This is a genomic window from Ramlibacter sp. WS9 (genome assembly GCF_003797765.1).
In the GTDB taxonomy this organism is placed as follows: Bacteria; Pseudomonadota; Gammaproteobacteria; order Burkholderiales; family Burkholderiaceae_C; genus Ramlibacter.
In genome coordinates, this window is record NZ_RKMB01000002.1 from 385,487 (window position 1) to 500,829 (window position 115,343).

The window sequence follows — 115,343 nt, forward strand, 5'->3', positions numbered from 1 at the left end:
GCCGGGGGTGGAGGGCACCTTGACGCCATGGCCCGACATCTCGGCCAGCTCGTGCAGCCCGGGTACCTCCACGCCCAGCGCGGCCACGAGCGAGGGGCCCATGCCCATCACGACGTCGCTGCCATTCGCCAGCGGTGACAGGCGGCCCAGGGCATCCTTGATGGCCTGGGCGTTCGCCCCCTGCTCGGTCAAGCTGAACAGGACGTACCGTGCCACGGCGGGCACGGACTCGAAAATCCCTGGCTGGTAGAGCGTATTCATCGTGGCGATTCTAGGGAAGCCGGCGCACACCGGCAGCACGGGCGGCGGCGGGCGCGGATGAGCTCAGGACAGCCGCTTCACGCCCGGCAGTTCGCAGGCGTATACGGCGTTGCGCAGCGCCGCGATGGCTTCATAGCGGGTGAAGCTTCGGCGCCAGGCCAGCACCACGCGGCGGGTAGGCGGGTCGCCGTCGAAGGGGATGTATTTGACGAAGGACTGGTCGTCCTTGCGGCGCCGCGGCTTGGGATCCAGCGCTTCCTTTGGCACGGAGAGCCGTGGCACCAGCGTCACGCCCATGCCCGCGGCCACCATGTGCTTGATCGTTTCCAGCGACGATCCTTCGAAACTCTTGCGGATGCCTTCGGCGTCGCTGGAAAAGCGTGCGAACTCGGGGCAGACTTCCAGCACGTGGTCGCGGAAGCAGTGGCCGTTGCCGAGCAACAGCATCGTCTCGCTTTTCAACTCCTGCGAGGTGATGGTGCTTTTCGCCGCGAACGCATGCGTGCTGGGCACCGCCGCAAGAAAGGGCTCGTCATACAGCGGGGCGACGGCCAAGCCGGTATCGGGAAACGGTTCGGCCATGATGGCGCAGTCGATGTCGCCGGTGCGCAGCATCTCCAGCAGCTTCACGGTGAAGTTCTCCTGCAGCATGAGCGGCATCTGCGGGGTGCGCGAGATCGCCTGTCGCACCAGGTCCGGCAGCAGGTAAGGGCCGATCGTGTAGATGATGCCCAGCGTGAGCGGCCCGGCCAGCGGGTCCTTGCCGCGCTTGGCGATCTCCTTGATGTTCGCGGCCTGTTCCAGCACGCTCTGGGCTTGGCGCACGATGTCCTCGCCCAGCGCTGTGACCGTCACTTCATTCGCGCTGCGCTCGAACAGCTTGACCTCGAGCTCGTCCTCGAGCTTCTTGATCGCCACCGAAAGCGTCGGCTGCGAAACGAAGCAGGCTTCGGCGGCCTTGCCGAAGTGCTTTTCGCGGGCGACGGCAACGATGTATTTGAGTTCGGTGAGGGTCACGGTTAGGCCTTGAGGAATTCCGATTTTCCTCCCAACCAGCGCGCGGTGTGTTTTTCCGCGAGTTCAGGATAGCGATCGAGCATCATCGGCGCCAGTTGGCGGGCCCACGCCAGCAGCTCCGTATCGGTCGCAAGGTCGGCGAAACGCAGCAACGGCGCACCGGATTGGCGTGCGCCCAGGAATTCGCCGGGGCCGCGAATCTCCAGGTCACGCCTCGCGATCTCGAAACCGTCGGCCGTTTCCGCCATCGCCTTCAGGCGCGCCCGTGCCGTCTCGCCCAGGCGGCCGCTCTCCCCGGTGGAAAACAGCAGAATGCAGGCTGACGCCGCAGCGCCACGCCCGACCCGGCCGCGCAGTTGGTGCAGCTGCGACAGGCCAAAGCGCTCCGCGTGCTCGATCACCATCAGCGACGCGTTCGGCACGTCGACGCCCACCTCGATCACCGTTGTCGATACCAGCACACCCATCTGCCCACCGGTGAACAGCGACATCACCGCCTTCTTCTCCGGCACCGGCATCCGCGAGTGCAGCAGGCCGACCATCACGCCCGGCAGGGCGGCGCTCAGCGCTTCGTGCGTGGCGGTGGCATTGGTCAGGTCCAGCGCTTCGCTTTCCTCGATCAGCGGGCAAACCCAATAAACCTGCCGCCCCTCGGCCAGTTGCGAACGGATGCGCTGCGTCACCTCGTCACGGCGCGAATCGGCGATCAGCTTCGTGATGACTGGCGTGCGGCCCGGCGGCAACTCGTCGATCGTGGAAACGTCAAGATCGGCGTAGTAGCTCATCGCAAGCGTGCGCGGGATCGGCGTCGCGCTCATCATCAGCAGGTGGGGCTCCTGGCCTGTGTCCTTCATCTTGGCGCGCAGGGCCAGTCGTTGCGCGACGCCGAAGCGATGCTGTTCGTCGATGATGGCCAAGCCGAGGTTCTTGAATTGCACCAGGTCCTGGATGACCGCGTGCGTCCCGACGACGAGCGCGGCTTCGCCGCTGGCGATCAGTGCAAGCATTTCGGTGCGCTCCTTCTTTTTCTGGCTGCCGGTCAGCCACGCCACACGCAATCCCTTCGGCGCGAACAGGGGCTCCAACCAGCCGATCAGTTTTCGAAAGTGCTGCTCCGCCAGGATTTCCGTGGGCGCCATCAGTGCGCCCTGCCAACCGGCGTCGATGGCGATCGCGGCCGCGAGCGCCGCCACCACGGTCTTGCCCGAACCGACATCGCCCTGCAAGAGACGGTGCATTGGGAGGTTGCGACCGAGATCCTGCGCGATCTCCTCCCCCACACGGCGCTGGGCCGCGGTCAGCTGGAACGGCAAGACCCCCAGCAGCTGTTCATGCAGCCCGCCGGGTTTCGCCGCGAGGGCGGGCGAGCGCAGCACCTCGCGCTCGCGCTTGCTTTGCAGTTGCGACAGCTGCTGCGCAAGCAGCTCCTCCGCTTTCAACCGCTGCCACGCGGGATGGTTGCGGTCCTCCAAACTCGCCAGCGGCACCTCCGGGCCGGGCTGGTGCAGGAAAGTGAGCGCCTCGCGCGGGGCCCCAACCAACGGCTTGAGTGCTTCGGTGACGCCGGGGGGGAACGTGTCCGACAAGTCGGCGCGCGCCAGGCCGCCCAGCACCGCCTTGCGCAGGTAGGTTTGCGGCAGGCTGGCGACCGTGGAGTACACGGGTGTGAGTGCAGTGGGCAATTCGCCGCCGGCAGGCTTGCACGTGGGATGCACCATCTGCCAGCCCAGGAAGCCGCCCTTGAGCTCACCGCGCACGCGCACCTGCGTGCCAACAGCCAGCGACTTCTGCTGCGACGGATAAAAATTGAAGAAGCGCAGCACGCAGGTGTCGCTGCCGTCGTCCACGGTCACAACGAGCTGCCGCCTCGGGCGATAAGTCACGTCGCAAGCCGTGACCGTGCCCTCGAACTGCGCGGTATCGCCTTCGCGGCAATCGCGCAGCTTCACCACACGCGTTTCGTCCTCGTAGCGCAGGGGCAAGTGCAGTGCGAGGTCGATGTCGCGCACGAGGCCCAGCTTGATGAGGGCCTTTTGCGGCTCGCTCAATGCGGCTTTGGGGGCCTTGGTGTCGGGCATGGGACAATTCTGCCTTCTCTTCCCCAACCACTTGGAACGGGTCCGTCCGGCCCTCAAGCGCATGCGCACCTTCACCACCGGCGACTTCGACTTCGCCCTGCCCCCCGAACTGATCGCCCAGCATCCAGCTGCCGAGCGGAGCTCCTCCCGCCTGCTGGATGGCACGGGCGCCGCACCCGTCGACCGCATCTTCCGCGAATTGCCCGCCTTGCTCGAAGCCGGCGACCTGCTGGTCTTCAACGACACCAAGGTCGTCAAGGCCCGCCTCTTCGGCGAGAAGCCCACCGGCGGCAAGGTGGAACTGCTGATCGAACGCGTCTTGCAGGGACGCGAAGTCGTGGCCCACATGAAGGTCAGCAAGAAGCCGCTCGTGGGCACCACACTCGCCATGGTTGGCGGGTTCAGCGCCACGCTGCAAGGCCGCTGGCCCGGCGACGACGGACCTCTGTTCCGCTTCTCGCTCAGCGACGAGCCTTATGCCTTGATGGAGCAGCACGGCCACGTGCCGCTGCCGCCGTACATCGAGCATGGCGACAGTGCGCAAGACGTGCAACGCTACCAAACGGTGTTCGCCAAGAATCCCGGCGCCGTTGCAGCGCCTACGGCCGCGTTGCACTTCGACGAGGCCTTGCTCGCGCAGCTCGAAGCGCGCAGCGTGCAGCGCGCCAGCGTCACACTCCATGTGGGCGCCGGCACCTTCCAACCGGTGAAGGTCGACAACATCGCCGACCACACCATGCACCGCGAGCGCTACGACGTGCCCGCCGGAACCCGGCTCGCGATCGAAGAAGCACACGCACGCGGTGGCCGCGTCATTGCCGTGGGCACCACCACGGTTCGCACGCTCGAGTCGTGGGCAGCCACGGGCGAGACCAGTGGCGACACCAACATCTTCATCACACCGGGCTTTCAATTCAAGGTCGTCGACCGGCTGGTCACCAACTTCCACTTGCCCCGCTCCACCCTCATGATGCTGGTCAGCGCCTTCGCGGGCTACGATCGCATCATGGATTTGTACCGCCACGCCATCGCGCGGCGCTATCGCTTCTTCAGCTACGGCGACGCGATGCTGTTGGACAGGACCGCCTGAACCCCCATGCTCTCATTCGAACTTCTCAAGACCGACGGCCATGCCCGCCGCGGCCGCCTGACGCTGAACCACGGCGTGGTGCAAACGCCCATCTTCATGCCCGTGGGCACCTACGGAACCGTCAAGGGTGTGACGCCGCGCTCGCTGGAGGAAATGGGCGCGCAGATCATCCTCGGCAACACCTTCCATCTGTGGATGCGTCCCGGCCTGGACGTGCTCAAGCAGTTCGGCGGGCTGCATCGCTTCGAGTCGTGGAACAAGCCGATCCTCACCGACTCCGGCGGCTTCCAGGTCTGGAGCCTGGGCGAGATGCGCAAGATCAGCGAAGAGGGCGTGAAGTTCGCCTCGCCGGTCAATGGCGACAAGCTGTTCCTCACACCCGAGATCTCGATGCAGATCCAGACGCTCCTGAACAGCGACATCGTGATGCAGTTCGACGAGTGCACCCCGTACGACACCAAGGGCCACATCACGACGGACGCCGAGGCGCGCGTTTCAATGGAGCTGAGCCGCCGCTGGGCGGACCGCTGCAAGACCGAATTCGCGCGGCTGCAAAACCCCAACGCGCTGTTCGGCATCGTGCAAGGCGGGATGTTCGAGCATCTGCGCGAAGAGTCGCTGGACGCGCTGGTCGAGATGGACTTCCCCGGTTACGCCGTCGGCGGCGTCAGCGTCGGCGAGCCGAAAGAAGAGATGCTGCGCATCATGGCGCACACGCCGCACCGCCTGCCGGCGAACAAGCCACGCTACCTGATGGGCGTGGGCACGCCGGAAGACCTGGTCGAAGGCGTCGCGAATGGCGTGGACATGTTCGACTGCGTGATGCCCACCCGCAATGCGCGCAACGGCCACTTGTTCACGCGTTTCGGCGACTTGAAGCTTCGCAACGCAAAGCACCGCACCGACGAGCGGCCGCTCGACGAAACCTGCACCTGCTACGCCTGCAAGGGCAGCACCGCCGCCGACGGCACAGTATCGGGCGGTTTCTCGCGCGCGTACCTGCACCACCTGGAGCGCTGCGGCGAGATGCTGGCGCCGATGCTGGCCAGCATTCACAACCTGCACTACTACCTGAACCTGATGCGCGAGATTCGCGAGGCGCTGGACGCCGGTACTTTCGCGGCGTTCGTGCAGCGGTTCAAGCAAGACCGGGCGCGGGGCGTGTAGCCGCGGCGGTTCACAGCTCCTCTCTCAATTCAATCGCATGCTGACCGGCGCGGCGCCCAGGCCCGAGCGCTGCAGCCACTGGAACACGGAGTCCACGGTGACGGTTTCGATGCGGTCGGAAAAACGCTTTTCGGAAGGGTGGTCGTCGAAAGCGATGTTGGCCGCGCTCGCCCGGGCGCCGAGCCGAGTGAGCGGCCCCAATTTAAGCGTCGACGGCTCGTAGCCCGCATTGCGCAGCCAGGCCTGCGAGCCGCCGCGCGATGGCACACCGGGTTGCATCGCTCCAGCCAACGTTTCGATCGCCCATTGGTTGGACTGCTGGTAGCGCTGCCCCCAGGCATAGCTGACGATGCTGTACGGCTTGTGGTGCAACGCGGCCACGCGCCCGTTGTCTTGCAGCACCGGCAACAGCTTCTGCTGCACTTCGCGAGACGGCACGACCCATGCCGCCTCGTAGCGCCACAAGTCGTCCAGGAAGAATTCGCCCAGGCCCTGGCGGTAGACCGCGGAATCGGCGGTGCCGCAGTGGTTCAGCTTGTGCGCAACGCGCCAGACCGCGCCGCGTCCATCGGGGCCCAGTTGCTTGTAGGCGAACCCGAGATGCGAGTAACGCAGGCCGTACTTGCTCAGGTCCTGTCCGGCGCGGGCCAGTACCACGACGTCGGCGCCGCTGGCGTCCAGGGCGGCCGCCGTGCGCTCCGCCAGCACGAGTCCGCGTTCGATCGTCTGTGCGCCGGGCTTTTTGGACTCGCAGGAGCGGCCGGCATGCGCCGCAGGGGTGGTGAGGGCCGCGGCCGCCACTGCCGCGGCGATAAGGGTGTGCTTCATCGCCGCCTCAGTCCGTCAGACGTTCGTTGTGCAGCAACGCCCGGCCCAGGGCGTTGGGCACGAAGGCGATCGCTTCGCCGGCGACGGAAAGGATCACGCCGGCTCCGATCACGCTCACCGTCACCATGGTGCCGGCAGCCATCGATGCGTTGGCCATGCCGCGTCCGGCGACCTCCACACTGACGCGAGCGCCATCGGAGGCGCGTTCCAGCACGTACACCGTGCTCAGCGCGCCGACCTCGATGGCCTTGATGACGAACACCGCGCCGGCCGCCGACAGCATCGCCGGCACAGCAAGCGATGCCCCTGCCGTTGCGCTGGCGCCGACAACGACCACCGACGCAAGCGGCAATGCGGACAGCGCGCTCACGGCGGACGCCTCACTCTGGGCGCGGGCCGGCGCCGCGATGACGGCGCTCAAGGCGACCAGGACGGCGATCAAACTCTTCTTCATTTTGGAGGTTCCTTCGAAAAATGGGAATGGATCATGCAGCGGCGTCGGCCGCGTCGCGCGACATCCGGCCTTGGCGGCGCGCTTCGTTCAGGTCGGCTTCGTGCGCGTCACGCAGCGTCTTGGCCAACGTGAACGTGCAGGTGATCAGGTACAGCCAGCTCACGCCCAAAAAAGCCTTGTAGGTTTCGTTGACCTCCATGCGCAGCAGGCCCCAGCCGGTGAGCGCCATCGCCAGGAAGAAACCGCCCCAGACCACGACGCGGAACATGGGCGTGTCGGCGACGCGGCCTTCGGCCTTGCTCTTTTCGCTGTCTCGCACGAACTTGGCCAGCACGAAGGCGGCCGAGAGGCAGAAGAAGTAGCCCATGATCATGAAGGCGCGATCCAGGTCCTTGCCGGGCAGGTACGCCAGGCCGACGCCGCAGAGAAAAGCGGCAATGACGAAGGACACCCAAACCTGCAGTTGCCAGGCTTTGGAATCGCGGTGAATCAGGACTTGCATGGAGACCTCTTGGAGGTGGTTGAACATGTGGGGGAGTGTGGATGGTGCAGACCAGGAAGTCGCATAATTTTGTCTGGATGCCATCAATATGCCGAAAAGGTATCGATTTTCGATACTCTTTTCAGCCAAACTTTGCGACACTGATTCAAAGTCGATCGACGGTGGACCCTGTGCGGCAAAACAGTGTCTATGCGCTATAAACCCCAGACTACAGGGCAAGAATGAAAAAGGCCACAAGAATCATCGTGACCATCGCTTTGCTGGCTGCATTCGGCGGGGCTGCGTGGTTCTCGTTTCAACGGACGGAGCAGCAGCGCCTGTCGCCGCCGGCCGCGGCGCGGCCGGCGCAGATCGTCGAACTCACCGGCTTGATCGCGCTGGACGTCGAGCCCTATTTCAAGGACCCGAAGGTCGTCCAGGCCCTCGCCGAACGCGGCTACAGGGTCAGCGTCACCCGCATCGGGTCACGCGACATGGCGGCGCGGGCCGTGCCCGGCCAGATGCCCGACTTCTTCTTTCCTTCGGGCGTGGTGGCGGCCAACCAGATCGGCGACGCGGCAAAGAAGGGCAACGTCACCACCACCGCCTACTCGCCTTTCTATTCGCCGCTGGTCATCGCCTCGTGGACGCCGGTGGCGCAGCTGCTTGCCGCAAATGGCATGGCGAAGGAGACGCAGCCCAAGGTGTGGAGCGTCGACATGGCCAAGCTGGTGGCGGTCATGCTGGAGCGCAAACGCTGGAAGGACCTGCAGGGCTCGCAAGCCTATGACGTCGGACGCAGCGTGCTCGTTTCCACCACCGACGTGCGGCGAAGCAACTCCGCCGCGATGTACCTCGCGCTGGTCAGTCACGCCATCAACGGCGGGGACGTTGTGAGCGACCGCGCCGCGGCGCAGAAGGTCGCGCGGCGCGCGGCCGAACTGTTCAAGCGCCAGGGCTACCAGGAGAACTACGTTAACGGCAACTTCGACGACTACGTGTCGATCGGCATCGGCAAGACGCCGCTGGCCTTCATCTACGAAAACCAGATGGTGAGCTACGCACTGGCCAAGAAGGGCGTCGGCCCCGACATGGTGCTGCTCTACCCGCAGCCCACCATCTTCAACAAGGTCGTCTTCCTGGCCACCAATGAAAAGTCCAAGGGGCTGGGCGAAGCGCTCAGTACCGACCCGGTGTTGCAGCAACTGGCGGTGGACTACGGTTTTCGCATCGGGGACGCCGCCTATTTCGCCCGCGCCGCCAAGGGCGCGGGCCTGGCGGTGGAAGAGCGGGTCAGCCAGGTCATCGATCCGCCCAGCTATGAAATCATGGCCGAGATGATCGACGTCGTCGCCGCTGAAATGGGCCGCTAGCGCCCGGCGTATCCATCCCTCACAGGAGTTGCTCATGACCGTGTCCTGGATCCGCAGCGCGTGCCTGCTGCTCGCCGTTGCACTCGCCGGTTGCGGCGAGCGCCCGGCCTCCCCGGCTCCGGCGCCAACCCCGGCGCCTGCTCCCGCCGCCCAGGTGGCCGTGCCGGTGTTTCGCGTGCTGGCCACCAGCGACTTGCGCGACATCCAGCCGCTCGAGCAGATGGTGGAAAAGGCCACGGGCGTGCCGCTGCGCTTCACCTTCGGCGGCACCATGGAAAGCACGGAAGCCGTGCTGACCGGCAACGCCAACGCCGACGGCGCCTGGTTCGCCAACGCCCGCTACCTGCTGTCCAGCCCGCAAGGCCAGGCGCGCGTGAAGCTGCAGGAAAAGATCATGCTGTCGCCGGTGGTGGTGGGCGTGAGCCAGAGCCACGCCAAGACCCTGGGCTGGGATAACCCGCAAGCCGCCGCCAGCGTCACCTGGAAGACCATTGCCTTGGCGGCGCGCGACGGCAAGCTCAAATACGCGTTGTCCAACCCGGCCACCTCGAACCAGGGTTTCATGGCCCTACAGGGTGTGGCTGCCGCGGCGGCGGGCAAAGCGGAAGCGCTGACGGCGGCGGATGTCGACCGGGGCGCGATCGCTGCCTTCATCAAGGGCTACAAGCTGCCGGGCGACAACAGCACGTACCTGAGCGAAAAGTTCATCGAACAACAGAACACCCGGGTCAACGCCTTCATCAACTATGAAAGCTGGCTGCTGTCGCTGAACCAGTCCGGCAGTCTCAAGGAGCCGCTGACCCTGGTGTATCCGCACGAAGGCGTGGCCACCGCGGACTATCCATTCATGCTGCTCAACGACGCGCGGCGCGCCGACTACCAGAAGGTGGTCGATTACCTCAAGGGCGAATCGGCGCAAACGTGGCTGGCCAAGGTGACGCTGCGGCGGCCGGTCAACGGCGAAGTCGCGCGCGCGCAGGCCGACCTGTTCCCCAAAGGCGCGATGCTCGTCGAACTGCCGTTCTCGCCCGACCGGGCCCTGGCCGACGGCCTCATCGACGCCTACCTCAACGAGTTCCGCGCGCCGATCGCGTCCACCTTCGTGCTGGACGTGAGCGGCAGCATGAACGCGCACGGCCGGCGCCAGCAGCTGGTGCAGGCCCTGCAGTACATGGCCGGCGACGACGCATCGCTGACCGGGCGCATCGCGCGGCTGACCAGCCGCGAGAAGATCTGGATGCTGCCCTTCTCCGACGAGCCGGGCCAGCCCGAGCTGTTCCATGTGCCGGCCGGCAAGCCCGCGGCCCGCGGCGTGCAGGTCCAAGCCGATACGGAAGCCAAGAAGGCAGTGCTGGGCCAGGTGCGCGACTATGCCGAACGGCTGCGGATGACCGGCTCAACTGCGCTGTACGACTCGGTGCTGCAGGCGTTGCAGAACATGCACCTGGAACGCAAGAAGCACCCGGAATACCAATACTCGGTCGTTGCCTTCACCGACGGGGAAAACAACCGCGGCCGCAATTTCGCGCAGTTCAAGGCTGCGTACGAGCAACTACCGGAAGACGTACGGGCCATTCCCGTCTTCATGGTCGTTTTCGGCGAAGCCAACGAGAAGGAACTGAAAGAGTTGGTGCGCGTCACCGGCGGGCGGATTTTCGACGCCCGCAAGACTCCGCTTTACGGCGTCTTCAAGGACATCCGAGCGTATCAATGAGCCCCCACGTTCGCATTCGCTCACTGCCCCCCGAGGGGGCCGGTGTCTCCCTAGAGGCGGCTCGTCGGGAGACACAATGAGTCGCATCGAGCGTTTCCTCACCTCGCCCGCCAACTGGTTCGGCATCGCCCTGGCCACGGCGGGGCTGGCGCCGCAGGCGCTGGGCATGGCGCTGTGGGGCGGGTGGTTGCTGGCACCGCTTGGCTACGGTGTCGGCTTCGCGGTGGCGGGCCTCTGGTTCGGCTATCCGCGTTTGGGAACGCCGCCCTGGGACGAGCTGGAATTCGACGCCGACTCGGGCGACGCGCGTGAGGCCATGGACAAGGCGCTGCACGCGGTGCGCGGGCTGGTGAGCTTCAACCCGGAGGATCGCTTGTCGGCCAGCCTGCAGGCACGCGTGCTGGAGCTGTGCACGCAGTTGCAGACGCTGCTGCAACAGTGGGACCGCAGCAAGGGCAAGCTGTCGCTGGAGGAGACCTTCCAGGCCCGCCACATCGTCCTCAGTTACCTGCCCGAGGCGCTCAAAACCTATCTGTCGATCCCGCCGCGTTTCGCGCGCTCCAAGATTCTGGCCAACGGCCAAACCGCTGAAGACACTTTCCGCGCCACCGTCGACGACCTGAGCGCCAAGGTGCTGCAGTTGACGGAGGACCTCGCCTCTCAGGATGCCGAGGCTTTCCTCAATCACTCGCGGTTCCTCCACGAGAAGTTCGGGCCGAGCAAGAACCCGCTGCTTCACATCAAACAGTGACGCCGCCGGAGCCCGGCAAGCCGGCCGCCTTCCGCGGGGCCGGCGATTTCCGATGAATATTTCACGGAGAATTTTTTCGCAAGATCAAGGTCAGCACGTAGGTGCGATTCACGCAGCACTTGTTGGGCTAATATGCGTCGCAGTCGAAGAAGAATGAGAAAGTAGACAGCCCCTTGCGGGAGGAAACCATGGGATTCCTGGATACAGCGGCGTCATTCCCCACAGCGATCTTCACCACGCTGCTGGTCGTCGCGCTTTTCTACTGGGTGCTCGCCCTTCTCGGCGCCGTCGACTTCGAGGCCGGCGGTCACGAAGCCCATGACGGGCACGCGAACGATGCCGACATCGGCACGCTCGCCAGCTATGTCGTGGCTTGCGGCCTGCAGGGCGTCCCCACTTCCATTGCAGTCAGCCTGCTCGTGCTCATCGCATGGGTGCTCAGCTGCCTGGGAGGCATGTGGTTGTTGCCCCTGTTGCCGGCGGGCGCCTTTGGCTACGTGGGCGGTGCCTTGCTCGCGCTCGCGAGCCTCTCCATCGCGGTGCCGCTCACTTCCAGGCTGATCAAGCCGTTGCGCGGCCTGTTCGTGACCCACACCGCCCAGCACAATGCGTCGTTGGTGGGCCAACCGTGCAAGGTTCTCACCCAGGTCGTCGATGAGCAGGCCGGCCGTGCCGAGGTGGCGCAGCGCGGAGCCAATTTGAACATCCGGGTGTGGGCCCGCACGCCGAACAACCTGAAGCGCGGCGCCGCCGCGCGCATCGTCGCCTACCAGGACGATCCCGCCCGCTACCTGATCGAGCCCGAGACGTAGTAGTCCGGACCGCCGCCGCCAACGCCTTCATTCCCGCAAACCTGCCTGTCCGCCACTTCACCCCCAGGGGAGTTTCATGGAACCCATCTTCGTCGCCGCCGGTGCCATCACCATCTTCATCCTCGGCCTGTTCGCGATGCTCGCGAAGTTCTATCGCAAGATCGAGCAGGGGCATGCGCTGATCGTCAACACGATGCGCGCGGAGCCGACGGTCACCTTTACCGGCTGCATGGTGTACCCGATCATCCACAAGGCCGAGTTGATGGAGATCTCGGTCAAGACCATCGAGATCGACCGCTCCGGCAACGAAGGACTGATCTGCAAGGACAACATCCGCGCCGACATCAAGGTGAAGTTCTTCGTTCGCGTGAACAAGACCGCCGAGGACGTGCTGAAGGTGGCGCAGGGCATCGGCTGCGAGCGCGCGTCCAACCAGGACATTCTGGAAGACCTCTTCTCGGCCAAGTTCTCCGAGGCGTTGAAGACCGTGGGCAAGTCGATGGAGTTCGTGGACCTGTACCAGGCCCGCGACAACTTCCGTGACGAGATCATTCGCCAGATCGGCGACGACCTGTCGGGCTACGTGCTGGAGGACGCGGCGATCGACTACCTCGAGCAGACGCCGCTGTCCAAGCTGGACGGCAGCAACATCCTGGACGCGCAGGGCATCAAGAAGATCACCGAACTGACGGCCGTGGAAAACGTCCGCACCAACGAGCTGCGCCGCAACGAGGAAATGCAGATCAAGAAGAAGAACGTGGAAACGCAGGAAGCATTGCTCGAGCTGGACCGCCAGGCCTCTGACGCCACGGCCCGCCAGCACCGCGAAATCGCCACCGTCCGCGCGCGCGAAGAAGCCGAGACCGCCAAGATCCAGGCGGAGGAGCGCACCAAATCCGAACTCGCGCGGCTGCAGGGCGAGCAGCTGGTGTCGGTGCAGCAGGAAAACGTGCACCGCGAGCAGGAAGTGGCCGCGAACAACCGCAAGCGGGCCGTGGCGATCGAGGAAGAGAAAGTCACCCGCGCCCGCGAACTCGAAGTGGTGGACCGCGAGAAGGAAGTGGCGCTGCAGCGCATCGACAAGGAACGCGCGCTGGAAGTGCAGCGCAAGGCCATCGCGGACGTGGTGCGCGAGCGGATCGTGGTCGAACGCACGGTGGCCGAACAGGAAGAAGCGATCAAGGAGCTTCGCGTCGTGGCCGAGGCCGACCGCACGAAGAAATCCGCGATCATCATCGCCGAGGGCCAGGCCGAAGAGAAGCTGATTGCCGAGGTGAAAGCCGCGGAGGGGCAAGAGCGTCGCGCCCGCCACAAGGCGACCGAGGAAGTGACGTTGGCCGACGCCCGTTTGAAAGTGTCCGAGAAGACGGCCGAGTCGAAGAAGCGTGAAGCCGAGGGCATGGAAGCGCTGGGCGCCGCCCCAGGCCTGGCTGCCGCGCGGGTGATGATGGTGCAGGCGGACGCCACGCAGAAGCAGGGCATGGCCGAGGCCCACGTGATCGAGGCGCGCGCGCAAGCCGAGGCCACGGGCCTCAAAGCCAAACTGGAGGCCGAGGCCGAGGGCCAACAGAAGCTCGGCATGGCCGAGATACACGTTCGCGCTGCCGGCGCGGAAGCGACCATCAAGGCCGGCGAGGCCGAAGCCCAGACCGTGCAGGCCCGCTTCTCCGCGGAGGCCAAGGGCCTGCGCGAAAAGTTCGAAGCCATGAAGGCCATGAGCCCGGAAACGCGGGACCACGAGGAATTCCGCATGCGGCTGGAAAAACTCCACGTGGAGACGCTCAAGGCCATCGACGCGCAGATGGCCATCGCGAAGGACCAGGCCGAGGTGCTGAGCACTGCCGTGGGCAATGCCAAGATCGAAATGGTCGGAGGCGACGGCGCCTACTTCGAGCGCTTCGTGAGCGCCCTGGCCATCGGCAAGGGGCTGGACGGCGCCATCGCCAAGAGCGACACGCTCAAGATCGCGCTGAAAGACCATTTGTCCGGCGACCGCAACATGGTCGACGACGTCAATCGCCTGGTGGGCGCGCTGGGCTCATCGTCGGGCGAGCTGAAGGACCTGACGCTGGCCTCGCTGGTCGCAAAGGTCAACAAGGATGTCAAGGACAAGGACAGCCGCAAGGCGGACTGACCGGTGCCAAGCATGAAGAAATTCCTGCGGTAGCAGCGCATGGACGCGCCCGCGACCTCCCTCGCCACCTCCCCCGCCGACGCGGCCGCCGGCCTGGTCGCCGCGAGCGGCAGCTATGAGCTGCTGAAAACGCGCCTGTCCGCGCAAGGGGACGCTCTGCGGCAAAAGTCGCAGGTCCTCAACGATGCGCGCCTCGCGCAGTTCGGCCGGGCCGAGCAGGCGCTGGTGCTGCGCACACTGGCCCGCACCGAGAACAACTGCGTGGCCCGCGACATCGTGCGCATCGGCGACCAGCTACTGTTCGGCTACAACGTGTTCATCGGCCTGCGCAAGGAAACCGCTGTCGGCGACGTGTTCGGGCTGTACCGGCTGGCCAGCCGCGAAGGCGCGCAGGACCTCGAGAGCGTGCCGCTGCCCGGCAGCTTCCTCGAGGATGCGCGCTTTGCCTCCGACTTCAAGGAGCTGTACGCCTACTACAAGAACGCGCAGCTGATCCAGCTGCGCGTCGTGCCCGGCAAGCTGCTCGCCGCGTTCCAGATCGGCCAGCAGCTGCACGACCTGCGTGTTTTCCGCTGGCAGGTGGATGCCGATGGCACCATCCACTACCTGGACAACCGCGGCGAGCGCGACATCGCCCTGCCGCCCAGCCACGACTTCGAGTGGACGGCCACGACGCGCGAAGACCATGTGGGCGGCAAGCACCCGCACGTCAACATCCTCGACACCGTGTTCGTCGAAACGGTGGGTGGCGACCTGACGATCAAGGTCGAGAACAACACCGAATCGGGCCGCGGAATCTACAGCGAGCCGGTGGAGGACGCCAACCAGTCGCTGGCCGACGCCGAGATCGCCTACGCCAAACTGGGCCTGCTGGTGCTGCTGCGCGTCAAGCCCTATCGCGAGCTGTCGACCCGTTACCTGGTGTTCAACATCCGGACGCAGCAAGTGGAACGCATCGATGCGATCGGCGAATCTTGCGTGCAGTTACCCGAAGACCACGGCATCGTATTTCCCGGCGGCTATTACCTGCAGTCTGGCGAGTTCAAGCGCTTCGACCTGCCCGCCGATGTCGCGGACAACCTTCGCTTCAAGCGCATGCTGCGCTCGCCCAACGGTGAGGACGTGCTGTACGTCTTCTACCGTCCGGGCAGCGGGCACTACGCGCTGTTCACCTACAACCTGATCGACAAGACACTGGCCGCGCCACTCTTCGCGAACGGCTACGCCATGTTCTCGGACGGCAGGGTCCTGGTGTTCCAGGCCGGTGCGAGTGAGCCCGCGCGCATGCATCCGATGCAGTTGTGGCAAACCGCGTTCGCCAGCGAAGAGCACGCCGGCGCTGCCCGGGCCGGCACGGGCCTCTTCGCGCGCATCGGCAATGCCGACCTGGTGCGCGGCATTTCCGATCTCATGGGCATCTCACGCGCGGTGCGGGAGCAGGTCGCCACCCGCGCGGCTTACGAGGACCTGATCCGCCAGTGCACGCGGGTGTCCGATGCGTATTTCTGGCTGGATGAAGCCGAAGCAGGCGAGCCCCTGAAAGAGCTGCGCGAAATCGGCGATACCGCGCGCGGCACGTTGGCCGAGTTCGAGAAGGTCGACCAGATCCGCCGCGAAACCGCAAAGGCGCTGGAAGAAGGCGAGGCCCGGCAGAAAGCGCTGATGGTGGAGATCGCGGCAACGCTGTGGCGCCGCCCCGAAGATTTCATCTCGGCGCTGGGACGGCTGCGCGAAAGGCGCGGCCACCTGGAAACACTCAAGGAACTGCGCTACACCGACCTCGCTCGCATCGAGTCGATGAACAATGCGCTGGCCGCGGAGCAGCAGCGCGTCGGCGAACGTGCGATGCAGTTCCTGGGCGATGACAAAGCCTTCGCCAACCACCAGCAATCGCTGGTCAAGCTCGCGGCCGACCTGCAGACCGCATCGACCAGCCAGGGCCTGGCGATCGTGCTGGAGGCCTTGGACGAGACCGCCGCGGGGCTGGACCTGCTGGCCGAGCAACTGGGTGGATTGCCCGGCGGTGACGCTGTGCTGCGCACCGGCATCCTCGACCGGATCTCCGCGCTGTACACCGAGATCAACCGGCTGCGCGCGGACGCACGGAATCGGCGCAAGGCCATGGGCTCGCGTGAAGCCGCGGCCGAGTTCGGCGCGCAGTTCAAGCTGTTCGGCCAGGCCGTGGACAACGCGCTCGACTTCGCGGACTCGCCGGAAAAATGCGATGAAGCACTGACGCGCCTGCTGGCCCAGCTCGAGGAACTGGAAGGCCGGTTCGCCGAGCAGGACACGTTCCTCGCCGACATCGCCGCCAAGCGCGAGGCCGTCTACGAAGCGCTCACGGCACGCAAGCAAAGCCTGGCGCAGGCGCGCCAGCAGCGCGTGCAAGGGCTCATGGACGCGGCGGGCCGCATCCTTGACGGTGCACAGCGGCGCACCGCGCAGTTCTCGGCGCTGGAGGAAGTTCACAGCTACTTCGCCGCGGACATGCTGATCGCCAAGCTGCGCAACCTGATCGGCGATTTGCGCGCCGTGAAGGCGCAGGTGCAGGCCGATGACGTCGACACCCGGCTGAAGACCTGCCGCGACCAGGCGTTGCGCGCCGTGCGCGACCGCCGGGAGCTGGTGTCCGAGGACGGCGACACGCTGCGGCTCGGACGCCATTTGTTCACCATCGGCCGGCAACCGCTGGACCTGACGCTGGCACCGCAGGGCGAGTCGCTCGCCTTCCACATCACCAGCACCGATTACATGGTGCCGGCCGCCGATGCGCGGCTGGACGCGCTGAAAGCGTGGTGGCACCAGGCGTTGCCTTCCGAGACGCCGCAGATGGCGCGCGCCGAATACCTGGCCGGCTGCATGCTCGATGCGGCGCAACAAGGCCAGGACGCATTGGACTGGAGCCTCTTGCAAGAGCAGGCGGCGCAACGAGACGAAGGCCACGCGGGCTTGCTGTTGCAGGCGCGCGCCTTCGCCGGCCAGCGCTACCAGGAAGGCTACGAAAAGGGCGTGCACGACGAAGACGCCGCGCGCATCCTGGCGGCCCTGGTCCGCATGCGCGACGCCGCGGGCCTGCTGGCGTGGGGCCCGGCCGAGCGCGCCCTGGCGCTCCTGTATTGGCAGGACGGCCGCTTCGGCGGCGAGCGTGAAACGCTTCAGCGCCGCGCGCGCGCCGCCATCCAGGTGCAGCAGCTGTTCGGCGCCACGGATGAATTGAAGCAACTGGAGACGGAGTGCGCGAATGCACTGTCGGACTTCGCTGCCGCCATCGCGTTCGAGCCGCCGGGTGCCACTGCCGTTGACGGCATGGGTGGACCGGCTTCGGCGCTGTGCGCACAGGCCGCCGCGTACCTGGTGCGCGAACTCGCGAGCGAAGGCGGCGCCGAGGTATGGTGCATCAGCGGCGCCGGTGAGGATCTCGCGGCCGCGCTGCTGCGCGAGCTCGAACGCGGCGGCCAGCTCGCGGCCTGGCAACGCGACATCGAGGCCTCCACACCGGCGGAGCGCTGGCGCCTGGCCCGCGGCTGGGTTGCGGCTTTCGCAGCAGCCCGCGAACCGCAGGCGCTTGCCTGGGCCGACGATGCGGCGGGCCTGCTGGCGGTGCCGGTGAAGCGGCAGCGCGTCAATGCCGAACTCGATCACGAGGTGAGCGGCTTGCGCAGCGAGCACCCGCGGATCGTCGAAGGCAAGCTGGCGCTCAACCTGAACGACTTCGGACGCCGGTTCGCCGAGCACCGTCAAGGTGTGGTTCCGGGATTCGCCGCGATGCAGCGGCTGCGGCACGAGCTGATCACTTCAGAGAAAGCGCGGCTGAAACTCGGGCAATTCCAGGCCAGGCCGCTTTCCACCTTCGTTCGCAACCGGCTGATCCACGACACCTACCTGCCGCTGGTCGGCGACAACCTGGCCAAGCAGATCGGCACCGCCGGCGAGGGCAACCGCACCGACCGCATGGGTCTGCTGCTGCTGATCTCGCCGCCCGGCTACGGCAAGACGACGCTGCTGGAATACGTGGCGGACCGGCTCGGGCTGGTGTTCGTGCGCATCAACTGCCCGGCCCTGGGACACGCCGTCACGTCGATCGACCCTGCGTCCGCCACGAACAGCGCGGCACGGCAGGAGCTCGAAAAAATCAACCTCGCGCTGGCGATGGGCAGCAACGTGATGCTGTACCTGGACGACATACAGCACACCAGTGCCGAGTTCCTCCAGAAGTTCATTGGCCTCGCCGACGGAACGCGCCGCATCGAAGGCACGTGGGAGGGGGAAGGGCGCACCTACGACTTGCGCGGCAAGCGTTTCGCCATCGCGATGGCGGGCAACCCTTACACCGAATCCGGCGATGTCTTCAAGATCCCCGACATGCTGGCCAACCGGTCGGACATCTACAACCTGGGCGATGTGCTCGGCGGCCAGCAGGCCTTGTTCTCGCTCTCCTACATCGAGAACAGCCTGACCAGCAACGCCGCGCTGCAGCCGCTTGCGTCTCGCGACCCGGCCGACGTGTATCGGCTGGTGCAACTCGCGCAGGGCGAAGACGTTGCCGGCGGCAGCTTCACGCATGGCTACAGCCAGGCGGAGCTAGAGGAACTCAAGGCGCTGCTGCAGCGCCTGTTCCGCGCGCGGGACCTGCTGCTCAAGGTCAACCTGGCCTACATCGAGTCGGCCGCGCAGCGCGACGCCTACCGCACCGAGCCGCCGTTCAAGCTGCAAGGCAGCTACCGCAACATGGCCAAGCTGGCCGGCAAGATCACGCCCTTGATGACCGATGCCGAGCTGGACGGGCTGCTGCGCGACCACTATCGCGGCGAAGCGCAGACCCTCACCACCGGCGCGCAGGAAAACCTGCTCAAGCTGGCCCAGTTGATGGGGAGCGCCACGCCGGAGGAATCGGAGCGCTGGAGGACGATCTGCGGCGAGTTCGTGCGCCAGCGAAAAGCCGGCGGCGAGGACGCGGATGGCAGCACGCGCGTCGCCAACGCCCTGCTGGACATCAGCCGCGCGGTCGACGAGCTGAAGCCCGGGCCGTCGGAAGCCGACCCGGCCATGCAGATGGCCGACGCGGTCCTTCAGCTGGCCGTGACCTACCGCAAGATCATCATGCCGCTCATCAACGCGACGGAGAAGCGGCTCGACCTGGACAAGTCGATTCGCGATCGCATCGACCAGCTGATGGCCAAGCAACTGGACCCGCGGACCATCCGCACCGCACCCGCTGCCGCGCCCGCGAAGAAGGACACTTGAAGTGCTCACGATGACGCCCGCCGCGCAGGCCGCGCTCGTGGCACAACTGGAAAGCTCGCTGTCCGACCTGCGGCTCAGCGACGGCGAACGGAGGGAATTCGCCCTCGCGCTGAAGAAGGTCGACCCGCCCGAGGAGGCCTTCCGTCACCTGCGCAATCGCGCTTTCGAGATGGCGCGCGCGAGCCTCGCCGGCGCGACGCCGCAGGAGGCCTTGGCTTGGCTGGAAGGCGTGATGCGCGCGCTGGATGTGGCGCGGCCGGACGCGCGCTTGCCCCAGGCCTATGCCTGCTTCAGCCCCGGTGAGGATTGCCTGAAAACGCTGGTGCGGCACTTTCGCGGCGCCCGGCGCGCGGTGGACCTGTGCGTGTTCACGCTGTCGGACGACCGGATCACGCAAGAGGTGGTGGCGGCCCTGGAGCGGGGCGTGGCATTGCGCTTCATCACCGACAACACCAAGGAGTTCGACGCCGGCAGCGACGTGGCGCGCCTTCGCGCGGCGGGCGTTCCCATTGTGGTGGACCGCACCGACGCGCACATGCACCACAAGTTCGCGATTTTCGATGGCCAGTGGCTCCTCAACGGCAGCTACAACTGGACCCGCAGCGCGTGCTATCACAACGAGGAGAACCTGGTGGCCACCGACGATGCGCGGCTCGTTCACCAGTTCCAGCAGGTGTTCGACCGGCTGTGGCAAGGCCTCAAGGCCTGATCGGAATCTTTAGAGCGCGACGGGGCCGCTGGAACCCAGCTGGGTCGCCTCACGTGCCTGCTGCTGGCGCACGCGGTCTACATACCCGTCGGCCTTGGCCAGCTGCTCCTTGATGATCGCGTTGTTCTGGCCCATCACGTCGATGGCCTTGGATCGGAAAGCGTCCATGGCATCCATCGCCTTGAACGTCTGGTCGAACATTTCCTTGAGTTTTTCGATCCCGACCATCGGGTTCTGCGCGAATTGCGCCGTCTTGTCGACGTGCGTATTCAGCTGGCGCCCGCTCTCCGCGATCAGGCTCTCGATGGAGCTATTGACGCCGGTGAGCATCTCCATGACCTTGATTTGGTTGCCGGTGGCGCGCGCCACGGTCTGGGCGACCGCCAGCGCGCTCATCCCGGTAGTCGCTACGCGGCTGCAGCCGTTCATCATTTCACGGGCGGTCTTCTTGAGCACGTCGAGGGCGAGGTAGCCGTTGGTGCAGACAGCCTGCTGCGTCAACATGTCCTGCAGGTTCTGGCGGGCGTAGAACAGCACCTCTTGCTCGAGCGCCTTGGCCCGCACCGCATCGGTGGACTTGAGCGCCTCGACCCTGGCATGCAGTTTCGCGTCCAGCGTCTCCGCAAAGTGAATGGCGCCGCCCAGCCGCTGCATCGCATCCCAGAGCTTGGTGCGCGTCGCTTCCAGGTCCACCACGTCGCGCTGCATGTCGTCGCGAGCCGAATAGAGCTGCTGCATGCTCTTTTGCAGTTGGCCCGACGCACTCTCGTACTTGCGAAAGTAGTTCTGCAGCTTGTTGCCGTAGGGGATGAAGCCGAGCAGCTTCTGCGGCTGGAACAGATCGCCGTCATTGCCGGGGTTGAGCTCGTCCAGGTGCCCGCGCATCTCCTGGATGGCCTTGAACGCCGTCGTGTCTTCCATCCCGGCGAAGTTGCGCTCCATCAGGCGCCCCTGCATCAGGCTCGAGGCCACCGAAACCTCTTCACGGCCCAACGCGAAGGCGCTGTCGAGCCGGGCCTTGAAGGCCTCGCTTTGCACGTCCTCGTTCAGCAGGCCCTCCATGAAACGATCGACCTGATCTTCCACGGCCGTCTTGAGCTCGGCCTTCATGGGCACCGCGGTGCGGGCGGTCTGCTCGCTCACAGGCGTGATGACTTCAGGCGGCGTGAGCTGAAAAGTGTCGGCCACTGCGGCCTTCGGCGCTTCGCCGGATTGCGTGTTCATGAAAATACCTTTCCAGACGTTCGCGTTCGATTCTTGGGGCAAATCTAACCGGCGGCCAGCAGTTTCGCAACCTCGGATTGCAAGACGGCCGGCTGCACCTGGGCCGGTGCGATCGGCGCGCCGACATTCAACCCCACCCGGTTGAACAGCCCGCGCCGGAACGGCCGAACCATCGCGCCGCCCTCTTCGACGCGGCTGAAGAACGAGCCCCACAGGTTGGTAAGCGCCATCGGGATCACGGGCACCGGCTGGCGCTCCAGGATCTTCATGATGCCGCCCTTGAACTCCTGCAGCGTGCCGTCGCGAGTGATGCCGCCTTCGGGGAAAATCGCCAGCAGGTCGCCACCCCGCAGCACCTTGGCCGCGGCCTCGAATGCGGCTTCGTAAGCCACCGGGTCTTCATTGCGCGGCGCGATGGGAATCGCCTTGGCCAGCTTGAACAGCCCGCCCAGCACCGGCACCTGGAAGATGCGGTGGTCCATGACGAAGTAGATCGGCCGCGGGCTCGCCGCCATCAGCAACACGGCGTCGACGAAGCTCACGTGGTTGCACACCAGCACCGCCGCGCCCTCGACCGGGATGTGATCGTCGCCCGTGACCTTGAAGCGATACACCATGCGCGAAGCGATCCACGCGATGAAGCGCAGCAGGTACTCGGGCACGAGCATGAAGATGTAGAACGCCACCACCGCGTTGGCCAGCCCGACCAGCAGGAATATCTGCGGAATGGTCATGCCGAACTTGAGCAGCAGCCCGGCGATCACCGAACTCGCGATCATGAAGAGCGCGTTGAGGATGTTGTTCGCGGCGATGATGCGCGCGCGGTGCGTGGGCTGGCTGCGCAGCTGGATCAGCGCGTACATCGGGACGCTGTAGAGACCGGCGAACAGGCTGAGCAGCGCCAGGTCGGCCATCACACGCCAGTGAGCAGGGAAGCCAAGGAACTGTGACAGACCCAAAGTCGTCGGCACGTAGAACTGCGGTACGGCGTTCGAAGCGAAGTACAGGTCGATCGCGAACACGCTCATGCCGATGGCGCCCAGCGGCACCAGGCCGATTTCCACGTGACGGCGCGACAGCACTTCGCACAGCAGCGAACCCACACCGATGCCGATGGAGAACACCACCAGCAGCAGCGAAGCCACCTGCTCGTTGCCGTGCAGCACTTCCTTGGCGAAGCTCGGAAACTGCGAGAGGAACACGGCGCCGAAGAACCACATCCAGCTGATGCCCAGCAGCGAGCGGAACACGACGATGTTTTCGTGCGCGAGCTTGAGGTTGCGAACGGTCTCGCTGATCGGGTTGAAGTTGACTTTCAAGCCCGGGTCGGTCGCCGGCGCGGACGGGATGAACTGCGCGATGCCCCGGCCCACCAACGCCAGCAGCACGCAGGCGATCGCGACGTCCTGGCGGCCCACTTCCGGTATCGCCACGATCAACCCGCCCACCACGTTGCCCAGCAGGATGGCCACGAAGGTGCCCATCTCCACCATGCCGTTGCCGCCCGTGAGCTCGCGTTCGTTCAGCACTTGCGGCAGGTAGGCGAACTTCACCGGCCCGAACAGCGTCGAGTGCAAGCCCATGAGGAAGGTGCACGCGAGAAGGATGGCCACGTTGTCGTTGTAGAAACCGACGGCCGCGATGCCCATGATCGCGATCTCCAGGTTCTTGACGAACCGGATCATCGTGGTCTTGTCGTACTTGTCGGTCAGCTGTCCGCTCGTGGCCGAGAACAGCAGGAACGGCAGGATGAACAGCGCACCGATCACCAGCCCCGCCATCGCCGGCGGCAACCATGCAATCTGCAGCTGGTAGGTCACCATCACGGTGAACGCGAACTTGAACAGGTTGTCGTTGGCGGCGCCCGAGAACTGCGTCCAGAAGAACGGCGCGAAGCGGCGTTGCTTCAGCAGCGCGAACTGGTTCGGGTGGGCGTGAGCGGGAGCGCTCGCGCCCACGTCGGCGATGGTCGATTCCATGAAGCTCCTCCTATTGGCTGGCCGTCGCGCGGCCTGCCCGGCGCGGGGTAGCGCCCTGTATGCGGGCGAATCCTGGGGCATTCTGCCTGGATTCGGCCAGTGCGCGAATCGCCATGATGACGGGCCACGCCGCCAGCGACGCGACGAGGTGCTTGAGCGTATGACCGGCGACCCAATGGCCCGTGAGTTCGTACACCTCGTGATCGTTGATTTCCGACAGCTTGGCCACGCCGTAGACCAGGATCACCAATGCCCAGCGGATGCCAAGAGCGCCATGGAGCGGCCGCAATCCGGCGAACCAACCCACCAGCACCATGCCGCCGAACTGCAGCAACGTCCACGGCAGCACGTTGCCGGTCGCTGCGCAGGTCTTGATCGCAATCGGCGCGAGCAGCAACACACCCAGGCCGAGCGCCGCACCCGCGCGGTCGCTCACCCGGTCCGCGGCTGCGAGTCCGAGGATCCCCGCGAAGGCCACGGCCATGCCGAGGCGGTCGATCACCAGGCCGGCATCATCGGGTTGCCAGTGGTACCAGCTCGACCCGGCCGCCGTGAGGACGAGACCCATGAAGAACAGCACAGCCATGGCGCGCTGCATGTTGCTCAGGCTGCGTGGCGGCAGCGCCCACAAATAGCCCAGGCCGACCAAGCCGGCGATTGCGAAGGCCAGGTTGGAGACCACGTCCATCGCAAAGGGGATGCCCGCAATCGTCCGCGCGTCCGCGAACGCATGGTAGTGGCCCGGCTGGACCACGCCCGGGGCGAAAAGCGCCGCTGCCAACAAGGCGCAGCAGGCCAGCGCAAGCACGGTTTCCGAAAAAGTCGCTCTCATCTTCTTCCTCTCCTGGGGGTCGATGGGCGGAGTGTGCAAATAGCGATGCTGAAAACGGCCGAATTACGATACATTTCATCATCACAGCCCTTTAGGTATCGCATTTCGATACCTGCACGCCATGAGCACCACCGCCGATCTCGTCCTCACCCTGAAGAAGGAGCTCAAATCCGCCCAGATGACGTACGCCGACCTGGCGCGGGCGCTGGGCATGGCCGAATCGAGCGTCAAGCGGATGCTGGCCAAGGGCGACATGCCGTTGTCGCGCATCGACGCGATCTGCCGGGCACTCAAGCTGGACTTCGCGGAACTCGCGCGGCGCGTCGCGGACGCGCAGCCCCTGCTGAAGGAAATGACGCAGGAGCAGGAGCGGGCCGTCGTTGCCGACAAGAAGCTGCTGCTGTGCGCGTTGTGCGTGCTCTCGCAATGGACGCTCGAGCAGATCGTCGGCTACTACCGGCTGACCGAGGCCGAGTGCATCAAGTACTTCGTGCAGCTCGATCGCATCGGCATCATCCAGCTGCGGCCGCTGAATCGCTACCGGCTCAAGCTGGCCAAGACATTTCGCTGGCGCGCGCATGGCCCGGTGATGAACTATTTCCGCGAGAACGCGGTGCTCGACTACTTCTCGGGCGGCTTCGACGGCCTGGGCGAAGGCGTGCTGCTGGTGCATGGATCGGTCAGCCGCAGCCTGGCGCCGTCCTTCTTCGAGCGGATGCAGCGTGTGGCGCAGGACTTCGCGCAGCAGCACCAGGCCGACCAGAAACTGGCGGACAAGGACCGCGAGGGCTACACGCTGCTGCTGGCGATGCGCAGCTGGGAGTTCGGCGCGTTCGTGGCGCTCAAGCGCTGAGCGCGGGCGGGTGCGAGACGCGGGGCCCTAGACCAGCGTGCCGGGCCCAGTCTCCAGAACGCGGGACGGCACGACCAGGTTGTCGTCGGCGAACAGGTCCGACTCCAGCACGCTGTCGGTTGCGGCGCTGTCGCGGGCGTGCTGCTCGGTCACGCGCGACAGGCGCGCCTCGCGGCCCGGCCGCTGCAGCAGCAGCCTGAACTGCGCGCGCAGCAGGTTGCGGGTGCGGATCCAGTAGTCGGCGCGGCGGGTCTGGCGCGCGCGCTTTTCCGGAGACAACGCCGTGGCCGCGAGCTTCTCGTCGGAATTGATGGGGACGATCACCCAGCCCGGCGGACCGTTGGTGGCCTCGAAGTGCTGCCACAAGCCGTCGTAGCTGCCAAAGATGCGCCTGGCGGCGTGGCGGTAACGCCTTGTCCATTTGTAGGACCAGCCGTTCAGGCGATGCGCCGCCGGGTCCAGCCCGATCAGCTGCAAGCCCCAGTGGCGAGCCAGCTCCTGTGCCATCCGGATCATCAGCACCGAGGGCTTCCAGCCTTGCAGCGCCTGGTTGACTTCCATCGGGCTCACGCGCACCACCGGATGCCGCTGACCGCGCACACCGCCGATCACCAGGCAGGCAACACCGTCGACGCGGAACCGGCTGAACGCGAGCACGCCGGCGTCGACGGGCTGCGGCTTGTGCTGTATGTCGGCCGAGCGCTGCAGGCTGAGCGTGAGCAGCAATTCACCTTCCGGGCTTTGCGGCGGAGCCTGCTGGATCTGCAACCGCATGAAGTCGTAGCCGCGCGGCGCGGCGAGTTCGGCCAGCACCAGAGGCCGGCCTGAGGCGATGGTTTCGAAGGCCTTGGCATGGAAGGCGGTTTCGAGCCAGTCCATGTGGTCGACGAGCTGGACGATCCGATCGGCAAACCCGGTGCCGCGATGCACATAGGGCCGGATCGCCCGCAGGTATTCGGCTTGGGGATCCTCGACGATGCCGCGCGAATGCAGCTCGTACACGAGCTCCATCCAGCGGCGAAGGGCCGGGCGGTGTCCCATCGTTGCCACGAAGGCCCGCCAGGCCAGGCGCGGGCGCGACGTGCCCCCACCGGCGGCGCCGGCCTGCATGGCCCAGCGCACCGCAGCCCAGGTGCCAGGCAACCCCTGTGAAGGCCGGCGACCCATGAATCAGCGGAACACCGTCAGCACGCCGGTGTAGCCGTACAGGTGGTGGCGGGCGATCTCGCCGCCCGCGAAGAAACCCACCAGCGGCACGTCACCCAATGCCCGCCTCACGATCTGCAACTCGGCGCTGGGACCGCCGAAATGCGGTCCGCCGCGGCCGGCGCAGCTCACATACAGCGCGCCCGCGATCCGGCGCGCCGGGCTCGGCGCGGCCTGCGCCTCCGGCGCTGCCAGCGCCGCGGCCACAGGCAGCGGCATCTCTTCCGGCTCCAGTTCCTCGCGGATCTCGGCGCAAATGCGCGTCAGGTCCGCGCGCGCGGCCTGGGCATTGCGCCGGCAGAAGGCCATGCGCATGCCCACGGCCACACGGTCGGCGATCGCGACGCCGCGCCGGCCCGGGTCCAACCCGATGATGTGGCGCACGACGACGTCGGCACCGAAATTGCCGGTTCGGCCGATGGCATCGCCGCCGGCTTCGGTCAGCCCCACCAGCGTGGCGCGCAGGGCCGTCATCGCTTCCTGGGGGCGATCGAGCGAGATGCCCGTGTCCCGCAGCAGCACGTCGAGCGCGGGTTCGCCGTCGAGTTCGGTGATGAGGTTGCCGTCGGCGGCCGTGACGACGCGCTGTGCCGCCACGGGCTGGCACCCTTGCGTCACGCGCGACACCAGCGCGATGCCTTCGCCGAAAGCCACGCCAGAAAGCCCGCCGCTGAAGACGCCTCCCGCCGCACCTTGGCCCTTGATGTTGCCGTTGCCGCCCACCGCGAACTGCACGGCATCCGTCCGGCTCGATGCCAGGCCGCCGAACAGGTAGCCCGTGGCCGTGCGGCCCGCCATCTCGGCGATGAGGTCCGCCACGTCGGGCGTGCTGGCGTCCGCATGGACGAGCGCGGTGTGCGGCTCGAAGCCCATGCCGTCGCCCACCGCGAGCGGTGCGACACCGGAAAACACCCGGTACTGGTCAGGCGGCAGGTCGCACAGCATCACCGCGAGGGCCGGCTCGTCGAAATACTCGACGTTCGACGACGCGATGCCCACGCCCACGGTTCCTGACCAATCGGTGACCTCGGGCAACTCGGCGCCGAGGTGATCGAGGATTTCTTGCGCCGCCGGTGCGTAATGGTCCGTCACGTACAGCAGGCCCAGGGTCGGCGATTGCGCGTAGTCGCGCAACGCCATCTGGGCGCGCAGCTGCGCCAGCACCAGCCCGGCGGCCATCTGCCACTGCGGGTGGGTCGCGTGCCCGAACGGGAAGAGCTTCACGGGCGGCCTCGCTCGGCGGTCAGCGCCCGCCCGATTTTTTGGCGGTGCGCTTCGCGGCCGGCTTGCGGCCCGCGCCTGTCACCGAACGGGTTGCGGCCTTGGCCATCCCGGTGGCGGACTTCATCGCTTCCTTGGCCACGCCGGTGGCCATGTTCTTGGCGGTGGTCACCGCCGTCTGGGTGGCCGCGTCCTTCATCGCACCGGCCGCGATCTGCTGGAATTGCTGTGTGAGTGCGCCCCACCACTGAAGCGGATCGACCACGCCCGTGGACGCCGAGCCCGCGGACTTGGCCTTGCTGGTCTTGCGCACGGCCTTCGACTTGGCAGCCGCGTCGGAAGCCGCGCTGGAAATGGCATCGGCGGTATCCGCGGCTGTCTCGGTGACCTTCTGCACGCCGCTGAACATGGTGTCGGCGGCCTTCAGCTTGAGCGCGTTGGCCACGTCGCCCATGTTGAAGTTCATGCCCTTGAGGGTGGCCAGCGTCATCTTCTGCACTTCCAGCGCCTGGATCGTGGCGCCCAGCGCCTTGGAGTTCTGGTCGAGCCAGAAGTGCACGGCCTTCAGTTCGCCGATGCGCTTTTCCAGCTCCTCGAGGTTGAGCGTGGGCGCAACCCAATTCGACAGGTTGGGCATCTGCGGCAGCGTCTGCGACGCGCCCTTGGCCAGGTTCTGCAAGAAATCAAAGCCCGGGACGAATTTGCCGAACCCGAAATTCTGGTTGTCGCTCATGGCCGCTCCGCTTGGGTTTGTGTAGTGCTGACAGCTTACCGCAAGCGCCCTGTGCTGGCGACGCCGCCTGTATCAGTGTTTGTGCCCATCCGTCGGGGCCGCTGCGCCGCCCGGCGCGGTCGTTGCCACCGGCACCTTCACCTCCAGCTTGCTCTGCGCGCCGCTCGCGTCGCGAAAGAGCAGGGTCAACGGCACCACACTGCCAGCGGCCAACGGTTGCTTCAGGTCGAGCAGCATGATGTGGTAGCCGCCGGGCTTGAGCTCGGTGGTCTGGCCTGCGGGCAGGTCCAGGTGCGGAACGGCCCGCATCCGCATGATGCTGCCTTCCATCTTCATCTCGTGAACCTCAGCGGTGCCGGCCACCGGCGTCGACACGCCCACCAGCTGCATCGGCTTGCTGGCGTTCAGCCGCATGAACGCGCCGGTGCCCTGCTGGCCCGGCACCGTGCTGCGGGCCCAGGCGCCTTCCACTTTCGGCAGTGACTGGGCCAGCGCGAAGTCGGCGGGCGACAAGACCTGCAGCAGCGCGGCGGGCGTCTTCATCCCCGCCGTGGACGTGCCCTCGGCCGGCACCTGGGCCCAGTCGAGGCTGCCCTGCTCGCAGGTCTGCAGCACCTTGAACCACAACAGGCCCGCGGTTCGGGGCAGCGTGCCCGTCACCACGAACTCACCGCGCTGGCCGTCGGGAAGCGAGGCTTCCTTGGTGGCCGCGGTCCAGGTCGCAGTGTCGCCCTGCACGTTCACCGACCAGCCCGGCTTGGGCTCGGGCTTGGCGCCCTGGAACCCGGCGGGCAGACGCGCGGAGACCGACGTGGTTGCGGCCTTGTCGCAACCGTGCCCGATGCGCAGCACCGCGCGGTAGGGCCGGCCCGCCTCCGCGCGCGGCTCTTCCAGCGAGACATGGGCAAAGCCGGCGGCCGAAGCGGCCAAGCCGGAGAAGGCGACGAGGAAACGAGAGAGGTTTTTCATAGATCGAACTTCAGTTCAGCGCTGTACGTGCGCTGGGGATAGGGATGGAAATTCCAGTAGTTGTAGTTGTTCAGGTTGTCGATGCCAAATGCGGCGGACCAGTTGGGGCTGATCTGGTAGCGCACCCGCACGTCGGCGGTGAAGTACTTGCTTGCACCCTGGTAGGCAAAGCCGTTCGCGTCCGAGTTGTCCAGCGTGCTGTACTGCCGGCCGCTGTAGCGCGCACCCAGCGTGTACGACCACTTGTCGTCGGGCCGCCAGGTGGCCACGGCCGAGGCGCGCCAGCGCGGGATGCGCGGCTGCCACTGGCCGACACTGGCCGGGAACTTCGCGTTCCTCGTGACGATGGAGTCGGTCCAGGTCAGGCTGGAGGCCAGTTCCAGGCCTTTGACCCAGACATCGGCCTCCTGGTGCGCCAGCTCCAGCCCGCGCGTGCGGATCTCATCGACGTTCTGCACGCTGGTGACATTGGGTGTGACCGTCACATTGGTCTGCGAATACAACGCGTCGCGGGTACGCTCGAAAAATGCCGTCAAGCGGAGCAGCCCCTTGCCCAGGTCGCGCTCGGCCGTCAGCTCGCTGGTCCAGGATCGTTCCGGCTTCAGGTTCGGGTCGTTCGTGACCGCGACGCCCGCGCTGGTGGTGCCGCGCTGGAACAACTCGGACACGGTGGGCATGCGCACCGCCCGTCCCGCCGAGGCCTTGAGCACCCAGCGCTCGCTGGCTTGATATGCGAGCGCGAACTTCGGCGAGACGTGGCTCTCGCGGCGATCGACCGGCGTCGCCGCGGGCGCCGATGCGCGCCATTGCTCGAAGCGCGCGCCCAGGACGGCCTTCCACTCGGGCGCGATCTTCCACGTGTCCTGCGCGTACAGGCTGGTGAGCCGGGTCTCGCCGCTGGAAGACTGGTTCATTGCTCCGGGCGAGCCGGCGATCCAGTCGCTCGTGGCGTTCTCGATGCTGCGCAGCCGGTAAGTGTCGCCGTGAAGGCCGAAGTCGATGATGTGCGGGCCCTCGCCGCCTTGCGGCCGCCATGTACCTTTCAACGCCAGCGTGGCCCAGCCGGTGCCGCCGCCGTCGACGATGCGGCCGGCGCCGCCCGCGAGCGCGCCCGGCATCGCGACCGTGGCTGCACGCAGCACGTCGCGTGCGTAGTCGTAGCGGCTGGCCGCGATCTCCCAGTCCCAGGTGCCGTGCGTGTGGCTCTTGACGGACAAACCGTGCATCACATGCGTGAGGTCTTCGTTCGACAGGCCGAAGTCCCCCGGCGCCAGCGTAAAGGCGCGGCCGCCGATGTTCACCTTGCCGCTGTACACCGCGTTGCTTGCCGCATCGCGCAGGTAGCTCACGGGCCGGCCTTCCGAGACGTTGTGCCACCAGCCCAGCGTGTAGGTCGCGCGCACCGTCGGCGAGAAGTCGTAGGCCACACGCGCCTTCAGGTGGTCTTGCACCGAGTGGTACTGCGTCGCGGCGCCGAGCAAGTGCCACGGCTGATTGTTGCGGTTGAGGCCCGGCACCGCCCCCGTGACTTGCGTCTCAGCGCCCGTGGGAGTGGCGCCCTGGCTCACCAGGCGCGTGGCAAATGTGAGCGGCTGGCCCTCGCTCTCGCCCCGGTTGACGTTCAAACGCCAGGCCCAGGGCCCGCTCCGGTTGCCCAGCGATGCGCTGGCCTGCTTGCCGGAAGAACCGCCCTCGCTGCCGTACAGTGCGAACGGCTGGTGCGAGAAGCCGATCTTGGCGTGGGCCTCGAACTGGCGCGGCATGCGGGTGACGAAGTCCACCACCGCGCCCGCCGAGTTGCCCGGGTACGCGGCGGAGAACGGGCCGTACAGCACGTCGACGCGTTCGATCTCCTCCGGCGTGACGAGCATCCAGCGCGGCGCGAACGCCGCGCCGTTGCCGAGGTAGTTGGACAACAGGATGCCGTCCGCGTAAACCATCGAACGCGCGCTGTTGCCGGTGCCCGAAGCGCGGGTCGACAGCACGGCGTGGTTGTAGTCGCCGATGTAGCGCTTGCGCACCAGCAGGCTGGGCAGGTACTTGAGCGCGTCTTCGCTGTCGTTCGCATTGATCGAATGCTCGATCTGCTCGCGGGTCACGCGCTCGATGGTGGTGGGAAGCTGAGTCGGCAGCGACGTGGGCTGGCCGCCGGTGATGGTGACCGTGCCGAGCGAGCGCACCGGCGGCGGCGCCGGCTCATGCGCCTGCGCAATGAAAGGGAAGGCCGTGGCCAGAGCCAGGGCAAGACGGGTGGGAAGCAAGGCAACTCCGCGGAACCAACGAAACAAGTCACCGGCGCTTTTGCACCGGGACGCTCTTCAGAAGGTGGCGGAAGCGGGGGGGCCGCGCGCGGGCAGCGGCGCGGCGGTGAGCGCGGCGATGCGCGCTGCGGGAATCGATTGAAGAACGTGACCCAGCGGAAGCTCGGCACGGGCCGCGTCCTGCGCCGGAACGGGTGGTGCGCCCGTCGCCGCGCACAGCGGGCAGTCCAGCGTGTGCGGGCCCGCCGGCTTGCTGCCATCGTCGCCCTGGGTCACCAGCTTGACGACGCCGCCCGAGCAGATCAGCTCCACGGCTTGCGGCTTGACGATGGGCGACGCAATGGCAACACCCAACGACAACGCGAACCACGCCAGCACGAGGCGGGCGAAGAACGAGGCGTTGCGCAGGGCTTGCATCCGCCGATTATCGCCGCCGGCAGCTTATGGCGCTTGGCGTGGTGTCAGAACTTCGGCGCGCGCCGCTCGCGCAGCGACGCGATGCCTTCCTTCACGTCGGGCCCGGCGAACCCCATGAACTCGAGCGCCAACGAGGTATCGAACGCCGGCCCCGCCTGGCGCAGCCAGTTATTGAGCGAGTATTTCGTCCAGCGAATCGCGCTTTGCGACCCGAGCGCCAATTTGTCGGCGATCTCGTAGGCCTTGGGCAGCACCTGGTCGTCGTCGACCGCCAGCGACACCAGGCCGATGCGCTCGGCCTCTTCGCCGCTCACCGCTTCGCACAGCATCAGGTAGTACTTGGCCTTGGCCAGGCCGCACAAGAGCGGCCACACGATGGCGGCGTGGTCGCCTGCGGCAACGCCGAGGCGGGTGTGACCGTCGACGATCTTGGCGCTCTTTGCAGCGACGGAGATGTCGGCCAGAAGTCCGGCCACCAGCCCCGCGCCCACGGCCGGGCCGTGCAGCGCGCTGACGATGGGCTTGTCGCAGTTGATCACGTTGTAGACGAGGTCTCGTGCTTCCTTCCAGACCCGCGTGCGAACCTCGAAGTCCGCGGCCATGTCTTCCACCAGCGCCAGGTCGCCGCCGCCCGAGAAGCCCAGGCCTTCGCCGCGCAACACCGCGCAGCGCACGCTGTCGTCCGCGCCGATGTCGCGCCAGATCTGCGCCAGCTCGCCATGGCCCTCATGGCCCGCCGTCGGCAGCTTGCCGTTCAGCGCGCGCATCTGGATGTCGAGCACGGTGTCCTGGGGGCCTCGGCGGGTGATGGCGAGGGTTCGATAGCTTGAATAGTCCATATAGAAGGGCCTGTCGTGTTGCGTAATTTGGCAAGGATATGCCAGCCAAAAGCAGATTTCCCATCGAACCGTAGGTGCAGTCCTACGCAGCTAAGCGTTCACGCCGCCTAGTGCTCTACCAGGGCCCCTGCTACGGTAAGCCACGATGAATTTTGTGGACATCCTTCACCCGTCCTGCGCGCTCTTCCTGGACTTCGATGGCAGCCTGGTCGACCTTGCGCCCCAGCCCGAAGCCGTGGTGGTTCCGTCGGGCCTCGTCGCGACGCTCGAATCGCTGAAGAATTATTTGGGCGGCGCCATTGCATTGATTTCCGGCCGCCCAATCGAGCAGATCGACGCCTTCCTGCGCCCATTGCAGTTGCCGGCCGCCGGGGTGCACGGTGCCGAGCGCCGCTCCGCCGATGGCGGGGTGACGCTGATGTCGACGCATCCGCTGGAGGAAGTCGAAGCGGCGGCGCTGGGCCTGGCCGCGATACACCCGCAACTGCGCGTCGAGAACAAGCGCGGTTCGGTGGCGCTCCATTACCGGCAGGCGCCCGAGCTCGAGCGCCTGTGCCTGGAGACGATGCAGGCCGCGGTGGAACGGTCGCCGGGCCTCACGCTGCTTCGCGGCAAGATGGTGGCCGAGGCCAAGCCGGGCGGCGCCAGCAAGGGCCATGCGATCGAGGCCTTCCTGCAAGAGGCGCCGTTTGCCGGCCGCACGCCGGTGTTCGTCGGCGACGACTTCACCGACGAGGTCGGCTTCTCCACCGTGCAGCGGCTGCGCGGCCTGGGCGTCAAGGTGGGCGAAGGCGCCACCGTGGCGTGGCAGCGCCTGGCCTCCCCCGCCGCATTGCGCTACCAACTCCAAGCCGCCGTGGCCGCCAAGGCCGGAAAGGTCTCCGCATGAGCTCCGTCACGCCCCCGCACACGCCGTCCCTCAATCTGGGCGTGATCGGCAATTGCGCCTACAGCGCCCTCATCGACGAACGCGGGCGCATCGTGTGGTGCTGCCTGCCGCGTTTCGACGGCGACCCGGTGTTCAACGCACTGCTGGACGGCGGCGAGAGCGGGAGCATCTGGGCCTTCGAGATCGAGAACTTCGCGCGCAGCGAGCAGGAATACATCCCCAACACCGCGATCCTTCGCACACGGCTCTACGACCAGCAGGGCCACGGCATCGAGATCACCGATCTCGCACCACGCTTTTCCAGCCGCGACCGCATGTTCCGGCCGCTGACGGTGGTCCGCCGTGTCAAGGTTCTGTCGGGCACCCCGCGCGTGCGGGTGGTGATGCGCCCGCGCTATGACTGGGGACGCGTGCAGCCGACGGTGACGCAAGGCAGCCACCACATCCGCTACGTGGGCACGCAGATCCTTCGCCTGAACACCGACGCGCCGCTGAACTACGTCCTGTCGGAAACGTTCTTCGTGGTGGATCGGCAGATGAACTTCATCCTCGGCCCCGACGAGACCTTGCAAGGCGGGATCGAAGAGACGGCGCGCCGCTTCGAGCAGGAAACCCTGTCGTACTGGAACACGTGGGTGCGACGCCTGGCCATTCCGCTCGAATGGCAGGACGCGGTGATCCGCGCGGCGATCACGCTGAAGCTGTCGCTGTTCGAAGACACGGGCGCCATCATCGCGGCGATGACCACCAGCATTCCCGAGGCACCGAACAGCGGACGCAACTGGGACTACCGCTACTGCTGGCTGCGCGACGCGTTCTTCGTGGTGCGCGCGCTCAATAGCCTGTCAGAAGTCGGCACGATGGAAGACTACCTGCGCTGGCTGAACAACATCGTGGTGCGCTCGCGCGGCGGCCACATCCAGCCGCTGTACGGCATCGGCCAGGAAGAACAACTGCCCGAGGCGATCCTCGGCCACTTGCCCGGCTATCGCGGCGAGGGGCCGGTGCGGGTGGGCAACCAGGCGCAGGAACACTTCCAGCACGACGTCTACGGCAACATCATCCTGGGTGCGTCGCAGTCGTTCCATGACCACCGCCTCTTTCGCCGCGCGGGCAAGGTCGAATTCGGCTACCTCGAAGCGGTGGGCGAGCAGGCCTTCCGCGTCTACGACCAGCCCGACGCCGGCATGTGGGAGCTGCGCACGCGCGCGCGCATCCACACCTCGTCCGTGCTCATGAGCTGGGCAGCGTGCGACCGGCTGGCGAAAGTGGCGGCGACACTGAAGCTGCCCGACCGCATCCGCTACTGGCGCGAGCGCGCGGACGTGATCCGCGAGCGCATCTTGCGCGAAGCCTGGAGCGAGAAGCGTCAGGCCTTTGCCGAGAGCTTCGGCGGGCGCGACCTGGACGCGAGCGCGCTGCTGATGGCGGAAGTGGGATTCATCGATCCGCACGATGCGCGCTTCATTGCCACCGTGGACGCGCTAGAGCAGTCGCTGTGTGACGGGCCGTACATGCGGCGCTACGAGGCGCCCGACGATTTCGGCAAGCCTGAAACCGCTTTCAACATCTGCACCTTCTGGCGCATCGACGCGCTGGCGCGGATCGGTCGGAAGGGCCAGGCGCGCGAGATCTTCGAGGTGATGCTGGCCAGCCGCAACAAGCTGGGCCTGCTGTCGGAGGACACGCACCCCGTCACGGGCGAAATGTGGGGCAACTTCCCGCAGACCTATTCGATGGTGGGGTTGATCAACGCCGCGGTGCGGCTTTCCGCGCCGTGGGACACGGTGATCTAAAGAGAACATGAGCCGTCTGGTCGTTGTTTCCAACCGCCTCGCCGACCCGCGCAAGACCGCGGCCGGCGGGCTGGCGGTCGCGCTCGCCGAGGTGTTGAGCAACACCGGCGGCCTCTGGTTCGGCTGGAGCGGCAAGATCGTGGAGGCGGCCGATGGCGGCGTTGCCGGCGAAGGCGCGATGCACACGCAGCAGGCAGGCCCTGTGAAGCTGGTCACGGTCGACTTGAGCCGAGAGGACCACAACTCGTTCTACCTCGGCTACTCGAACGGCGTGCTATGGCCGGTGTTCCACTACCGCCTCGACCTCGCGGATTTCGACGCCGGCTACATCGCCGGCTACCGGCGCGTGAACCAGCTTTTCGCGCGCAAGCTCGCGCCGATGCTGCGCGAAGACGACATCATCTGGATCCACGACTACCACTTGATCCCGCTGGCAGCGGAGCTGCGCGCGCTCGGATGCAACCAGCGCATTGGCTTCTTCCTGCACATCCCGCTGCCGCCGCCGCTGATCCTGGCCGCCATTCCCGGCCACGACTGGCTGATCCGCGCGCTGTTCGCCTATGACGTGGTCGGCTTCCAGAGCAAGTCCGACCACTCGCACTTCTGCGAGTACGTGCAGACGGAGGCGCATGCGCAGAACCTGGGTGAAGGCCGCTGGCGCGCGTTCAACCGCACGGTGCAGGCCGGCGCCTTCCCGATCGGCATCGACGTCGACGAATTCAACACGCTGACGGAAGCGCCCGAAGGCCGCGAGATGTACGAGCGCATGAAGCGCGAATATTCGCGCCGCAAACTGCTCGTCGGCGTCGACCGGCTCGACTACTCGAAAGGCCTGCCTCAGCGCATGCGCGCATTCCGGGAGCTGCTGGCACGCAATCCGGAAACGCACAACAGCGCCACGCTGATCCAGATCGCCTCGCCCAGCCGCGAGGACGTGAGCGCCTACAGCGACATCCTGCACGAGCTGGAAAGCCTGTGCGGTTCGATCAACGGCAACTTCGGCGAGCTGGACTGGATGCCGGTGCGCTACATGCACCGCACGGTGGCGCGCGCCCGCTTGCCCGGCCTGTACCGCGCCAGCAGCGTGGCGCTGGTGACGCCGCTGCGCGACGGCATGAACCTGGTGGCCAAGGAATTCATCGCTTCGCAGAACCCGGAAAACCCGGGCGTGCTGGTGCTGTCGCGCTTCGCCGGAGCCGCCGAGCAGTTGCCCGAGGCGCTGCTGGTCAATCCCTACGACACGGAAGGCACCGCCAGCTCGATCAACATGGCGCTGCAGATGCCGCTCGAAGAGCGCAGGGAGCGCTACGAGGCGCTGATGAAAACGATTCGCCGCTACGACGTGCACTGGTGGTGCGACACGTTCCTGGACACATTGGCCAAGGCCAAGGCGGAAGAGACCGGCACGCCCTGGCTGCGGCTGTAAGGCCGCGGCCGCATCACGCTTATACGCACCGCCGTATGCCGCGGGCGATGCTCCGCGGCAAGATCGCTGCATGTCCATATCCCTTGACGTGCTGCGCGCCTTGCCCAAGGCCGAGATCCATGTCCATCTGGAGGGCACGTTCGAGCCGGCCGTCCTCGAGCGATGGGCCCGGCAAGCCGGCGTCGCGCTTCCGCGTCCGCGCGAGCGACTGCTCGACTTCACCGGGCTGGCCGACTTCCTCGAGTTTCTCGATTGGGCGTGCGGCCTGGCTTCCACGGCCGACCGCGCCGCCGAATTGGCACGCTCCTTTTGCGAGCGGCTGGCGCGCGACGGAACTGGCTATGCCGATCTCATCATCAACCCCACCCATTGGAGCGCCTGGCACGGACGCCTTCGCGCGCTGTTCGATGCACTGGAGGCGGGCTTTCGCGAGGCCGAACAGGACGGCTTGCCCGGCGTCGGCCTGTGCGTCAGCCTGCTGCGCACGCAGACCCCGGACGAGGCGGCCGAACTGGTCGACAACCTCATCGCATGGCGGCATCCCCGTGTGGTGGCCTTGTCCGTCGATGGCAACGAGGCGACGGCGGGCCGCACGGGGCCTCGCTTTGCCGACGCGTTCCGGCGGGCCGCCGGCGCGGGCCTGCGCCGCACGGTGCACGCGGGCGAATCCAGCGGCCCGGACGGGGTGTGGGACGCCGTCGACTTGCTGGGCGCGGATCGTGTCGACCATGGTGTGCGTGCGATCGAGGACGCGGCTTTGGTGGACACGCTCGTGCGGCGCGGCATTGCGCTGGGCATCTGCCCCAGCTCCAACCTGGCGCTGAAGGTCTATCCGTCTCTGGCGGCGCACCCCATCGACGCGCTGCGGCGGGCCGGCGTGCGCGTGTCGATCAACACCGACGACCCCAGTCTCCTGGGCACGTCCCTGCCGCGCGAATACGGGCTCTGCGCGGAGCATTTCGACTGGGACGGCGAAGTGGTGCGAAGCCTGGCGCGTAACTCGATCGAAGCCAGTTTCGCCAACCCCGAAGCGAAGGACGGAATGCTGCGCGCGCTTGTTGCGTGGCGCGCCGGATCCAGCCCCAGGCCATCGGTCGCCTAGAGAAGCTCCAGCGTCAATGGGTCGGGTTGGCCGCCGAAATACTTTTCGAGGCACTGCCCAAAGACGCCGCTGCCGTCGCCGGCAGAAGCAAACAGCGTCATGCAGGAACGGAATTTCATGTCGTCGGGCGAGCCGAAGATGTCGTGAACCGGCCGGTCCTGCACCGCCAGCACCAGTGCGCTGCACTCACGCAGCCGCGCGCCGAGCACGGGATGCGCCAGATAGGCCTGCGCCTCCCCGAGCGAGGCGATCGCATACCGCTGCGCCATCGCGCTGTGGCCCAGGCCGGCGATCTGCGGAAAAACGAGCCAGATCCAGTGACTGCGCTTGCGTCCGGCCCGCAGCTCGTCCAGCACCTGCCCGTAGAGAGGCGCCTGAGCGTCCACGAAACGCGCGAGGTTGTGCAGGTCGTCCATTCGCAAATGATCGCACCGCGACGCCGCCGATCGGTTGGACTTGCGACATCCTCTTGTTACCATCCGCCAGGGATGCTCAAGAGTGACGAAGAAGAGCCTGTCCGAGACGGATATTTGCGACAAATTCATTACGCCTGCGGTGCAGCAAGCGGGATGGGATTTGCACGAGCAAATTTTTCGTGAGTACACGTTGGGACCGGGCCGGGTGGTCGTCCGGGGCAAATCATCGAGTCGTGATCTCAAGTCGGTTCTCCGCGCCGACTACGTGCTTTGCCATAAGGCCAACATCCCACTCGCCGTGATCGAGGCCAAGGACAACAACCACGCGCTCGGCGCCGGAATGGCGCAGGCCATCAACTATGCGCAGCTGCTGGATGTGCCTTTCAGTTTTTCGAGCAACGGCGACGGTTTTGTTTTCCGCGATCAGACGTTGGCCTCAGGAGTGCTTGAGGAAAATCTGACGCTGGAGCAGTTCCCGACCCCTGCGGAACTCTGGCAGCGTTACTGCGCTTGGAAGGGTTGGGACCAGCAGGTCACGCAGATTGCCGAATACCCATACTCGCCCAGCAAGACTCCGCGCTATTACCAGGTCAACGCGATCAATCGCACGGTGGAAGCCATCGCGCGTGGCCAGCAGCGCGCCTTGCTGGTCATGGCAACTGGCACGGGCAAGACCTACACCGCATTCCAGATCATCTGGCGCTTGTGGAAAAGCGGTGCCAAGAAACGCATCCTGTTCCTGGTCGACCGCAATACCCTGATCGACCAGACGATGGTCAATGACTTCCGTCCGTTCAAAGGCGCAATGGCCAAACTGAGCCCCAATGCGAAAGGCGCCGACCTGCGCCAGCGTCTTGTCGCCGGTCAGATCACGCAGGAGCATCTAGCTGATGCATTGGCGTCCAAGCCCGATTAGGGTAGTGCAACGGCGCGGAGCATCGCTAAAGGTTCATAAAGCAAGCGGCTGGCCAAGACACGTCTTTATAACTTGTTGTTTTTATTGAGTTTTTTATCACTCTAAACGATTTGTTTAGATCACTAAACACGTCGTGTGTTAGACGCCGTCGGTCTTTACTGTCCGCCAACGAGCCCACCGCCGCTGCCCTTCCAGGACTATGCGACCTTCTTCGCGCAATTCGCTCAACAAGGCCTGAACAGCGCTCTCAGGTAGGGCAGGAAGTACTTGGCGCAACTCAGCCAAAGCTGATCCCGCTGTGTCCTGCTTGGACAAATGCTTCAGGAGCAGCGCCTTGTTGGTTTCGTGATCGAGGCCCTTCTTGCGCGTGTGCGTCCCTTTGGCACCCAGCGCTGCATAGAGGGCTTCCGAGAGGATGTAGCGCGCGCCCTTGCCGCGACCCAATATCTCCACTGCACCCATTGCAGCTAACCCAGGCAAGCGCGCTTTCAAGTGTGCAGGCAGTTCCCGCTCGTGCTGAAGACATTCCAACGCCAGGTAGTCCTGCGTGGACAACGCGTTCAAAGTATCAGGCCCCAGGCGTTCCATGAACCGGACGAATGCAGGGTTACGCACGCCACCTTCGAGCGTCAGACGCACTTCGTGCGTGTCCGTGCCGGCGAAGCTGGGCAGCGGCTTGCCTTGGCGGATAGCACTCTCGACCATCAGGTTCATGCCCTGGCCGGAGCGCTCGATCAACCCGCACTTGGCCAAAGCTTCGGCAAGGCGTCGATTGCGCGGGTTCTGCTGATCAAGGATGTTTTCGGGAGTGATGCCGGGAGGCAGCCCGCCCGGGCTCACGACTTCCAGCCGCTTCGGAAACTGCCGCACAAAGATCGAGCCACCCAGGCGATAGTCGCGATGGGCCACGGCATTCAACACAGCCTCGCGCACCGGAATTTCGTCGAAGGTCGGCAAGTCCATCCGGAAGAAATCATCCTGGTAACTCTGTCGGTCGTTACGCAAGTTGATCTTTGCCCACAAAGCGTCCTGCCAGGCCATGAAGCCTTCGCGATATTCCTCGCGATCGGCGGCAGGACCAGAAGCATCGGAAGATCGATACTCGAAGACGAGTTCCGCCTGCGCCAGCCATCGCCCGAGGGCCGCGCGGGTTCCGAACAGAATCAACGCTGCGTACGTCAGTTGCCCATCGATCATCAGCTCCGCGTTCGTCAGCGTTTCGGTATCGCTCCAGCCACCGATCCGCGCATCCCGCTTCTTTTGCGCCCAGCGATCGCGAAATAGTGCGATGGCGGCCTGCGACAGATCGGCAACAACAGCGCCCGCGCAAAGCTCGGCCGAAAAGTCCGGGCCTGTTTCGGCAAACATGGCCCTGAGTTCAGCATCGCCCAGCGCAGCCAGGTCGTCACCCGCCCGCTTCCAATACCGCCCTTCGAATTGCCAGGCCGTGCCGGGCAGTCGGCTCGGCACATGAACGATGATCACGCGGCCCTGCGGTGTGAGAAGCTCTTCGATGGGTACGCGATGAGAAAGGCGGTTATGCAACCCAGCTTCGGTGCGACCAGGCTCCTCGAAAGCCGCGGTGCCCACAATCTTTCTTGGCCTGCGGTCTGTGACGCCTAGAATGATCTTGCCGCCGCCTTCGTTCGCGAGCGCCACGCAGTAGCACACGAGTTTGTCGAAGTCGAAGCGATGCTTCGCCTCTTTGAACTCAAGCCGCACCCCTTCCGGCTCGGCCAACCACACGGCAAGTTGTTCTGGTGATGTTTGCATTCGCGAGAGGTGAGATCCTCAGGCGATTGTCTGGGAAAACTCAGCGCTTCTTCACAACCAACGGCGCGATCTTCTGATCGATGGCCCCGAACACGCTCTGCCCGTCCTTGCCCTTCATCTCGATCTTGATCGTGTCGCCGAACTTCATGTAGGCGGTAGAGGGCTTGCCGTCCAGGATGGTCTCGATCGCGCGCTTCTCGGCGATGCAGCTGTAGCCCTTGGTCCACTCCTTCTTGCCGTTCGTTTCGGTTGCGCGGTTGCTTACCGTGCCCGAGCCGACGATGCTGCCGGCGCGCACGTTGCGGGTCTTGCAGATGTGGGCGATCAGCTGGCCGAAATGGAAAGTCATTTCCTTGCCGGCGTCGCACATGCCGACGGTGCGGCCGTTCCAGATGCTCTGGATGGTCAGGTGCAGACGGCCCATGTCCCAGGCGTCACCGAATTCGTCGAGCGTGACGGCGACGGGGCTGAACGCGGTGGCGGGCTTGCTCTGGAAGAAGCCGAAGCTCTTGGCCAGTTCGTCGGGGATCAGGTTGCGCAGCGATACATCGTTGGCCAGCATCACAAGGCGGATGCCTTCGACGGCTTGTTCCGGCGTGGCCGTCATCGGCACGTCGCCGGTGACCACGGCGACTTCGGCTTCGAAGTCGATGCCGTACTCCTCGCTGGGCACGATCACGTCATCGGTCGGGCCGATGAAGTCGTCGCTGCCGCCCTGGTACATCAGCGGTTCGGTGTAGTAGTTGGCCGGCACTTCGGAGTTGCGCGCCAGACGCACCAGCTCCACGTGATTGATGTACGCCGAGCCGTCGGCCCACTGGTACGCACGGGGCAGCGGCGCCATGCATTGCGCCGGATCGAACGGGAAAGCGTGACGCGCCTTGCCGTTGTTCAGCGTCTCGTGCAAGTCCTGCAATTGCGGCGACAGGAAGCCCCAGTCGTCCAGCACTTGCTGCATGCGGTCGGCAATGCCGGTCGCATAATGAGCCGTGCTCAAGTCGCGCGAAACCACGACCAGCTGGCCGTCGCGTGAACCGTCTTTGTATGTCGCGAGCTTCATCGGAGTGACCCCGGAGTTGCGATGCGCTACAGTCCCTAGACCGTTACGCATTGTGAAATGAATTTACCTAATCGTAATTCTACAGGAAGTTACCCGGGATGAAAGAACGCGCCGGTATCCAGTCCGTCGAGGTGGGTTTTGCCCTGCTGGACGTGTTGTCCAAGGCTGCAGGCCCGCTGATGCTGCGCGACCTGGCCGCGGCCGCGGGCATGAGCGCGGCCAAGGCGCATCGCTATCTCGTCAGCTTCCAGCGGCTGGAGCTGGTGGCGCAGGACGCGGGCAGCACGCGTTACGACCTCGGGCCCGCCGCGCTCAAGCTCGGGCTCGCGTCGCTTTCGCGGCTGGACGCCGTCAAGCTGGCCCGCGAGCGCATCACCCCGCTGATGGAGCAGGTGGGCCACACGCTGGCGCTCGCTGTGTGGGGCAACCATGGCCCGACGATCGTGCATTGGGAAGAGTCTCCGCAAGCCGTCACGGTGAATCTGCGGCTGGGTGACGTCATGCCGCTGCTCTCGTCGGCCACCGGCCGCTGCTTCGCGGCCTGGCTGTCGAAGGACGCGATCACGCCGATGCTGAAGGAAGAGATCGCGCGTGCACAGAAGCAGGGCCGCTCCGATGTGCCGGGCACGCTGGCCGACGCAAGGGCGATGCTCGACGAAGTGCGCCAGCGCGGCGCGGCGCGCGTCGTCGACACGCTGCTGCCGGGCATCGTCGGCTTCTGCGCGCCGGTGTTCGACTCTGACGGCCACATCGCGCTGGGCATCGTCGCGCTCGGTCCCACAGGCACGTTCGATCCGGCCTGGGGCGGCGCTGTCGAGAGGCCCTTGCGCGCGGCGGCCGGCCAGCTGTCGAGCGATCTGGGCTACCGCGGATGACTGCGATCCCGGCCAGGGCGCTGCTGCTTCTGACGGCCGCGGTCCTGGTGGCTCACGCGGTGCTGCTGCGGGCCTCGCCGGGCGCGGTTCAGGCCCCCGATCACGCGCCGGCGCGGCCTTTTGTCACGCGCACGGTGGCGCTCGCGGCGCCGCCTGCTGCCGTGGCGGCGCAGCCCACGGTGGCACCTCCCGCGCGCCCACCAACGCCGAAGCCCCAGACCGTTGCCGCGCGGCCGGTGAAGCGCGCACCAGCGGCAGAACTCATCGCTCCAGCGCCCACACCAGCAACGCAGTCTCCCGCCGAGATCGTTGCCGCAACTGCAACGCGGGAAACCGCGGCTGCGCCGACCATCGCCGCCATCGCCTTGCCGGGGTCGATGCGCCTCAACTACAAGGTCGAGGTGCGCAAGGGCAGCCTGTCCGTGCAGGCCAATGGGCAGTTGCACTGGCGGCATGATGCAGACAGCTACGAGGCGCGGCTGGAAGTGAGCGCGCCGCTGCTGCCGTCGCGCTCGCAGCACAGCGTGGGACGCGTCACGCCTGAGGGGCTCGCCCCGCTGCGCTTTTCCGACAAGGGCCGCTCCGAGGAAGCCGCGCATTTCGAGCGCGACAAGGGCAAGGTCACCTTCAGCAGCAACCGGCCCGATGCGCCACTGGTTGCAGGCGCGCAGGACCGGCTCAGCGTGCTGCTGCAGCTCGCCGCGATGATCGCGGGCAGCCCGGGCAAATTCCCGCCGGGCACGCACACCACCATCCAGACCGCCGGCACGCGCGACTCCGAGCCCTGGGTGTTCACCGTCGAGGGTGACGAACATTTGCAGCTGCCCGGCGGCAAAGTGGCCACGCTCAAGCTCATCCGCAACCCGCGCAAGGAATACGACACCAAAGTCGAGCTGTGGCTCGCACCCACCATGGACTACGCCCCGGTGCGCCTGCGTCTGACACAGCCGAACGGCGATTCGGTTGATCAGCAGTGGGCGTCCACCGACAGGGGGTAGACGATCAGGTACCTACGCTTGATTTCTGTGGGAGTTTTTCACGTTTGCCCGGTCCACCTTGAAACCGGCCCAAACGTTGCTAGATAACCAGGCAGAAGGAATAAGTACCATGCAAATGCTCTATGACTCCGACTCGTTCGTTGTCGTGCACATGCAGGCCAATGAACCCATCGAGGGCGAACCGGCCCCCCGCATCGCGCGCCATGGCTTCGAGATCGTCGACAAGCGCTCCAATAAGGAGGTCTACCTGGACGGTTCCTGGGCCGAGGCGTTCCAGCGGCAGATCAACGCTTGGCAGCTGAAAACGCCCACACAGGAAGAAGTGGAAGAAACGCTGGACGGTTACGCCGAATTGGCGCAGAACCCACTCGTGATGCACTGAAAAAGTATTCTCTGCGCGCTGCAAGCCCTGCCTTTCAGCGCCGGATGCCCCATCGATATATCGGTTCCACCAGTACCAGCACCGCCACCAGGCGGCACACCTGGAAAGCAGTGACCACCGGCACCCCCAGCTGAAGCACCTTGGCCGTGATGGCCATCTCGGCGATGCCGCCCGGCGACGTGCCGAGCACCATCGTCGCCCAGTGCAGCCCCGTGGCCCAGGCCAGCAGCTGTGCCACGGCCGCGCACAGCGCGATCATCGCCAGCGTGCCCACCGCAACCGAGGCCAGCCAGCGCGGCGCGGTGTGGACGAAGTCGGCGGAAAAACGCACGCCCAGGCTGACACCGATCAGCAACTGCGCGGCGTTGGTCATCCACTGCGGCAGGCCGGACATTTCCACCCCCGCCATGGTGAAACCCATCGCCACCAGCAGGGCGCCGATGAACCACGGGTTGGCTCGGCCGGTGCGCTGCATCAGCCACGCGCCCGCGACAGCCGCCGTGCCGAGCACGGCCAGCCCGCCCCAATGCACTTCACGCAGCCCGGGAAGCGTCGGGTCCAGCCCGTGCAGCCCCGCGAACGTGAAGGTAAATGGCACGACGAGCGTCACGATGAGCAGCCGCAAGCTGTGCGCGGCCGCCACGAGGTCCGTCCGCCCGCCTTCGCGCTCGGCCAGCAAGGTCATCTCGGAGGCGCCGCCGATCGCGCCCGAAAAGTAGGTGGTGGCGCGCTGCTCGTCGGCCGTGCCGCCGATGCGCGCCGCGTGTCCGCGATGCAACCACCGGCCGAAGGCCCAGCCCAGTCCCAGCGCCCACACGATGGCCAGCGCGATGGCCCACCACAGGCTCGCGACCAGGGCCGTCACCTGGGGCGTGAAGTACAGGCCCAGCGCGACGCCGATGATGGCCTGGCCGGCGTTGCGCAGCGGGCCGAAGCTGCGCGTGGGCTGGCCCAGCACCGAGGCCACGGCCGTCGCCACCAAGGGACCGATCATCCAGGGCAGAGGTGTGCGCAGCCACTGGCACAGCAGCGCGGCCGCCAGAGCCAGCAGCAGAGTGAGGGCCACACGGGCGGGAAAGGTGGAGAACATGCGCGGGCGAGTGGCTTTAGTATCGTTGCATGGGCTGTCGAATTCACGCCATCGTGCTGCTGTTGCTGGTCGGATGCGCATCGCCCTATCCGTTTCCAATGCCCGCGATGCCGGCCATCGAGGCCCGCGTGGCCGCGTTGCTGCCGGCAGACGCGATCTTGCTGGGCGAACAGCACGATGCGCCCACGCACCAGGGCATGCATCGCCGGGTGATCGAAGTGCTGGGCGCGCGCGGCGCGCTGGCTGGCGTGGCGATCGAGATGGCCGAACAGGGCCGCTCGACCGCCGGCCTGCCCCGCGAAGCCGCCGAAGCGGACGTGCGAATCGCGCTGCAGTGGAGTGACACCGGGTGGCCGTGGCAAGCCTACGCGCCCGCGGTGATGGCCGCGGTGCGCGCCGGCGTGCCCGTCATCGGGGCAAACCTGCCGCGATCACAAATGCGCAACGCAATGGTGGACGCCGCGCTCGATGCTTCAGTGCCCAACGACGTGCTGCAGGCCCAGCGTTCTGCCGTCCGCGAGGGCCACTGCGGGTTGTTGCCCGACACACAGATCGGCCCGATGACGCGCGTGCAGATCGCGCGCGACCGCGCCATGGCCCAGGCCATCGCGCAGGCCGCCGTGCCGGGCAAGACCGTCGTGCTGCTGGCGGGTGCGGGCCACGTCGACGCAACGCTCGGCGTGCCGCGCCATTTGCCGCCCGCGCTGCGCGTGCGCGCCGAGCTGCTGCCGGCCGAGCCGCCGAAGAAGGACTACTGCGCTGAATTGCGCGAGCAGCTCAAGGGCAAGCCCACTCCCTGAGCACGGGCCCTCCGGGTGGGCAGCTCAGGCGTGCTTGCGGACCGAGTCCGCCAGCGTGTTGACCAGCTGGTCGATGTGCGACTTCTCCACGATGAACGGCGGTGCGATCACCAACACGTCGCCGGCCGGGCGAACGAGCGCCCCGTTGTGGAAGCAGTCGACGAAGATGTCGTAGGCGCGCTTGCCCGGCAGGCCGGCCATCGGCGCCAGTTCCACCGCGGCGGCGAGGCCGAGGCTGCGGATGCCCACCACGTTCGGCAGGCCCTTGAACGTACTGTGGAAGGCATCGCCCAGCAGCTTGCCCATTTCGCCGGCGCGCTGGAACAGGCTCTCTTCCTTGTACAGGTTCAGCGTGGCGATGGCCGCGGCGCAGGCGACCGGGTGGCCCGAATAGGTGTAGCCGTGGAAGAACTCGATCACATGCTCCGGTGCTTCGGTCTTCATCATCGCGTCGTACAGCTTGTCGCGGCAGACGACGCCTCCCAGCGGGATCACGCCGTTGGTCACGGCCTTGGCGAAGTTCAGCATGTCGGGCACGACGCCGTAGTAGTCCGCGGCGAAGTTGGTGCCCATGCGTCCGAAGCCGGTGATGACCTCGTCGAAGATCAGGAGGATGCCGTGCTTGTCGCAGATCTCGCGCAGCCGCTTGAGGTAGCCCTGGGGCGGCAGGTACCAGCCCGCGCTGCCGGCGACCGGCTCGACGATGATCGCGGCCACGTTGCTCGGGTCGTGCAGCGGAAGGATGCGGTTTTCCAGCTCCAGCAGGATGTCTTCCTGCCAGACCGGCTCCTGGTTGTGGACGTACGCGTTGTTCACCGGGTCGTGGATGAAGCGCATGTGGTCGACGCGCGGCAAGAAGGCGCTGCCGTACACCTTGCGGTTGGCCGGGATGCCCCCCACGCTCATGCCGCCGAAGCCCACGCCGTGGTAGCCCTTCTCGCGGCCGATGAAGACGTTGCGATGCCCTTCGCCGCGAGCACGGTGATACGCCAGCGCGACCTTCAATGACGTGTCCGCCGCCTCAGAACCGGAATTGCAGAACAGCACCTTGTTCAAATCGCCGGGCGCCATCGCGGCGATCATCTCGGCGGCCTTGAAGGCCTGGTCGTTCGACGCCTGGAACGCGGTGGCGTAGTCCAGCGTGTCGAGCTGCTTCTTGATGGCTTCGTTGATCGGCTTGCGGTTGTGGCCCGCGCCCACGCACCACAGGCTGGAGATGCCGTCGACCACCTTCTTGCCGTCGTGCGTGGTGAACGTCATTCCGTCGGCCCCGACGAAGACGCGCGGGTCCTTTCGGAATCCGCGATTGGGGGTGAAGGGCAACCAGTGGTTGTCCATGGAGAAGTCGTTGTAGGCCATGGTCTTTCCTTTCGTCTCAGGGGTGGGGCCGCATCGGCCGCCCGCATGAAGTCATTGTGGCATCGGCCACCCGTTATCGGCTCGTTGGGCCTTTTGCCGACAGCGCCCGGGCCAGCGCGGGCACCAGGCGGGCGGCGCCATCGCCGCTCAAGTGACTCGGGTCCTGGTAGTAAGAGGCTGCGGGGGTGCCGATCAGGCAAACCTCGGCGTCGCAGAACAGGTCGTCGAAGTTCATGATCCTGACCGCATCGCCGCCAACGGCGCGGGCGAAAACCGAACCGGCGAATGCTTGCAGCTGAGCATGGCGCGCACGCGGGACCGATAGCGCCCGCAGGCGCGCGGCGGCGCCATCCTGTTCGAGCATGGCGCGCGTGTACGCCTGTTCGGGGGCGAGCATCTGCTGCGGCACCTGCGGGACGATGTGCAGGCGAACGCCCAGCGCTCGATAAGCCTTCACGGTGTCGAGGACGCCCTGCTCGAAGGCCCTGCGGCTGTTGCGTACCGACACCTCCTCGCCCGGCGCGAGGCCGATGGCGTTCAGGTAGCTCGTGCCTTGCCACATGTCCGTGTAGTAGCTCCACTTCGCCACCAGGAACACATCCTTGATGCCGGAGCGGCCGACGTGGTCGAGCATCCGGAGGTTCAATGCCGCGCAGTTGCGAACGGCCTGGTCCGGGCGCGTCAGCGGATAGACGCCCAGGAGCGGAACGCAGCCGCTGTAGCCCGTGAACACGCCGCTGCGGCCCGCCTGCCGGGCCGCAGCGTCGAAGGCGCCCAGAAGCTGGAGGGCGTGGCTGTCGCCGAAGAGAACGAACGAGGGCGCCGTGCGCGAACTCGGGTTGATGCGGCAAAGCCACGCTTCGGGCTTGTCGTGCGCATGCGCGATGTCGAAGCACTCGGCCGACCGCTCCGGCGGCTCGAAAGCCTTGGCGATGGCCGGCGACAGGCTTGGCCCCGCGTGGGCGGGCGCACCGCACACGGCCAGCGCAACGGCCAGGAGCCCGGCGCGTGCCGTGCGCGGGAATCGTAGGGGAAGCTTCATGGGGATGATCGGCGATTGTAATTTTCCCCCTGCTGGCTCCTGCGACAATCCATCCCCATGAATCGCGCCTACATCCTGACCCTTTCCTGCCCCGACCGGCAGGGCATCGTCCACGCCGTTTCGGGCTTCCTGCTGGAGCGCGGCGGCAACATCGAAGAGGCCGCGCAGTACAACGACCACGACACCGGTCTGTTCTTCATGCGCGTGCAGTTCGCGTGCGACCAGCTGACGTTCGAGGACCTGAAAGCGCAGCTGAAGTTCTTCGCCGAACCGCTCAAGATGACGTGGAAGCTGCACGCGACCACGCAGCCGATGCGCACCGTGATCATGGTCAGCAAGGAAGGCCATTGCCTGAACGACCTGCTGTTTCGCTGGAAGAGCGGGCTGCTGCGGCTGGACGTGGCGGCGATCGTCTCCAACCACCGCGAGTTCTACCAACTGGCGGCCAGCTACAACGTCCCTTTCCACCACATCCCGGTCACGGCCGCCACCAAGGCGCAAGCCGAGGCGCGGCAGTTCGAGATCATCGAGGCCGAAGGCGCCGAGCTGGTGGTGCTGGCCCGCTACATGCAGATCCTGTCGGACGACCTGTGCCGAAAGCTCGCCGGCCGCGCGATCAACATCCACCACTCCTTCCTGCCCAGCTTCAAGGGCGCCAAGCCCTATTACCAGGCGCACGACCGCGGCGTGAAGCTGATCGGCGCCACCGCGCACTACGTGACGGCCGACCTCGACGAAGGCCCGATCATCGAGCAGGACGTGGCCCGCGTGGACCACAGCCTGACGGTGGAAGACCTCACGGCCCAGGGCCGCGACACCGAAAGCCAGGTGTTGGCGCGCGCGGTGAAGTGGCACAGCGAGCACCGCGTGCTGATCAACGGGCACAAAACAGTCATCTTCAAGTAGCGGCCCGCATGACAGCACGCATCCCGCCGATCCAATGCCTGCTGACGTTCGAGGCGCTGGCGCGGCTGCGGTCTGTCACATTGGCGGCCGAGGAACTGTGCGTGACCCCCAGCGCGGTCAGCCACCGCGTCAAGCAGCTGGAACAGATCATCGGCACCAAGCTGTTCGGACGCGCGGATTTTTCGCTGACGACCGACGGCAGCGAGTACCTCGCCCATGTGCGCGAAGGGCTTGCCAGCCTGGAGCGCTTCCCGGGCAAGGACGGTGCGCAGGGCAAACGCAAGTTGCGCGTCGCGGTCACGCCGACCTTTTCCCGTTCGATCCTGATGCCCCGGCTACGCGGCTTCATCGAGGCGTACCCGGAGATCGACCTCACGCTGCAGGTGTCGATCCCGCTATTGGACGTGGTGGCCGAAGACGCCGACCTGATGATCCGCTACGGCACCGGCCGCTACGCCGATGTCGAGCATGTGTGCCTGATGACGGACGAAGTGACGCCGCTTGCGGCCCCGAGCTACATCCGCGCCAACGGCCCGTTCGACACCATCGAGGACCTGCTGGCGGCCAAGCTGATCAAGAGCCCTCTGGAGCCCTGGCGCACCTGGTTCCTCGCCCATGGCGTCGATACGGGTGAGCCGGGCGAAGGCTCGTCGTTCAACGACATCGGCCTGATGTGCGACGCGGCGGCGCAGGGGCTGGGCATCGCGCTGGTGCGGCTGAAACTCGGCCAGCCCTGGCTGGACAATGGCACGCTGGAACGCATTTCCGAGCGCAATGTCCCGAGCCCGCATGCGCATTACCTGTGCTGGCGTACCGGGACCATGGACCGTTGGGAATGCGCCGCGTTTGCGGAGTGGCTCAGGAAGAGCCTGGCCTGAGTTCCTCCGACTGGGGGATGTGGGGTCGGCCCTAAAATGTTACAAGGCGTGCGTAGCCCTCGCCGGCTGCTTGTAGGAGTGGATTTTGGTTTCCTGGCGGATCAAGCCTGACATCGTTGTGCTGCTGGCGCTCGCGCTTGCGCTCGTGCTGTGGACGGCACGCGCCTATCCACTGCTTTCCGTAGCGCTTGTACTCGCCTCGCTGGCGCTGAGCGGCGCCTGCCTGTGGTCGTCCCGGACCTTGCTCGGCACACGCGCTGCATGGATCTTCCTGGCCACCGCGGTGGTGCTGGGTTGGCTGGCCGAGCAATGCGGCGCCACGCTTGGCTGGTTCTTCGGCAGCTACCACTACACCGAGGTGCTGGGACCGCGGCTGGGCGCGGTGCCCCTGGCGATCCCGCTGATGTGGTTCGGGCTTTGCTACGTCGGCTTCCTCATGGCCTGCCTGGTCCTGTGGCGCCAGCCGGTGCCGCCGGCTTCGGGCTGGAAGGCCGGCGCGCTGGCCGCCTTGCTGGCAGCCATGATCGTCACCGCTTTCGACCTGGGCGCCGACCCGTACTTCGTGTACGTGCTCAAGGCCTGGATCATGACGGAGAAGGACGGCGGCTGGTTCGGCGAGACTGTGAAAGGATTCGAGGGCTGGATGATCGTGAGCTTCACCATCGTCGTGTTGTTTCAGGCCATCGCCCGGCCACAGGCGGGGGTGGTGGCTGGCGCGCAAGCGCGGCGCGCGGCGATCGTTCCCATCCTCGTCTACGCCGGCCTGTTGGTGTTCCAGGTCGCGCTGACGCAGCCGGTGGCGCTGCGCATCATCGCGTTCTACGCCATGGGCATCCCCTGCGTGATCGCCTTGATGGCCTGGTCGCAGTGGGCCCGGCAGCTTCCCGGAGGCTCAGCATGAGGAGCGCGCAAGCTGATTGGAGTGCCATGGCGCGCGAGGCCGATCCTTTGGCCGACCGGACCGTGGCTGCCATCGTTGGCCCGTGGTCCGGCGCCACGGGTGCCACGGGGCCGGGCATGGCCCGGTTGGGCCAGGCCACGCGACTGATGGCGGGCTGGACCACCAACGGCAACCTGGCCTCGTGGGCGCCGGCGCCTGGTTCTGCCGATGCCGACGTGGTGGCGGCCCTGCGCGCCTACATCGACGAAGGCAGCCGGCTGCCCGAATGGACCCGTCCGGCGGACGTCGAGCGGGCCGAAACTGTCTTCATGGACTATGGCCCGCTGTCATGCGTGCTGCTGTTTTGCGCGAGCCTGCCGGAGTGCTACGTGCTGCCGCAGCTTTCGGAAGTGCTGCACGTGGCCGGGCAGCTGGAAGCCCACACCGAACACCGGATCCGCCAGACCGCCGCGATGGTGTTCCCGGTGATGATGAAGGACGGCCTCACTGGTGCCTCCGGTGGTGGCATCGCGACGGTGCTCAAGGTCCGCCTCATCCACGCCACCATCCGCCACCTGATCCTGCGCGGCTCGCCGCGGGAAGCAAGCGGCCGCATTGAACCATCGGCGCCCGTCAAACCGGATGCCAACCTGTACCGGGCGTTGCTCGCCCACGGCTGGGACGTGCCCCGGCAAGGGGTACCCTGCAGCCAGCTGGAGCTGGCATACACCCTGCTGACGTTCGGCTATGTGTTTCTGCGGGGCATGCGCACGCTGGGCCTGCCTCTGACCAGGGAAGAGGAGGAAGCAACGCTGCATGCCTGGAACGTCGCGGGCCATGTGCTGGGCATCCGCGACGAGCTGATGGCTCACACCATGGAAGAAGCCGCGGCGATGTTCGAGGGCCTGCAGGCGACGGCGCGCGCCGACCCGTCCAAGCCGGACGTGCGGCCCGGCCTGGGCCGCGCGCTGATGGACACCATGGCACGCTCGATCCGGCTGCCCGTGATCCGCCACTTGCCGGTGCCGCTGACGCGCTGGCTGGTCGGGCCCGACACGGCGCGCGAGATTGGTGCCGACGAGCGAGTGGGCTTGCTGACCTGGGTCACCTTCCGCGTCGCGCTGGCCGCGGTGCGGCTGGTCGACGGCGTGGTGCGGCTGGTGCTGCCGCGGTTCTCGCTGGCGCGCATGTTCACCCGGATCGTCGGTTACCACCTGCTGACCCGCTTCCTGCTGGACCAGACCCGCCCGCTGGCCCTGCCGGACGAACTGCTGCAGCCGATGCACGGTGCGGTGGCGCAATGGCACCACGACGCCCAGGCGCCCGGATGGGTGAACCGGATGGAAGACCGCCTGACGACCACAGGCCGATGGAGTCCCGTGCCGTGAGCACCCACACGCACCGGCCCGTCATGCTGCGCTGGCTGCTGCGGCTGGCCGCACTGGCCGCCCTGGTGGCATTGACCGCGTTGCGGCCTGCCTGGGCAATCGACGGCGAATTCGACATCACGCTGCAAAGCCGGTATTTCATCGACGAGTCGGGCCAGATGTCGATCCAGGAGATCACGTCCGGCAACGGCGTGAAGCTGCAGGCCATGGAGCGGCACCGGTCCTTTTCCCTGGGTACCGGCGCGCTGTGGATGCGGCTGGAGGTGCCCACGCTCGACGCGTCGCGGCGCTGGTACCTGCTGCTGTCGGGGGCAGGGGTCGTCAACCGCGCCAGCCTGTTCTCGCAGGGTGCCGACGGGCTCTGGCAGGAGCAGCGGGCCGGCGACCATGTGCCGGTCGCGCAATGGTCGCACCCGAACCACTCGCCGCTGTTCGAGATGCAGGCCAAGCCGACCGGCCAGGTCTGGCTGCGGCTGGAGAACCGGCCGGCCCCCGCCAGCCCGTTCCTGCAGCTGATGACCGAAGACAGCCTGGAGTTCAAGCGCCAGTGGACCTACCTGTTGATAGGCGGTTATCTGGGGTTCGGCTTGCTGGTCTTCGTGGTGGGATTCATCCACGCCCGCCTGTATGGCGACCCGGTGTTCGATGCGTACTGCATGTACGTGGCCTGCATGCTGGCGTTCCAGCTGGCCTTCACCGGGCTGGGCGGGCTGTTCCTGTGGCCGCACTGGGCCTGGTTCAACGATGCGGCGCCGGCTCAGTTCATGCTGCTGATGACCGGCTCGGGCATCTGGTTCATCCGGCAGGCCACGGCGCTGCCGCGCCACAGCCAGCGGGTGGACCGCGCGGTAGTGGGCTTCTCCCTGTTCGGCCTTGCCTTCCCGGTGTTCTACATCGTCTTCACCGGTCCTGTCGCCTACACCATCCTCAACGTCTATGGCCTCGCGTCGGTGGTGCTCAGCGTGTCGCTGTGCCTTTGGACCTGGCGCAAGGGCGAACGGTACTCGGGCTGGCTGTTCCTGGGTTTCCTGCCGATCCACCTGAGCTACCCGTTCCCGGCGCTGCGGGCCGCCGGCGTGCTGCCCGACAGCTGGGCCACGCAGTACGCCGTGCTGATTGGTTCTGCCATCGAGATCCCCCTGCTGCTGTACATCCTGCATTGGCGGGCCAAGGACTTCAGCGAGACCCATGCACGGCTGCGCGCGCTGGACAGCACCGACCCGCTGACCGGGCTCACGGTCACGCCCGTGCTGCGCCTACGCCTGCGCGATGCGCTGCGCCGTGCACGGCGCCTGGGCCACCGCTGCGCCATCTTGCTGGTCGACCTGTCCAACTATGGCGACATCGTCGCGCGCCAGGGGCGCGAGTCCGGGGACCGCGCGCTGGTGATTGCAGCCTCGCGCCTGTGCCAGGTGGTGCGCGAAGTAGACACAGTTTGCCGGGTGTCCGACACCCGCTTCGCCATCCTCACCGAAGGGCCGCAGCCCGACGATGCGCGCCGCGCGCTGGCGCAGCACATCGTGGCGCGCGGCCTGGAGCGGGTGCACCAGCTGCCCGCGGACCTGAGCCTGCGCTTTCGCGTGGTGTCGGCAGGCGCCCCGGACGGCGCCATCGAGCTCGCACCCGAAGGCGACGTCGACGAACAGCGCCTGATGCAGCGCCTGAACTGGGCGCTGGACCGCCTGCTCGAAGACCCGAAGAAGGTGGTTCATCACCTCGAGCCTCACACGGTGGACAACGACCAGACGACGCCCGCGCCGGCCTGAATGACCCTCACGCTCACTGCGTTCGCTGCCCCCGAGGGGGCGCAGCCCACCTTGGGAGCGGCCCAGCGAGGGTTTGCGGCGCACAATTTCATCCGCCGCTGAAAAATTCTTCAGCCCGCCGGCGGCCCGCGCGGCCTACATTGGCGGCATGAAGATCACCGAACTGCAAAGCTGCTGGGCACACATGGGCTGGCCAGCATGGCGGACGTCGAAGGCGTGACCGCCAGCGGAGTAGAGTTCGACGAATCCGCTGTTGCGAAGTACGCCGCATGAACGCCCCGCCCGATCCTCAACTCGCCGAACGCGCCGACCGCCAGGCTCAGGTGGTGCGTGCGCTCGAAGCCGTGCTGCCGGCCCACGCACTGCTCTGGCAGCGCGAGGACACCACGCCCTACGAGTGCGACGGCTTGACAGCGTATCGCCAGCGGCCGCTGGTGGTCGTGCTGCCGGAGACCGAGGCACAGGTCCAGGCCGTGCTGCGCGCCTGCCATGCGCTCGACGTGCCGGTGGTGGCGCGTGGCGCAGGCACCGGGCTGTCGGGTGGCGCGATGCCGCATGCCTTGGGTGTGACCCTGTCGCTCGCGAAGTTCAACCGCGTAGTCAAGCTCGATGCGGTCGCGCGCACGGCCGTCGTCCAGTGCGGCGTGCGCAATCTCGCCATCAGCGAGGCCGCCGCGCCGCACGGCCTGTACTACGCGCCCGATCCGTCCAGCCAGATCGCCTGCACCATCGGCGGCAACATCGCGGAGAACTCCGGCGGCGTGCACTGCCTGAAGTACGGCCTGACGCTGCACAACGTCATGAAGGTGCGCGGCTTCACCGCCGCGGGCGAGCCGGTGGAGTTCGGCAGCGCGGCGCTGGACTGCGCCGGGCTCGACCTGCTCAGCGTCGTCATCGGCAGCGAGGGCATGCTGGCCGTGGCCGTCGAGGTGACGGTGAAGCTGGTGCCCAAGCCGATGCTGGCGCGCTGCATCATGGCCAGCTTCGATGACGTGCGCAAAGCCGGCGACGCGGTAGCAGCCGTCATCGCCGCGGGCATCATTCCGGCCGGGCTGGAGATGATGGACAAGCCGATGACGGCGGCCGTGGAAGATTTCGTGCATGCCGGCTACGACCTCAGCGCGGAGGCCATCCTGCTGTGCGAGAGCGACGGCACGCCCGAAGAGGTGGAAGAAGAGATCGGCCGCATGAGCGAGGTGCTGCGCGCGGCGGGTGCCACGGCCATTGCTGTCAGCCGAGACGAGGCCGAGCGGCTGCGCTTCTGGAGCGGTCGCAAGAACGCCTTCCCCGCTTCGGGTCGCATGAGTCCCGACTACATGTGCATGGACTCGACCATCCCGCGCAAGCGGCTGGCCGACATCCTGCTGGCGATCCAAGAGATGGAGAAAAAATACAAACTGCGCTGCGCCAACGTGTTCCACGCGGGTGACGGCAACCTGCACCCGCTGATCCTCTTCGATGCGAACGACCCCGACCAGCTGCACCGCTGCGAGCTGTTCGGCGCCGACATCCTGGAGACCAGCGTCGCGATGGGCGGCACCGTGACGGGCGAGCACGGCGTCGGCGTGGAAAAGCTCAACTCGATGTGCGTGCAGTTCAGTGCGGCGGAGTGCGAGCAGATGTTCGCACTCAAGCGCGCCTTCGATCCCAAGGGGCTGCTCAACCCCGGCAAGGTGATCCCCACGCTCAACCGCTGCGCGGAGTACGGAAAGATGCTGGTGCGCGGCGGCCGGATCTCGCACCCGGACCTGCCGCGGTTCTGAACCTGCCGCCAGCGGCCAGCGCGCTGGAGCCCGGCGGGCGCGCTACCTCTTGCACTCGTTGTCGTAGACGATGTTGTCCGGCGGCGTGCGGCCCGCCTGCTGGTTCTTCTCTTCCTGGAGCAACAGGGAAACGAAGGTGGTGAGCGGATTCGACTGCAACTCCGCGATAACCCGGCTGGCAAGCGCATGGTCGCCGTTCAGCAGGTCGAGTATGGTTTTGGCCGATGGCGGAGGGGCCGGAGTTGGCGCCGGCGTAGGTGACGGCGAAGGGCTCGGTGACGGCGAAGGGCTCGGTGACGGCGAGGGACTCGGGGACGGCGAAGGACTCGGTGACGGCGAAGGACTCGGCGACGGCGAGGGACTCGGCGATGGCGAAGGGCTCGGCGATGGCGAAGGGCTCGGCGATGGCGAAGGACTCGGCGACGGTGTCGGTGTGGCCGCGATGGTGGCCTTCAGCGCGCCGAATGCCACGGTGGCGTTCGTCACCGAACCGGACACCGCCGGCAGGTTGTCCGTGCCGCTTGTCGTTCCAGAGATCAAGGTGTAGACGCCGTCGGGCGGTTGCACCGCCCCGTTGAGCACGACCGAGCTGCCGCCCACACCCGAAGGGAAAGTTACATTGCCCGTGACCGAAATCGCATCGTGGCTGCTGGTGTTCACCAGATCGAATTCGAGCGTCGCGCCGTCCAGGACCGTGAAATTGCCCGCGACGTTCATCGACGACACCCCGCCCGAGCCGCCCGGCGCGAGCGTTCCGGCCAGCGCCACATCGCTGCCGGCGGTGATGATGCCGCCAACCGTGATCAGCCCGCTGCCGGTGCCGAGCGTGGCCGTGGAAAAGCCGCTCCAGTCCAGCGTTCCCACGACGTCGGCGTTGTGAAGATCCAGCGTCGCCGTACCCGGGCCGGCGATCGACGCCGAACCGGAAGCAATGAGCCCGCCCACCAGGAAGGCCGCGCTCGTTGAACTGAGATGGATATCGCCGCCGGTGCCGGGTGCTTCCGCCCACACACCGCCGCCGGCGGAGACGCCCACGGGTGCGACAGTGCTGCCGATGGGGCCGTCCACGGCCTGCAGGTACACCGAGCCGCCGGCGGTGGCGCCGACATGCGTGCCGCCGCCCGTCGCATGGATACCTTGCGTCGACACGAGGCTGATCGCCGCGGTCGCGGCCGCACCGCCGGTGGCCACGCTGTCGCCGCTGATCGCGCCCGATGCGATCGTGACGGCGCCGGCGTTGTCCATGTCGATGCGGCCGCCGCCGGTGTTGGACAGGGTCGTGATCGTGATGGGGATGCCGTTGTGGAGGTGAATGTCGCCGGAGCCTGTGTTGAAGGCAATCAGCCCGCCGAACTGGTTCGACGACTGGCTGAGGTCCATGCCGCCGACGGTGTTCACGGTCAGCAGCGAAGCCTTGATCGGCTGGGTCTGGTTCAACGTGCCGGCGCTGTTCAGCACGGTTCCCGAGGTGCCCGAGTCGATGCCGGTGATGCCGTCGACCGTGCCGACGGTCAGCGCCGACTTGCTGTTGACGAACTGGAACGTGCCCGTCGTGGAGCGCCCGCTGATCTGGTCGACCTGGTTGGCCGCGTTGATCAGCGTCACCGACGCCGCGTCTGCGTTGAGGTTGGCCACGGTGAGCGGCGCGGTCTGCGTGATGCTGCCGCCCGTGCCGTTGATCAGGCTGAGCGAGGGCGCGTTGACGGGAGCGACCGTGCCCCCGGTGTTGCCGATGGTGATGCCGCCGTTGTAGGCGGAGCCGCCGACGACGATGACGGAAGCCGTGATGAGGTTCAACTCGCTCGGGGCGAGATTGAGCGCGGATGACTCGGAGCCGCCCGGTCCGGCCAGCGTGATCTCGCGGCTGGCTGTGAACGGCACCAGCATCGTGCGGCCCGCGCCCGAATTGACGGGACTCGCGACGTTCAGGCGGTCACCCACCAACTTGATTTCGCCGCCCGCGCTCGCGAGCGTCGTGCCGACCACGTCGATGTCACGCGAGCTCGCTGGCGCCGGCGCGGGCACGCCCGAGCCGGTGATCGTGATGGTGCCGGCGCCAGTGGCCGTGAGGGCGCCCTGCAACGCGACCCCGATCACGCCCGAGGCACTCGGCGCGGAGGCCGTTCCCGTGACGGCAATGTTGCCGGGGGACGTCATCGTGCCCGCCAACGATGCGGCGACGATGTTGGTGGCCGTGGTCGATGAACTGACGCTTCCCGTCACCGTCAGGCCGCCCAGGCCGGCCATCACGCTGCCGGTGGATCCCACCTTGACGCCGACGCCGCTGCTGCCCCCGACGATCGCCGCGCCGTTCAGCGTGACCTGCGCGGAGGTGCCGGACTGGACTTTGCCGTTGACCAGCAACCCGGTGCCGTCCAGGATCGATGGATTGTTCAGCGTGCCGGACAGGATGACGTTGCCGCCGGAACTGGAAATGGTCGCGCCGTTCGCGACTTCGCCGCCGGCACTGGTGGCCGAGGCACTCGCGCCCGCGCGGCCGGTCAGGCTGATGGCACCGGCGCCCGTGACCTTCGCCCCGGAGTCGAGGCGGAATCCGCGCGACACCTGCGCCACGCCCGACGTCCAGCCGGCATCACCCTTCAGCGTGATCGCACCGCCGCCGGCGGAAATGGTCGATGCGGTGACCAGCAGGCCGGCGGCGGAACTGCCGGCGCTCGCTCCGCCGCTGGTCAAGTTGCCGCTGATGTCGATGGTGCCTGAGCCGCTGGTCGTCACCAGCGAAGCCACCGTGCCGTTGACGATCGCGAGCGAATGGAAGTTGTTGGCGCCGCTCGCGCTGACCTGGATGTTGCCCCCGCCCGCATCCAGAGTGGCGCCGACGAGCTTCACCGCTGAGCTGGAGCTGCTCACGTTGATGGCGCCGCCCGAAGAGGTCACAGCGGACTCGTCGATACGCACACCCTGGGCATCGGCGTTGGTGGTGTTGCCGCCGAGCGTGATTGCGCCGCCATTGGTGGAGACGTCCGCATTGACGGTGATCGGAGCGGACGGCGCCGTGACGGAAACGACGGATCCCGCCCCCAGGTTCTGGATGCCGATGCCGAAGCCCAGGTCGTCGATCGACAGGGCGCCCGTGCCGTTCTGCTGCAGGCGCACGGGGCCGCCGCCGGTATTGGAGACGCCCAGGCGCGTGGCCTCGATCTCGGCCGGCCCGGTGGAGCCGTCTCCGACGCCCGTGCCCGCGCTGATCTTCAGGTCGTTCGCATAGATCGTCTTGCCGGCCTGCATGCCGATAGCGCCAGCCGACGTGAGCGTCACATTGCCGGAAGTGCCGGTCCCGCTGAAGCGCGCGTCGATGTGGCCCCCGCCCAGTGACATGGCGCTGCCGCCTGCCGTCAGGTCGATATTGCCGCCGCTGCCTGCCGCGGGTGTGGTGCGGATTTCGCGCACCGATAGGTCACCCGCCGCGCCGCCTGCCGTCAGTGTGACGCTGCCGCCCTTGGAATTGACGCCACCGATGTCGATCGCACCGTTGGTGGTGGTCATGACCACCGCGCCGCCCGCCGTCTGGAAGCGGTCATTGGCGTCCGCGTTGGCGATGATGTTGCGGCCTGCGCTGATCGCGAAAGTGAAGCCCGGCGCCGTCAGCATGTTCAGCGTGTCGTCGGCGAGATTGCTCAGCACCACATCGCGCGTGGCCTGCAGCGTGACGTTGCCCGTGAGGCCCTCCAGGACTTGCTCGGAGATCGTGACGTCGGTCGTGGTGTTCGGTTCACCCGCGCCGATGACGTTGTCAGCCAGCAGGCCGTCGTCCGCGCCGCCGCTCCCGCTGACGATGGTGATGTCCTGCGGGTCCAGCAGGATGGAACCCGCGCGGCCCCTGGGTGCCGAGGTATCGACCGTGGCGCGAAACACCAGCGAGCCCTTGCCCGAGGTTTCCACCTTGCCGCCATCACCGCCGTTCGGTCCCCCCTTGGCTTCGATGTGCGCCCCAACGCGCGTCACATCGTCGGACCAGACGACGACGGTACCGCCATGGCCGCTGTCCGTCGCATTCGCCTTGATCGTCGCACCGGTCTCCACCGTCGTCGTGCCGGCATTGGCGATGCGGCTGTCCGCGCCCTGCCAGCCTCCGCCGATGAGGGCCTCGCCGCCGCCTTGCGCGCCGCTCACGTCGATCACCGCCCCGCTTCTGAGCATGACCTTGTTGGCCGTGACGTGCACCTGCCCGCCTTGCGCTGCATTCGTTGCCGTGACGCTGCCGGCGACGTCGGCCGTGTCCTGGCCCCTGAGGATCACCTTGCCGCCTTCGGCACTGATGGCGCTGGCCTGGATCAGCCCGCTGTGTTTGAGCGAGCCGGCAAAGATGCCCACGGCGTCGCCTTGCAGGGTGCCCAGGTTGATGGCCTGGTCTCCAGGGGCCTGCACTTGCAGCCGGATGCCTTCGAGGCCGCGCCCGGTGATCTCGACTTTCTGGCCCGCCGCGAGGATGGCCGATCCGTTGGGCGCTTGCAGCAATGCGTTGGCGCCTGTCTGCAGGTTCGGGGCGATGAGGACGATGTCGCCGCTGCGCGCGAGGATGCGCCCTTCCACGTTCAGGGCACCTCCGGGCAAGCCGTCGCCGCCGAAGACGAGGCGCCCGGCCAGCGCGTCGGCATCGCTCATGCGCAAGGTGGAGGCGCTGAAGCCCGCGGTGTCGATGACGGCGCCGGTGCCCACGGCGATGCCCGAGGGGTTGACCAGGACGAGTTTGCCGTTGGACGACAGGGTGCCGAAGAGGGCCGAGGGGTTGTTGCCCAGCACCCGGTTGATCGACAGGCTGGCCGCGCTGGGCTGCTCGAAGCGGGTGGCGCTGCCGGCGGGAATCGAGAAGCTTTGCCAGTTGATGGCCGAGCGGTTGGTGCCGGCCGCATTCTGCGTGGTGACGACCAGGTTGCTGCCTTGCTGCTGCAAGCTCGCCTGGCCGGAGATGACTTGTGCGCCGGAAGGCTGTGCCAGCGCCTGCCCGGCGCCGGCAAACGCCGCCGCGACCGCGAGCGCCATCCCCGCCGGGCGGAAACCCGCAACAGCAGGGCTCGAGGCAGGCTGGCCGGCTCTGCCAGCGCGGGAGGGCAGTTGGGCAGGAAGTTTCATGGTCGATCCGACGGTAGCACAGCCGTATGGCCGGAACAACGGCTGTGTCCGCGCGCTGCACCGGAAATCGGGCGAAGTGATGCACATCTGCGCCAAATGTCACACGCTGCCCATGATGCCGTAGGGCCCGGATAACATGGACCATGCGCGTTTTCGTCAGCATCGCTTCCTACTGCGACCCCCTCCTGGGCTTCACCCTCGCGCGCGCCGTGGCGACGGCACGCTGGCCGGAACTCCTGCACTTCGGCATCGTCGACCAGAGCCCGGCGGCAGCGCCAGCGCCGGTGGCGGGCGACGTATCCCCCGCCCGGCTGAGCTACATGCGCTTCGAGCCGGTCTATGCCCGCGGCCCGTGCTGGGCCCGCGCCATTGCGATGTCGCTGTACGACGGCGAGGACTGGTTCTTCCAGATCGATTCGCACATGGACTTCGATCCGCACTGGGACGAGCGCCTGATCGCGCAGTCGCTGCGGCTGCTCCCAGGACGCAAGGGATTTGCCGTGTCGGCCTATCCGAACCCCTTCGTGTTCGAGGGCGAGCGCGCGGTCAAGCGCCCGACGACCGACAAAGTCCTGTTCCATGTCGTGAAACCGGGCGCAAGTTTCGAGCCCGACCACCCTGTGCTGGGGTTCGAAGCCCACCCCCTGGACAGCAACCAGGCCGTGCCGGGCTACCACCTGGGTGCCGGTTGCCTGTTCGCCCCGGGCCGCTTCGTCCAGGCCTTCCCATACGACCCCTGGTTCTACTTCCATGGCGAGGAACAGGCGCTGGCGGCGCGCCTGTTCACGCATGGCTGGGACGTCTTCCACATGCCGGCGATGCCGATCTACCACCTGTACAACAACGCTGACTCCGGCGCACCGCCGCGCCCGCTTCATTGGGACGAGTCGCATGACGCCCAGCGCGCGCAGACCTGGTGGGCCCTCGAGCAGCGTTCGCGCAACCGGCTCCAGGCACTGTTGGCGGGTGAGCCGCTGGGCGTGTATGGCCTGGGCAAGGAACGCACGCTCGCCGACTACGCGGTCTTCAGCGGCATCGACTACGGCGCGCGAACGATCGAACCGCGCGCCCACCGCACGCCCGCCAGCTCAGTCTCCGCCGAGCCGCCTCAAGGAGACTGAAGCCCCCTCGGGGGGCAGCGCAGCACACGAAGTGGCCAGCGTGGGGGCCACATCGATCAATCCTGAGCGCGCATCAGTTCCTGGGCCAAGCACAGGTCGGCCCAGGCCTTGGCCTTGTCCGGCAAGCTGCGCAGCAGGTAAGCAGGGTGATAGGTCACCACCACAGGCACGCCCATGTATTCGTGCCGGCGGCCGCGCAGCTTGCCGATCGGCTCCTCGGTGCCCAGCAGCGATTGCACCGCGAACCGCCCCATCGCCAGGATGATCTTCGGCTGCAGCAACTGCACCTGCCGGCGCAGGAACGGCTCGCACTGGGCCACTTCCTGCGGCTGCGGGTTGCGGTTGCCGGGCGGCCGGCACTTCAGGACGTTCGCGATGTAGACCTTGCGCTGGCGGTCCAGGCCCAAAGCCTTGAGCATGTTGTCCAGCAGCTTGCCCGCCTGGCCGACAAAGGGCTCGCCCTGCAGGTCCTCGTTCTCGCCCGGGGCTTCGCCCACCACCAGCCAGTCGGCGCGGCGGTCACCGACACCGAACACGGTGTTGCGCCGGCCCTCGCAGAGGCCGCAGGCGCGGCAAGCCGCGACGGCCTCGGCCAGCGCGTCCCATTCCATCAATTCGACACCGGCAGCGTCCGCTCGCGGGGCCTGAACGAGGGCGTGAGCCGGTGCTGGCGCGGCTTCGCGAGAGCTGGGCTCGGTGCGTGACGGTATCGGCGCTCTTGCAGCCTCAGTTCTTGCGGGTTCGGCTCTCACGGGCCGCACGGCGGGCACCGCCACCGGCACGGCAGCCGCGGGCGCACTTTCCAGCGGCTCAAAAAGCCGGATTCCCATTTCGCCCAGCATCGCGCGCTGACGGTCGTCCAGATCAAGGCTCATAGCTTCAGGCTCATCACCACCGCGTCTTCGCGCTTGCCACCGTCGGCGGGGTAGTAGCCTTTGCGTTCGCCGACGCGGCGGTAGCCATGGTGTTCGTAGATGCGTTGCGCCCGCACATTGCCCACGCGGACTTCCAGCCACAACCACTGCGCGCCCTGCCCGCGCGACCACACCGCCAAGGCATCGAGCAGCACCCGGCCCCAGCCCTGGCCCTGCAAAGCAGGCGCCACGGTGATGTTGAGCAGGTGGACTTCATCGACACCCTTCATCGCCACGAAATAGCCGATGACGGTGGCGCCGGCGGTGAGCAGCTGCGCCTGGTAGCCCGATTGCAGCGAGTCGCTGAAATTGCCCCGGGTCCACGGATGCCCGTACGCGGCACGCTCGATCGCGACGATCTCGTCCAGCCGCGCTTCGGTGAGCGGCTCAAACTGCGCTTCGACGGATTTGAAAACGGCACTCATGAGGTGGCGGTGGTTGCGGCGCGCGCGGCCGCGCGTTCTTCGGTAGTCTGGGCCACTTTATCGCGAATGTAGAGAGGCAGCGCGTGAGCGGCAGGCACGGCCTGACCGGCGGCAAGCAGTGCCGGCGCCAGCCGCAGCAACGCCGTGGCCGTTGGCAACGCCTCGACGCGCGGCGCCTCGCCCGGCAACCGCCCCGCATAGGCCGAAAACGCATTGCCGGCAAGCGCCCAACCTTCGGCAACCACCACGGTTTCGGGCCGGCCCACGCCGAAGCCGCCATCTTGCTGCCAGCGCCCGTCGGCCCACTGGTATGCGGCCGAATACACCTCGTCCATCCGCGCGTCGAGCACCGCCACCACCTTCTCCCAACCCACCGCCGCTCGCGCTTCTTCCGCGACCGCCAGCAAGGTATCGACAGGCAACACCGGTACATCGGCGCCGAAAGCCAGGCCCTGGGCGACCGAGCAGGCGGTGCGCAGCCCGGTGAACGAACCCGGCCCGCGGCCGAACACGATCGCGTCCAGCTCATCCAGCCGCAGGCCGGCCTGCGACAGAAGTCCGTGGATGGCCGGAATCAGCGACGCCGAAGCCTGTGCCCCGCCCGCGCCCCGGTACACCAGCGGCTCACCAGCCGGCGCGCTGCCGCCCTGAACCGCGATGGACAGTATCTCGGTGCTGGTGTCGAACGCAAGCAGTTTGAAGTTCACGGGGCGATGGCTTTCAGGCAAGCCTGCCATTATCGAGGCGCCGGATAATCGCCGCATGATTCACCGCTTCGCCGCCTGCTGCGTGCTGGCACTCGCCGTGCTGCCGTCGTGGGGCCAGGGCCTGCCGCCGGAAGTCGATGCCGCGCTGGTGCGCGCCAAACTGCCGCGCGATGCGGTCACGCTGCTGGTGGTCGATGCCGAGGGCAAGTCGCCGCCGCGATTAGCCCATCGCGAAAGAGTTGCCGTCAACCCCGCATCGATCGCCAAACTGGCGACGACGTTTGCGGGACTGGACCTGCTGGGGCCGGCCTTCGCCTGGACCACGCCGGTCTACGTCGAAGGAACGGTGCAGGGCGGCACGTTGCAGGGCAACCTGTACGTGCGGGGCCGGGGCGATCCGAAGCTGGTGGCCGAACGGCTGTGGCTGCTGCTGCGCCGGGTGCAGGGCCTGGGCATTCGCACCATCGCGGGCGACATCGTGCTGGACCGCAGCGCCTTCGAAACCGTGCCGCAGGACCCGGGTGCCTTTGATGGCGAACCGCTGCGCCCCTACAACGCCGCGCCCGATGCCTTGTTGGTCAATTACAAGTCCGTGCTCATCACCTTCACGCCGCTGGGCGGCCAGGCCCGGGTCCACGTCGAGCCGCCGATGGCGGGGCTGCAGGTTCCGGGCACGGTCGCGTTATCGCAGGAAACATGCGCCGACTGGCGTGGCGGCTTGAAGGCGGACTTCAACGACCCGGCACGCATCGCCTTCGCGGGCACTTACCCCCTGGCGTGCGGCGAAAGGACCTGGCCGCTCGCGTATGCGGACCCTCGCAGCTACACGCAGCGCGCCATCGTGGGCATGTGGCAGCAACTGGGCGGCACGGTGACGGGCCAGGTTCGCGAAGGCCGTGTGCCCGCCGGGCTGGTGCCCGCGTTCGAGATGCAATCACCGCCTCTGGCCGAAGTGGTTCGCGACATCAACAAGTACAGCAACAACGTGATGGCGCAGCAGCTTTTCCTCACCTTGAGCCTGCAGCAAAAAGGCGTGGGCACGGTGGAGGGTTCGCGCGAGGTGTTGCGCCAGTGGTGGCGCGAGCGGCTGGGCGTGGCCGATTCCCCGAACTTCGGCAACGGCTCGGGCCTGTCGCGCGACGAGCGCATCACCGCCGCCGAACTCGCGCGGCTGCTGCAGTTGGCGTGGGCGTCACCGCTGATGCCGGACCTGGTTGCTTCGCTGCCGGTGTCGGGCGTGGACGGAACCATGCGCCGCACACGCGGCAAGGGCGCAGGCCTGGCCCACTTGAAGACAGGCAGCCTGCGCGACGTGGCGGGCGTGGCCGGTTACGTCCACGCCGCCAGCGGCAAACGCTATGTGCTGGTTGCCATCGCCAACCATCCCCAGGCCGGCGCCGTCCGGCCGGCAATCGACGCACTCATCGACTGGGCTGCGCGCGATCTGTGATTTCCCAAATTCCCTTATCCATGTCCGCTCCCGAATTGATCGGCTACCTCGCCGCCATCCTTACCACCTGCAGTTTCGTGCCGCAGGCGTGGCTCACCTTCCGCACCCGCAACGTCAGCGGCATCTCCCTGGGCATGTACAGCGTGTTCGCCAGCGGCGTGGCGCTGTGGCTCGCGTATGGCTTGCTGCTCGGGGCATGGCCGATCGTCGTGGCCAACAGCATCACGCTGGCCCTGGCGATCGCGATCCTGGCGATGAAGCTGCGCTACCGCTGAGCCGGGGTGAAGCGCGGGCAAGTCGCGCTGGAGTCAGGTCCCCAGAATTTCTCGGTGAATACCCGCTGGGCCGGCCCGGTCCGGGCCTCTACGATTTCCTTTCGAAAAATCGAACGGTCGTTCGCTTTCGTAAAAACCAAGGAGATTCGAACATGAGCTTGAGATTGAAACTGTCCGCGCTGGCGGCAGCCGTGGTGCTGGTGGCTTGCGGCGGCGGTGACGGCGGCATCGAAGTCAATTCCACCGTGAGCTTCGGCGACAGCCTGAGCGACGTGGGCACTTACAGGGTGGGCACCATCGCGGCCGTCGGCGGCGGCGAATTTACCGTGAACCCGGCAGCAACCTGGACCGAGACGGTGGCGGCCGCGGTGCATACGCCCGCGCCTTGTGCCGCGCAGACCGGCCTGCTGACGAACATCCCCGGCCTCACCGGCGCGGCGGTCACGAACCACACGGCGTGCACCAACTACGCGCAAGGCAGTTCACGCGTCAGCGGCATCTACGGCCCGAACAGCGCCACGCTGCAGGCCGCGCCGTTCAACCAGGTCAACCTCGGCCTGATGGCCGTGCCGCTCACGACGCAGATGAGCACGCACCTGAGCAAGGTCGGCGGCGCCTATTCCGGCAAAGAGCTGGTGACGGTGCTGGCCGGCGGCAATGATCTGTTCATGAACTTCGGCGGTATCGCTGCGGCGGGTGGCGGCGGCGCGGGGGCCGTGGGCGCCGCCATCGCGGCCGGCTGGAGCACCGATGTGCAGAACGCCGTGGCCGCGGGTGGCGCGGCCGCCACCAACGCCGCGGTGAATGCCGCCGCCGCCAGCATGGGCGCCGCCGGGGCGGAGCTGGCTGGCCTGGTCAAGGCGCAGGTCCTCGCCAAGGGCGCGCGCTACGTGGTGGTGGTCAACCTGCCGGACGTCGCGCAGACGCCGTTCGGCGCATCCCTTGACGCGCAGAGCCGCGGTTTGGTCAACACCCTGGTGACGACGTTCAATGGCCAGCTGCAGACCGGCCTCAATAGCAGCGGCGCGCTGTACATCGACGCTTACACCCAAGGGCGCGACCAGTACGCCAACCCCTCGAAGTACGGCATCACCAACAACACCACGCCAGCGTGCAGCACGACATCGCCGGCCAACCCGTTGCAAGGCTCTTCGATTGCCTGTACCGCCGCCAGCACCATCGCCCCGGACACCGCCGGCTATGCGTTCGCGGACAGCGTGCACCCCACGCCGCTGGGCCACCAGCTACTGGCCAACTACGTCATCGCGCAGATGCGTGTCGTCGGCTGGCTCTGAGCGCCGGGCAATTGCCCCCACGAAAAAGCGCCCCTCGGGGCGCTTTTTTTATGGCCACGCTCTGGGTTACCAGCGCGCGCTGACCCGCTGGTAGGCATAGTCGCCGAACTTGATGTGGCCGGCCGTGGCGGGGTAGACCTTGTCGGCAAACAGGAAGGGGCCGTAGTTGACGTTGACGAGCGTGCTGGTCGTGCACAGCGAAGAGTTCACTTCGCCGGCGCCGATGCCGATGCCGGGCCCGGAGTCGATCGAGTTGCAGACCGGGTTGGTGGAATCGGTCAGGCTGTACGCCTCGGGCACCTGCGCCATCAGGTTGTAGAGCAGCGCGGCATCCACGTATAGCACGGTGTTGCCCAGGTCGACGATGGAGACCAGCAGTTCGGTGTTGAACTTGGTGGACAAGTCCGTCAGCCGCGCGTTCTGGCTGGTGGCCGTGGCCCAGGGCGACTTGCCCAGGTCGTATGTGCCCGTGACCATCACGTGGGTGGCGCCCGCCTGCACCAGCCTGCGCACCTGTGCGCCCAGGTCTCGCCCGGCCTGCTGCACATCGGCGACGGTCTGCGCCTCGGTTTGCGTGCCGGCATTGAGCTGCCCCACCTCGGCAATGATGTCCGAGATGCCGCCGCCCACCACCAGCAGGTCATTGCTGCCGACGCCGCCGCTGCCGAGGAAAGTGGTGATCTGCTCGGCCACTGTGGGCGTGGCGTTGTTGCCCGCCGCATCGGGGTGCGTGTTGACGCGGGCGTTGCCCGTGGCGTAGGAAGTTCCGCCGGCAGCGGCGGTGGTCAATGTGATGCCGTAGCCCGCCGCCATCTCCTCGGTCCAGACGTTGATGCCGACGGCGTTGACGGTGTACTTCTTGCCGCCGACCTGGCCCAGGTCGCTGAAACCGTCGCCGAAGACCACGATGCGCGAAGGCTTGAGTTGGGACTCGATCTGCCCGCCGCCGCAGGCAGCGATCAGCACGGCAGAAGCGGACGCCAGCGCCAGCAGGGCGCGGCGCTTCCAGAAACGTAACATGCAATTCTCCAATAAGGACTTGGGGCTAGTTTACCCAGGCCCGCCCGGTCAGCCGGCGGCGGCCCTTTGGAGGCGGTCGCGCACGCCTTCCCACTCCGGCTCGTCGGGCGGCGTCTCGACCCAGATCAGGCCGACCCCCTGCGCGTCGAACTCACGCAGCACCGCGAACAACTGGCGCGCGGTTTCCTGGGCATCGTCGGGCATGCGCCGGCGCAGCACCTTGTCGGAGCGCGTGCGCAGGATGGCGCGCGAATAGGTTGCGATTTGCTTCGCGTCCGGCCCCAGCACGTCCAGCGCGGTCTGCAGCGACTTGGCATCCATCAGCCGGACGCGAGCGTTCGGCGCGTAGTGCGATTCCAGCGTGCCGGAGGCGCGGGGTGCCTGGCCGTCCATGTCGTCGGGCGAACGCAGCGCCTCACCGCAAGCCGCCTCGACCTGCTCGCGCGTCAGCACGCCGGGCCGAAGCAGCACCGGCACGCCGCGGGTGCAGTCCACGATGGTCGATTCGATGCCGACGCGGCACGGGCCGCCGTCCAGCACCAGCAACTCTTCGCCGAACTCGGCGGCGACGTGGCCGGCCGTGGTCGGGCTCACCCGGCCGAACTTGTTGGCGCTGGGCGCGGCCAGGCCTGCCACCGGTGGCGTGGCCTGTGCGCACGCGAGCAGCAGCGCATGCGCGACCGGATGGGCCGGGCAACGCAGGCCGATGGAAGCCTGCCCGCCGGCAGCGGCAGCCGCGATGCCGTCGCGGCGATGCAGGATCAGCGTCAGCGGGCCGGGCCAGAACGCCTCTACCAGCTTGTGCGCGAAGGCAGGTACTTCCGACGCGAACGCCGCGACGCCCGAGGCGTCGGCCACGTGCACGATGAGCGGGTGGTCGCTGGGCCGGCCTTTCGCGGCAAAGATCTTCGCGACCGCGCCGTCACTGCCGGCGTCAGCGCCCAAGCCATAGACCGTTTCTGTGGGAAACGCGACCACTTCGCCGCCCGCGAGCAAACGGGCGGCCTGCTCGATGGCCGCGGTGGAAGCGCCGTCTTCGATCATGAAAGCCCGTTCAGAACGCCTCGATCCCGAGCAGCGCCGCCGCTTGCAGCGCCGTGGCGCGCGCCGCCGCGGCGGTCGGGCCCGTGATGTTCAGGTGGCCCATCTTGCGGCCCTTGCGCGCGCCCTGCTTGCCATACAAATGCAAGTGCGTGCCGGGCAGCGCGAGCACCTCGTCCCAGGGCGGTGTTTGCTCGTCGTTGCCATGCGTGAACCACAGGTCCCCCAGCAGGTTGAGCATGACAGCCGGGCTGTGCTGGCGCGGCTGGGTCAGCGGCAGGCCCGCCAGCGCGCGGACTTGCAAGTCGAACTGCGACACGTCGCACGCGTCCATGCTGTAGTGCCCACTGTTGTGCGGCCGGGGCGCCATTTCGTTGACCACCAGCGAGCCGTCGGCCAGCACGAAGAATTCCACGCAGAGCACGCCGACGTACTGCAGGCCCTCGGCAATCGCCCGGGCCGACGCCACGGCCTCGGCGGCGCGGGCCGGCGGCAGGTTCCCCTCGTGCACCTCGGTGACCGCGAGAATTCCCCCTCGATGCAGGTTGAGCTGCGGCGGCAGGTTGACCACTTGGCCATCGCGTCCGCGCGCGACGATCACGGAGCACTCGGCCGCCAGCGGCAGCAATTTCTCCAGCACGCAGGCGACGTGCTTGAGTTCGTCCCAAGCCGCGGTCAATTCCTCGCGGGTCTTGACGCGCAACTGGCCCTTGCCGTCGTAGCCCAGGCGTGAAGTCTTCAGCACGCCCGGCAGCAGGTCGTCCGTGACGGCCGCAAGCTGCTCGCGCGTTTCGATCAGTGCGTGCGGTGCACAGGGAACGCCGCACCGGGTGAAGTGCGCCTTCTCCCGGGCACGGTCCTGCGCGATCGCCACGGCGTCCGCGCCGGGCGCGACCGGCCGCTGCGCCGCCAGCGTCTCCAGCGCGCGGGCCGGCACGTTCTCGAATTCGGTCGTGATGGCGGCGCACAGCTGGGCCAGCCGGCCGAGCCCGTCGCTGTCGAGGTAGTCGGTATGGATATGGTGATGGCTCACCAGCCCGGCCGGGCTGTCGGCGTCCGGGTCCAGCACCGCCGTGAAATAGCCCATGCGCTGGGCGGCGTGCGCGAACATGCGGCCCAGCTGGCCGCCACCCATCACGCCCAGCGTGGCACCCGGCAGGATGACCGCTTTCTCATTCTTCATGGCGCTGGCGGCAAAGTCATGGCGCGCGCCGCTTCTGTTTGCTTGCCACGGAATGCATCCAGCCGGGCGCGCAGCGCGGGGTCCTCGTTGGCCAGCATGGCGACCGCGAACAGCGCGGCGTTGGCGGCGCCGGCTTGGCCGATGGCAAAAGTGGCGACCGGAATGCCCTTGGGCATTTGGACAATGCTGTGCAGCGAATCGACCCCTTGCAGGTGCTTGCTCGCCACCGGCACGCCGAGCACGGGCACGGGCGTCTTGGCCGCCAGCATGCCCGGCAGATGGGCCGCGCCCCCGGCGCCGGCGATGATGGCCTTCAGGCCGCGCGCGGCCGCGCTTTCGGCGTAGGCGAACATGTCGTCGGGCATCCGGTGGGCCGAGACGACCCTCGCCTCATGGGCGATGCCGAATTCCTGGAGAATCGCCACTGCGTGCTGCATGGTTTCCCAGTCGCTGCTGGACCCCATCACCACGCCAATCTGTATAGCGCTCAATGGGCCTCCGGCAGAGCCGCCTCGACGGAGGAGTGCCCCGTCTGGGGGCAGCGAACAAAGTGAGCGTGGGGGTTCATAGAATCCTCTAAAGGTTGAATTTTAAGGTTTCACACAGAACTGGCTCCCCATGATCGACGTCACCCTTGAAAACTTCGAAACCGAGGTCATCGCAGCCTCGATGACCCTGCCCGTGCTGGTGGACTTCTGGGCCCCCTGGTGCGGCCCTTGCAAGGTGATCGGCCCGCTACTCGAAAAACTCGAAGCCGAGTACGCCGGCCGCTTCAAGCTGGTCAAGATCGACTCCGACCAGGAGCAGCAGCTCGCGGGCGCGTTCGGCATCCGCAGCATTCCCACCTGCATCCTGCTGATGAACGGCCAGCCCGTGGACGGCTTCATGGGCGCGCTGCCGGAAGGCAAGATCAAGGAGTTCCTCGACAAGCACGTGCCCGCGGCCGGTCCGGAAGAGGAAGAAGAAGAGATCGAGGAACCGGCACAGGACATGTCGCCGGACGCCCAGCTGGAACGGCTGCAGCACGACGTTGCGACCGACCCAGCCGACGACGAGGCGCGCTTCGGTTACGTCAAGGCGCTGCTGCTGGCCGGCCGCGTCGACGACGCCAAGGTGGCCTTCGCGCCCGTGATTGCCAAGACCGCGCTGGTGCGGCGTTTCGATTCGCTGCAAAGGCTGATGGACGCGCTGGATTTCGCGCATGGCGCGGGCGATGCGGCCAAGGCGCAAGCCGATGCCGATGCGCGCATCGCCGCCAACAAACGCGACTTCGACGCGCGCTTCGCGAAGGCGCGGCTGTTGATGGCAAGCCAGCGCTGGACCGACGCGATGGACGAGCTGCTGGAAATCCTGATGCGCGACAAGGCCTGGAACGACGACCTCGCGCGCAAGACCTACATCGCGATCCTGGACGTGATCGAGCCGCCGAAGCAGAAGGTGGCGGATGGGCAGATTCCGCCCGACGACCCGACGGTGGCGACTTATCGCCGCCGGCTGTCGAGCGTCGTCCTGAGCTGACCCTCCATCGCTGCGAAGCGGCAAGGCCGAGCCATCCCCGCGCGGGCGGGGATCCAGTTACCTCGTCAACATCACCACCCGCTCCGCCGGCACGGCGAGCTTGAGCTCGACGAGTTCGCCGCCGGTGCGCAGCTTCGGGAAACTCACCGCCTCCACGGCCAGCAGGCCGGGGCCCGCGCTGGCGGCGGGCACGGGCGCCTTGGGCTGCACCGGCAGATCGTCGGCGCGGGTCAGTTCGCGGCTGCCGTCGCAGCGCGAAAGCAGCGCGGGTTGCGTCAGCCGCACTTGCTTGATGCCGGCCAGCTGCTGCTTGTCGGCCCCGCTGACGGCCTTGCCGTCCTGCGCCAGCAGTTCGATGCCGGGCAGCTTGGGCGCCCAGCGCTGTTCCAGGGTGAGCCGTCCGGCCAGGATGCAATTGCCTTCCGACACCTGGGCCGATGAAGGCAGGGCCATGGCAACGGCAGTGAGTGCGAGGCTGCAGGCGAATGCGGTGCGCAGGGTCTTCATGCGGGTCTCCAACGAAGTGAGCGCCCAGCATAGCGACGCGGGGCATTGCAGAGCAGCGCCCGAAGGAGAAATCCGAAACGATCTGTTCGACCGATGAGCTGCGCCGCTCAGGCCGTGAGGCGCTGGAGTGCTTCGCGATACTTTTGCGCCGTCTTGTCGATGACGTCTTGGGGCAGCCGCGGCGCGGGCGGCGTCTTGTCCCAGGGTTTGTCGTTGATGCGCACTTGCTCCAGCCAATCGCGCACGAACTGCTTGTCGTAGCTGGGCGGGTTCTTGCCCGCCTGGAACGCCGCTTCGTAGCCTTCCACGGGCCAGTAGCGCGACGAATCCGGCGTGAGCACTTCGTCCATCAGTACCAACGTGCCCGCGTCGTCGAGGCCGAACTCGAACTTGGTGTCCGCGATGATCATTCCCTTGGTGAGGGCGATGGCCGCCGCCTCCTGGTAGATCGCAATACTGATGTCGCGAATCTTCGCGGCCAGCTCGGGGCCGGTGATCTTGACCATCTGTTCGAAGCTGATGTTCTCGTCGTGATGGCCGGCCTCGGCTTTGGCCGCCGGGGTGAAGATGGGTTGCGGCAGCTTGCTCGCGTTCTTCAAACCCGCCGGCAGCGGCACGCCGCACACCGATTGCGACACCTGGTATTCCTGCCAGCCGCTGCCGGCGAGGTAGCCGCGCACCACGGCCTCCACGGGGATGGGCTTCAAGCGCTTGACCAGCATCGAGCGGCCCGTGACCTGCGGCACTTCGGCCGGCGTCACAACGCTTTCGGGCGCAGCACCGGTGAGGTGATTGGGGCACAGGTGGCCCAGCTTGCCGAACCAGAACAGCGCCATTTGCGTGAGCAGTTCGCCCTTGCCCGGGATCGGCTCGCCCATGATCACGTCGAAGGCCGACAGGCGGTCGCTGGCGACCATCAGGATGCGGTCGGTGCCGACGGCGTAGTTGTCGCGCACCTTGCCACGGGCGAGCAGCGGCAGCGAGGCGAGGGCGGAGGTGTGCAGGGCGGCGGTCATAGGGCGGAACGAATGTGAAGGGGGAACTGACGCGATTTTCGCTCAACGCAGCTTTGCGCTCGGCTGCGTCGACGCTACAGCGTCAGTACTTTCGTACTTTCCTCACCGAATTGGCTGATTACACGAACCGCAATCTTCTTGCCCTTCTGCTCCGGAAGGGGATGCGACCGGAATCCATACACCCGCTCGAACGCCTCGTCGTCCATCTCGATTTTGAGCATCCGTTCAGCGTTTCGTTTGACACTCGCGGCTGCCAGACCTGACAGCCCGCGCTTGAACTTGTCGAACTCGTCTTTGTCGCCGCCACAAAAGAACACCTGTGAGGGCACGAAATTGGAGCCGTCGTAGTCGGCGTCCAGCATCCAATAGCTGATGTCGGATGCACTGCGCGGTTTGACTTCGTCGCGTATCGGATCGTAGATGTCGAGACCGCGGATTTCCACCTGCACAATTCCGCCTTCGCGGATCAGCCCGATGTCCGGTTCGCCGATCGTCACGAAAGACGCGGCCTTCTTGTCTTTCTTGATCAGGCCTTCCTGCATCAGGTCATCATGCATGCGCACCTTGGTCACCTCGAAGCTGCCGACGCGGCGCGTGACCGACCTGTTCTCGATATCGCTCTCGAAGCCGAAACCCAACGCCAACAGCCAATCTGCATCACCGCGGCGGGCGCAGGCCTTCACCGCGTCGTTGACCGCGACCCGGCTCACGGTGCCAAATTGCGGCCCGATGTGGAAATACGCCTTGCGTTCACCGGTTGCTGTGCCGTACCAGCCCTCAGCATGCAACGCCCCCTCCGGATCGTTGATGATGTCCACGCGGGTGAATACCGCAGTTTCACGCTTGGCACCGTTTTTCACGCCGGCGGTCTTCAAGTGCTGAAAGATGCGGTCAATGAAGCGCTGGGTGCTGTCGGCATCGTGCTCCGTGGCTGCCATCTGATCTGGCGCGATGGGCTCGTCGGCTTGAAGTGTTTCCACTGTGAAAGGACCGGCGACGCGAAGCTTGTTGTTGTCCTCCTCTGGCTTGTCCACCAGCTCCACAACTTCAGGCAACTCATCGTTGGCCAAAGAACCGAGCGTTATACGGGTGACTCGCTTGTATTTGAAACCGTGCCGAACGTCCTGTCCAGCCACATCCATTAGCTTGTACCAGGGATAGGTTGCGGTCATCAACCGGGTTTTCGCAATGTTGAGTGCGATGCGTGACGTGTCAGTGCTAATCCAGCGTCGACCCCATTGCTCCGCAACATAAGCGGTAGTGCCGCTACCACACGTGGGATCAAACACCAAGTCGCCGGGGTCAGTGGTCATAAGAATGCAACGCTTCACAACCTCAACGTTGGTCTGAACCACGTATTGCTTGTCCGTCGCACCGCCAAGGCCTAGCCATAGATTCGACATTGCCGTCAGCGGGAAGTCATCGGCAAAGCTTTTAAAACGGAGCCGTGTCTTTTGGACGATGACACGTCCGTCGACGTGGAGTTTAGGAATTTGTCGTGGACTGACTTTCCAAGAATTTCCGCCAGATGGGTAGGATTTCCCGTTGATCTCTACAGGCTCGTTGGGCCCGCCTTTGTCGCTAAACATTGGGTTCGCTCGAAATATTCGCGCGCCCGGCGGCAGTGCCGCGGTGCCGTTGACTTCAGCTTTACTAAGAGGACGCGTGCTCCCATCTGCTAGCTGAACTGTAGTAAATCCCGCTTCGTAGCCCGACAGAACATCTCGCGGTACGTAGATCGCTCGAAACTTCGCATCAGCTTTAGACCTCGCATACCAAATGAGGTACTCGTTAATAGGGGGCACGAAATCGCCGGATTGACTTCCCTTCTTTTTGAAACTCAGGAGGCCCAGGTAATTTTCGCTACCAAACACCTCGTCCATAACGGACCGAACTAGATGCATATTTTGGTCGCTGATCTGGACAAAGCATGAGCCTGATAACGACAACAACTCTCGCGCCGCAAGCAATCTATCGCGCAAATAGCTCAGGTAAGAATGGATCCCCAGCTCCCACGTGTCTCGGAATGCTTTAATTACTTCCGCTTCGCCCGACAAGGCATCGTCAGAATCCCCATTTGGCATATTCCGATCATTTAGCCGCATCTGCCAATTACTGCCGTACTTGATGCCATATGGCGGATCGATGTAGATGCATTGCACCTGCCCCGCCATGCCTTCGCGCTCCAGCAGACTGCTCATCACCAGCAAGCTGTCACCCTGAATCAGCCGGTTCTGCCACTTATTGGGCTGCTTGTAATAGGAGAGCGGCTTATCCAACTCGTCCATCGCGAGCGGGTTGCCAAATAGCTCGTGCGTGAACAGCTCGTTCTGTGCGTCATCACGGCCGCGCAGCTTGTACAGGCTGGCAATGATCTTTTCCGGCGCGATGTGCTCGTGGCGGTAGAGGCTACGAATGTCCACATCCAGCTGCTGCTGCGCATCGTCTTCGCCGTACTTGTGCATCCAGTACAGCTCCGGGTCTTGGCCGCGGCGCGTGACGGGGTTCAGCGGTACCTCCTTGCGCGTAGGCAGACCGGCAATGGCTTCGGCTTCCTGGCCCTTTTCTTCGCTGCTTGGGATGAAAGGCCGGGCCACCGGCTCTAGCCCCTTGTCGTGCTTGAGCGCGTCCACCGGCTTATAGCTGCCGATGGCGGTCTCGCCCGCACTGGCCCGGCTGGCGGAAGGCGGAGCGGCGGGCTTCTTGCGCGTGGCCATGGCTATTGCGTCCAGTTTTCGATGACGAGCCCGGGCACTCGGGAAAATTCGCCGGTATTTGCGGTGACGACAGTACAGCCGGCCTCCCGTCCGTGGGCCGCTATCCAGTTGTCGTTAGGTCCAATCTTTTGCCCCTGCGCCTCCAGAAACTGCCGGATCTGGCCGTAGTGGCGGCATACGGGCTCGGCCAGCGGCATAACGGTGACGAGTTGCCCCAGTTTGTCCAGCAGTTCGTGATTTTTCTGCGGCGCACCGCTCTTGTCCGCACCGAAGCGCAGCTCGCCCATGCTGATGGCAGACATGGCGATGTCAGCCGCCGCGACGGCCTGCAAACGAGCTTGCAGCCGTTGCAAGCGATCACGCCCCGCTGGGTCGTTGGGCAGTTTGCCGCGTTTCAAGTCGCGCACAGCAATACAGGCGTTGGTGTCGAGCAAATACTTGGGCATCAAACGGGATCTTCTTCTTCGTCAATCAGACCAGGGCGGTGCTCCTGGGGCCGTACTTCGCGGATGGCATCGAATACATCGTCAGGCAACTCCGCAAGAAGCTGGATGACGTCCCAGGCAGTGGCTTCCTGCGCGTCCACCTCGCGGCCAATGCGTTCTATGGTCGGATCAAGCTCGTTTTTCAGCCGTTGAATGTCGGTGACTTCCAGGAAGTACCAGGAAAGGCCACCGAATTGGTCGCGCTGAGCGTTGACGGCGGGCAACCAGCGCTGCAAGGTGAAATAGCGCTTGAGTTCCTTGTCCTGCGCGAACCCTGTGATTTCGACGATGAGGTTGAATCGGCGCCCGCCCAGGGTTCTGATTCGGCACAGAAAGTCGGGAACGTAGCGACGGTCCTTGCCTGCCTTGTCCGTGTAAGGAATTTCAAAGCCGAGGAAAGCGTTCTTGACATAGCTTTCCACTGCGTCCGTCTGCTCAAAAGTCTTCGCGGCGAGTTGCTCCCAGCTGTCGGTATCGGCCACCACAAAATTGACTGGACTGTGATTGGTGACAAACACGGGTTTGGCGGTACTCGCCTGCACGTTCGCCGTGCTGCCGCGCGGGTTATAGCGATTGATAAGCGGAACGATGCGCGGGGTCTTATCAGCGGATTGATGCGCCTGCCTCTGCAAGCCCGCCGCCTCGATGCCCCGGTAGATGCTGGCGGCCACGGCGTGCTCGTCGTAGTAGCGTACAAGACGGCGAAGCGCCGGGTCCGTACCGCCGACGATGTCGATCTTGCTGGCATACCAAAGGCCCGCGATGCGCAGCAAATCTTTGAAATGCTCGAACTGCATCGTCCCCAGCTCGTTCTTGAAGAAGCGAGCCAAAGTCGCACGTGCCGCCCAGTAGATGACTTCCTGGTCGCGCATGCGGTCCACCTGGAGGCGAAGCTCCTGGGTGTCTGCCGAGAAGGCGGTGCCCAATGTAGTCTGAGTTGGCAAACGAGCAAGGTTGACCTCAAAAACAGGCACGCCGGAAAAATCCGCGTCCAACGCATCGACTTCCAGCGAGAGCTTGTAGCCCAGCACGTTGGGAAACTCGATGGTCAGTTCGGCGCGTTCAGGCACGGCGCGCAGGTACTTGATGTCCTGCGGCGTGGGCAAGTCGGCCGACCCGCCTTTGAAGAACTTGAACGGCACGCCGATGATGTGGGCGTACTCCGGCGGAAACTTGCCCGTCTTGGGGTCGATGAAGTATTCGCGCCGTCGCAATGCGCGGCCGGCAACCTGCTCACACAGCAGCTGGGAGCCGAAGGCGCGGATGCCAACGATGTGCGTCACGGTGTTCGCATCCCAGCCTTCGGTCAGCATGCCGACGCTGACCACACAGCGGATGTGCTGACCCAGCTTGCCCGGCCGCCCCACGGTATTCACTACTTCGCGCAGCAAGTCCGCATCGGTCAGCGCTTCAATCGACCGGTGGGGCTGGGTCAAGCGAAATTCCCGTTTGAACTCCTCGATTTCAGTGGCAAAGACCTTCTTGAACTCGTCGTTCACTTGCCCCGAGTGCTCCAATGCATCCGAATCGATCAGCAGCGTAGGGGGTCGATGGCGCGGCTGCCGAGTTTGTGGATCGAAGTTGGAAAACAGATCTTGCGCACCACGAACCACCATTGGCTTGCCGTCGGGCGACAGCGTTTCGTAGCCAGCAATGAGTTTGTAGACTTCTTTCGACACGGTCGTGTTGCTGCAAACCACGATGAATACGGGCGGGGCAGTGAACATGTCACGCCTGCGCTCGCCCTGTTCACGCAGCCCCTTGTCATAAGCTGCGTAGTGTTCGTAGAACTGGTCCAGCGCCTGCTTGAGCAGCGGCGGCAGTTGCGGCGGCGCTTCGGCCAGCTCGCTCTTACCACCGTCTTTTGCCTTGGCCTCTAGCCGCGCGGTGCGCTGGCCCTTCGTGGGCAAACCGTCCTTACAGGCTTCGTAGAGATTCCGAAGCGTCGGTTCGTCCAGCGTTTGCGCGTTGTCATTGACTGGCAGGAAGGGAATCTTGACCAGGCCTGCCTCAATCGCTTCGATGAGGCCAAAGTCCGACACCATCCACGGAAAGAACGAATACGCCGGCCAACCGGACCCGGAAAGAAAATACGGCGTAGCGGAGAGGTCATACACGCCGGCAAGCTGCCATCGACGCCCGATTTCGCGCACCCCGGAAAACCAGACGGCGGCGCGCTGGTTTTCGGTAGCGCTCGCCTCTTCGTCGGTATCGCGGCCCTTGGCTCGCGGCAAGTAGCAGTGGTGCGCCTCGTCGTTGATGACCAGCAAGCGACGGCCGGGTTTGAACCCCGGAAGCACGCGACGCAAGACTTCAGCGGCGTTCTCCAACGCTTGAGTTTTCTTACCATCGGCGCCAATCTTACCGTCCATGGGGCTTCTCTTGTTGCCGCCGATCTGGCGTGCTTCGAAGGCATGGAAGTTGGTGATGACCAGACGGGCGTTCAGCCCAGCCAGCAAGCCCGCGCTCACAGGTGGCACCAGTTGCCGCTGGCGATAGTAGTCGGCCGCGTCGATGTCTCGCTCGGCCAGAGTGTCGACGCGCAGCACCGCGAGGCGGTCGCGAATGGTCACGCCGGGAGCAACGATCAGAAAGTAGTCAGCATACCGTGTGTCGTTGCGATATTCGCAGCGATTGAGGTAGTGATAGAGCAACAGGCAGGCCATGACAACTGTCTTGCCCGTACCCGTGGCCATCTTGAAGCAGACGCGCGGCAGGATGCTGGCTTCGTCACCGACGGATTCGTTTGCCAGGCGCAGTTGCCCGAGTACATGAGTGCCTGCATTGGACTTGTGAGCAACTTCGTTTAGCCAAATGGCGGTTTCCACAGCTTCGCGCTGGGCAAAGAACAGTTGCTTGTGCGCCGGACGCTCGGGATTCCGAAACCAGTAGTCAAGTAAGCCCAGAGTGACCCGACTGGTCACGCCTTCATATCCGCCCGCACGCCATGCATTCACCTGCTCGCGGGCAAGATTGACCAACTGGTCCCGGTACTGGCCAGCCAAGTCGTTCACGTCGAACATGCTGGCCTGAGCCGTGCGTCCCAGCGGCACCTGAGGGGTCAGCGGGGCAAAGACACGGCGGCCGGGTAACGGCCGCTCATAGTCAAGGCTGCCGTCTTCGGCGGTGGCGTAGTGCAGCGCGGGCTCGTCGTACGGCCCGTTCAATATCGGGGAAGGCTCCGTCGCCTGAGCTTGTTTTTTGTTTGCAGCCATCTCGAGGTGCCCGCATTATCACTGCGAACGCCCGGAAAATGACCGTTCAATTCACTGCACGACCTGCGCCAGCTCGCCCTGGGCGTACTTGGCGGCGACCACCTGCAGCGGCGCGCCCTTGATCTTGCCGGCCTGGCCTTCGCAGCCGAACTCGATGTAGCGCTGCTTGCAGATCTGCTTGGCGGCTTCGCGCGCGGGCTTGAGCCACTCTCGCGCGTCGAACTTCTCGGGGTTCTCGGCCAGGAACTTGCGCACGGCGCCGGTCATGGCCAAGCGGATGTCGGTGTCGATGTTGATCTTGCGCACGCCGAACTGGATGGCGTGCTGGATTTCCTCGACCGGCACGCCATAGGTTTCCTTCATTTTGCCGCCGTACTGGCGGATCTGCGCCAACAGGTCCTGCGGAACGCTGGAGCTGCCGTGCATCACGAGGTGCGTGTTGGGGATGCGGCGGTGGATTTCCTTGATGCGGTCGATGGCCAGGATGTCGCCGGTGGGCTTGCGCGTGAACTTGTACGCACCATGCGAAGTGCCGATGGCGATGGCCAGTGCGTCCAGTTGCGTGCGCTTGACGAAGTCGGCGGCCTGCTCGGGGTCGGTCAGCAACTGCTCCCGCGTCATCGTGGAGTCGGTGCCGTGGCCGTCTTCCTTGTCGCCCTTCATGGTTTCCAGGCTGCCCAGGCAACCCAGCTCGCCTTCGACGGTGACGCCGACCTTGTGCGCCATGTCGACGACCTTGCGCGTGACGTCGACGTTGTAGTCGTAGCTGGCGATGGTCTTGCCGTCGGCTTCGAGCGAGCCGTCCATCATGACCGAGGAGAAGCCCAGGTCGATGGCGCCGCGGCAGACGTCGGGGCTCTGGCCGTGGTCCTGGTGCATCACCAGCGGGATGGTGGGATACGCCTCGACCGCCGCCTGGATCAGGTGCTTGATGAAGGCCTCGCCGGCGTACTTGCGGGCGCCGGCGCTGGCCTGCAGGATCACCGGTGCGCCGGCTTCCTTGGCCGCTTCCATCACGGCCTGGACCTGCTCGAGGTTGTTGACGTTGAAGGCCGGGATGCCATAGCCGTTTTCGGCGGCATGGTCCAACAGTTCGCGCATGGAGACGATGGGCATGGTGGTAGTCCGTAAGCTTGAAGGAAACAGAGGCAACGCGGCCCCAGGCGATGAGCCCGTAACCGCGTGGTAACTGCCTGGATTTTACCCCGTCGACCCAGGCGCGCCAGTGCGTCCGGCCTGCACCGGGACCACCCAATCGAGCTAGGCACGCACCGGGGCTGCGGCCGGTTCCAGGAAAGCCAGCACGTCCGCACGCACCGGCGCCAGCCAGTCGAGCGGCCCCGCCATCGCGGCCAGCACCGTGGAATGGCCCACCCGGTCATACAGCTTGTGGCGCACCGGCACCCCGACTTTGCGCAACGCCGTCGCCAGCCCGACGGTGCTGCGCTGCGGGTTGACGGTGTCGTCCTCGCGCGCGGCGAGCAACAATGTGGGTGGCGCGATCGGCGACACATGAGCGAGCGGCTGAGTGTCGGGCGCGGTCGCCGGCCAGTTGAACGCCACCTGGGCGTCCGGATTGCGGATCGGCAGGAAATCATACGGGCCCGCCACGCCGATCCAGCCCGACAGCTGCCGCGGCACCAGCCCGACCGCCTTCAGCCAGCGCCCGTCCAGCGCCAGCATCGCGGCGTTGTACGCGCCCGCGCTGTGGCCCATGAGGTGGATGCGATCCGGGTCGACGGCGAGTGGCAGCACATTGTCGAAAGCCCACTTCACCGCCAGCGCGCAGTCCTCCAGGAACGCCGGATAGCGCACCTCGGGACTCAACCGATAGTCCGCGACGATGGCCGCGACACCGCCAGCGGCCAGCGCTTCCCCGACGAACCGGTAGTCGGCGCGTTCTCCGCGCGTCCAACCGCCGCCGTAGAAGAAGACCACGAGTGCACGCGGCCGGCTCGCGTCGAGCGGCAGGTAGATGTCGAGCTTTTGCCGCCGATGCCGGCCGTAGGCCACGCCCTCGCGGCCACGGTAGCTGTCGCGGGAGACGAACGCGTCGAGGACACCGGACGCTGAACAGCCCGCCAGCGGCGCGGCCAGCAGGGCCGCGAGGCCGGCGCGGCGGTTGATGCGTGGAAGCGTTGCGCGGCCGTTCATGCCTGCAGTACGCCCGGCGGGCGGCTTCGGTTTCAGGCCGCCCGGCAGATCTTCAGCATGTTGGTTCCGCCGGGAGCCCCCATCGGCTCGCCGCAAGTGATCGCGTAGATGTCGCCCGAAGACAATACCCCGCGCTTCTTCAGGTGCGCTTCGGCGTCGCGCAGGGCCATGTCGCGCTCGGCGCTCTGGTCCATCAGCAGCGGCCGCACGTTGCGGTACAGCGCCATTTTGCGCTGCGTCTCCAGCTTGGGCGTGAGCGCGTAGATCGGGATGTGGATGCGGTGGCGGCTCATCCACAGCGGGGTGGAACCGGAATCGGTGAGCGCCACGATCGCCTTGCATCCCAGGTGGTAGGCCGTGAACAGCGCGCCCATGGCGATCGACTGGTCGATGCGCCCGAAGGTCATGCCGGTGAAGTCCGCGTCCAGCTTGACGTCTTCGGCCTTCTCGGCCTCGGAGCAGATGTTGGCCATCTCGATGATGGTCTCCAGCGGGAACTTGCCGCTGGCCGTCTCGGCGGAGGTCATCACCGCGTCGGTGCCGTCCAGCACCGCGTTGGCGACGTCGCTCACCTCGGCGCGGGTGGGCACCGGGTTGGTGATCATCGACTCCATCATGTGGGTCGCGGTGATCACGACCTTGTCGAGTTCGCGAGCCATGCGGATCATGCGTTTCTGCAGCGCCGGCACCGCGGCATTGCCCACTTCGATGGCGAGGTCGCCACGGGCGACCATGATGCCGTCGCTGGCGCGGCAGATGGCTTCCAGGTTCGGGATCGCCTCGGCACGTTCGATCTTGGCGATCAGGCCCGGCCGGTGGCCATAGTCGGACGCGGCCACGTTGCACAACTGGCGCGCCATTTCCATGTCGGTGGCGTTCTTGGGGAAACTCACGGCCACGTAATCGGCCTGGAAACTCATCGCGGTGCGGATGTCCTCCATGTCCTTGGCCGTCAGCGCCGGCGCCGTCAGGCCGCCGCCCTGCTTGTTGATGCCCTTGTTGTTGGACAGCACGCCGCCCACCTTGACGGTGCAGCGGACCTGCTCGCCCTTGACCGAGTCCACCGTCATCACGATCAGGCCGTCGTTGAGCAGCAGCGTGTCGCCGGCCTTCACGTCTCGCGGCAATTCCTTGTAGTCCAGTCCCACGCCCATGTTGTCGCCGAGTTCGGTGCGGGAACCGTCCAGCACGAACTTCATGCCGCCTTCCAGCGTGACCTTGCCTTCAGCAAATTTACCGACGCGGATCTTCGGGCCTTGCAGGTCGGCCATGATGGCCACCTCGCGGCCGGCGCGCTGGGCGGCCGCGCGCACGGTGGCCGCGCGGTCGATATGGTCCTGCGCCGTGCCGTGGCTGAAATTCAGCCGCACCACGTTCACGCCGGCGCGAATCATCTGCTCGAGAAGAGCCGGATCGCTGGACGCGGGGCCGAGGGTGGCAACGATCTTGGTGGCGCGACGGGCCATGGAGTCTCCGATACGGTTATGTAATTAAGTTTCGGATTCTCGCCGAGATAGCGTTACATGTCAGGTACGAAAGCCCCAGCCGATGCGCAAGCGAAGGTAAAACTGTTTCACCCGGCCGCGCGTTTTTGCAGGATTTCGAACGCTGGCAGCGTCTTGCCTTCCAGGACTTCCAGGAAGGCGCCACCCCCGGTGGAGATGTAGCTCACGTCCTTCTCGATCCCGTATTTCGCGATGGCCGCCAGCGTGTCGCCGCCGCCCGCAATGCTGAACGCACTCGAATCGGCAATCGCGCGGGCGATGGTCTCAGTGCCGTGGGCAAACGCATCGAACTCGAACACACCGACCGGCCCGTTCCAGACGATGGTGCCGGCGGACTTGAGTTGCTCGGCCAGGCGGGCCGCTGTCTGCGGGCCGATATCGAGTATCAGGTCGTCGTCGTCCACGTCGGTTGCGGCTTTGACGGTGGCCGGCGCGTCGGCTGCGAAAGTCTTGGCGGTGACCACGTCGGTGGGGATCGGCACTTCGGCGCCGCGCGCCTTCATGGCCTCGATGACCGCCTTGGCTTCTTCAAGGAGGTCGGCCTCGGCCAGCGACTTGCCGATTTTCAGGCCCGCCGCCAGCATGAAGGTATTCGCGATGCCCCCGCCGACAATCAGCTGGTCGACGTTGCGCGACAACGACTTGAGGATGGTGAGCTTGGTCGACACCTTGGAGCCGGCGACGATGGCGGCGAGCGGCCGCTTCGGATTGGCCAGCGCTTTGCTGATGGCATCGATCTCGGCGGCCAGCAGCGGGCCGGCGCACGCCACCTTGGCGTACTGCGCGATGCCGTAGGTGGAGGCTTCGGCGCGGTGTGCCGTTCCGAAAGCGTCGTGGACGAAGATGTCGCACAGGGCGGCCATCTTCTTGGCGAGTTCCGCATCGTTCTTCTTTTCGCCCTTGTTGACGCGGCAGTTTTCCAGCAGCACGACCTGGCCCGGCTCGACCTGCACGCCGTCCACCCAGTTCGCCACCAGCGGAACCTCGCGCCCCAGCAGTTCGCCCAGGCGCTTGGCAACAGGCGCGAGCGAGTCCTCGGGCTTGAAAGCGCCTTCGGTGGGCCGGCCGAGGTGCGAGGTGACCATCACCGCCGCGCCGGCTTTCAGCGCCAGCTCGATGCAGGGCACCGACGCGCGCACGCGCGTGTCTTCGGTGATGTTGCCGGCGTCGTCCTGCGGCACATTGAGGTCGGCGCGGATGAAGACGCGCTGGCCGCGCGCCTTGCCTTGGTCACAGAGATCGGTAAAGCGCAGGACGTTCATGGCGGATCTAATAGAGGAAAACCGCCGATTTTAGGGCGCCCCATCCCTGCCGAGTTACCTGCCCAGTTACCAGCCGAGCACCAGGTGCAGCGGCAAGTACACCGCCATGCCACCGGCGATGGTGAGCAGCACGCTTCGGCGCCAGAAGTACAGGAGAGCACCCACCGGCGCCGCGAACAGCCGTGCGTCCTGCCAGGTTCCCACCAACTGGCCCCCGGCCATCACCACTTCCGGCGCGATCACCCCGGCCAGCGCCGCGACTGGGGCGTAGTGCAGCGCGCGGTCGGCCCATCCCGGCAACGTCCAGGCGCGGTCCAGGATGAAGAAGAAGCAGCGCGTGAGCACGGTGATGCAGGCCAGGCCCACGATCACCGCCATCGTCCACAGGTCGGTTCCAGTCATGACGCAGTCCTCGCCGCCGGCGGCAACCGCTTTTCCAGCCAGAAGCTCACCAGCACGGCCACCGCAATCGCGAACACGATATTCAATTTGAGCGGCAATGCGTAGGCAGCCACCGCCGCGGCGCCCGCGATAAGTACCGACAGGCGCCGCAGCGGGGTGTTAGCCAGCGAACAGAGGATGCCGACCAGGCACAGCACGCCGGCAAAGCCCAGGCCCCAGGCCGCGGGAATCAGGTTGCCCAAGAAGATGCCGGCGATGCTGGACAGCATCCAGCTGGTCCAGGTGGTGAAGTAATTGCCAGACAGAAACGCCTCCTGCTCGCGGCCCTCTTCATCGGTCTGCGGCGGTTCAGGAAAGCGGTGGGTGAACATGGCGTAGCTCATGTCCGCCGTGAGGTAGCCATTGACCATGCGGCGCCAGCGCGGCATGTGCATCAGGTAGGGCCGCAGGTGCAGGCTGAACACCACGAAGCGGAGGTTGACGCAGAAGCCGGTGGCCAGGATCACCCAGGCCGGCGCGCCCGCGACGATGAGCGGAATGGAGGCCAGCTGCGAACTGCCCGCATAGACCAGCAGCGTCATGGCCAGCGCCTCGAAGGCGCTCATGCCGGACTTCACCATGGCCACGCCGGTCATCAGGCCCCAGGCCGCGACGCTCGTGGCCAGCGGCGCCATTTCGCGCGCGGCCTCGCGGAACGCCGGGTGGCTGTAGTTGGAACGGAGGAAGAACACGAGGAAGCTAGGCGGGGCGGGGCTCGAACGTCATGCCGGGCTTCAGATCGAAGCCGCGCAGGAAGTCTGCCACAGGCAGGCGTTTGCCGCCGGCGCGCTGCAACTGCGTCAGGCGCAGCGTGCCCTGGCCACAGCACACGTCGACGCCCTCGGGGCTCACGAATTCGATGCGGCCGGGCAATGCCTCGCCGCTCGGCGCTGCTTCAACCGGTTCGCCGGCCCACAGCTTGATCGTCTCGCCCTGCAGCGCGCTGCTGGCGCCAGGGAAGGGATCGAACGCGCGGATACGGCGCGCAATCGCTTCGGCCGGCTGCGACCAATCCACAGCGGCTTCGGCTTTCTCGATCTTGTGCGCGTAGGTGACGCCTTCTTCGGGCTGCTTCACGGGCCGGAAACCGCCGCACGCCGCGATCTCCAGCGCTTCCACGATCAGCCTTCCACCCAGCACGGCCAACTTGTCGTGCAGCGAACCTGTGGTGTCGAGCGGCGCAATGGCGATGCGTTCGGTCACCAGCATGTCGCCCGTGTCCAGGCCCGCGTCCATTTGCATGATGGTGATGCCGGTCTCGCTGTCGCCGGCCTCGATCGCGCGGTGGATGGGTGCGGCGCCGCGCCAGCGCGGCAACAGCGATGCATGGATGTTGAGGCACCCGAGGCGCGGCGCGTCCAGCACCCATTGCGGCAGGATCAGTCCGTACGCGGCGACAACCATCACGTCGGCGTTGGCCGCATCAATGGCGGCCTTCGCAGCCGCCGCGTCCTCCGGGTACTTGCCGTCCAGCCGCAGGCTGCGCGGCTGCGCCACGTCGATGCCGTGTGCCAGGGCGAACTGCTTGACCGGCGAAGCCTGCAGCTTCAGGCCGCGGCCCGCCGGGCGATCCGGCTGCGTCAGCACGAGGGGAATGGTGAAGCCGGCGGCGTGCAGGCGCTCGAGCGCGACGCGGGCGAAGTCGGGCGTACCCGCGAAGATGACACGCACTTTGTTGTTGTAGAGCTAATTGCGATCGTTCGGCGCGTTGATGAATTCCATGCCCGGGTGCGCACGCTGCACCACGTTCTGCCGGTCGAGGTACACGTAGTAGAACATGTCGCTGTTGGCGGTGTCGCGCCAGCGGTAGGTCATCACCGGGCCGTTCCAGCTGGCGACGCCGTCGACCCAGGCGGGCCGGCCGAACTCGCGCTCCACGTCGTCCCGCGTCCACTTGCCCGGCTCGATGCGGTGGAAGTTCGCTTCCGTCAGCACCTGGCGCGACTGCACGACCTTGCCGCCGCTGTCCAGGTCCACCATCCAGGCGTGCCGGCCGACCGGCTGCAATGTGTACTGCAAGCGCTCACCGCCATTGGGCAGGCGCACCACGCGGTAAGGCCCGCCCATCCGCGCAACGACGGCGTCGCGCGGCGTGCCGGGTGGAATGTCATACCCCGCAAACGGGTTGCCTGCGCAGCCGAACAGCAAGGCCAAAGGGAGGGCAAAATGGAGGGCCAACAACAGTTTGCGCATGATGGACTGCTCCTGCGAGTCGCTCGGAATCAGGCGCGTTCGGTTTCGCGCCGGGCCTTGAGCATCTTGGTCTTGATGCGGTTGCGCTTGAGGGGCGAGAGGTACTCGACGAACACCTTGCCCAGAAGGTGGTCCATCTCGTGCTGGATGCAGATGGCGAGCGTGCCCTCGGCCTCGATGGTGCGCGAACGCCCTTCGCCATCGAGAGCCGTGACCTTGATCGACGTCGACCGCTCGACGCCGTCATAGATGCCGGGCACCGACAGGCAGCCTTCCTCGTTCAGCTTCTTTTCCGGGCTGGCCCAGGTGATCTCGGGGTTCACGAGCACCAGGGGCTGGTCGCGATCCTCGGAGATGTCGATGACGACCAGGCGCTCGTGCACGTCGACCTGGGTCGCGGCCAGGCCGATGCCGTTCGCGTCGTACATGGTTTCCAGCATGTCGGCGACGAGCTTTTTGATGCGCGCATCAACGGCCTGGACGGGCTTGGCGACCGTGTGGAGTCGGGGATCGGGGTAGTAAAGAATGGGAAGGAGGGCCATAGGAAAACCAGAAAGGTGTCGCTATTTTCGCCACTTTTGGCTTTTCCGGCACAGTCCGGATGCCATAAACGTTGCCCAATCAAGGGCTTGAGCGCAGAATCGCCAGTACTTTGTCAAGACTTTCGACTGCCTCCGGCCCCCTGGCCGACGGTCGCGGCCCGCAATGCACCAACACAGCAATATCCCGATGACGGCACCCGATTCCCGCGGCGGCCGCGCCCTGCTTACCTGGACGGCGCTGGCTGCGGCAGCTGTCCTCTTGAGCTCGCCTGTCCTGGCGCAGAACTTCCCCATCACCCCTGGCCAGCGATCCACGGCCCAGCAGGTGGCGCAAGCGGGCATTCCGCTGTCGGAGCTGGCGCCGAACGCGCCGGACGAGTACACGGTCAAGCGCGGCGACACCTTGTGGGCCATTTCGGGCCTCTTCCTCAAGAGCGCGTGGCGTTGGCCCGAGCTCTGGGGCATGAACATGGAAGAGGTGCGCAACCCGCACCGCATTTATCCCGGACAGCACCTGGTGCTGGAAAAGGTGGACGGGCTTGCACGCCTCAGGGTGCGCAGCGCCCAGGGCGAGGTCCCGACCGAAACCATCCGCGTGAGCCCGCGCACCCGCGTCGAAGCGCTGACCGGCGACGCCTCGGTGCCAACCTTGCAAACGCACCTGATCGAGCCGTTCCTGTCCGAGCCGATCATCATCGACGAGGCGGAGTTGATGCGGGCGCCGCGCATCGTGGCCGCCCCCGAACACCGGGTGCTGATCACGCGCGGTGACCGCGCCTATGCCCGCGGCCTCGCTGCCACGCCGTTGAAGCAGCGCGTCGAAGGGCGCGACGACGCCTACCGGGTGTTCCGGGAGGCCCGCCCGCTGCGGGACCCGGTGACGAAAACCGTGCTGGGCTACGAGGCGATGTACCTGGGCAAGGCGGCGCTGGTGCGCAGCGAAACCAACGAAATGGTCCGTGTCAGCAGTGGCAAGGACGAAAACACCATCATCGCCGGGACGATCGACATCGTGTCGGCCAAGGAAGAAATGCGCGTGGGCGACCGGTTGCTGCCGGAACCGCCGCGCCAGTTCCTCAGCTACGTGCCGCACGCGCCGTCCGGCCCCATGACTGGCACCATCGTGTCCGTGTACGGCAACGCGGTGGCAATCGCCGGGCAGAACCAGGTGGTCGTGATCAACAAGGGCACCGCCGATGGCATCGAGATGGGCCACGTGCTGGCCATCCTGAAAGACGGCCAGCGCAAGATCGACCGCTCCCAGCCCGGCGAGCACACCAACATCAAGCTGCCCAACGAGCGCAATGGCCTGTTGATGGTGTTCCGGCCGTACGAAAAACTTTCCTACGCGCTGATCCTCGAGATCAACGACACGGTCAAGATCGGCGACGGCGTCGTCAACCCGCGCTAGGCTTGCGCCCATGGAGCGCGGCGAGCTCGCGGCCTGGCTGCGCCTGGCGCTCACCCCTGACGTCGGCAACCTGGCGGCCCGCAGCCTGTTGGCCGCCTTCGGCTTGCCCGAGGCCATCTTCCGCCAGTCCGAAGAAGCGCTGCAGCAGGTCGTCACCGTGGCCCAGGCCAAGGCCCTGCAACGCGAACCGGCCGGGCTCGAAGCGCTGACGGACACGACCTGGCAGTGGCTTGAAGAGGCCCAGCCGTTCCAGAGCCGATGCGTGCTGACGCTGGCGGACGCCCGCTACCCGCCGGGCCTGCTGGCCACCGAAGACCCGCCGCCCATGTTGTACGCCATGGGCCAGCTGCCCGACGCTTGGCCGGTGGGCATCGCCATCGTGGGTAGCCGCAACCCGACGCCGCAGGGCCTCACGAATGCCAGGCAGTTCTCGCGCAGCCTGGCGCAAGCGGGGCTGACGGTCGTTTCAGGCCTGGCGCTGGGTGTGGACGGCGCCGCCCATGAAGGCGCGCTGGAGGGCGCCGGCGCAGGCCAGTTGGCGACGATCGCCGTCGTCGGCACCGGCCTCGACCGCGTGTACCCCAAGCGCCACCTCGAACTGGCCCACCGGATTGCCCTGCGGGGCGCCATCGTCAGCGAATACCCGCTCGGCACGCCGCCGATCGCGGCCAACTTTCCGCGCCGCAATCGGATCATTTCGGCGCTGAGCCAGGGCACGCTGGTGGTGGAAGCCGCATTGCAGTCCGGCTCGCTGATCACGGCGCGGATGGCCGCCGAACAGGGACGCGAGGTATTCGCCATCCCGGGCTCCATCCACTCGACGCAGTCCCGAGGTTGCCATCTGCTGCTCAAGCAGGGAGCCAAACTGGTCGAGTCCGCCCAGGACGTGCTGGAAGAGTTGCCGATGCCGGACGGTCGCAAGCTCACGGCATCGAGGGTCGCGGTGAAGGCACAGGCTTCCGACGCGCAAGACGAGGAACCCGAAGACAGTTTGCTCGCCGCGCTGGGGTTCGATCCGGTGAGCCTGGATGCATTGATCGCACGCACAGGCATCTCGGCGGCCGACCTGCAGGCCCGCCTGCTGGAGCTTGAACTCGATGGCGATGTGGCCCGCTTGCCCGGCGGCCTGTTCCAGCGCGTGGCAGCCGGTTAAGCCGGTGCCGCTGAGGCCGCGGCGCAACACCGGCTTGCGCATCGTTGCTGCCGCCGCAAAGTTTCTGGGCTATATTGGGGCATGTTTGAAGTGCTCGTTTATGTGTACGAACACTACTGGCGCGGCGATGCCTGCCCTGAGCTGGAGCAGTTGGGCCGCAAGCTCAGCGCTCACGGTTTCGAGCCGGACGAAATCCATGATGCGCTGGTCTGGCTGGACGGCCTGAACCTCGCTGCGCAAAGCAGCCGCGAAAACGATCCACCAGAGCACGCTCCGTCCCCGGCCGTGCAATCGGCCGCCAGCATGCGCGTCTATTCCATCAAGGAGCAAGACCACCTGGGCGCCGAGTGCCTGGGCTTCGTCTCGTTCCTCGAATCATCGGGCGTTCTGCCGGCCGCGATGCGCGAGATCGTCATCGATCGCGCCATGGCCGCGCCGGGCGACCCGGTGTCGCTGGATGACCTCAAGATCATCGTGCTGATGGTGTACTGGAGCTTCGGCGAAGAGCCGGACGCGCTGGTGCTGGACGAGTTGTGCGATCCGGCCGAGGGCAGGCTCGCTCACTGAGCTTCGGTTCTAGTGAAGCAGGCGCTCGGGGTTCGCGTCCAGTTTGGCAAGCGCATCGCGCGTCGCGCGAACGGTGAGCGCCTCTTCTTCCGCAGGAAGCAGCAACCCGGCCTGAAGGTAGGCCGCCAGCCGTCGCGCCTGGATGAGGTAGCTGCGCCCGCCCATCGTGGCAAACAGGTGCAGCTGCCTGCGGTCGCTGCGCCAGACGTACTGGACCTGGATCGTCGCGCCGTTGTGGTCCAGCGCGAACCAGGTGCCCAATTGCAGCTCGTTGGCCCACGACAGCATCGCCGCGCTGGGGCGCGAGCCCCCGTCCGCCACGACCTCGATGGAGGAAGCGTCGATCCCGAGCATCAGCTCGATGCTGTCCGCATCCAGCGGCAAATCGGTCGCAGGGTCTTTCGCGACGTAGTCTTCGAGGTGGGCCAGCCGCTTGGCCATCACTTCGATCTGCGCGTGCGGGATGGCCTCGGTCTTCGACAGGAAGGCGTCGGCCAGCGTGTCGCCGATGATCTTGATGTGCGCTTCCTGCGCCTTGCCCTGGATGTTCACCAGCGTCATGCCCTGGCGCAGCCGCTGCAGGAGCTTGGGCAGGTCCTGGATCACCCTGGCGCGCTCCTGGCGGTTGGGCTTGGCGCTCGCGGCCCAGACCAGGTCGGATGCCGACGTCTTGAGCGCCAGCGTTTCCTCGTGCTGCGGCCCGTTCTTCACGGCCGACAGGGCCAGGACCTCGGCCCACACCTTGAACAGGAACTCGCGGATCTCTTCGCGCACCGGCAGGTCGGCCAGCATGCTGCGCAGCTCGATGGTGTACTGGATTGCCAAGGTCTCCTTCTGCTCGACCTGCTGCGCGACGCTCACCAGCCGTTGGGTGGGGGCGCTGTCGGTGAGGAAGCGGGAGAGGAATCTCTGGAATTCGTCGTAGACCAGCTGGAACACGCGCCGACCCGTTTCTGGATACTGCTCGATCACCTGCACGACACGCTTGATCTCGACTTCCAGCGCGGTGCCACCGATCGCGGCGGCGTCGAAGCCCATCACGCACGAGCCCATGCGGTCGATCAGCTGCCGCGCCGGGTGCTCCAGCGTGCCGAAGAACTCGGGCTCGGAGATGGCCACCCGCAACACCGGCATCTGCAGCCGGGCGAACCACACGCGGATTGCCGGCGGGATGCGCTCTTCTGAAAGAATGCTCTGGAACATCAGCGCGACGATCTCGATCGTGGCCTTCTCGTTCGACGTTTCGGCCTTCTGCTTGAGCTCGACGGTGCGGCGCCGCATGTCGGTCGCCACCTGCTGCACGGCCGCATCGTCGTACACGACGATTTCGTGGACGGTGGATCCAACGCCGGCAGCTTCGGTAATCGCCTGGATCTGGGTGATCTGGTTGGCCAGCGCCTGGGCCAGGGCCGGTGACGGCCGGGTCGGCGGATTGTCGTAGCCCACGACCTGGTCCGACAGCAAACGCTTGAGCCGGCCCAAGACGCCGCTGGCGCGCGCACGGGCCCGTGCCAGGGGCGGGTTCGATGTCATCAACCGCGTCTCGTCGGCCACTCCACCGCCCGGTCGCGAGCGCATGCCGGCATCGGGCCGCGAATCGGGAGATGCAGTTCCGCCGCTGGTTGCGCCTGCGTTGAAGTCCGAGTTGACGGCACCACGCTCGTGCTGGGCGTCCGGGCCACCGCCGTGACGGGCACCGGGCGCCGATGCGCCGCGCCGCACGCGCGTGCTCAAATCGATGTCGCGCATCACGCCGCGGCTGACGAGGAGCTGGTTGGCCGCTTTGTAGGCTTCGGTCACATGCTCGAGGATGTGTTTATGGATTACGTCCTGCACCAGCGTCCAGCTTTCGCGGGTGAGGCCAGCCGCAATCCATTGCTCGATCAGCATCTGGGCGAGCGCCTCAGGCCGCAGCACGTCGGTGCTGGCCAGTTCGTTGCCGCCCTCGAGGTATTGCATCCGGACGCGCAGGTCGTTCAGCTCGAAGCTCGCCTTTTCGCCGATGGCCAAGGCCAGGCGCGACGAGAGGATCTTCTGCTCCACAACGTCGTCGCCGATCAGTTCCAGGCTCTTCGATTCGAGCCGGATGCGCGCGGTCGCGGTGGGCGGGATCAGCGCCTTCTGCCAGGCGTCGACGACCGCCTTGGCCCACCCTTGCCCGCCGCGCTCGAAGGACATCATCGCGTCGCGGCGCTCGTGCATCTCACGGGTGCTCGGGCTGGCCTGGACCAGTTCCGACATGCGGCTGCGCAGCGCCTGATACAACGGCGCGACTGCGGCTTGCAACTTGGCCACGAACTGCTCGCGCGTCTCGCGCGCGAGCCGTGCCCCAGAGTCTGATGGCAGTTGCGGCGGCGCGTTCACGTCGGCGGCGTCCCGGGCCCTAGACGGTAGCGCCCGCGTTGGGGTCGTTCGGGTCCTCGTCCTTGCGGCCGGCGGACTTGACCAGGTCTTCGCGCTTCACGCCCAGCCACATGGCGATGGCGGCGGCGACGAACACCGAGGAATAGATGCCGAACAGGATGCCGATGGTCAGCGCCAGGGCGAAGTAATGCAGCGTCGGGCCGCCGAACAGTAGCATCGACAGCACCATCATCTGCGTCGCACCGTGGGTGATGATGGTGCGGCTGATGGTCGACGTGATGGCGTTGTCGATGATCTGGATCGTCGTCATTTTCCGGTAACGCCGGAAGTTCTCGCGGATCCGGTCGAAGATCACGACCGATTCGTTGACCGAGTAGCCCAGCACCGCCAGCACCGCCGCCAGCACCGCCAGCGAGAACTCCCACTGGAAGAACGCGAAGAAGCCCAGAATGATGACCACGTCGTGCAGGTTGGCGATGATGGCCGCCACGGCGAACTTCCATTCGAAGCGGAAGGCGAGGTAGATCATGATGCCCGCGACGACGAAAGCCAGGGCTTTCAGGCCGTCGGTGGCGAGTTCCTCACCGACCTGGGGGCCGACGAACTCGGTGCGGCGCAGCACGACCTCCTTGTCCTGGGCCCTCAGCGCCGATAACACTTTCTCACTTTGTTGCGCGGAAATAACGCCCTTTTCGGCCCCCGCGCTCACTTTCGGCGCGGGCAGGCGGATCATCACATCGCGCGAAGTGCCGAAATTCTGGACTTGCACGTCGGAATAACCCAGCCCGGCCACGATGGTGCGCACCTTTTCGACGTCGGCGGGTTGCGAATAGCTCACCTCCATCACCGTGCCACCGGTGAACTCCACCGACAGGTGCAGGCCCCTGTGAAACAGGAAGAACACCGCGGCCGCGAACGTCAGGAACGAGACGACGTTGAAGATCAACGCGTTCTCCATGAACGGGATGTCGCGGCGGATCTTGAAGAACTCCATTTAATCCGTCCCCTTACTCGGCTTTGGTTATAGCGCCATCCGCGCCGGGACGCCAGACGGTGCCGATCGACACGGTCTTGAGTTTCTTCTTGCGGCCATACCAAAGATTGACCAGGCCGCGCGAAAAGAACACGGCCGAGAACATCGACGTGAGAATGCCGAGACAGTGAACGACGGCGAAGCCGCGCACCGGACCCGAGCCGAACGCGAGCAGCGCCAGGCCCGCGATCAGTGTCGTGATGTTGGAGTCGAAGATGGTGTTCCAGGCGCGGTCATAGCCGGCGCTGATCGCCGCCTGCGGCGAGGCGCCGCTTCGCAACTCTTCCCGTACCCGCTCGTTGATCAGCACGTTGGAGTCGATGGCCATGCCCAGCGCGAGCGCCATGGCCGCCATGCCGGGCAAAGTCAGCGTCGCCTGCAGCATCGATAACACCGCCACCAGCAGCAACAGGTTGAACGCCAGCGCCACGCCGGAGAACATGCCGAACAGCATGTAATAGCCGGCCATGAACAGGCAGATCGCGGCAAAGCCCCACGCCACGCTGTGGAAGCCCTTGGTGATGTTTTCCTTGCCCAGGCTCGGGCCGATGGTCCGTTCCTCGATGATTTCCATCGGCGCGGCCAACGAACCGGCGCGCAGCAGGAGGGCAACGTCGTTGGCCTCGGTGGTGGTCATGCGGCCGGAGATCTGCACGCGGCCGCCGCCAATCTCACTGCGGATCACCGGCGCTGTGACCACTTCGCCCTTGCCCTTTTCGAACAGCAGGATGGCCATGCGCTTGCCGACGCTCTCGCGGGTCACGTCCTTGAAGATGCGCGAGCCTTTGGCATCCAGCGTCAGGTGCACGGCGGCCTCTTGCGTCTGGCTGTCGAAACCCGGCTGCGCGTCGGTGAGGTTGTCGCCCGTGAGCACCACCTGCTTCTTGACCACGACGCCCTGGCCGTTTCTCTCCAGGTAGCGCTCGGCACCGAAGGGCACCGGTCCGGAACCTGCCTCCGCAGCGCGCGCCTCAGAGCTTTCATCGACCATCCGCACTTCCAGGGTCGCCGTCCGGCCGAGGATGTCCTTGGCCTTGGCCGTGTCTTGCACGCCGGGCAACTGCACCACGATACGGTCCAGACCCTGCTGCTGAATCACCGGCTCGGCGACGCCCAGCTCGTTGATGCGGTTGTGCAGCGTGACCATGTTCTGCTTGAGCGCCTGGTCCTGTACGCGGCGCGCCGCTTCAGGCTTGATGGTCGCGGTCAGCTTGTATTCGGTGCCGTCCGCCGCATCGACCGATTGCAGGTCCGGAAACTGGTCGGCCAAGACGGCCTTCGTCGCTTCCAGCGTCTGCGCGTCGCGGAAGCGCACCTCGATGGACTGGCCGTTGCGGTTGATGCCGCCATGCCGAATGCTCTTCTCACGGAGAATGCTGCGCAGATCGCCCGCGAGAGCCTCCGCCTTCTTGGTCAGCGCCGCCTGCATGTCGACCTGCAGCATGAAGTGCACGCCGCCGCGCAGATCCAGGCCCAGGTACATCGGCGCGGCGTTAAGCGCCGTCAGCCACTTCGGCGATGCCGAAACCAGGTTCAACGCGACGACGAACGGAGGATCGTTCGGATCCGGCACCAGGGCCTTCTGGATCGCATCCTTGGCCTTGAGCTGCGCGTCGCCGTTGTCCAGCCGCACTTTGACCGATGTGCCTTCCAGCGCGACGGATTCCGGCTTGATCTGCGCCGCGGCCAACGCCTGCTCCACGCGGGTCTTCGTGGTGTCGTCCACCTTGACGGTAGCCTTGCCCGAAGACACCTGCACCGCCGGCACTTCGCCGAAGAAATTGGGCAGCGTGTAGATCGCGCCGATGAGCAGGGCGACCACGATGATCGCGTACTTCCAGACCGGATATCGGTTCATCTTTTGAAACCTGAAGGACACGTGGTGCGATGCACCCGTGTCGGGCCTTACTTGACCGTGCCCTTGGGCAGGACTTGCACGACAGCGCTGCGCTGCAGTTGGACTTCGACACCATTGGCGATTTCGACGCCCAGGTACACGTCGCCCAGCTTCGTGATCTTGCCGATCATGCCGCCGGCAGTCGCCACCTCGTCGCCCTTGGCCAGCGCCTCGACCATGGCGCGGGCTTCTTTCTGGCGCTTCATCTGCGGCCGGATCATCACGAAATACAGCACCACGAACATCAGCACCAACGGCAGCATGCTCATCAACGATGACTGCATGTCGCCGCCGGCGGCGGTCTGGGCATAGGCGGAAGAAATGAACACAGCGGCTCCAGGCAAAAAAGTGATGTGGTGGCGAAACGCCCGCGCACAAGCCGGCACCCTAATGTGCCGCAGTGCGGAGAGCGTTCGATTGTATGCGGCGGCACCCTGGGTAATAAGTTGTAACCCAACCCGTCGCGCCGCCCGGCAGGGCTTTCCTGCCCGTCAGGCAGCCTGGCGCCGCGCCTCGGGTTGGTCCCACTGCGCCATCAGTTGGTTCCACTGCGCGCGAGCTGCCGCCAAATTGCGCTCCTTCACGTGGCCGTACCCCTTGATCTGCTCGGGAATGCGGGCGATCTCCAGGGCCAGGCCGTAGTTGACGGCCGAAAGCGAAGCGAGCACCCGCTCGATGCTCTGGCGGTACTCCACGATCAGGGCGCGCTCGGTACGACGCTCCTCGGTCCGGCCGAAAACGTCAAGCGCCGTGCCGCGCAGGCCCTTGAGCTTGGCCAGCACGCGGAATGCGGTGTGCATCGCCGGGCCGAACTTCTTCTTCTGCAGCTCGCCCTTGTCGTTGCGCTTGGCGATCATCGGCGGCGCCAGGTGGTAGTTGACCTTGTAGTCGCCCTCGAACATGGCGGCGATCTTTTCCTGGAAACCGGTCTCGGTGTGCAGGCGGGCGACTTCGTACTCGTCCTTGTAGGCCATGAGCTTGAACAGGTAACGGGCCACGGTCTCCGTCAGCGCCGTCTTGCCCAGCGGGCCTTCCGCGGCATGCACCTTCTCGACGAACGCCTTGTAATCGGCGGCGTACTCGGCGTTCTGGTAGTCCGTGAGGAACTCGACGCGGCGCGTCACCATGCGCTCCAGGGTTTCGCGCTTCTTGAACTCGATCACCTGGGCTGGGGCCAGCAGCTTTTCCACCGACGCCCAGTCGTGCGCGGCGCGGCGGCCCCATTCGAAGGCGGCCTTGTTGTTGTCGATGGCCACGGCATTGAGCTCGATCGCGCGCATCAGCGATGCGTATTCCAGCGGGAGCCAGCCCTTTTGCCAGGCGTAGCCCAGCATCATTGGGTTGGTGTAGATGCTGTCGCCCATCAGCTTGGTGGCGGCCACGTCGGCGTTGAACGCCGAGACACCGGCCGGGCCGACCGCATGCACGATCTCCGCGGCGCAGGCGTCGGCGGGATTGGCCCAGTTGGCGTTCTTCACGAATGCGGCGGTGGGCGTGCTGTGCGAATTGAGCGCCACGTGCGTGCGGCCCTCGCGCATGCGCAGCACGGTTTCCTTGCCAGCCGTGACGATCGGGTCGCAGCCGATCACCAGGTCGGCTCCGGCCATGCTGACCTTGGTGGTGCGGATGTCCTCGGCGCGCTCGCCGATCAGCACGTGGCTCCAGGTGGCGCCGCCCTTTTGCGCCAGGCCCGCCGAATCCTGCGTGACGATGCCCTTGCCTTCGATGTGGCCGGCCATGCCGAGCAGCTGGCCAATGGTGATGACGCCGGTGCCGCCCACGCCCGCCACCACAATGCCGAAGGCGCCGTTGATCCTCGGCAGCTGCGGCTGCGGCAGTTCGCCCAGCGCGAAGGGTGAAGTCGTCTTGTCCTTGGCCTTCTTCTTCAGCTGCCCGCCTTCGACAGTGACGAAGCTCGGGCAGAAGCCCTTCAGGCAGCTGGTATCCTTGTTGCAGGTGTTCTGGTTGATGGTGCGCTTGCGGCCGAATTCGGTCTCCAGCGGCTCCACCGACAAGCAGTTGCTCTTGACGCTGCAGTCGCCGCAGCCTTCGCACACCAGGTCGTTGATGACGACGCGAACGGCCGGGTCGACCAGGGTGCCGCGCTTGCGGCGGCGGCGCTTTTCGGTGGCGCAGGTCTGGTCGTAGATGATCGCGGTGGTGCCTGGAATCTCGCGGAATTCGCGCTGCGTGCGGTCCAGTTCATCACGGTGGCGCACCTCGATGCCCGGGGGCAGCTTGGCCATCGTGTACTTCTCGGGTTCGTCAGTGACGACGATGAGCCGCGTGACGCCTTCAGCCACCAGGCTGTGCGCGATCTGGATCACTGAATGGCCCTCGGGCCGCTCGCCGACCTGCTGGCCGCCGGTCATGGCGACCGCGTCGTTATAGAGGACCTTGTAGGTGATGTTCACGCCCGAAGCGATCGACTGGCGGATCGCCAGCAGGCCGCTGTGGAAATACGTGCCGTCACCGAGGTTGGCGAACACGTGGTTCTCCTTGGTGAACGGCGCCTGGCCGACCCACGGCACGCCCTCGCCGCCCATCTGCGTGAAGCCGATGGTCGCGCGGTCCATCCAGGTCGCCATGAAGTGGCAACCGATGCCGGCCATGGCCCGCGAGCCTTCGGGCACGACGGTGGAGGTGTTGTGCGGGCAGCCCGAGCAGAACCACGGTGCGCGGTCGCCCTTGACTTCGAGCACCTGCATCGAGCGTTCCTTGGCTTCCAGGATCGCGAGTTGCGCGTCGATGCGCGCGCCCATATCGCCGTCCACGCCCAGCTTCTTCAGGCGTTGCGCGATGGCGCGGGCGATCAGCGCAGGGGATAGGTCCGCATTAGCGCGCAGCAGCGTGTTGCCGGTCGGGTTGGCCATGGACCACTCGCCGCCCGAGAAGTCTCCTTCGACTTCATTGAACTTGCCGACCACCACCGGGCGCACGTCAGGCCGCCAGTTGTAGAGCTCTTCCTTCAGCTGGTACTCGATGACCTGGCGCTTTTCCTCCACCACCAGGATCTCGCGCAGGCCCTGCGCGAACTCGCGCGTGATCTGCGCTTCCAGCGGCCACACCACGCCGACCTTGTGCAGGCGGATGCCCAGCTGGCGGCAGGTGTCGTCATCCAGCCCCAGGTCCAACAGCGCCTGGCGCGTGTCGTTGTAGGCCTTGCCGCTGGCGATGATGCCGAAGCGGTCGTTCGGGCCCTCGATGGCGTTGTAGTTCAGGCGGTTGACTCGGATGTATGCGAGCGCCGCGTACCACTTGTAGTCGAAGAGGCGCGCTTCCTGTTCCAGCGCCGTGTCGGGCCAGCGAATGTGCACGCCGCCGGGCGGCATCTCGAAATCGGTGGGAATGCGGATGTCGACGCGCTCGGGGTCGATCATGGCGGTGGATGCGGACTCGACGATCTCCTGGATCGTCTTCATGCCCGACCAGACGCCGGCATAGCGGCTCATCGCGAAGGCGTGGATGCCCAGGTCCAAAATCTCTTGCACGCTGGCCGGAAAGAACACCGGGAAGCCGCAGGCCTTGAAGATGTGGTCGCTCTGGTGCGCGGCGGTGGAGCTCTTGGCGACGTGGTCGTCGCCGGCCACCGCGATCACACCGCCCCAGGGCGTGGTGCCCGCCATGTTGGCGTGCTTGAAGACGTCGGCGCTGCGGTCCACGCCCGGCCCCTTGCCGTACCAGATGCCGAACACGCCGTCGAACTTGTGCGTTTCCTTGGGCGTGAAGCCCAATTGCTGCGTGCCCCATAGCGCGGTGGCGGCCAATTCTTCATTGACGCCCGGCTGGAAGACGATGTTCTGCGCCTTCAGGTACTTGTCGGCCTTCCACAGCGCCTGGTCATAGCCGCCCAGCGGCGAACCGCGGTAGCCGCTGATGAAGCCGGCGGTGTTCTTGCCCTGCTGCGCATCGCGCAGGCGTTGCAGCATGGGCAGCTTGACCAGCGCCTGCACGCCACTCATGAAAGCGCGTCCGTAGTCGAGCGAGTACTTGTCGTCGAGCGTGACGGTTTCCAGGGCCTTGCGGATGTGTTCGGGCAGCGGGGCGTTCATGGACGTCTTGTCTCCAGTGATTTCGTGGGAACGAGGCCTTGTGGGCCGGGTGCGGGAAGAATCGTTCCGCCGGATAGGCGGGCGCCTCTAGTGGACTGCAAAGTGTATGCCCGCGCCTCAGATATGTCTTTGCTTTCTATGCCGTGTTATTGGCTGATCAAGAAAGAATCTTGCTTAAAATCGGCAATCATGGAAACACTCGATAAGTTTGACGTCGCCATCCTCAATGAATTGCAGGCCGACGGGCGCCTTTCAAATGCCGAACTCGCGCAGCGGGTGGGCTTGTCCGCGGCGCCGTGCTGGCGCCGAGTTCGCGCGCTGGAAGAGGCGGGATTCATCAAGGGCTATCACGCCGAGATCGACCGCCACAAGATCGGCCTGGGCGTGCTGGCTTTCGTGCGGCTGGACGCCAACCGCAACACCGGCGAACTCACCCGCGAAATGGAAGAGGCGATCCGGAAAATCCCCGAGATCGTGTCGTGCCACTACATCAGCGGCGCCGGCACCTTCGAGCTGCAGGTGGTGTCACGCGACCTCGACACCTTCTCCCAATTCGCGCGCAAAGTGCTGATCAACCTGCCGAACGTCAAGGACCTGCACACCAGCTTTTCGCTGGGCGAGGTCAAGGCCAGCAGCAGCGTGCCACTCGCCCACCTGGGCGCAAAGTCATCCTGAGACCGCGATTTCAGTCCTGCTTGCAATGCACCGACAGCGGGGGCTGCGCATAGCGCAGCAATGCTTCGCGGCCGGTCACGCCCAAACCGAACTCGGCGCGCATGCGCGGATTGCTGTAGACGGTCTGCTGCGGCGTGGCGCCGCCGGCGTCGCGCAGCAGAACATCGTTGCCCCGCGGGCCTGCATCCACCACGGCCGTGTCGTCGGCGAAGCGCACCGTGAACTCGACGCCCTGGTCGCACCGGTAAAGCGGCAAACCTGCGGCACGCTGGGGCGCGGAGCCTGAGGCAGCGGGCGCAGCAGTGGGCGCGGGTGCTGGCACCGGCGCCGCGGCCGGGCTCGAAGCAGGAGCGGAGATCGGGGGCGGCGTGCCGCATCCGTACAAGCATGCGGCGGCGATGGCCGCAAAGGCGAGGTTCTTCATGGGCCGTGATTGTGGGGCGCGCGGGACGTTTTGTGGGCGAGAGCCGCTCGTCAGCGCGGCCACAACACCCACAACCTCAGCGGTTGCTTCAGGCGCCCGGCCACCTCGCCCGCCTCGAGGCCCCAGCCAGTGAAGTAGTCGGCGCGCACCGCGCCCGTGATGGCACTGCCGGTGTCTTGCGCCAGCACGAGCCGCTGCAAGCTGGTCACCGGCCCCGACGAGGCCAGCCAGACCGGCGTGCCGTACGGAATGCTTTCCTTGTCGACAGCGATCGAGCGTCCCGGCGTCAGCGGCACGCCCTGCGCACCGCGCGGCCCGAACGCCGCGTCGAGGTCCGGCAGCGGCTCCTCGCGGAAGAACACCACGCGCGGATTGGCCCACAGCATCTCGTTCACGCGCTGAGGATTCTGCGCCGCCCAGGCCTTGATGCCGGGCCAGGACGCGTCGCGCAGCGCACCTTGCTGCAGCAACCAGCTGCCGACACTTCGATAGGGCTGCTCGTTCGTGCCGGCAAACGCGACGCGTACCGTGCGCAGGCTGCCGTCCGGCTCCGTGATGCGCAGGCGCCCCGAGCCCTGGATCTGCAGCGACAGCGCGTCGAGCGGATCGGCGAGATAGGCGATCTCGCGCCCGCGCAGCGCCGCACGCGCCTCCGGCAGCGTGTCGATCTCCTGCCGCGAGTACCAGGGACGCCGGCTGGCCAAGTTGGCCGGCGGCCGGAAGAGCGGGACCGCATGCGTGGCGCTGGGCTGTCTGCTCGCCTCCAGCATCGGCTCGTAGTAGCCCGTGAGCAGGCCTTCGGAGGCGCCCTGCAATGGCTCGACGCGATAGGGCTGCAGCCGCCGCGTCATCCACGCGCGCTGTTCTTGCGGCGTGGCGATCGAAAGCCGCCGCACCTCGGGGCACAACGGCGCGAACGCCGGGCCGGGCCGCTCGCAGCTCTTCAGCCACGCGTTCCAGGCTTCGTGCAGCGCGTCGTCGGCGAAACCCGGCAGCTCCGCCCAGCGCACGGGCTGCCAGCGGCTCTTGCCGTGCACGAGGGCCGGGGGCAGGGGCGCGTTGTCTGCAGGGTCCGGCAATGCGGCACTTGGGACGGGACGCGCGGGCGGCGGCTCATCCATGGGAGGCAGTGGCACGCTGCCGCAGGCCGCGAGCATTCCTACAATGGCCGCAATCCCAAGGAAACGGTTCATGCTGCTGATTCTGCTTGAAGCGCTGCTCGCGCTGGTGCTGCTGGTCGCTATCGTCTGGTGGACGATGTTCGCCGGTCGCAAAAAGGGCGAGCTGGTGGCGCGCGACGAGACCGAAAAGAAAGAGCCTTGAGCCGATGCGCTAAAGGCTGCGCAACGTGTTCGCCAGTTCGACGGCGGACTTCACTTCCATCTTGTCGAACACGCGCGCCCGGTGCACCTCGACCGTGCGCACACTGATGTCGAGCTGGTCGGCGATGAGCTTGTTGGGCAGGCCTTCGACCACGAGCCGCATCACGTCACGTTCACGTTCCGTGAGTTCCGTGAGCCGCTTCTGCAGCAACGTCTTTTCGCGACGGGCCGTGAGCACCCCTTCCGATTTGCGCAGTGCCTGCTCGACCCGATCGACCAGGGCGTTGTCGGAAAACGGCTTCTCGCAGAAGTCGAAAGCGCCACGCTTGACCATGTCGACCGCGGTCGGCACGTCGGCATGGCCCGTCAGGAAGATCGTGGGGATCACTTCCACCAGCCCGCGCTCGGCCAGCTTGTCGAACAGCGCGAGGCCGCTCATGCCCGGCATGCGCACGTCCAGCAGCAGGCATGCGGGCTGCGCCGGCGTGTACCCGGCGGCGAGCATCGCCTCGAATTCTTCGCCGCCGCCGTAAGACTCGCTCAGCAGGTGGCGCGAGCGCAGCAACCATGCGAGCGCTTCGCGTACGCTGGAGTCGTCATCGACGATGAACACGGTGGCGTTCTGGGTGGGCTGCATCAGGGGCTGTCGTTGTTGTGCGGATCGACCGGCAAGGTGAACATGAAAATCGTACCTTGCGGACGGTTGGCTTCGAACCCGAGGAATCCCCCATGCTGTTCCACCACCGTGCGGCACATCGACAAGCCGAGGCCCATGCCTTCGGCCTTGGTGGTGAAGAACGGTGTGAAGAGCTGGCGCTGAATCTCGGGGGGGATGCCGGGCCCCACGTCGGCCACCGAGAACTCCAGCCACGCCTTGCCGGGCGTCGCCTCACCCACAGGCACAGCGCGCTTGACCTCGATCACCAGTGAAGGATCGCGCACCTGCACCTGGTCCATCGCCTGCATCGCATTGCGCGCCAGGTTCAGCAGCACCTGTTCGACCATGGTGCGGTCGCACAGCACCGCGGGCAGACCGCTCTTGAGCCGTGTCTCCACCCGCACGCCCAGCTTGCGCGCCTGCAGGCTCACCAGCGGCATGATCGCGTCCAGCAATTCCTGCGGCGTGACCGGCTCGCGCTCCTTGTCGCGGCGGCGCACGAAGTCATGCACGCTCTTGATCACCTTGCCGGCGCGCTCAGCCTGTTCCGCGATGCGGCGCATCGCCACTTCGATGTCGGGCAGGGCCAGCGCGGCCGCCGGTGCGCCGGCCTGGGGCTGCAGCAGGTTGATCGAGCCGGTGGCGTAGCTGGAGATCGCGGCCAGCGGCTGGTTCAGTTCGTGCGACAACAGCGACGCCATCTCGCCCACCGTCGCCAGCCGCGCGGTGGCCTGCAGGCGCTCCTGGCTGGCGCGCGACAGCTCCTCGACGCGCCGCTGCTCGCTCAAGTCCAGGAAGGCGCTCATCCAGCCCGTCTGCACGCCATAGTGATTGATCAGCGGCGCTTCGATGATCAGCACCGGAAAGCGCGAGCCGTCCTTGCGCATGAACACCGACTCGAAGCCCTCGCGCGGCGGTGCGTTGTGGCCGGAGAGGCGCACTTCCTGGCGCTTTTGATACTCGTCCGCGAGCTCAGGCGGCCAGTACGGCGCGAGCGTCGTGTGGCCCAGCAACTCGTCGGGCGAGAAGCCTACCATCGCGCAGAACGCCGGATTCACGTAGGTGATGCGGCCCTCCAGGTCGCGCGCCCGCAGTCCAGTCACCAGCGAGTCCTCCATGGCCTTGCGGAACGCCAGCGCGTCGGCCAGGTCCTGCTCGGCGCGCAGGCGGCGCCGAGTGTCCTTGCCGAGCAGCACCAGCACCGACACCAGCGCGATCGACATGGCGGTGACGAGCGCAGTGAGCACGTTGGGGAACAGGTCCGGCGCGCCGCGCCAGCTGTCCATGCGCAGCACCATGGTGTTGCCCGGGAGGTCCAGCAATTGCTGCGACGAAAACACCCGGTTGCCGCGGCGCGCCGTGCCGTGCAATGCGAGGCGCGTGCCGTCGGCTTCGGTGAACGACACTTCCTGGCTGCGCATCAGCTGCGGCCCGACCAGCCCGGCGAGGATTTCACTGAGCGAATAGGTTGCGACCACATAGCCGGTGAGCTGGCCCGCGCTGACCTGCGGCAGGCAAAGCTCCATCACCTCCAGGCCGAGCCCGTCGAGCTGCGGCAGAAAGTAGCTGCTCGAATAGGCCGGTCCGCTGACGCGGCGCCCATTGGCGCAGGCCAGCGCGACGTCCGCGTGCGCGTTGGCACGGCCCAGCCGCGCGAATGGCGGCGAGCGGTAGGGCGTCTCCATGAACGCCACAGTGCCCAGGGCCGAGTCTCGCCATTCCAGGCGTATCCATTCGCGATGCTCGTGCAGCAATTGGCTCGCGCGCGCACTCCAGACGGCCGGCGAGGGCTGCCCCGCTTGGAGCGCCTGCAGGCTTTGCACGTTGCGGGTGAGCGCGCCGCGGATGTCGCCGAGCGCATCGGCGGTGTCGCGCTCCAGCTTGGTCTGCACCTGGCTCGCCTCATAGCGGCCGGCCAGCCAGACGAGCGTCACCAGCAGCGACGCCACCAGCGCAATCAACAGCACCCAAAGCGACCAGCGCACGTAGCCCGACGGGCGGCGCCGGCCCGTCGCCATCACGGGCACCGGCGGCGCCACAGCGCTCACGAGGAAACCTCCGCGCTAAGCGCTTCGGCCCAGCGGCTCATAGGACTCTGTGCTCCAGCGCCGGCAGTTGCGCGCGCACCTGCGCCTGGCGTGCGGGGTCGAGTTCGGCGATGACCACGCCCGCGCCTTCGTCCTGCTGCGCCAGCACCAAGCCCCAGGGGTCGACCACCATGCTGTGGCCCCAGGTGCGGCGGCCGTTCTCGTGCGTGCCGCCTTGCGCGGGGGCCACCACGTAAGCCAGGTTCTCCACCGCACGGGCCCGCAGCAGCAATTCCCAATGCGCCTGGCCCGTGACGTAGGTGAACGCGCTGGGCACCAGCAGCACGTCGGCGGCGAGTGCGCGGTACAACTCGGGGAACCGGAGGTCGTAGCACACCGACATGCCGATGCGCCAGCGGTGGCCGCTTCGGCTCTGCACGTCGAAGGCAACGGTGTCGCCGCCGCATTCGATCACACGCGATTCGTCGTACCGTTCGCGGCCGTTGTCGAACTTGAAAAGATGGATCTTGTCGTAGCGCGCGGCGCGCTCTCCGGAGGGCGAGAACACCATGCTGGTGTTGCGTACATGCGCGTCGTCGCCGGCGGCCAGCGGCAGCGTGCCGCCGACGATCCACATGCCCAGCTCCTTCGCCGTGCCGGCCAGGAAGCTTTGCACCGCACCTTGGCCGACGCTCTCGCGCGCCGCCAGCTTGTCGGTGTCCTTGTGGCCCATCAGGCAGAAATATTCCGGCAGCGCCGCGAGCTCGGCGCCGGCGTTTGCCGCTTGCTCGAGCAGCACGCGAGCCTGCGCCAGGTTGCCCTGCACCGAGATACCCGACACCATCTGGATGGCAGCAACTCGCATGCTCAATTTGTCCTTCCTGCTTTGGCTTCCGAGGCCGCATCGACGCGATTCTCCGCCGCCGCGCTCGCATTGCGATCCACGCGCGTGATGCGCGGGTCGGCCCACGTGCCGTCGATGTGGAACTCCTGCGTGGCGGCCCTGATCAGTGGCTGGCGCAGGAACATCTGCGCCAGGAACGTGCCCAGGCCGATGGCGGGATTGATCACGGTCGCGACCAGTGAAGCCGTTCCCGCGTTGATCTCGGGCACCACCACCACCTTGATGTCCTGGGTTTCGCGCGCGATGTCCGCCTTTCCTTCCATCAGCACGGCTGCATTCACGCCCTTCATCTGCAGGTTGTTGGTGGCGGCAATGCCTTGCTGCACGGTGATGTCCCCGCGCAGGAAATCGAACGCGAAACCCTCGGTGAACACGTCGCGAAAATCCAGCGCCAGCCGGCGCGGCAGCGACTGCAGGCTGAGCACGCCCAGCAGCTTGGCCAGGCCCGGGTCGGCCTTGAGGAACTGGCCGCCTTCGACGTTGATGTAGAAATTGCCGTTCATCGTCGGGTAGTCCAGCGTGAGCGGCGAGCCCAGCCAGGAGACTTGGCCGTCCATGCGTCCCTTGCCGCGCCGCACGACGTCCTTCATGCCGAAGCGTGCGAGCAGCTGGCCGGAATCGGCGATGTCCAACTTGAAGTTCATGACCGTGCGGCGGCGTTCGGCTCGCTGGCCGGGACGCGAAGCCGCGGGCGCAGGCGCCGCTTGCGCGTTCACGCTGGCCCAGTTTCCTGTGGCATTGAACACCGCTTCGGGCATCGTGAGATTGAGCTTGTTCAACCGCCACTCGCGTGCGCCGCCTTCGCGCGCCACCGCGTTGGCGCCCCGGTTCACTGCGTCGATCTCCAGACGCCCCAGCTTCTTGCCGCGCAGCTCGAAATCCTCGACTACCACGTCCACTGCCGGCAGGATTTCAGGCTGTTCGTCCAGCAGCGACTCGACCTGCCTGGCGTCCGAGGCCGCAAGCGAGAGGCGCGCGAGCCGCGCATGCAGCCTGCCGCCGCCCAGCCCCGACGGCGACTGGCGGTATTCCACGTAGCCGTTCAGCTCGGTGGCCTCGGCATTGGCGCGCCAGACGCCGCCGTCGCGCGAGCCGCCCAACACGACGTTGTGCAAGGTTCGCCCTTCGGCCGTCAGTTCCTTGGCACGCACGGCCATCACTGTGGGCAGGTAGCTGCTCGCCGCGCCGCCCGCAGGTGCGCGCAACGCCGCGGCGTCACCGCCGGATGCGCGGGCCAGCACGGCTTCCCAGGCGTCGACGTTCAGTGCGGCGAGGTTGATGTTGGCGATCACGCCCTGTTCCGGCAGGCTGGGCGCTTCACCGGGTGCGAGGCCGACGCCGATCGCGCCGCGGATCGCGCGCGGCTCGGGGCCCGAGATATCGCGGATGTAGACCGCCGTGGCGACGCGGCCCAGCTCGAACGTCAGTTGGTCCTGCTGTTTCGCCGCCGCGTCGCGCACCAGCGCCGATTCGTAGCGGATGGGCAGCGCCGTGTCTGCCGCCTTCGCCATCGGGGGCGGCAGTGCCAGCCCCATGCCTTGCAGGCTGGTCGCGACTGCGACCTCGGGCATGCCTTGACGCATGGTGAGCGTCACGGTGTAGGGCGCACTGCCACTCGCGTCCCTCGCGAGGCGCGACACAAAGCCCAGCTCCTTGGCCTGGCGCAGCCCTTCCGCGGTGGCCGTACCCTGCGCCCGCATCAAGACGGTCACATCGGTGTTGGCAGGCAGCGGCGCGGTCGGCAACCCGCGCGTGCCGCCTTCGAGCCGCACATCGCCGCCGAGCGCGCGCGCCTGCGCACCGACGAGGGCAAACCCGTGTTCTGTGAAAGTAACCGCCCCACGCGAGCGCGCCAGCAGGGGGGTGTCCGGCGTGATCTGGATGTCGTTGGCCGCGAGCGTGACCGTGCCTAGGACCTTCGACTTGTCGATGGTGGCGATCGGCAGTTCCAGCAGCAAGCGCAAGTCGGCATTGCCCGTGGCGCTTGCTTTGGAGAGCGCCTGTGATGTCATCGCCGCGAGCGGCGATGCGTTCACGAACCCCAACGACTGTGCGAGCGGGCCGCGCACGTCGCCCGTGACGCCGACGACGGTGGAGCGAAAGTCCGGAATCTGCGCCTGGGCCTTCACCTGCAAGCCCGGCGCACCCATGAAACGCCCCACGGCATTCCTGATTTCCATGCCGTTGCCCACGAACAGCAGCTGGCCGGACAACTGGGTGAGCGCCGGCCACGTGGCCGTGCCCTTGCCCACGGTGCGCGGCACATACGCGTAGGTGACGTTCTGCACTTCGGCCGTGATGCGGAACTCGCCCTGCTTCGGGTCCTTGAACGGGAAATCCTGCAGGTTGCCCTTGACGCGGAATTTCGCGCCGGTGGCCGCGCCTTGCACGACCGATTCGCGCACGTAGTCGCGCGCGTTTTTGGAAACGCCCAGGGGCAGGTACCGCCACACCCGGGCTCCATTGGCTCGCGAGAGGCTGGCCTGGAGGTCCAGCACACCGGGGAAACGCGCACGCCCCTTCTCACCGGTTTTCCACGTCGCCTGGCCTTCGCCTTGCGCGTCGGCGTTGCTGAACTTGAGATTGCTCACCGAAGTGCTGATGGCCGGGCCGTCGATCTGCCATTGCACGTCGGCGGCAAGGTCGTCCACCGGCACAACCGGCTCCTCGAAAACACCGGGAACATCGACCGCGCCTTTTTGCACGGCCAGCTTGCCCTTGCCGCCTGCCTGCGTGAGGTCGAAGTCGATGGATGCGCCGCGGATGCCGGGCGAGCCCGCGCGGGCGGGTGCGCTGGCTGCGGCTTCGGCCGGTCGCGCGGCAACCTCCAGCCGCACGGCGCGCCCCTTGGCCTGGTAAGACTGCAGCCCGTCGAGCGGGCCTTGCCATTTGGCCTGCAAGGTTTCCACCAGGCCCTTGGGCGCGTAGGCGGCCAAGGCCGAATGCGTTGCCGCGCCCAGCGGCAGCCTCGTCGCCACCTGGCTCAGGGCGAACAGGTCGAGCTTGTCGGCGCGAATCTCGCCGCGCGCGGGGCGCTGGCCGCCGGCCGGAGACCAGGTGACGAAGACGTTGCCGCCGGGCCAGCGCTGGCCTTCGCGCGTCTCGAACTGCAGGTGCTGGGTCTGGAACTCGAAGCCGTCGCCCTCCAGCCGCTTGCCGCCCAGGCGGCCCGACACCGTGCGCAGGGCCAGGGGCGCCAACGCCTTTCCGAGCGTCGTGCTCACATCGGCCAGCACGATGTCGGCCGCGCCGCCGACCAGCTGGCCGCGCGCCACGTCGGCCCAGGCGCGCACGGCACCGCGGCCCTCGGCAATCTCGACGCCGACGCTGGCGTGGCGACGCAGCTGGGAGACATCGACACGCGAGAAGTCCGCGTGCAGCTGGCCGTCCCAGTCCTGCCAGCGGCCGTGCCGGGTCGAGAGCAGCGGCTGCCGGAACAGGCCGCGCACACTGAAGCGGTCGCCCCATTCGGCCGGCGGCGTGGCGTCGAGCCGCAGGGCATGGCGGCGTGCGCCGTTGCGCATCACAAAGTCCACTTCGGCCAGGGCCAGCGGCGGGGCGCCGCGCATCTCGTCGGTCCAGCGCACGGTGCCCTGGCGAATCACGAACTCGGTCTGCTGGAAGAACCAGTCGGCGGCGCGGCCGTCGTTGTCGCTGCTGCGCGAAAAGTCGAGGCCGGCGACGAAGATCTTGCCGTCGGCCGCCCGGCGCACGTCCAGCTCGGGGCGGTCGATGTAGAGCTGCTCGAAGCCCAGGTTCCAGAGCGAACGCGGCGACAGCGCCGCCAGCACCCGCGGCAGGCGCAGTGCGGGCCGGCCCTGCGGGTCGAGCAGCACCACGTCGATCAGCTCGAACGATGGGATGAGGCCTTCGCTGCGCGCCGTGATGCTGCCGATGCGAACCGGTACCCCCAGGACCCGCCCGGCCTCCACTTCCAGGTCAGGGCGAAGCTCTCCGATTCGGGGCACAATCCAGCCATGCAGCGCCCCCCAGGCCAGCGCCAGCACCAGCCAGCCTGTCATGAGAAGCCACAACAACCCTTTCGCGATCGTGGCGTATGCCTTCAGTGGACGTGACGGAAAAGGCGGGCTGGCGTTCATGAAAACTTCGATGGTTCAAGAATTATGACCCTCGCCGGTCGATTGGGTTCGCAAGGCGGCGACGCCGTGTCGTCGCAATGCGGCGCATCGCCGAATGCCGGCGACAAGGCGGCGCCCGATGCGGTGCCGCTATCGGCCCATTCGCGGTTCGCACAGCGGCTGCGCCGGCGATACGCTGGCGAATTGCCGCTGCTGGCCACCGGCCACCCCACTCGCGACCTGATCGCTGGGACGTATGCGGCCCTGCGCGCGCGCGGCGACGATCCCGCCACCGCGTTGCGCATCGTGCGCCAACTGGTGATGGAGCGGCTGATGGTGCTGGACTGCGACCAGCAGGCGCCGCTGCCGGTCATCACCACCGCGGTGACCGAGCTCGCCGAATTCGCCCTGGACATCGCCTGCGAGGAAGCCCAGCGCGGTCTCGACGCCCAGTACGGCCCACCGCTGGGGCCCCTGGGCGAACGCTCGCAGCTGTGGGTGGTGGGCATGGGCAAGCTCGGTGCGCGCGAACTCAACGTGTCTTCCGACATCGACCTGGTCTACGTGTACGACCACGACGGCGAGACCGCCGGCGTCGAAGGCGGGCGTGGGCGCATCAGCAACCACGAGTACTTCGCCAAGGCCGTCAAAACCATCTACGGGCTCATCGGCGACACCACCGAGCATGGCTTCGTTTTCCGTGTCGACCTGGCGCTTCGGCCCAATGGCAACTCCGGCCCGTCCGCGGTTTCGATCGGCGCGCTGGAGGAATACTTCCAGGTGCAGGGCCGCGAATGGGAGCGCTTCGCCTGGCTCAAGAGCCGGGTGGTCGCCCCGCGCGCCTGCATCGAAAGCGGGTCGGCGCAGGGGCTGCGCTCCGCGGTGCTGCCGTTCGTGTTCCGCCGCTACCTGGACTACAGCGTGTTCGATTCGCTGCGCGTGCTGCACAAGCAGATCCGTGAACATGCGGCCAAGCGCAGCGCCGGGCGACCAGAGCGCGCCAACGACGTCAAGCTGTCGCGCGGCGGCATCCGCGAGATCGAATTCACCGTGCAGCTGCTGCAGGTGGTCCGCGGCGGCCACTATCCCGAGCTGCGCACCCGCCCCACCTTGCAGGCGCTGCAGCGCGTCGCCGCCGCGGGCCTCATGCCGCAAGCCACGGCCGACGCTCTGGCGCGCGCCTACGAATTCCTGAGGCGGGTCGAACACCGCATCCAGTACCTGGACGACCAGCAGACCCACGTGCTGATGGGATGTGACGACGATCTGGGCTGGATCGCCCGGACCATGGGCTTCGCCGACTGTTGCCCGTTCCTGCACGAGCTGGACAGCCACCGCGAACTGGTCGCGCAGGAGTTCGACACGCTGCTCGGCGGTGCCGGTGAATGCAAGGGATGCGGTGGCCCGAAGGGCTCGAAGATGCCGCCGCCCGACCTGGACACGGTGCTCGAACAACTGCCGGCGGTGCTGCGCGAGCGCATCGGCGCCTGGTCGCGTCACCCGCGGGTGCAGGCATTGCGCGAGGATGCACGCGCGCGGCTGTCGCGGCTGGTCGCGCGCACCGGCCAGTGGCTGGAGCAAGGCCGCGTCACGGAAGAAGCCGCCCTGCGGATGGCCGACTGGATCGAGCCGCTGCTGCGGCGAGAAAGTTACCTTGCGTTGCTGTTGGAGCGCCCCGGCGTGCATGAGCGGCTGCTGCGCCTGCTGGGCGCGGCCCGCTGGCCGGCACGCTACCTGCTGCAGCACCCCGGCGTTATCGACGAGCTGGCGAGCGACCAGCTCGTCACCGAGCGCTTCACCGCGACCGATTTCGAGAATGAACTCGAGCAGCGCCGACGCTCGCTGCAAATCACCGGCGAGGACGACGACGAAGCCTTGCTGAACCTGTTGCGGCGCGCGCATCACGCGGAGATGTTCCGTACGCTCGCACGCGATGTGGAGGGCCTGCTCACGGTCGAACAGGTCGCCGACGACCTGAGCGCATTGGCCGATGCGGTGCTGCGCGTGACGGCGCGCTGGTGCTGGAAACGCCTGAAGAACCGCCACCGGGAGACGCCGCAGTTCGCGATCATCGGTTACGGCAAGCTGGGCGGCAAGGAGCTGGGCTACGGCAGCGATCTCGACATCGTGTTCGTCTACGAGGACGAGCACGAGGCGGCCCCGGAAGCCTATGCCGCTTTCGTGCGCAAACTGATCAACTGGCTGGGAACCAAGACGGCCGAGGGCGACCTCTTCGAGATCGACACCGCGCTGCGGCCCAACGGCAACTCGGGCCTCCTCATCACCACGTTCGAGGCTTACGACAATTACCAGCAGCGCCGAGGCAGCAACACGGCATGGACCTGGGAACACCAGGCCATGACGCGCGCCCGCTGCGTGGTGGGGGACGAACCATTGCGTGTGCGCTTCGACGCGGTTCGGCAGGCGGTCGTGACGGCGCCGCGCGACGCGGTGGCCTTGCGGGCGGAGATCATCTCGATGCGTGAGAAGGTGCGCTCAGCGCACCCCATTCGTCGCGGCTTTTTCGACGTCAAGCACAGCGACGGCGGCATGGTCGATGCCGAGTTCGTGGTGCAGTTCCTGGTCCTCTCCCAGGCTGCGGCGCATCCCGAGCTCGTCCCCAACGTCGGGAACATCGCGCTCTTGCAGCGCGCCGAAGCCTGCGGGCTGCTGCCGGCCGGGGTCGGCCAGGACGCTGCCAAAGCCTATCGCGAACTGCGGCGCGTCCAGCACAAGGCGCGCTTGAATGAAGAGCCGACCCAAGTCCCGGCCGGGGCGCTGGAAACAGAACGCCAAGCGGTGCTCGCGCTTTGGGCCGCTGTGTTCAGCTGAGTCTGTCAGCAAAACTGTCAGTACGCCGCGTTTCAGACGGTAACCGGATGGGAACAGGCCGTACCAAGCAATGGTAGGCTCATAGGTTGCACACGCTCAGCCACGGCCGCAAAAAGGCCGACGCCAGGCGATATGCGAGCCCCGACCCAGGGAAGGAACCATGAAGAAACGATCGATCGCCGCGGCACTCGCGGCGTTGTGCCTGGCTGGTTGCTCTAGCCTTCGTCCGCCGGACGCCGTGCAAGCGGCGGCCCCGCCGCAGTGGTACGCCCCGTTGCCCCACAACGGCACGCTGACCGACCTCACGGCCTGGTGGCAGCAGTTCAACGACCCGCTGCTGGTCGAGCTGATCGAGTCCGCGCAGACGGCGAATCCCACAGTCGCTTCAGCCGCCTCCCGCATTCGCCAAGCGCGCGCTACCCGCGTGGCTGCGGGCGCGGCATTGCTCCCGACGTTGGACGCGACGGCGTCCGCCCAGCGCGGCAACAACCAGCCGCCCGCGCCGCTGGCGACCATCGTCCAGGGTGGCCTGCAGACCGCGTGGGAGATCGACCTGTTCGGCGGCAACCGCGCAACGGCCGACGCCGCGCAGGCCCGGCTGGACAGCGCGCAGGCCGGCTGGCATGAAGCCCGCGTCTCCGTGGCCGCCGAAACCGCGAACAGCTATGTCGCGTTGCGCACTTGCGAGCAGCAACTGGTGGTGGCGGGCAACGACGCCAAGTCGCGCGCCGAAACCGCGAGGCTGGCCGACCTGAGCGCGCGCGCCGGTTTCACCGCGCCGGCCACGGCCGCCCTTGCGCGAGCCAGCGCTTCCGAGGCATCGGCTCGCACGACGCAACAGCGTGCGCTGTGCGACATCGAAGTGAAGTCGCTGGTGGCGCTCACCGCGATGGCCGAGCCGGTGCTGCGGCAAAAGCTGGCCGGTGCCTGGACGGAGCCGTCGCGCGCGGGTGCACTGGCCGTCGCGTCGGTGCCGGCACAGGTGCTCGCGCAGCGGCCCGACGTGTACCAGGCCGAACGCGAAGTCGTGGCCGCCAGCGCCGAAGTCGGCAACGCCCGCGCCCAACGCTTCCCGCGGCTCTCCCTGTCGGGCTCGATCGCGGCGGGCAGTGTGCGCACCGGCGGCGTGACCACCGACCTGCAGACCTGGTCGATCGGCCCGCTGGCCCTGAGCTTGCCCCTGTTCGACGGCGGGCGCCGGGCTGCCAACGTGGATGCCGCGCAGGCACGCTACGAAGAAGCCGCGCTGCTGTACGCAGCGCGCGTGCGGCAGGCCGTGCGCGAAGTGGAGGAGGCGCTGGTCAACCTGGAAAGCGCGCGCTCGCGCACCGAGGACGCGCGCAATGCCACGGAAGGCTATCGCGCATCGTTTGCGGCCACAGAGGCCCGTTACCGCAGCGGCCTGGCGAGCCTGGTGGAGCTGGAAGACTCGCGCCGCACGGCGCTGGCCGCCGAGACCGCCTGGGTCGCACTGCAGCGCGAGCGTGTCGCGGCCTGGATCGCCCTGTACCGCGCCGCCGGCGGCGGCTGGGCTCGCCCAGACTCCGCAGCGGCCGTCGCGCCTGCCGTGCCCCGCTCCTGATCCCACAAGAACGACAAGCCCTATGAACAAGATCGAATTGAAGCCCCAGGCCCTGGCGGCCATCGCCCTTGCCGTGCTCGTTGCCGGTGGCGTCCTGCTTTCCGTGTCCGGCAAGAGCCACGCCGAAGACA

Annotated in this window: 92 protein-coding genes and 1 pseudogene (2 of these 93 running past the window's edge); 38 read left to right on the plus strand and 55 right to left on the minus strand. The window is 66.5% G+C overall.

All coding sequences use genetic code 11. From position 1 onward, the window contains the following. The 3 genes from EEB15_RS04915 to recG all read right to left on the minus strand — a co-directional run. A protein-coding gene (locus EEB15_RS04915) for a Dyp-type peroxidase (protein WP_141508401.1) crosses the window boundary here: on the minus strand, nucleotides 1-261 show its 5' end (the start). It extends 651 nt beyond the left edge of the window; only the first 261 of its 912 coding nucleotides appear in the window; it begins with the start codon at nucleotides 259-261; its stop codon lies beyond the left edge, outside the window. A 63-nt stretch (nucleotides 262-324) separates the two neighbouring features. Continuing rightward, nucleotides 325-1,278, minus strand: a complete 954-nt coding sequence (locus EEB15_RS04920; protein ID WP_141508402.1) for a LysR substrate-binding domain-containing protein — start codon at nucleotides 1,276-1,278, stop codon at nucleotides 325-327. Between the two features lie 2 nt (nucleotides 1,279-1,280). Continuing rightward, a complete protein-coding gene (recG, locus tag EEB15_RS04925; protein ID WP_199236453.1) occupies nucleotides 1,281-3,356 on the minus strand; it encodes an ATP-dependent DNA helicase RecG in 2,076 nt (691 codons plus the stop codon). A gap of 61 nt (nucleotides 3,357-3,417) precedes the next feature. On the opposite strand from recG, the gene queA reads away from it, so the two are divergent. Continuing rightward, complete coding sequence (queA, locus tag EEB15_RS04930; protein ID WP_141508621.1) at nucleotides 3,418-4,446, plus strand: tRNA preQ1(34) S-adenosylmethionine ribosyltransferase-isomerase QueA; 1,029 nt, start codon at nucleotides 3,418-3,420, stop codon at nucleotides 4,444-4,446. A 6-nt stretch (nucleotides 4,447-4,452) separates the two neighbouring features. Then, nucleotides 4,453-5,613 (plus strand): tRNA guanosine(34) transglycosylase Tgt, encoded by a 1,161-nt coding sequence (gene tgt / locus EEB15_RS04935; protein WP_141508404.1) that lies wholly within the window; start codon nucleotides 4,453-4,455, stop codon nucleotides 5,611-5,613. 24 nt (nucleotides 5,614-5,637) lie between these two features. On the opposite strand, the gene EEB15_RS04940 is transcribed toward tgt, so the two are convergent. From EEB15_RS04940 to EEB15_RS04950, 3 genes are read right to left on the minus strand one after another with little or no spacing between them, the layout of a single operon-like run. Beyond that, nucleotides 5,638-6,441 carry a DUF2145 domain-containing protein gene (locus EEB15_RS04940; RefSeq protein WP_141508405.1) on the minus strand — a complete coding sequence of 268 codons (804 nt, stop codon included), beginning with the start codon at nucleotides 6,439-6,441 and terminating at the stop codon, nucleotides 5,638-5,640. Nucleotides 6,442-6,448: 7 nt separating this feature from the next. After that, on the minus strand, nucleotides 6,449-6,895 hold the full coding sequence (locus EEB15_RS04945; protein ID WP_141508406.1) for a hypothetical protein: 447 nt from the start codon (nucleotides 6,893-6,895) through the stop codon (nucleotides 6,449-6,451). A gap of 31 nt (nucleotides 6,896-6,926) precedes the next feature. Beyond that, entirely contained in the window at nucleotides 6,927-7,397 is a 471-nt protein-coding gene (locus EEB15_RS04950; protein WP_141508407.1) for a YiaA/YiaB family inner membrane protein, read from the minus strand. 221 nt (nucleotides 7,398-7,618) lie between these two features. On the opposite strand from EEB15_RS04950, the gene EEB15_RS04955 reads away from it, so the two are divergent. The 7 genes from EEB15_RS04955 (at nucleotide 7,619) to EEB15_RS04985 (ending at nucleotide 20,113) form a co-directional block, all read left to right on the plus strand. After that, nucleotides 7,619-8,749 (plus strand): hypothetical protein, encoded by a 1,131-nt coding sequence (locus tag EEB15_RS04955; protein ID WP_158289990.1) that lies wholly within the window; start codon nucleotides 7,619-7,621, stop codon nucleotides 8,747-8,749. Nucleotides 8,750-8,783: 34 nt separating this feature from the next. After that, the gene (locus EEB15_RS04960; protein ID WP_141508409.1) at nucleotides 8,784-10,463 is read left to right on the plus strand and encodes a VWA domain-containing protein; all 1,680 of its coding nucleotides are present in this window, start codon (nucleotides 8,784-8,786) and stop codon (nucleotides 10,461-10,463) included. Nucleotides 10,464-10,539: 76 nt separating this feature from the next. Next, nucleotides 10,540-11,214, plus strand: a complete 675-nt coding sequence (locus EEB15_RS04965; protein ID WP_141508410.1) for a hypothetical protein — start codon at nucleotides 10,540-10,542, stop codon at nucleotides 11,212-11,214. A gap of 188 nt (nucleotides 11,215-11,402) precedes the next feature. After that, nucleotides 11,403-12,026: a ubiquinone biosynthesis protein gene (locus EEB15_RS04970; RefSeq protein ID WP_141508411.1), complete on the plus strand. Its 624-nt coding sequence runs from the start codon at nucleotides 11,403-11,405 to the stop codon at nucleotides 12,024-12,026. Between the two features lie 76 nt (nucleotides 12,027-12,102). Next, nucleotides 12,103-14,160 (plus strand): flotillin family protein, encoded by a 2,058-nt coding sequence (locus EEB15_RS04975; RefSeq protein ID WP_141508412.1) that lies wholly within the window; start codon nucleotides 12,103-12,105, stop codon nucleotides 14,158-14,160. 39 nt (nucleotides 14,161-14,199) lie between these two features. After that, nucleotides 14,200-19,404: a DNA repair ATPase gene (locus tag EEB15_RS04980; protein ID WP_141508413.1), complete on the plus strand. Its 5,205-nt coding sequence runs from the start codon at nucleotides 14,200-14,202 to the stop codon at nucleotides 19,402-19,404. 10 nt (nucleotides 19,405-19,414) lie between these two features. Next, nucleotides 19,415-20,113 carry a phospholipase D-like domain-containing protein gene (locus EEB15_RS04985; protein ID WP_141508623.1) on the plus strand — a complete coding sequence of 233 codons (699 nt, stop codon included), beginning with the start codon at nucleotides 19,415-19,417 and terminating at the stop codon, nucleotides 20,111-20,113. A 9-nt stretch (nucleotides 20,114-20,122) separates the two neighbouring features. Here the strand turns inward: EEB15_RS04985 and EEB15_RS04990 are convergent, their stop codons facing one another. The 3 genes from EEB15_RS04990 to EEB15_RS05000 are packed head-to-tail and all read right to left on the minus strand — an operon-like array spanning nucleotide 20,123 to nucleotide 24,148. Continuing rightward, entirely contained in the window at nucleotides 20,123-21,337 is a 1,215-nt protein-coding gene (locus EEB15_RS04990) for a toxic anion resistance protein (RefSeq protein ID WP_141508414.1), read from the minus strand. 44 nt (nucleotides 21,338-21,381) lie between these two features. Continuing rightward, a complete protein-coding gene (locus EEB15_RS04995; protein WP_141508415.1) occupies nucleotides 21,382-23,316 on the minus strand; it encodes an MFS transporter in 1,935 nt (644 codons plus the stop codon). A gap of 10 nt (nucleotides 23,317-23,326) precedes the next feature. Further along, the gene (locus EEB15_RS05000; RefSeq protein WP_199236454.1) at nucleotides 23,327-24,148 is read right to left on the minus strand and encodes a hypothetical protein; all 822 of its coding nucleotides are present in this window, start codon (nucleotides 24,146-24,148) and stop codon (nucleotides 23,327-23,329) included. A 121-nt stretch (nucleotides 24,149-24,269) separates the two neighbouring features. Between EEB15_RS05000 and EEB15_RS05005 the strand changes: the two genes are divergently transcribed. Further along, nucleotides 24,270-25,001 carry a helix-turn-helix transcriptional regulator gene (locus tag EEB15_RS05005; protein WP_141508416.1) on the plus strand — a complete coding sequence of 244 codons (732 nt, stop codon included), beginning with the start codon at nucleotides 24,270-24,272 and terminating at the stop codon, nucleotides 24,999-25,001. Nucleotides 25,002-25,028: 27 nt separating this feature from the next. Here the strand turns inward: EEB15_RS05005 and EEB15_RS05010 are convergent, their stop codons facing one another. The 7 genes from EEB15_RS05010 to EEB15_RS05040 all read right to left on the minus strand — a co-directional run bounded on the left by EEB15_RS05010 (nucleotide 25,029) and on the right by EEB15_RS05040 (nucleotide 32,647). After that, nucleotides 25,029-26,168 carry a DUF535 family protein gene (locus tag EEB15_RS05010; RefSeq protein WP_141508417.1) on the minus strand — a complete coding sequence of 380 codons (1,140 nt, stop codon included), beginning with the start codon at nucleotides 26,166-26,168 and terminating at the stop codon, nucleotides 25,029-25,031. Nucleotides 26,169-26,171: 3 nt separating this feature from the next. Then, nucleotides 26,172-27,431 (minus strand): FIST N-terminal domain-containing protein, encoded by a 1,260-nt coding sequence (locus EEB15_RS05015; RefSeq protein WP_141508418.1) that lies wholly within the window; start codon nucleotides 27,429-27,431, stop codon nucleotides 26,172-26,174. 19 nt (nucleotides 27,432-27,450) lie between these two features. Beyond that, complete coding sequence (locus EEB15_RS05020; protein ID WP_141508419.1) at nucleotides 27,451-28,161, minus strand: PhaM family polyhydroxyalkanoate granule multifunctional regulatory protein; 711 nt, start codon at nucleotides 28,159-28,161, stop codon at nucleotides 27,451-27,453. Between the two features lie 72 nt (nucleotides 28,162-28,233). Continuing rightward, nucleotides 28,234-29,130, minus strand: a complete 897-nt coding sequence (locus EEB15_RS05025; RefSeq protein WP_141508420.1) for a copper chaperone PCu(A)C — start codon at nucleotides 29,128-29,130, stop codon at nucleotides 28,234-28,236. Next, nucleotides 29,127-31,391, minus strand: coding sequence for a TonB-dependent receptor (locus tag EEB15_RS05030; RefSeq protein ID WP_141508421.1), 2,265 nt, complete (start codon nucleotides 31,389-31,391; stop codon nucleotides 29,127-29,129). Before EEB15_RS05030 ends, EEB15_RS05025 begins: the two co-directional genes overlap by 4 nt. Nucleotides 31,392-31,448: 57 nt before the next feature. Further along, on the minus strand, nucleotides 31,449-31,808 hold the full coding sequence (locus EEB15_RS05035; protein ID WP_141508422.1) for a hypothetical protein: 360 nt from the start codon (nucleotides 31,806-31,808) through the stop codon (nucleotides 31,449-31,451). Nucleotides 31,809-31,852: 44 nt separating this feature from the next. Next, complete coding sequence (locus EEB15_RS05040) at nucleotides 31,853-32,647, minus strand: enoyl-CoA hydratase/isomerase family protein (RefSeq protein ID WP_141508423.1); 795 nt, start codon at nucleotides 32,645-32,647, stop codon at nucleotides 31,853-31,855. A gap of 145 nt (nucleotides 32,648-32,792) precedes the next feature. Between EEB15_RS05040 and otsB the strand changes: the two genes are divergently transcribed. From otsB to add, 4 genes are all read left to right on the plus strand, one after another. After that, a complete protein-coding gene (otsB, locus tag EEB15_RS05045) occupies nucleotides 32,793-33,536 on the plus strand; it encodes a trehalose-phosphatase (RefSeq protein WP_141508424.1) in 744 nt (247 codons plus the stop codon). Continuing rightward, on the plus strand, nucleotides 33,533-35,332 hold the full coding sequence (locus tag EEB15_RS05050) for a glycoside hydrolase family 15 protein (protein ID WP_141508425.1): 1,800 nt from the start codon (nucleotides 33,533-33,535) through the stop codon (nucleotides 35,330-35,332). Before otsB ends, EEB15_RS05050 begins: the two co-directional genes overlap by 4 nt. 7 nt (nucleotides 35,333-35,339) lie before the next feature. After that, entirely contained in the window at nucleotides 35,340-36,758 is a 1,419-nt protein-coding gene (gene otsA / locus EEB15_RS05055) for an alpha,alpha-trehalose-phosphate synthase (UDP-forming) (RefSeq protein ID WP_141508426.1), read from the plus strand. A 70-nt stretch (nucleotides 36,759-36,828) separates the two neighbouring features. Further along, nucleotides 36,829-37,860, plus strand: coding sequence for an adenosine deaminase (gene add / locus EEB15_RS05060; RefSeq protein ID WP_141508427.1), 1,032 nt, complete (start codon nucleotides 36,829-36,831; stop codon nucleotides 37,858-37,860). Here add and EEB15_RS05065 read toward each other — a convergent pair. Beyond that, on the minus strand, nucleotides 37,857-38,276 hold the full coding sequence (locus tag EEB15_RS05065; RefSeq protein WP_141508428.1) for a DUF1810 domain-containing protein: 420 nt from the start codon (nucleotides 38,274-38,276) through the stop codon (nucleotides 37,857-37,859). The two genes, add and EEB15_RS05065, sit on opposite strands and share 4 nt — an antisense overlap. An 82-nt stretch (nucleotides 38,277-38,358) precedes the next feature. Here EEB15_RS05065 and EEB15_RS05070 point away from each other — a divergent pair. Continuing rightward, nucleotides 38,359-39,120, plus strand: a pseudogene (locus EEB15_RS05070) (DEAD/DEAH box helicase family protein); the annotation flags it as partial. A 210-nt stretch (nucleotides 39,121-39,330) separates the two neighbouring features. Here the strand turns inward: EEB15_RS05070 and EEB15_RS05075 are convergent. Then, on the minus strand, nucleotides 39,331-40,965 hold the full coding sequence (locus EEB15_RS05075; protein WP_141508430.1) for an ATP-binding protein: 1,635 nt from the start codon (nucleotides 40,963-40,965) through the stop codon (nucleotides 39,331-39,333). Nucleotides 40,966-41,005: 40 nt separating this feature from the next. Continuing rightward, nucleotides 41,006-42,025: a fumarylacetoacetate hydrolase family protein gene (locus EEB15_RS05080; RefSeq protein ID WP_141508431.1), complete on the minus strand. Its 1,020-nt coding sequence runs from the start codon at nucleotides 42,023-42,025 to the stop codon at nucleotides 41,006-41,008. Between the two features lie 98 nt (nucleotides 42,026-42,123). Here EEB15_RS05080 and EEB15_RS05085 point away from each other — a divergent pair, with 98 nt between their 5' ends. From EEB15_RS05085 to EEB15_RS05095, 3 genes are all read left to right on the plus strand, one after another. Next, nucleotides 42,124-42,900 carry an IclR family transcriptional regulator gene (locus EEB15_RS05085; protein ID WP_141508432.1) on the plus strand — a complete coding sequence of 259 codons (777 nt, stop codon included), beginning with the start codon at nucleotides 42,124-42,126 and terminating at the stop codon, nucleotides 42,898-42,900. Further along, the gene (locus EEB15_RS05090; RefSeq protein WP_141508433.1) at nucleotides 42,897-43,898 is read left to right on the plus strand and encodes a DUF3108 domain-containing protein; all 1,002 of its coding nucleotides are present in this window, start codon (nucleotides 42,897-42,899) and stop codon (nucleotides 43,896-43,898) included. The genes EEB15_RS05085 and EEB15_RS05090 overlap by 4 nt, the downstream gene beginning before the upstream one ends. Nucleotides 43,899-44,007: 109 nt before the next feature. Continuing rightward, a complete protein-coding gene (locus EEB15_RS05095) occupies nucleotides 44,008-44,280 on the plus strand; it encodes a DUF3567 domain-containing protein (protein WP_141508434.1) in 273 nt (90 codons plus the stop codon). A gap of 34 nt (nucleotides 44,281-44,314) precedes the next feature. Here the strand turns inward: EEB15_RS05095 and EEB15_RS05100 are convergent, their stop codons facing one another. Beyond that, complete coding sequence (locus tag EEB15_RS05100; protein WP_141508435.1) at nucleotides 44,315-45,370, minus strand: AbrB family transcriptional regulator; 1,056 nt, start codon at nucleotides 45,368-45,370, stop codon at nucleotides 44,315-44,317. Between the two features lie 29 nt (nucleotides 45,371-45,399). Between EEB15_RS05100 and EEB15_RS05105 the strand changes: the two genes are divergently transcribed. After that, entirely contained in the window at nucleotides 45,400-46,170 is a 771-nt protein-coding gene (locus EEB15_RS05105) for a ChaN family lipoprotein (protein WP_141508436.1), read from the plus strand. A 24-nt stretch (nucleotides 46,171-46,194) separates the two neighbouring features. Here the strand turns inward: EEB15_RS05105 and EEB15_RS05110 are convergent, their stop codons facing one another. Beyond that, complete coding sequence (locus tag EEB15_RS05110) at nucleotides 46,195-47,529, minus strand: aminotransferase class III-fold pyridoxal phosphate-dependent enzyme (protein ID WP_141508437.1); 1,335 nt, start codon at nucleotides 47,527-47,529, stop codon at nucleotides 46,195-46,197. Nucleotides 47,530-47,602: 73 nt separating this feature from the next. Next, nucleotides 47,603-48,571, minus strand: a complete 969-nt coding sequence (locus EEB15_RS05115) for an SGNH hydrolase domain-containing protein (RefSeq protein WP_141508438.1) — start codon at nucleotides 48,569-48,571, stop codon at nucleotides 47,603-47,605. 57 nt (nucleotides 48,572-48,628) lie between these two features. Between EEB15_RS05115 and purU the strand changes: the two genes are divergently transcribed. The 6 genes from purU (at nucleotide 48,629) to EEB15_RS05145 (ending at nucleotide 56,152) form a co-directional block, all read left to right on the plus strand. Then, nucleotides 48,629-49,477, plus strand: coding sequence for a formyltetrahydrofolate deformylase (purU, locus tag EEB15_RS05120; protein ID WP_141508439.1), 849 nt, complete (start codon nucleotides 48,629-48,631; stop codon nucleotides 49,475-49,477). An 8-nt stretch (nucleotides 49,478-49,485) separates the two neighbouring features. After that, on the plus strand, nucleotides 49,486-50,355 hold the full coding sequence (locus EEB15_RS05125; RefSeq protein ID WP_141508440.1) for a LysR substrate-binding domain-containing protein: 870 nt from the start codon (nucleotides 49,486-49,488) through the stop codon (nucleotides 50,353-50,355). 85 nt (nucleotides 50,356-50,440) lie between these two features. Beyond that, nucleotides 50,441-51,256, plus strand: coding sequence for a carotenoid biosynthesis protein (locus tag EEB15_RS05130; protein WP_233259353.1), 816 nt, complete (start codon nucleotides 50,441-50,443; stop codon nucleotides 51,254-51,256). Next, on the plus strand, nucleotides 51,253-52,623 hold the full coding sequence (locus tag EEB15_RS05135) for an oxygenase MpaB family protein (protein WP_141508442.1): 1,371 nt from the start codon (nucleotides 51,253-51,255) through the stop codon (nucleotides 52,621-52,623). The genes EEB15_RS05130 and EEB15_RS05135 overlap by 4 nt, the downstream gene beginning before the upstream one ends. Continuing rightward, a complete protein-coding gene (locus tag EEB15_RS05140) occupies nucleotides 52,620-54,389 on the plus strand; it encodes a 7TM diverse intracellular signaling domain-containing protein (RefSeq protein ID WP_158289991.1) in 1,770 nt (589 codons plus the stop codon). Before EEB15_RS05135 ends, EEB15_RS05140 begins: the two co-directional genes overlap by 4 nt. A 269-nt stretch (nucleotides 54,390-54,658) precedes the next feature. Then, entirely contained in the window at nucleotides 54,659-56,152 is a 1,494-nt protein-coding gene (locus EEB15_RS05145; RefSeq protein WP_141508444.1) for an FAD-linked oxidase C-terminal domain-containing protein, read from the plus strand. A gap of 42 nt (nucleotides 56,153-56,194) precedes the next feature. Here the strand turns inward: EEB15_RS05145 and EEB15_RS05150 are convergent, their stop codons facing one another. Further along, a complete protein-coding gene (locus EEB15_RS05150; protein ID WP_158289992.1) occupies nucleotides 56,195-61,246 on the minus strand; it encodes a filamentous hemagglutinin N-terminal domain-containing protein in 5,052 nt (1,683 codons plus the stop codon). Between the two features lie 143 nt (nucleotides 61,247-61,389). Here EEB15_RS05150 and EEB15_RS05155 point away from each other — a divergent pair, with 143 nt between their 5' ends. Further along, the gene (locus tag EEB15_RS05155; RefSeq protein WP_141508446.1) at nucleotides 61,390-62,367 is read left to right on the plus strand and encodes a GlcNAc-transferase family protein; all 978 of its coding nucleotides are present in this window, start codon (nucleotides 61,390-61,392) and stop codon (nucleotides 62,365-62,367) included. Nucleotides 62,368-62,423: 56 nt separating this feature from the next. On the opposite strand, the gene EEB15_RS05160 is transcribed toward EEB15_RS05155, so the two are convergent. Genes EEB15_RS05160 through tsaB form a run of 3 tightly spaced genes read right to left on the minus strand, consistent with a single transcriptional unit; the run spans nucleotide 62,424 to nucleotide 64,443 of the window. Then, nucleotides 62,424-63,242: a uracil-DNA glycosylase family protein gene (locus EEB15_RS05160; protein ID WP_141508447.1), complete on the minus strand. Its 819-nt coding sequence runs from the start codon at nucleotides 63,240-63,242 to the stop codon at nucleotides 62,424-62,426. Beyond that, nucleotides 63,239-63,706, minus strand: coding sequence for a ribosomal protein S18-alanine N-acetyltransferase (rimI, locus tag EEB15_RS05165; RefSeq protein WP_141508448.1), 468 nt, complete (start codon nucleotides 63,704-63,706; stop codon nucleotides 63,239-63,241). Before rimI ends, EEB15_RS05160 begins: the two co-directional genes overlap by 4 nt. Beyond that, a complete protein-coding gene (tsaB, locus tag EEB15_RS05170) occupies nucleotides 63,703-64,443 on the minus strand; it encodes a tRNA (adenosine(37)-N6)-threonylcarbamoyltransferase complex dimerization subunit type 1 TsaB (RefSeq protein WP_141508449.1) in 741 nt (246 codons plus the stop codon). The genes rimI and tsaB overlap by 4 nt, the downstream gene beginning before the upstream one ends. 25 nt (nucleotides 64,444-64,468) lie before the next feature. Between tsaB and dacB the strand changes: the two genes are divergently transcribed. The 3 genes from dacB to EEB15_RS05185 all read left to right on the plus strand — a co-directional run bounded on the left by dacB (nucleotide 64,469) and on the right by EEB15_RS05185 (nucleotide 67,433). Beyond that, the gene (gene dacB / locus EEB15_RS05175) at nucleotides 64,469-65,863 is read left to right on the plus strand and encodes a D-alanyl-D-alanine carboxypeptidase/D-alanyl-D-alanine-endopeptidase (RefSeq protein ID WP_141508450.1); all 1,395 of its coding nucleotides are present in this window, start codon (nucleotides 64,469-64,471) and stop codon (nucleotides 65,861-65,863) included. 20 nt (nucleotides 65,864-65,883) lie between these two features. Continuing rightward, nucleotides 65,884-66,138 carry a SemiSWEET transporter gene (locus EEB15_RS05180; RefSeq protein WP_141508451.1) on the plus strand — a complete coding sequence of 85 codons (255 nt, stop codon included), beginning with the start codon at nucleotides 65,884-65,886 and terminating at the stop codon, nucleotides 66,136-66,138. Between the two features lie 152 nt (nucleotides 66,139-66,290). Further along, nucleotides 66,291-67,433 (plus strand): SGNH/GDSL hydrolase family protein, encoded by a 1,143-nt coding sequence (locus tag EEB15_RS05185; protein ID WP_141508452.1) that lies wholly within the window; start codon nucleotides 66,291-66,293, stop codon nucleotides 67,431-67,433. A gap of 66 nt (nucleotides 67,434-67,499) precedes the next feature. On the opposite strand, the gene EEB15_RS05190 is transcribed toward EEB15_RS05185, so the two are convergent. From EEB15_RS05190 to purE, 4 genes are read right to left on the minus strand one after another with little or no spacing between them, the layout of a single operon-like run. Further along, complete coding sequence (locus tag EEB15_RS05190; RefSeq protein WP_141508453.1) at nucleotides 67,500-68,453, minus strand: SGNH/GDSL hydrolase family protein; 954 nt, start codon at nucleotides 68,451-68,453, stop codon at nucleotides 67,500-67,502. Between the two features lie 48 nt (nucleotides 68,454-68,501). Then, nucleotides 68,502-69,497, minus strand: coding sequence for an L-threonylcarbamoyladenylate synthase (locus tag EEB15_RS05195; protein ID WP_141508454.1), 996 nt, complete (start codon nucleotides 69,495-69,497; stop codon nucleotides 68,502-68,504). Nucleotides 69,498-69,507: 10 nt separating this feature from the next. Further along, on the minus strand, nucleotides 69,508-70,677 hold the full coding sequence (locus EEB15_RS05200; protein ID WP_141508455.1) for a 5-(carboxyamino)imidazole ribonucleotide synthase: 1,170 nt from the start codon (nucleotides 70,675-70,677) through the stop codon (nucleotides 69,508-69,510). After that, entirely contained in the window at nucleotides 70,674-71,168 is a 495-nt protein-coding gene (gene purE / locus EEB15_RS05205; protein WP_141508456.1) for a 5-(carboxyamino)imidazole ribonucleotide mutase, read from the minus strand. The genes EEB15_RS05200 and purE overlap by 4 nt, the downstream gene beginning before the upstream one ends. Before the next feature lie 127 nt (nucleotides 71,169-71,295). Between purE and trxA the strand changes: the two genes are divergently transcribed. Next, nucleotides 71,296-72,195 (plus strand): thioredoxin, encoded by a 900-nt coding sequence (trxA, locus tag EEB15_RS05210; protein ID WP_141508457.1) that lies wholly within the window; start codon nucleotides 71,296-71,298, stop codon nucleotides 72,193-72,195. A gap of 57 nt (nucleotides 72,196-72,252) precedes the next feature. Here the strand turns inward: trxA and EEB15_RS05215 are convergent, their stop codons facing one another. From EEB15_RS05215 to def, 14 genes are all read right to left on the minus strand, one after another. Continuing rightward, nucleotides 72,253-72,702 (minus strand): hypothetical protein, encoded by a 450-nt coding sequence (locus EEB15_RS05215; protein ID WP_141508458.1) that lies wholly within the window; start codon nucleotides 72,700-72,702, stop codon nucleotides 72,253-72,255. A 107-nt stretch (nucleotides 72,703-72,809) separates the two neighbouring features. Beyond that, complete coding sequence (locus EEB15_RS05220) at nucleotides 72,810-73,718, minus strand: phosphoribosylaminoimidazolesuccinocarboxamide synthase (protein WP_141508459.1); 909 nt, start codon at nucleotides 73,716-73,718, stop codon at nucleotides 72,810-72,812. A gap of 74 nt (nucleotides 73,719-73,792) precedes the next feature. Further along, complete coding sequence (locus tag EEB15_RS05225; protein ID WP_141508460.1) at nucleotides 73,793-76,435, minus strand: site-specific DNA-methyltransferase; 2,643 nt, start codon at nucleotides 76,433-76,435, stop codon at nucleotides 73,793-73,795. Between the two features lie 2 nt (nucleotides 76,436-76,437). Beyond that, nucleotides 76,438-76,881 carry a PIN domain-containing protein gene (locus tag EEB15_RS05230; protein WP_141508461.1) on the minus strand — a complete coding sequence of 148 codons (444 nt, stop codon included), beginning with the start codon at nucleotides 76,879-76,881 and terminating at the stop codon, nucleotides 76,438-76,440. After that, nucleotides 76,881-80,135: a BPTD_3080 family restriction endonuclease gene (locus tag EEB15_RS05235; protein ID WP_141508462.1), complete on the minus strand. Its 3,255-nt coding sequence runs from the start codon at nucleotides 80,133-80,135 to the stop codon at nucleotides 76,881-76,883. Before EEB15_RS05235 ends, EEB15_RS05230 begins: the two co-directional genes overlap by 1 nt. 51 nt (nucleotides 80,136-80,186) lie before the next feature. Continuing rightward, entirely contained in the window at nucleotides 80,187-81,251 is a 1,065-nt protein-coding gene (gene fba / locus EEB15_RS05240; RefSeq protein WP_141508463.1) for a class II fructose-bisphosphate aldolase, read from the minus strand. A gap of 144 nt (nucleotides 81,252-81,395) precedes the next feature. Then, nucleotides 81,396-82,289 (minus strand): alpha/beta hydrolase, encoded by an 894-nt coding sequence (locus tag EEB15_RS05245; RefSeq protein ID WP_141508464.1) that lies wholly within the window; start codon nucleotides 82,287-82,289, stop codon nucleotides 81,396-81,398. A gap of 32 nt (nucleotides 82,290-82,321) precedes the next feature. Next, nucleotides 82,322-83,755 (minus strand): pyruvate kinase, encoded by a 1,434-nt coding sequence (gene pyk, locus EEB15_RS05250; protein WP_141508465.1) that lies wholly within the window; start codon nucleotides 83,753-83,755, stop codon nucleotides 82,322-82,324. A 107-nt stretch (nucleotides 83,756-83,862) separates the two neighbouring features. Next, nucleotides 83,863-85,056, minus strand: a complete 1,194-nt coding sequence (locus tag EEB15_RS05255) for a phosphoglycerate kinase (protein ID WP_141508466.1) — start codon at nucleotides 85,054-85,056, stop codon at nucleotides 83,863-83,865. Between the two features lie 66 nt (nucleotides 85,057-85,122). After that, nucleotides 85,123-85,458, minus strand: a complete 336-nt coding sequence (locus EEB15_RS05260) for an AzlD domain-containing protein (RefSeq protein ID WP_141508467.1) — start codon at nucleotides 85,456-85,458, stop codon at nucleotides 85,123-85,125. Beyond that, nucleotides 85,455-86,189: an AzlC family ABC transporter permease gene (locus EEB15_RS05265; protein WP_370283378.1), complete on the minus strand. Its 735-nt coding sequence runs from the start codon at nucleotides 86,187-86,189 to the stop codon at nucleotides 85,455-85,457. Before EEB15_RS05265 ends, EEB15_RS05260 begins: the two co-directional genes overlap by 4 nt. Nucleotides 86,190-86,196: 7 nt before the next feature. After that, the gene (gene fmt / locus EEB15_RS05270; RefSeq protein ID WP_141508468.1) at nucleotides 86,197-87,168 is read right to left on the minus strand and encodes a methionyl-tRNA formyltransferase; all 972 of its coding nucleotides are present in this window, start codon (nucleotides 87,166-87,168) and stop codon (nucleotides 86,197-86,199) included. A 15-nt stretch (nucleotides 87,169-87,183) separates the two neighbouring features. Then, on the minus strand, nucleotides 87,184-87,690 hold the full coding sequence (locus tag EEB15_RS05275; RefSeq protein ID WP_141508469.1) for a hypothetical protein: 507 nt from the start codon (nucleotides 87,688-87,690) through the stop codon (nucleotides 87,184-87,186). A 29-nt stretch (nucleotides 87,691-87,719) separates the two neighbouring features. Next, nucleotides 87,720-88,232: a peptide deformylase gene (gene def, locus EEB15_RS05280; RefSeq protein ID WP_141508470.1), complete on the minus strand. Its 513-nt coding sequence runs from the start codon at nucleotides 88,230-88,232 to the stop codon at nucleotides 87,720-87,722. A 187-nt stretch (nucleotides 88,233-88,419) separates the two neighbouring features. Between def and EEB15_RS05285 the strand changes: the two genes are divergently transcribed. The 3 genes from EEB15_RS05285 (at nucleotide 88,420) to EEB15_RS05295 (ending at nucleotide 91,363) form a co-directional block, all read left to right on the plus strand. Next, nucleotides 88,420-89,643 carry a LysM peptidoglycan-binding domain-containing protein gene (locus EEB15_RS05285; RefSeq protein ID WP_233259355.1) on the plus strand — a complete coding sequence of 408 codons (1,224 nt, stop codon included), beginning with the start codon at nucleotides 88,420-88,422 and terminating at the stop codon, nucleotides 89,641-89,643. Between the two features lie 10 nt (nucleotides 89,644-89,653). Next, nucleotides 89,654-90,796: a DNA-processing protein DprA gene (gene dprA / locus EEB15_RS05290; protein WP_141508472.1), complete on the plus strand. Its 1,143-nt coding sequence runs from the start codon at nucleotides 89,654-89,656 to the stop codon at nucleotides 90,794-90,796. Nucleotides 90,797-90,877: 81 nt separating this feature from the next. After that, nucleotides 90,878-91,363 (plus strand): DUF494 family protein, encoded by a 486-nt coding sequence (locus EEB15_RS05295; protein WP_141508473.1) that lies wholly within the window; start codon nucleotides 90,878-90,880, stop codon nucleotides 91,361-91,363. Nucleotides 91,364-91,372: 9 nt separating this feature from the next. Here EEB15_RS05295 and EEB15_RS05300 read toward each other — a convergent pair whose 3' ends face one another. From EEB15_RS05300 to EEB15_RS05320, 5 genes are all read right to left on the minus strand, one after another. Next, complete coding sequence (locus EEB15_RS05300; protein ID WP_233259356.1) at nucleotides 91,373-93,727, minus strand: DUF1631 domain-containing protein; 2,355 nt, start codon at nucleotides 93,725-93,727, stop codon at nucleotides 91,373-91,375. Between the two features lie 19 nt (nucleotides 93,728-93,746). Further along, a complete protein-coding gene (secF, locus tag EEB15_RS05305) occupies nucleotides 93,747-94,721 on the minus strand; it encodes a protein translocase subunit SecF (protein WP_141508474.1) in 975 nt (324 codons plus the stop codon). Between the two features lie 13 nt (nucleotides 94,722-94,734). Then, nucleotides 94,735-96,618, minus strand: a complete 1,884-nt coding sequence (secD, locus tag EEB15_RS05310) for a protein translocase subunit SecD (RefSeq protein WP_141508475.1) — start codon at nucleotides 96,616-96,618, stop codon at nucleotides 94,735-94,737. Between the two features lie 47 nt (nucleotides 96,619-96,665). After that, nucleotides 96,666-96,986: a preprotein translocase subunit YajC gene (gene yajC, locus EEB15_RS05315; RefSeq protein ID WP_141508476.1), complete on the minus strand. Its 321-nt coding sequence runs from the start codon at nucleotides 96,984-96,986 to the stop codon at nucleotides 96,666-96,668. Between the two features lie 162 nt (nucleotides 96,987-97,148). Then, nucleotides 97,149-100,709: an indolepyruvate ferredoxin oxidoreductase family protein gene (locus tag EEB15_RS05320; RefSeq protein WP_141508477.1), complete on the minus strand. Its 3,561-nt coding sequence runs from the start codon at nucleotides 100,707-100,709 to the stop codon at nucleotides 97,149-97,151. A 189-nt stretch (nucleotides 100,710-100,898) separates the two neighbouring features. On the opposite strand from EEB15_RS05320, the gene EEB15_RS05325 reads away from it, so the two are divergent. Further along, a complete protein-coding gene (locus EEB15_RS05325) occupies nucleotides 100,899-101,384 on the plus strand; it encodes an Lrp/AsnC family transcriptional regulator (RefSeq protein ID WP_141508478.1) in 486 nt (161 codons plus the stop codon). 10 nt (nucleotides 101,385-101,394) lie between these two features. Here the strand turns inward: EEB15_RS05325 and EEB15_RS05330 are convergent, their stop codons facing one another. Continuing rightward, a complete protein-coding gene (locus tag EEB15_RS05330; protein WP_141508479.1) occupies nucleotides 101,395-101,808 on the minus strand; it encodes a hypothetical protein in 414 nt (137 codons plus the stop codon). A 50-nt stretch (nucleotides 101,809-101,858) separates the two neighbouring features. After that, entirely contained in the window at nucleotides 101,859-102,929 is a 1,071-nt protein-coding gene (locus EEB15_RS05335) for a murein transglycosylase A (protein ID WP_233259357.1), read from the minus strand. Nucleotides 102,930-102,999: 70 nt separating this feature from the next. Between EEB15_RS05335 and EEB15_RS34445 the strand changes: the two genes are divergently transcribed. Then, on the plus strand, nucleotides 103,000-103,131 hold the full coding sequence (locus EEB15_RS34445; RefSeq protein WP_255466288.1) for a hypothetical protein: 132 nt from the start codon (nucleotides 103,000-103,002) through the stop codon (nucleotides 103,129-103,131). Between the two features lie 9 nt (nucleotides 103,132-103,140). On the opposite strand, the gene EEB15_RS05340 is transcribed toward EEB15_RS34445, so the two are convergent. From EEB15_RS05340 to EEB15_RS05355, 4 genes are all read right to left on the minus strand, one after another. Next, on the minus strand, nucleotides 103,141-103,767 hold the full coding sequence (locus tag EEB15_RS05340; RefSeq protein WP_141508480.1) for a response regulator transcription factor: 627 nt from the start codon (nucleotides 103,765-103,767) through the stop codon (nucleotides 103,141-103,143). Then, the gene (locus EEB15_RS05345) at nucleotides 103,767-105,806 is read right to left on the minus strand and encodes a nitrogen regulation protein NR(II) (protein WP_141508631.1); all 2,040 of its coding nucleotides are present in this window, start codon (nucleotides 105,804-105,806) and stop codon (nucleotides 103,767-103,769) included. The genes EEB15_RS05340 and EEB15_RS05345 overlap by 1 nt, the downstream gene beginning before the upstream one ends. Before the next feature lie 67 nt (nucleotides 105,807-105,873). Next, on the minus strand, nucleotides 105,874-106,680 hold the full coding sequence (locus tag EEB15_RS05350; protein WP_141508481.1) for a carbon-nitrogen hydrolase family protein: 807 nt from the start codon (nucleotides 106,678-106,680) through the stop codon (nucleotides 105,874-105,876). A gap of 2 nt (nucleotides 106,681-106,682) precedes the next feature. Next, on the minus strand, nucleotides 106,683-110,819 hold the full coding sequence (locus EEB15_RS05355; RefSeq protein WP_141508482.1) for a YhdP family protein: 4,137 nt from the start codon (nucleotides 110,817-110,819) through the stop codon (nucleotides 106,683-106,685). 24 nt (nucleotides 110,820-110,843) lie between these two features. Here EEB15_RS05355 and glnE point away from each other — a divergent pair, with 24 nt between their 5' ends. The 3 genes from glnE to EEB15_RS05370 form a co-directional block, all read left to right on the plus strand. Next, nucleotides 110,844-113,630 (plus strand): bifunctional [glutamate--ammonia ligase]-adenylyl-L-tyrosine phosphorylase/[glutamate--ammonia-ligase] adenylyltransferase, encoded by a 2,787-nt coding sequence (gene glnE / locus EEB15_RS05360; RefSeq protein ID WP_141508483.1) that lies wholly within the window; start codon nucleotides 110,844-110,846, stop codon nucleotides 113,628-113,630. Nucleotides 113,631-113,790: 160 nt separating this feature from the next. After that, nucleotides 113,791-115,212, plus strand: a complete 1,422-nt coding sequence (locus tag EEB15_RS05365; protein ID WP_141508484.1) for an efflux transporter outer membrane subunit — start codon at nucleotides 113,791-113,793, stop codon at nucleotides 115,210-115,212. A 22-nt stretch (nucleotides 115,213-115,234) separates the two neighbouring features. Next, nucleotides 115,235-115,343, plus strand: the 5' portion of a protein-coding gene (locus EEB15_RS05370) for an efflux RND transporter periplasmic adaptor subunit (RefSeq protein ID WP_141508485.1). 1,067 nt of this gene lie beyond the right edge of the window; only the first 109 of its 1,176 coding nucleotides appear in the window; it begins with the start codon at nucleotides 115,235-115,237; the stop codon falls past the right edge of the window.

Bases quoted from the DNA above. Each gene is read 5' to 3' on its own strand.
- recG (WP_199236453.1), bottom strand. From the start codon at position 3,356: ATGCCCGACACCAAGGCCCCCAAAGCCGCATTGAGCGAGCCGCAAAAG.
- queA (WP_141508621.1), top strand. From the start codon at position 3,418: ATGCGCACCTTCACCACCGGCGACTTCGACTTCGCCCTGCCCCCCGAA.
- tgt (WP_141508404.1), top strand. From the start codon at position 4,453: ATGCTCTCATTCGAACTTCTCAAGACCGACGGCCATGCCCGCCGCGGC.
- EEB15_RS04940 (WP_141508405.1), bottom strand. From the start codon at position 6,441: ATGAAGCACACCCTTATCGCCGCGGCAGTGGCGGCCGCGGCCCTCACC.
- EEB15_RS04945 (WP_141508406.1), bottom strand. From the start codon at position 6,895: ATGAAGAAGAGTTTGATCGCCGTCCTGGTCGCCTTGAGCGCCGTCATC.
- EEB15_RS04950 (WP_141508407.1), bottom strand. From the start codon at position 7,397: ATGCAAGTCCTGATTCACCGCGATTCCAAAGCCTGGCAACTGCAGGTT.
- EEB15_RS04955 (WP_158289990.1), top strand. From the start codon at position 7,619: ATGAAAAAGGCCACAAGAATCATCGTGACCATCGCTTTGCTGGCTGCA.
- EEB15_RS04960 (WP_141508409.1), top strand. From the start codon at position 8,784: ATGACCGTGTCCTGGATCCGCAGCGCGTGCCTGCTGCTCGCCGTTGCA.
- EEB15_RS04965 (WP_141508410.1), top strand. From the start codon at position 10,540: ATGAGTCGCATCGAGCGTTTCCTCACCTCGCCCGCCAACTGGTTCGGC.
- EEB15_RS04970 (WP_141508411.1), top strand. From the start codon at position 11,403: ATGGGATTCCTGGATACAGCGGCGTCATTCCCCACAGCGATCTTCACC.
- EEB15_RS04975 (WP_141508412.1), top strand. From the start codon at position 12,103: ATGGAACCCATCTTCGTCGCCGCCGGTGCCATCACCATCTTCATCCTC.
- EEB15_RS04980 (WP_141508413.1), top strand. From the start codon at position 14,200: ATGGACGCGCCCGCGACCTCCCTCGCCACCTCCCCCGCCGACGCGGCC.
- EEB15_RS04985 (WP_141508623.1), top strand. From the start codon at position 19,415: ATGACGCCCGCCGCGCAGGCCGCGCTCGTGGCACAACTGGAAAGCTCG.
- EEB15_RS04990 (WP_141508414.1), bottom strand. From the start codon at position 21,337: ATGAACACGCAATCCGGCGAAGCGCCGAAGGCCGCAGTGGCCGACACT.
- EEB15_RS04995 (WP_141508415.1), bottom strand. From the start codon at position 23,316: ATGGAATCGACCATCGCCGACGTGGGCGCGAGCGCTCCCGCTCACGCC.
- EEB15_RS05000 (WP_199236454.1), bottom strand. From the start codon at position 24,148: ATGAGAGCGACTTTTTCGGAAACCGTGCTTGCGCTGGCCTGCTGCGCC.
- EEB15_RS05005 (WP_141508416.1), top strand. From the start codon at position 24,270: ATGAGCACCACCGCCGATCTCGTCCTCACCCTGAAGAAGGAGCTCAAA.
- EEB15_RS05010 (WP_141508417.1), bottom strand. From the start codon at position 26,168: ATGGGTCGCCGGCCTTCACAGGGGTTGCCTGGCACCTGGGCTGCGGTG.
- EEB15_RS05020 (WP_141508419.1), bottom strand. From the start codon at position 28,161: ATGAGCGACAACCAGAATTTCGGGTTCGGCAAATTCGTCCCGGGCTTT.
- EEB15_RS05025 (WP_141508420.1), bottom strand. From the start codon at position 29,130: ATGAAAAACCTCTCTCGTTTCCTCGTCGCCTTCTCCGGCTTGGCCGCT.
- EEB15_RS05035 (WP_141508422.1), bottom strand. From the start codon at position 31,808: ATGCAAGCCCTGCGCAACGCCTCGTTCTTCGCCCGCCTCGTGCTGGCG.
- EEB15_RS05040 (WP_141508423.1), bottom strand. From the start codon at position 32,647: ATGGACTATTCAAGCTATCGAACCCTCGCCATCACCCGCCGAGGCCCC.
- otsB (WP_141508424.1), top strand. From the start codon at position 32,793: ATGAATTTTGTGGACATCCTTCACCCGTCCTGCGCGCTCTTCCTGGAC.
- EEB15_RS05050 (WP_141508425.1), top strand. From the start codon at position 33,533: ATGAGCTCCGTCACGCCCCCGCACACGCCGTCCCTCAATCTGGGCGTG.
- otsA (WP_141508426.1), top strand. From the start codon at position 35,340: ATGAGCCGTCTGGTCGTTGTTTCCAACCGCCTCGCCGACCCGCGCAAG.
- add (WP_141508427.1), top strand. From the start codon at position 36,829: ATGTCCATATCCCTTGACGTGCTGCGCGCCTTGCCCAAGGCCGAGATC.
- EEB15_RS05065 (WP_141508428.1), bottom strand. From the start codon at position 38,276: ATGGACGACCTGCACAACCTCGCGCGTTTCGTGGACGCTCAGGCGCCT.
- EEB15_RS05075 (WP_141508430.1), bottom strand. From the start codon at position 40,965: ATGCAAACATCACCAGAACAACTTGCCGTGTGGTTGGCCGAGCCGGAA.
- EEB15_RS05080 (WP_141508431.1), bottom strand. From the start codon at position 42,025: ATGAAGCTCGCGACATACAAAGACGGTTCACGCGACGGCCAGCTGGTC.
- EEB15_RS05085 (WP_141508432.1), top strand. From the start codon at position 42,124: ATGAAAGAACGCGCCGGTATCCAGTCCGTCGAGGTGGGTTTTGCCCTG.
- EEB15_RS05090 (WP_141508433.1), top strand. From the start codon at position 42,897: ATGACTGCGATCCCGGCCAGGGCGCTGCTGCTTCTGACGGCCGCGGTC.
- EEB15_RS05095 (WP_141508434.1), top strand. From the start codon at position 44,008: ATGCAAATGCTCTATGACTCCGACTCGTTCGTTGTCGTGCACATGCAG.
- EEB15_RS05100 (WP_141508435.1), bottom strand. From the start codon at position 45,370: ATGTTCTCCACCTTTCCCGCCCGTGTGGCCCTCACTCTGCTGCTGGCT.
- EEB15_RS05105 (WP_141508436.1), top strand. From the start codon at position 45,400: ATGGGCTGTCGAATTCACGCCATCGTGCTGCTGTTGCTGGTCGGATGC.
- EEB15_RS05110 (WP_141508437.1), bottom strand. From the start codon at position 47,529: ATGGCCTACAACGACTTCTCCATGGACAACCACTGGTTGCCCTTCACC.
- EEB15_RS05115 (WP_141508438.1), bottom strand. From the start codon at position 48,571: ATGAAGCTTCCCCTACGATTCCCGCGCACGGCACGCGCCGGGCTCCTG.
- purU (WP_141508439.1), top strand. From the start codon at position 48,629: ATGAATCGCGCCTACATCCTGACCCTTTCCTGCCCCGACCGGCAGGGC.
- EEB15_RS05125 (WP_141508440.1), top strand. From the start codon at position 49,486: ATGACAGCACGCATCCCGCCGATCCAATGCCTGCTGACGTTCGAGGCG.
- EEB15_RS05135 (WP_141508442.1), top strand. From the start codon at position 51,253: ATGAGGAGCGCGCAAGCTGATTGGAGTGCCATGGCGCGCGAGGCCGAT.
- EEB15_RS05145 (WP_141508444.1), top strand. From the start codon at position 54,659: ATGAACGCCCCGCCCGATCCTCAACTCGCCGAACGCGCCGACCGCCAG.
- EEB15_RS05150 (WP_158289992.1), bottom strand. From the start codon at position 61,246: ATGAAACTTCCTGCCCAACTGCCCTCCCGCGCTGGCAGAGCCGGCCAG.
- EEB15_RS05155 (WP_141508446.1), top strand. From the start codon at position 61,390: ATGCGCGTTTTCGTCAGCATCGCTTCCTACTGCGACCCCCTCCTGGGC.
- EEB15_RS05160 (WP_141508447.1), bottom strand. From the start codon at position 63,242: ATGAGCCTTGATCTGGACGACCGTCAGCGCGCGATGCTGGGCGAAATG.
- rimI (WP_141508448.1), bottom strand. From the start codon at position 63,706: ATGAGTGCCGTTTTCAAATCCGTCGAAGCGCAGTTTGAGCCGCTCACC.
- tsaB (WP_141508449.1), bottom strand. From the start codon at position 64,443: ATGGCAGGCTTGCCTGAAAGCCATCGCCCCGTGAACTTCAAACTGCTT.
- dacB (WP_141508450.1), top strand. From the start codon at position 64,469: ATGATTCACCGCTTCGCCGCCTGCTGCGTGCTGGCACTCGCCGTGCTG.
- EEB15_RS05180 (WP_141508451.1), top strand. From the start codon at position 65,884: ATGTCCGCTCCCGAATTGATCGGCTACCTCGCCGCCATCCTTACCACC.
- EEB15_RS05185 (WP_141508452.1), top strand. From the start codon at position 66,291: ATGAGCTTGAGATTGAAACTGTCCGCGCTGGCGGCAGCCGTGGTGCTG.
- EEB15_RS05190 (WP_141508453.1), bottom strand. From the start codon at position 68,453: ATGTTACGTTTCTGGAAGCGCCGCGCCCTGCTGGCGCTGGCGTCCGCT.
- EEB15_RS05195 (WP_141508454.1), bottom strand. From the start codon at position 69,497: ATGATCGAAGACGGCGCTTCCACCGCGGCCATCGAGCAGGCCGCCCGT.
- EEB15_RS05200 (WP_141508455.1), bottom strand. From the start codon at position 70,677: ATGAAGAATGAGAAAGCGGTCATCCTGCCGGGTGCCACGCTGGGCGTG.
- trxA (WP_141508457.1), top strand. From the start codon at position 71,296: ATGATCGACGTCACCCTTGAAAACTTCGAAACCGAGGTCATCGCAGCC.
- EEB15_RS05215 (WP_141508458.1), bottom strand. From the start codon at position 72,702: ATGAAGACCCTGCGCACCGCATTCGCCTGCAGCCTCGCACTCACTGCC.
- EEB15_RS05220 (WP_141508459.1), bottom strand. From the start codon at position 73,718: ATGACCGCCGCCCTGCACACCTCCGCCCTCGCCTCGCTGCCGCTGCTC.
- EEB15_RS05225 (WP_141508460.1), bottom strand. From the start codon at position 76,435: ATGGCCACGCGCAAGAAGCCCGCCGCTCCGCCTTCCGCCAGCCGGGCC.
- EEB15_RS05230 (WP_141508461.1), bottom strand. From the start codon at position 76,881: ATGCCCAAGTATTTGCTCGACACCAACGCCTGTATTGCTGTGCGCGAC.
- EEB15_RS05235 (WP_141508462.1), bottom strand. From the start codon at position 80,135: ATGGCTGCAAACAAAAAACAAGCTCAGGCGACGGAGCCTTCCCCGATA.
- fba (WP_141508463.1), bottom strand. From the start codon at position 81,251: ATGCCCATCGTCTCCATGCGCGAACTGTTGGACCATGCCGCCGAAAAC.
- EEB15_RS05245 (WP_141508464.1), bottom strand. From the start codon at position 82,289: ATGAACGGCCGCGCAACGCTTCCACGCATCAACCGCCGCGCCGGCCTC.
- pyk (WP_141508465.1), bottom strand. From the start codon at position 83,755: ATGGCCCGTCGCGCCACCAAGATCGTTGCCACCCTCGGCCCCGCGTCC.
- EEB15_RS05255 (WP_141508466.1), bottom strand. From the start codon at position 85,056: ATGAACGTCCTGCGCTTTACCGATCTCTGTGACCAAGGCAAGGCGCGC.
- EEB15_RS05260 (WP_141508467.1), bottom strand. From the start codon at position 85,458: ATGACTGGAACCGACCTGTGGACGATGGCGGTGATCGTGGGCCTGGCC.
- EEB15_RS05275 (WP_141508469.1), bottom strand. From the start codon at position 87,690: ATGCGCAAACTGTTGTTGGCCCTCCATTTTGCCCTCCCTTTGGCCTTG.
- def (WP_141508470.1), bottom strand. From the start codon at position 88,232: ATGGCCCTCCTTCCCATTCTTTACTACCCCGATCCCCGACTCCACACG.
- EEB15_RS05285 (WP_233259355.1), top strand. From the start codon at position 88,420: ATGACGGCACCCGATTCCCGCGGCGGCCGCGCCCTGCTTACCTGGACG.
- dprA (WP_141508472.1), top strand. From the start codon at position 89,654: ATGGAGCGCGGCGAGCTCGCGGCCTGGCTGCGCCTGGCGCTCACCCCT.
- EEB15_RS05295 (WP_141508473.1), top strand. From the start codon at position 90,878: ATGTTTGAAGTGCTCGTTTATGTGTACGAACACTACTGGCGCGGCGAT.
- secF (WP_141508474.1), bottom strand. From the start codon at position 94,721: ATGGAGTTCTTCAAGATCCGCCGCGACATCCCGTTCATGGAGAACGCG.
- secD (WP_141508475.1), bottom strand. From the start codon at position 96,618: ATGAACCGATATCCGGTCTGGAAGTACGCGATCATCGTGGTCGCCCTG.
- EEB15_RS05320 (WP_141508477.1), bottom strand. From the start codon at position 100,709: ATGAACGCCCCGCTGCCCGAACACATCCGCAAGGCCCTGGAAACCGTC.
- EEB15_RS05325 (WP_141508478.1), top strand. From the start codon at position 100,899: ATGGAAACACTCGATAAGTTTGACGTCGCCATCCTCAATGAATTGCAG.
- EEB15_RS05330 (WP_141508479.1), bottom strand. From the start codon at position 101,808: ATGAAGAACCTCGCCTTTGCGGCCATCGCCGCCGCATGCTTGTACGGA.
- EEB15_RS05335 (WP_233259357.1), bottom strand. From the start codon at position 102,929: ATGGATGAGCCGCCGCCCGCGCGTCCCGTCCCAAGTGCCGCATTGCCG.
- EEB15_RS34445 (WP_255466288.1), top strand. From the start codon at position 103,000: ATGCTGCTGATTCTGCTTGAAGCGCTGCTCGCGCTGGTGCTGCTGGTC.
- EEB15_RS05340 (WP_141508480.1), bottom strand. From the start codon at position 103,767: ATGCAGCCCACCCAGAACGCCACCGTGTTCATCGTCGATGACGACTCC.
- EEB15_RS05345 (WP_141508631.1), bottom strand. From the start codon at position 105,806: ATGGCGACGGGCCGGCGCCGCCCGTCGGGCTACGTGCGCTGGTCGCTT.
- EEB15_RS05350 (WP_141508481.1), bottom strand. From the start codon at position 106,680: ATGCGAGTTGCTGCCATCCAGATGGTGTCGGGTATCTCGGTGCAGGGC.
- EEB15_RS05355 (WP_141508482.1), bottom strand. From the start codon at position 110,819: ATGAACGCCAGCCCGCCTTTTCCGTCACGTCCACTGAAGGCATACGCC.
- glnE (WP_141508483.1), top strand. From the start codon at position 110,844: ATGACCCTCGCCGGTCGATTGGGTTCGCAAGGCGGCGACGCCGTGTCG.
- EEB15_RS05365 (WP_141508484.1), top strand. From the start codon at position 113,791: ATGAAGAAACGATCGATCGCCGCGGCACTCGCGGCGTTGTGCCTGGCT.